101 protein-coding genes, 3 tRNA genes and 1 pseudogene (1 of these 105 running past the window's edge) are annotated in these 114089 nt (G+C 69.8%); 40 read left to right on the top strand and 65 right to left on the bottom strand.

The genetic code is table 11. The annotated features are described in order from the left end of the window. Nucleotides 1-32 precede the first annotated feature (32 nt). From FLP10_RS15265 to FLP10_RS15250, 4 genes are all read right to left on the bottom strand, one after another. On the bottom strand, nucleotides 33-968 hold the full coding sequence (locus FLP10_RS15265) for a type II secretion system F family protein (RefSeq protein WP_342780546.1): 936 nt from the start codon (nucleotides 966-968) through the stop codon (nucleotides 33-35). After that, nucleotides 965-1828 carry a type II secretion system F family protein gene (locus FLP10_RS15260; protein ID WP_149161646.1) on the bottom strand — a complete coding sequence of 288 codons (864 nt, stop codon included), beginning with the start codon at nucleotides 1826-1828 and terminating at the stop codon, nucleotides 965-967. Before FLP10_RS15260 ends, FLP10_RS15265 begins: the two co-directional genes overlap by 4 nt. Then, nucleotides 1825-3054 (bottom strand): TadA family conjugal transfer-associated ATPase, encoded by a 1230-nt coding sequence (locus FLP10_RS15255; RefSeq protein ID WP_210418420.1) that lies wholly within the window; start codon nucleotides 3052-3054, stop codon nucleotides 1825-1827. Before FLP10_RS15255 ends, FLP10_RS15260 begins: the two co-directional genes overlap by 4 nt. 99 nt (nucleotides 3055-3153) lie before the next feature. After that, entirely contained in the window at nucleotides 3154-3735 is a 582-nt protein-coding gene (locus FLP10_RS15250; protein ID WP_210418419.1) for a hypothetical protein, read from the bottom strand. Between the two features lie 142 nt (nucleotides 3736-3877). Here FLP10_RS15250 and FLP10_RS15245 point away from each other — a divergent pair. Continuing rightward, nucleotides 3878-3959, top strand: a tRNA-Leu gene (locus FLP10_RS15245). A gap of 3 nt (nucleotides 3960-3962) precedes the next feature. Here FLP10_RS15245 and FLP10_RS15240 read toward each other — a convergent pair. Continuing rightward, nucleotides 3963-4829, bottom strand: coding sequence for an LLM class flavin-dependent oxidoreductase (locus FLP10_RS15240; protein ID WP_149161644.1), 867 nt, complete (start codon nucleotides 4827-4829; stop codon nucleotides 3963-3965). A 94-nt stretch (nucleotides 4830-4923) separates the two neighbouring features. On the opposite strand from FLP10_RS15240, the gene FLP10_RS15235 reads away from it, so the two are divergent. Continuing rightward, nucleotides 4924-5580 (top strand): biliverdin-producing heme oxygenase, encoded by a 657-nt coding sequence (locus FLP10_RS15235; RefSeq protein WP_149161643.1) that lies wholly within the window; start codon nucleotides 4924-4926, stop codon nucleotides 5578-5580. 140 nt (nucleotides 5581-5720) lie between these two features. Further along, a complete protein-coding gene (locus FLP10_RS15230) occupies nucleotides 5721-6503 on the top strand; it encodes a DedA family protein (protein WP_168209212.1) in 783 nt (260 codons plus the stop codon). A gap of 30 nt (nucleotides 6504-6533) precedes the next feature. Here the strand turns inward: FLP10_RS15230 and FLP10_RS15225 are convergent, their stop codons facing one another. The 4 genes from FLP10_RS15225 to murI form a co-directional block, all read right to left on the bottom strand. Beyond that, nucleotides 6534-7463, bottom strand: a complete 930-nt coding sequence (locus tag FLP10_RS15225) for a cation diffusion facilitator family transporter (protein WP_149161642.1) — start codon at nucleotides 7461-7463, stop codon at nucleotides 6534-6536. 90 nt (nucleotides 7464-7553) lie between these two features. After that, nucleotides 7554-8174, bottom strand: a complete 621-nt coding sequence (gene rdgB / locus FLP10_RS15220) for an RdgB/HAM1 family non-canonical purine NTP pyrophosphatase (RefSeq protein ID WP_149161641.1) — start codon at nucleotides 8172-8174, stop codon at nucleotides 7554-7556. 5 nt (nucleotides 8175-8179) lie between these two features. Continuing rightward, complete coding sequence (gene rph, locus FLP10_RS15215) at nucleotides 8180-8917, bottom strand: ribonuclease PH (protein WP_149162291.1); 738 nt, start codon at nucleotides 8915-8917, stop codon at nucleotides 8180-8182. A 74-nt stretch (nucleotides 8918-8991) separates the two neighbouring features. Then, on the bottom strand, nucleotides 8992-9846 hold the full coding sequence (gene murI / locus FLP10_RS15210; RefSeq protein WP_149162290.1) for a glutamate racemase: 855 nt from the start codon (nucleotides 9844-9846) through the stop codon (nucleotides 8992-8994). A 91-nt stretch (nucleotides 9847-9937) separates the two neighbouring features. Between murI and FLP10_RS15205 the strand changes: the two genes are divergently transcribed. The 4 genes from FLP10_RS15205 to FLP10_RS15190 all read left to right on the top strand — a co-directional run bounded on the left by FLP10_RS15205 (nucleotide 9938) and on the right by FLP10_RS15190 (nucleotide 12975). Then, nucleotides 9938-11257 (top strand): nicotinate phosphoribosyltransferase, encoded by a 1320-nt coding sequence (locus tag FLP10_RS15205; protein ID WP_149161640.1) that lies wholly within the window; start codon nucleotides 9938-9940, stop codon nucleotides 11255-11257. Between the two features lie 16 nt (nucleotides 11258-11273). After that, the gene (locus FLP10_RS15200) at nucleotides 11274-12227 is read left to right on the top strand and encodes an AraC family transcriptional regulator (protein WP_149161639.1); all 954 of its coding nucleotides are present in this window, start codon (nucleotides 11274-11276) and stop codon (nucleotides 12225-12227) included. Nucleotides 12228-12278: 51 nt separating this feature from the next. Beyond that, complete coding sequence (locus FLP10_RS15195) at nucleotides 12279-12677, top strand: DUF1761 domain-containing protein (RefSeq protein ID WP_149161638.1); 399 nt, start codon at nucleotides 12279-12281, stop codon at nucleotides 12675-12677. A 67-nt stretch (nucleotides 12678-12744) separates the two neighbouring features. Then, complete coding sequence (locus FLP10_RS15190; protein ID WP_149161637.1) at nucleotides 12745-12975, top strand: hypothetical protein; 231 nt, start codon at nucleotides 12745-12747, stop codon at nucleotides 12973-12975. An 8-nt stretch (nucleotides 12976-12983) separates the two neighbouring features. Here FLP10_RS15190 and FLP10_RS15185 read toward each other — a convergent pair whose 3' ends face one another. The 15 genes from FLP10_RS15185 to FLP10_RS15115 all read right to left on the bottom strand — a co-directional run bounded on the left by FLP10_RS15185 (nucleotide 12984) and on the right by FLP10_RS15115 (nucleotide 24511). Next, the gene (locus FLP10_RS15185; protein WP_149161636.1) at nucleotides 12984-13274 is read right to left on the bottom strand and encodes a DUF3039 domain-containing protein; all 291 of its coding nucleotides are present in this window, start codon (nucleotides 13272-13274) and stop codon (nucleotides 12984-12986) included. 17 nt (nucleotides 13275-13291) lie between these two features. Next, the gene (locus tag FLP10_RS15180; protein ID WP_149161635.1) at nucleotides 13292-14866 is read right to left on the bottom strand and encodes a hypothetical protein; all 1575 of its coding nucleotides are present in this window, start codon (nucleotides 14864-14866) and stop codon (nucleotides 13292-13294) included. Nucleotides 14867-14981: 115 nt separating this feature from the next. Continuing rightward, the gene (locus FLP10_RS15175; protein ID WP_149161634.1) at nucleotides 14982-16244 is read right to left on the bottom strand and encodes a DUF6575 domain-containing protein; all 1263 of its coding nucleotides are present in this window, start codon (nucleotides 16242-16244) and stop codon (nucleotides 14982-14984) included. Further along, nucleotides 16241-16663, bottom strand: a complete 423-nt coding sequence (locus tag FLP10_RS15170) for a hypothetical protein (RefSeq protein WP_149161633.1) — start codon at nucleotides 16661-16663, stop codon at nucleotides 16241-16243. Before FLP10_RS15170 ends, FLP10_RS15175 begins: the two co-directional genes overlap by 4 nt. 29 nt (nucleotides 16664-16692) lie before the next feature. Further along, nucleotides 16693-17901 carry a tyrosine-type recombinase/integrase gene (locus FLP10_RS15165; protein WP_149161632.1) on the bottom strand — a complete coding sequence of 403 codons (1209 nt, stop codon included), beginning with the start codon at nucleotides 17899-17901 and terminating at the stop codon, nucleotides 16693-16695. Beyond that, on the bottom strand, nucleotides 17901-18149 hold the full coding sequence (locus tag FLP10_RS15160) for a hypothetical protein (protein WP_149161631.1): 249 nt from the start codon (nucleotides 18147-18149) through the stop codon (nucleotides 17901-17903). Before FLP10_RS15160 ends, FLP10_RS15165 begins: the two co-directional genes overlap by 1 nt. A 148-nt stretch (nucleotides 18150-18297) precedes the next feature. Further along, nucleotides 18298-18942, bottom strand: a complete 645-nt coding sequence (locus FLP10_RS15155) for a recombinase family protein (RefSeq protein ID WP_149161630.1) — start codon at nucleotides 18940-18942, stop codon at nucleotides 18298-18300. Continuing rightward, nucleotides 18942-19256 carry a hypothetical protein gene (locus FLP10_RS15150; protein WP_149161629.1) on the bottom strand — a complete coding sequence of 105 codons (315 nt, stop codon included), beginning with the start codon at nucleotides 19254-19256 and terminating at the stop codon, nucleotides 18942-18944. The genes FLP10_RS15155 and FLP10_RS15150 overlap by 1 nt, the downstream gene beginning before the upstream one ends. A gap of 196 nt (nucleotides 19257-19452) precedes the next feature. Next, the gene (locus FLP10_RS15145; protein ID WP_281286473.1) at nucleotides 19453-20028 is read right to left on the bottom strand and encodes an HGGxSTG domain-containing protein; all 576 of its coding nucleotides are present in this window, start codon (nucleotides 20026-20028) and stop codon (nucleotides 19453-19455) included. 307 nt (nucleotides 20029-20335) lie between these two features. Further along, on the bottom strand, nucleotides 20336-22276 hold the full coding sequence (locus FLP10_RS15140; RefSeq protein ID WP_168209211.1) for an AAA family ATPase: 1941 nt from the start codon (nucleotides 22274-22276) through the stop codon (nucleotides 20336-20338). A 215-nt stretch (nucleotides 22277-22491) separates the two neighbouring features. Further along, nucleotides 22492-22704 (bottom strand): helix-turn-helix domain-containing protein, encoded by a 213-nt coding sequence (locus tag FLP10_RS15135; protein WP_149161626.1) that lies wholly within the window; start codon nucleotides 22702-22704, stop codon nucleotides 22492-22494. Nucleotides 22705-23002: 298 nt separating this feature from the next. Next, nucleotides 23003-23470 (bottom strand): hypothetical protein, encoded by a 468-nt coding sequence (locus FLP10_RS15130; RefSeq protein WP_149161625.1) that lies wholly within the window; start codon nucleotides 23468-23470, stop codon nucleotides 23003-23005. A 53-nt stretch (nucleotides 23471-23523) separates the two neighbouring features. Further along, the gene (locus FLP10_RS15125; RefSeq protein ID WP_149161624.1) at nucleotides 23524-23985 is read right to left on the bottom strand and encodes a hypothetical protein; all 462 of its coding nucleotides are present in this window, start codon (nucleotides 23983-23985) and stop codon (nucleotides 23524-23526) included. Between the two features lie 12 nt (nucleotides 23986-23997). Beyond that, nucleotides 23998-24228: a hypothetical protein gene (locus FLP10_RS15120; RefSeq protein ID WP_149161623.1), complete on the bottom strand. Its 231-nt coding sequence runs from the start codon at nucleotides 24226-24228 to the stop codon at nucleotides 23998-24000. Between the two features lie 58 nt (nucleotides 24229-24286). Then, a complete protein-coding gene (locus tag FLP10_RS15115; protein WP_149161622.1) occupies nucleotides 24287-24511 on the bottom strand; it encodes a ribbon-helix-helix domain-containing protein in 225 nt (74 codons plus the stop codon). 131 nt (nucleotides 24512-24642) lie between these two features. On the opposite strand from FLP10_RS15115, the gene FLP10_RS15110 reads away from it, so the two are divergent. After that, on the top strand, nucleotides 24643-24822 hold the full coding sequence (locus tag FLP10_RS15110; protein WP_149161621.1) for a hypothetical protein: 180 nt from the start codon (nucleotides 24643-24645) through the stop codon (nucleotides 24820-24822). A 77-nt stretch (nucleotides 24823-24899) separates the two neighbouring features. On the opposite strand, the gene FLP10_RS15105 is transcribed toward FLP10_RS15110, so the two are convergent. Beyond that, nucleotides 24900-25520 carry a uracil-DNA glycosylase gene (locus FLP10_RS15105; protein WP_246150046.1) on the bottom strand — a complete coding sequence of 207 codons (621 nt, stop codon included), beginning with the start codon at nucleotides 25518-25520 and terminating at the stop codon, nucleotides 24900-24902. Between the two features lie 58 nt (nucleotides 25521-25578). On the opposite strand from FLP10_RS15105, the gene FLP10_RS15100 reads away from it, so the two are divergent. Then, the gene (locus FLP10_RS15100) at nucleotides 25579-25800 is read left to right on the top strand and encodes a helix-turn-helix domain-containing protein (RefSeq protein WP_149161620.1); all 222 of its coding nucleotides are present in this window, start codon (nucleotides 25579-25581) and stop codon (nucleotides 25798-25800) included. A gap of 201 nt (nucleotides 25801-26001) precedes the next feature. Here the strand turns inward: FLP10_RS15100 and FLP10_RS15095 are convergent, their stop codons facing one another. After that, on the bottom strand, nucleotides 26002-27165 hold the full coding sequence (locus tag FLP10_RS15095; RefSeq protein ID WP_246150045.1) for an ABC transporter ATP-binding protein: 1164 nt from the start codon (nucleotides 27163-27165) through the stop codon (nucleotides 26002-26004). On the opposite strand from FLP10_RS15095, the gene FLP10_RS15090 reads away from it, so the two are divergent. Together FLP10_RS15090 and FLP10_RS15085 are read left to right on the top strand one after the other, a co-directional pair. After that, nucleotides 27140-27601, top strand: a complete 462-nt coding sequence (locus tag FLP10_RS15090) for a hypothetical protein (protein ID WP_149161619.1) — start codon at nucleotides 27140-27142, stop codon at nucleotides 27599-27601. The two genes, FLP10_RS15095 and FLP10_RS15090, sit on opposite strands and share 26 nt — an antisense overlap. 247 nt (nucleotides 27602-27848) lie before the next feature. Continuing rightward, a complete protein-coding gene (locus FLP10_RS15085; protein ID WP_149161618.1) occupies nucleotides 27849-28541 on the top strand; it encodes a phosphocholine cytidylyltransferase family protein in 693 nt (230 codons plus the stop codon). Nucleotides 28542-28635: 94 nt separating this feature from the next. Here the strand turns inward: FLP10_RS15085 and FLP10_RS15080 are convergent, their stop codons facing one another. Continuing rightward, entirely contained in the window at nucleotides 28636-29199 is a 564-nt protein-coding gene (locus tag FLP10_RS15080; RefSeq protein ID WP_168209210.1) for an ECF transporter S component, read from the bottom strand. Between the two features lie 31 nt (nucleotides 29200-29230). Between FLP10_RS15080 and FLP10_RS15075 the strand changes: the two genes are divergently transcribed. The 3 genes from FLP10_RS15075 to FLP10_RS15065 all read left to right on the top strand — a co-directional run bounded on the left by FLP10_RS15075 (nucleotide 29231) and on the right by FLP10_RS15065 (nucleotide 32020). Next, on the top strand, nucleotides 29231-30037 hold the full coding sequence (locus FLP10_RS15075; RefSeq protein WP_149161616.1) for an ABC transporter permease: 807 nt from the start codon (nucleotides 29231-29233) through the stop codon (nucleotides 30035-30037). After that, nucleotides 30037-30813: an ABC transporter ATP-binding protein gene (locus FLP10_RS15070; protein ID WP_149161615.1), complete on the top strand. Its 777-nt coding sequence runs from the start codon at nucleotides 30037-30039 to the stop codon at nucleotides 30811-30813. The genes FLP10_RS15075 and FLP10_RS15070 overlap by 1 nt, the downstream gene beginning before the upstream one ends. A 124-nt stretch (nucleotides 30814-30937) precedes the next feature. Further along, complete coding sequence (locus tag FLP10_RS15065; RefSeq protein ID WP_149161614.1) at nucleotides 30938-32020, top strand: hypothetical protein; 1083 nt, start codon at nucleotides 30938-30940, stop codon at nucleotides 32018-32020. A 21-nt stretch (nucleotides 32021-32041) separates the two neighbouring features. Here FLP10_RS15065 and FLP10_RS15060 read toward each other — a convergent pair whose 3' ends face one another. Continuing rightward, the gene (locus FLP10_RS15060) at nucleotides 32042-32470 is read right to left on the bottom strand and encodes an HNH endonuclease signature motif containing protein (protein ID WP_246150043.1); all 429 of its coding nucleotides are present in this window, start codon (nucleotides 32468-32470) and stop codon (nucleotides 32042-32044) included. Between the two features lie 229 nt (nucleotides 32471-32699). Between FLP10_RS15060 and FLP10_RS15055 the strand changes: the two genes are divergently transcribed. Then, the gene (locus FLP10_RS15055) at nucleotides 32700-33008 is read left to right on the top strand and encodes a hypothetical protein (protein WP_149161612.1); all 309 of its coding nucleotides are present in this window, start codon (nucleotides 32700-32702) and stop codon (nucleotides 33006-33008) included. A 9-nt stretch (nucleotides 33009-33017) separates the two neighbouring features. On the opposite strand, the gene FLP10_RS15050 is transcribed toward FLP10_RS15055, so the two are convergent. Continuing rightward, complete coding sequence (locus FLP10_RS15050) at nucleotides 33018-33329, bottom strand: helix-turn-helix domain-containing protein (protein WP_149161611.1); 312 nt, start codon at nucleotides 33327-33329, stop codon at nucleotides 33018-33020. Between the two features lie 122 nt (nucleotides 33330-33451). Here FLP10_RS15050 and FLP10_RS15045 point away from each other — a divergent pair, with 122 nt between their 5' ends. The 3 genes from FLP10_RS15045 to FLP10_RS15035 are packed head-to-tail and all read left to right on the top strand — an operon-like array spanning nucleotide 33452 to nucleotide 39614. After that, complete coding sequence (locus FLP10_RS15045; RefSeq protein ID WP_210418418.1) at nucleotides 33452-36619, top strand: BPTD_3080 family restriction endonuclease; 3168 nt, start codon at nucleotides 33452-33454, stop codon at nucleotides 36617-36619. 2 nt (nucleotides 36620-36621) lie between these two features. Continuing rightward, nucleotides 36622-39342: a site-specific DNA-methyltransferase gene (locus FLP10_RS15040; RefSeq protein WP_149161610.1), complete on the top strand. Its 2721-nt coding sequence runs from the start codon at nucleotides 36622-36624 to the stop codon at nucleotides 39340-39342. Between the two features lie 2 nt (nucleotides 39343-39344). After that, nucleotides 39345-39614 carry a winged helix-turn-helix domain-containing protein gene (locus tag FLP10_RS15035; RefSeq protein WP_149161609.1) on the top strand — a complete coding sequence of 90 codons (270 nt, stop codon included), beginning with the start codon at nucleotides 39345-39347 and terminating at the stop codon, nucleotides 39612-39614. Nucleotides 39615-39829: 215 nt separating this feature from the next. Here FLP10_RS15035 and FLP10_RS15030 read toward each other — a convergent pair whose 3' ends face one another. Both FLP10_RS15030 and FLP10_RS15025 read right to left on the bottom strand, forming a co-directional pair. Next, a complete protein-coding gene (locus tag FLP10_RS15030; protein WP_246150042.1) occupies nucleotides 39830-40198 on the bottom strand; it encodes a type II toxin-antitoxin system PemK/MazF family toxin in 369 nt (122 codons plus the stop codon). Then, complete coding sequence (locus FLP10_RS15025; protein WP_149161608.1) at nucleotides 40195-40419, bottom strand: antitoxin; 225 nt, start codon at nucleotides 40417-40419, stop codon at nucleotides 40195-40197. Before FLP10_RS15025 ends, FLP10_RS15030 begins: the two co-directional genes overlap by 4 nt. A gap of 61 nt (nucleotides 40420-40480) precedes the next feature. Here FLP10_RS15025 and FLP10_RS15020 point away from each other — a divergent pair, with 61 nt between their 5' ends. After that, the gene (locus tag FLP10_RS15020) at nucleotides 40481-41287 is read left to right on the top strand and encodes a hypothetical protein (protein ID WP_149161607.1); all 807 of its coding nucleotides are present in this window, start codon (nucleotides 40481-40483) and stop codon (nucleotides 41285-41287) included. Between the two features lie 18 nt (nucleotides 41288-41305). Here the strand turns inward: FLP10_RS15020 and FLP10_RS15015 are convergent, their stop codons facing one another. The 5 genes from FLP10_RS15015 to FLP10_RS14995 all read right to left on the bottom strand — a co-directional run bounded on the left by FLP10_RS15015 (nucleotide 41306) and on the right by FLP10_RS14995 (nucleotide 47426). Next, nucleotides 41306-42643: a CDP-glycerol glycerophosphotransferase family protein gene (locus FLP10_RS15015; RefSeq protein ID WP_149161606.1), complete on the bottom strand. Its 1338-nt coding sequence runs from the start codon at nucleotides 42641-42643 to the stop codon at nucleotides 41306-41308. A gap of 93 nt (nucleotides 42644-42736) precedes the next feature. Then, nucleotides 42737-43582 (bottom strand): glycosyltransferase family 2 protein, encoded by an 846-nt coding sequence (locus FLP10_RS15010; protein WP_149162285.1) that lies wholly within the window; start codon nucleotides 43580-43582, stop codon nucleotides 42737-42739. A gap of 58 nt (nucleotides 43583-43640) precedes the next feature. Further along, entirely contained in the window at nucleotides 43641-44453 is an 813-nt protein-coding gene (locus FLP10_RS15005; protein WP_149161605.1) for a CDP-alcohol phosphatidyltransferase family protein, read from the bottom strand. 2 nt (nucleotides 44454-44455) lie between these two features. After that, nucleotides 44456-45511, bottom strand: a complete 1056-nt coding sequence (locus FLP10_RS15000; protein ID WP_246150041.1) for a glycosyltransferase family 2 protein — start codon at nucleotides 45509-45511, stop codon at nucleotides 44456-44458. A 166-nt stretch (nucleotides 45512-45677) separates the two neighbouring features. Further along, a complete protein-coding gene (locus FLP10_RS14995) occupies nucleotides 45678-47426 on the bottom strand; it encodes a S1C family serine protease (protein WP_149161604.1) in 1749 nt (582 codons plus the stop codon). 146 nt (nucleotides 47427-47572) lie between these two features. On the opposite strand from FLP10_RS14995, the gene FLP10_RS14990 reads away from it, so the two are divergent. Further along, nucleotides 47573-48799 carry an aminotransferase class I/II-fold pyridoxal phosphate-dependent enzyme gene (locus FLP10_RS14990; protein ID WP_149161603.1) on the top strand — a complete coding sequence of 409 codons (1227 nt, stop codon included), beginning with the start codon at nucleotides 47573-47575 and terminating at the stop codon, nucleotides 48797-48799. Between the two features lie 24 nt (nucleotides 48800-48823). Here the strand turns inward: FLP10_RS14990 and FLP10_RS14985 are convergent, their stop codons facing one another. Both FLP10_RS14985 and FLP10_RS14980 read right to left on the bottom strand, forming a co-directional pair. Then, nucleotides 48824-49369, bottom strand: a complete 546-nt coding sequence (locus FLP10_RS14985) for a hypothetical protein (protein ID WP_149161602.1) — start codon at nucleotides 49367-49369, stop codon at nucleotides 48824-48826. A 93-nt stretch (nucleotides 49370-49462) separates the two neighbouring features. Further along, entirely contained in the window at nucleotides 49463-50293 is an 831-nt protein-coding gene (locus FLP10_RS14980) for a carbon-nitrogen hydrolase family protein (protein WP_149161601.1), read from the bottom strand. Nucleotides 50294-50379: 86 nt separating this feature from the next. Here FLP10_RS14980 and FLP10_RS14975 point away from each other — a divergent pair, with 86 nt between their 5' ends. The 4 genes from FLP10_RS14975 to FLP10_RS14960 all read left to right on the top strand — a co-directional run bounded on the left by FLP10_RS14975 (nucleotide 50380) and on the right by FLP10_RS14960 (nucleotide 54350). Then, a complete protein-coding gene (locus FLP10_RS14975) occupies nucleotides 50380-50688 on the top strand; it encodes a monooxygenase (RefSeq protein ID WP_149161600.1) in 309 nt (102 codons plus the stop codon). Nucleotides 50689-50749: 61 nt separating this feature from the next. Next, nucleotides 50750-51484 carry an alpha/beta fold hydrolase gene (locus FLP10_RS14970; protein ID WP_149161599.1) on the top strand — a complete coding sequence of 245 codons (735 nt, stop codon included), beginning with the start codon at nucleotides 50750-50752 and terminating at the stop codon, nucleotides 51482-51484. Nucleotides 51485-51563: 79 nt separating this feature from the next. Then, on the top strand, nucleotides 51564-53822 hold the full coding sequence (gene helR / locus FLP10_RS14965) for an RNA polymerase recycling motor ATPase HelR (protein ID WP_149161598.1): 2259 nt from the start codon (nucleotides 51564-51566) through the stop codon (nucleotides 53820-53822). Between the two features lie 180 nt (nucleotides 53823-54002). Further along, nucleotides 54003-54350 (top strand): cupin domain-containing protein, encoded by a 348-nt coding sequence (locus FLP10_RS14960; RefSeq protein WP_149161597.1) that lies wholly within the window; start codon nucleotides 54003-54005, stop codon nucleotides 54348-54350. Nucleotides 54351-54368: 18 nt separating this feature from the next. Here the strand turns inward: FLP10_RS14960 and FLP10_RS14955 are convergent, their stop codons facing one another. Further along, nucleotides 54369-55169: an SDR family NAD(P)-dependent oxidoreductase gene (locus FLP10_RS14955; RefSeq protein ID WP_149161596.1), complete on the bottom strand. Its 801-nt coding sequence runs from the start codon at nucleotides 55167-55169 to the stop codon at nucleotides 54369-54371. Nucleotides 55170-55523: 354 nt separating this feature from the next. Between FLP10_RS14955 and FLP10_RS14950 the strand changes: the two genes are divergently transcribed. Further along, the gene (locus FLP10_RS14950; RefSeq protein WP_246150413.1) at nucleotides 55524-60038 is read left to right on the top strand and encodes a glycosyl hydrolase family 95 catalytic domain-containing protein; all 4515 of its coding nucleotides are present in this window, start codon (nucleotides 55524-55526) and stop codon (nucleotides 60036-60038) included. Nucleotides 60039-60240: 202 nt separating this feature from the next. Here FLP10_RS14950 and FLP10_RS14945 read toward each other — a convergent pair. From FLP10_RS14945 to FLP10_RS14900, 10 genes are all read right to left on the bottom strand, one after another. Beyond that, a tRNA-Met gene (locus FLP10_RS14945) sits at nucleotides 60241-60314 on the bottom strand. A 212-nt stretch (nucleotides 60315-60526) separates the two neighbouring features. Next, nucleotides 60527-61669: a Gfo/Idh/MocA family protein gene (locus FLP10_RS14940; protein WP_149161594.1), complete on the bottom strand. Its 1143-nt coding sequence runs from the start codon at nucleotides 61667-61669 to the stop codon at nucleotides 60527-60529. Continuing rightward, nucleotides 61666-64242 carry a glycoside hydrolase family 38 N-terminal domain-containing protein gene (locus FLP10_RS14935; RefSeq protein ID WP_149161593.1) on the bottom strand — a complete coding sequence of 859 codons (2577 nt, stop codon included), beginning with the start codon at nucleotides 64240-64242 and terminating at the stop codon, nucleotides 61666-61668. Before FLP10_RS14935 ends, FLP10_RS14940 begins: the two co-directional genes overlap by 4 nt. Next, a complete protein-coding gene (gene rbsD / locus FLP10_RS14930; protein WP_149161592.1) occupies nucleotides 64191-64595 on the bottom strand; it encodes a D-ribose pyranase in 405 nt (134 codons plus the stop codon). The genes FLP10_RS14935 and rbsD overlap by 52 nt, the downstream gene beginning before the upstream one ends. Then, entirely contained in the window at nucleotides 64592-65569 is a 978-nt protein-coding gene (locus FLP10_RS14925; RefSeq protein WP_168209209.1) for a ribokinase, read from the bottom strand. Before FLP10_RS14925 ends, rbsD begins: the two co-directional genes overlap by 4 nt. Before the next feature lie 38 nt (nucleotides 65570-65607). Beyond that, nucleotides 65608-66444 carry a carbohydrate ABC transporter permease gene (locus FLP10_RS14920; RefSeq protein ID WP_210418417.1) on the bottom strand — a complete coding sequence of 279 codons (837 nt, stop codon included), beginning with the start codon at nucleotides 66442-66444 and terminating at the stop codon, nucleotides 65608-65610. Between the two features lies 1 nt (nucleotide 66445). Next, complete coding sequence (locus tag FLP10_RS14915; protein WP_149161590.1) at nucleotides 66446-67318, bottom strand: carbohydrate ABC transporter permease; 873 nt, start codon at nucleotides 67316-67318, stop codon at nucleotides 66446-66448. 87 nt (nucleotides 67319-67405) lie between these two features. Further along, entirely contained in the window at nucleotides 67406-68638 is a 1233-nt protein-coding gene (locus FLP10_RS14910) for an ABC transporter substrate-binding protein (RefSeq protein ID WP_149161589.1), read from the bottom strand. Nucleotides 68639-71374: 2736 nt separating this feature from the next. Next, nucleotides 71375-72424, bottom strand: a complete 1050-nt coding sequence (locus FLP10_RS14905; RefSeq protein WP_149161588.1) for a glycoside hydrolase family 172 protein — start codon at nucleotides 72422-72424, stop codon at nucleotides 71375-71377. Beyond that, complete coding sequence (locus FLP10_RS14900) at nucleotides 72418-74109, bottom strand: glycoside hydrolase family 13 protein (protein WP_210418416.1); 1692 nt, start codon at nucleotides 74107-74109, stop codon at nucleotides 72418-72420. Before FLP10_RS14900 ends, FLP10_RS14905 begins: the two co-directional genes overlap by 7 nt. 243 nt (nucleotides 74110-74352) lie before the next feature. On the opposite strand from FLP10_RS14900, the gene FLP10_RS14895 reads away from it, so the two are divergent. Continuing rightward, nucleotides 74353-75360 carry a LacI family DNA-binding transcriptional regulator gene (locus FLP10_RS14895; RefSeq protein WP_149161587.1) on the top strand — a complete coding sequence of 336 codons (1008 nt, stop codon included), beginning with the start codon at nucleotides 74353-74355 and terminating at the stop codon, nucleotides 75358-75360. A 397-nt stretch (nucleotides 75361-75757) separates the two neighbouring features. Here FLP10_RS14895 and FLP10_RS14890 read toward each other — a convergent pair. Beyond that, a tRNA-Met gene (locus tag FLP10_RS14890) sits at nucleotides 75758-75834 on the bottom strand. Between the two features lie 300 nt (nucleotides 75835-76134). On the opposite strand from FLP10_RS14890, the gene FLP10_RS14885 reads away from it, so the two are divergent. Further along, nucleotides 76135-77841 (top strand): glycosyl hydrolase family 18 protein, encoded by a 1707-nt coding sequence (locus tag FLP10_RS14885; protein WP_149161586.1) that lies wholly within the window; start codon nucleotides 76135-76137, stop codon nucleotides 77839-77841. Nucleotides 77842-77901: 60 nt separating this feature from the next. On the opposite strand, the gene FLP10_RS14880 is transcribed toward FLP10_RS14885, so the two are convergent. The 3 genes from FLP10_RS14880 to FLP10_RS14870 form a co-directional block, all read right to left on the bottom strand. Beyond that, nucleotides 77902-78765: a class I SAM-dependent methyltransferase gene (locus tag FLP10_RS14880; RefSeq protein ID WP_149161585.1), complete on the bottom strand. Its 864-nt coding sequence runs from the start codon at nucleotides 78763-78765 to the stop codon at nucleotides 77902-77904. Next, the gene (locus tag FLP10_RS14875; protein WP_210418415.1) at nucleotides 78762-81746 is read right to left on the bottom strand and encodes a UPF0182 family membrane protein; all 2985 of its coding nucleotides are present in this window, start codon (nucleotides 81744-81746) and stop codon (nucleotides 78762-78764) included. The genes FLP10_RS14880 and FLP10_RS14875 overlap by 4 nt, the downstream gene beginning before the upstream one ends. Before the next feature lie 68 nt (nucleotides 81747-81814). Beyond that, the gene (locus FLP10_RS14870) at nucleotides 81815-82945 is read right to left on the bottom strand and encodes a YlbL family protein (RefSeq protein ID WP_246150039.1); all 1131 of its coding nucleotides are present in this window, start codon (nucleotides 82943-82945) and stop codon (nucleotides 81815-81817) included. Between the two features lie 140 nt (nucleotides 82946-83085). On the opposite strand from FLP10_RS14870, the gene FLP10_RS14865 reads away from it, so the two are divergent. After that, nucleotides 83086-84462 (top strand): zinc-dependent metalloprotease, encoded by a 1377-nt coding sequence (locus tag FLP10_RS14865; RefSeq protein WP_149161584.1) that lies wholly within the window; start codon nucleotides 83086-83088, stop codon nucleotides 84460-84462. Nucleotides 84463-85332: 870 nt separating this feature from the next. On the opposite strand, the gene FLP10_RS14860 is transcribed toward FLP10_RS14865, so the two are convergent. Both FLP10_RS14860 and nudC read right to left on the bottom strand, forming a co-directional pair. Next, on the bottom strand, nucleotides 85333-87231 hold the full coding sequence (locus FLP10_RS14860) for an ATP-dependent helicase (RefSeq protein WP_149161583.1): 1899 nt from the start codon (nucleotides 87229-87231) through the stop codon (nucleotides 85333-85335). Next, the gene (gene nudC, locus FLP10_RS14855; RefSeq protein ID WP_149161582.1) at nucleotides 87228-88211 is read right to left on the bottom strand and encodes an NAD(+) diphosphatase; all 984 of its coding nucleotides are present in this window, start codon (nucleotides 88209-88211) and stop codon (nucleotides 87228-87230) included. Before nudC ends, FLP10_RS14860 begins: the two co-directional genes overlap by 4 nt. Here nudC and FLP10_RS17900 point away from each other — a divergent pair. Next, a pseudogene (locus tag FLP10_RS17900) lies at nucleotides 88210-89049 on the top strand (phosphotransferase); the annotation flags it as partial. The gene nudC and the pseudogene FLP10_RS17900 overlap by 2 nt on opposite strands. A gap of 410 nt (nucleotides 89050-89459) precedes the next feature. Here the strand turns inward: FLP10_RS17900 and FLP10_RS14850 are convergent. Together FLP10_RS14850 and FLP10_RS14845 are read right to left on the bottom strand one after the other, a co-directional pair. After that, nucleotides 89460-92867, bottom strand: coding sequence for an ATP-dependent helicase (locus FLP10_RS14850; RefSeq protein WP_149161581.1), 3408 nt, complete (start codon nucleotides 92865-92867; stop codon nucleotides 89460-89462). After that, complete coding sequence (locus FLP10_RS14845; RefSeq protein ID WP_168209208.1) at nucleotides 92864-96025, bottom strand: UrvD/REP family ATP-dependent DNA helicase; 3162 nt, start codon at nucleotides 96023-96025, stop codon at nucleotides 92864-92866. The genes FLP10_RS14850 and FLP10_RS14845 overlap by 4 nt, the downstream gene beginning before the upstream one ends. Before the next feature lie 103 nt (nucleotides 96026-96128). On the opposite strand from FLP10_RS14845, the gene FLP10_RS14840 reads away from it, so the two are divergent. Continuing rightward, the gene (locus tag FLP10_RS14840) at nucleotides 96129-96353 is read left to right on the top strand and encodes a DUF3107 domain-containing protein (RefSeq protein WP_149161579.1); all 225 of its coding nucleotides are present in this window, start codon (nucleotides 96129-96131) and stop codon (nucleotides 96351-96353) included. Then, nucleotides 96353-96664, top strand: coding sequence for a hypothetical protein (locus tag FLP10_RS14835; protein ID WP_149161578.1), 312 nt, complete (start codon nucleotides 96353-96355; stop codon nucleotides 96662-96664). Before FLP10_RS14840 ends, FLP10_RS14835 begins: the two co-directional genes overlap by 1 nt. Nucleotides 96665-96780: 116 nt before the next feature. On the opposite strand, the gene FLP10_RS14830 is transcribed toward FLP10_RS14835, so the two are convergent. After that, complete coding sequence (locus FLP10_RS14830) at nucleotides 96781-97482, bottom strand: ferritin-like fold-containing protein (RefSeq protein ID WP_246150038.1); 702 nt, start codon at nucleotides 97480-97482, stop codon at nucleotides 96781-96783. 131 nt (nucleotides 97483-97613) lie between these two features. Here FLP10_RS14830 and FLP10_RS14825 point away from each other — a divergent pair, with 131 nt between their 5' ends. Next, nucleotides 97614-99134 carry a DEAD/DEAH box helicase gene (locus FLP10_RS14825; protein WP_149161577.1) on the top strand — a complete coding sequence of 507 codons (1521 nt, stop codon included), beginning with the start codon at nucleotides 97614-97616 and terminating at the stop codon, nucleotides 99132-99134. Between the two features lie 223 nt (nucleotides 99135-99357). On the opposite strand, the gene FLP10_RS14820 is transcribed toward FLP10_RS14825, so the two are convergent. Next, complete coding sequence (locus FLP10_RS14820; protein WP_149161576.1) at nucleotides 99358-100236, bottom strand: PHP domain-containing protein; 879 nt, start codon at nucleotides 100234-100236, stop codon at nucleotides 99358-99360. Nucleotides 100237-100336: 100 nt separating this feature from the next. Here FLP10_RS14820 and FLP10_RS14815 point away from each other — a divergent pair, with 100 nt between their 5' ends. Together FLP10_RS14815 and FLP10_RS14810 are read left to right on the top strand one after the other, a co-directional pair. Beyond that, nucleotides 100337-101476: an endonuclease/exonuclease/phosphatase family protein gene (locus FLP10_RS14815; RefSeq protein WP_149161575.1), complete on the top strand. Its 1140-nt coding sequence runs from the start codon at nucleotides 100337-100339 to the stop codon at nucleotides 101474-101476. A gap of 42 nt (nucleotides 101477-101518) precedes the next feature. Then, a complete protein-coding gene (locus FLP10_RS14810; RefSeq protein WP_149161574.1) occupies nucleotides 101519-103093 on the top strand; it encodes an aminopeptidase P family protein in 1575 nt (524 codons plus the stop codon). A 21-nt stretch (nucleotides 103094-103114) separates the two neighbouring features. On the opposite strand, the gene FLP10_RS14805 is transcribed toward FLP10_RS14810, so the two are convergent. Together FLP10_RS14805 and FLP10_RS17870 are read right to left on the bottom strand one after the other, a co-directional pair. After that, the gene (locus tag FLP10_RS14805) at nucleotides 103115-103621 is read right to left on the bottom strand and encodes a hypothetical protein (protein WP_149161573.1); all 507 of its coding nucleotides are present in this window, start codon (nucleotides 103619-103621) and stop codon (nucleotides 103115-103117) included. 224 nt (nucleotides 103622-103845) lie between these two features. Further along, entirely contained in the window at nucleotides 103846-103977 is a 132-nt protein-coding gene (locus FLP10_RS17870; protein WP_281286433.1) for a hypothetical protein, read from the bottom strand. Between the two features lie 22 nt (nucleotides 103978-103999). On the opposite strand from FLP10_RS17870, the gene FLP10_RS17895 reads away from it, so the two are divergent. Then, nucleotides 104000-104467 (top strand): SbtR family transcriptional regulator, encoded by a 468-nt coding sequence (locus tag FLP10_RS17895; RefSeq protein ID WP_342780545.1) that lies wholly within the window; start codon nucleotides 104000-104002, stop codon nucleotides 104465-104467. A 132-nt stretch (nucleotides 104468-104599) separates the two neighbouring features. Here FLP10_RS17895 and FLP10_RS14795 read toward each other — a convergent pair whose 3' ends face one another. Beyond that, nucleotides 104600-105124 (bottom strand): GNAT family N-acetyltransferase, encoded by a 525-nt coding sequence (locus tag FLP10_RS14795; RefSeq protein WP_246150037.1) that lies wholly within the window; start codon nucleotides 105122-105124, stop codon nucleotides 104600-104602. Between the two features lie 21 nt (nucleotides 105125-105145). Continuing rightward, complete coding sequence (locus FLP10_RS17630; RefSeq protein WP_210418414.1) at nucleotides 105146-105952, bottom strand: YflT domain-containing protein; 807 nt, start codon at nucleotides 105950-105952, stop codon at nucleotides 105146-105148. 40 nt (nucleotides 105953-105992) lie between these two features. Here FLP10_RS17630 and FLP10_RS14785 point away from each other — a divergent pair, with 40 nt between their 5' ends. From FLP10_RS14785 to FLP10_RS14770, 4 genes are read left to right on the top strand one after another with little or no spacing between them, the layout of a single operon-like run. Further along, nucleotides 105993-107324 carry a magnesium transporter MgtE N-terminal domain-containing protein gene (locus FLP10_RS14785; protein ID WP_149161572.1) on the top strand — a complete coding sequence of 444 codons (1332 nt, stop codon included), beginning with the start codon at nucleotides 105993-105995 and terminating at the stop codon, nucleotides 107322-107324. Next, nucleotides 107311-107838: a DUF1003 domain-containing protein gene (locus FLP10_RS14780; protein ID WP_149161571.1), complete on the top strand. Its 528-nt coding sequence runs from the start codon at nucleotides 107311-107313 to the stop codon at nucleotides 107836-107838. Before FLP10_RS14785 ends, FLP10_RS14780 begins: the two co-directional genes overlap by 14 nt. Next, nucleotides 107828-109030, top strand: coding sequence for an Mrp/NBP35 family ATP-binding protein (locus FLP10_RS14775; RefSeq protein ID WP_149161570.1), 1203 nt, complete (start codon nucleotides 107828-107830; stop codon nucleotides 109028-109030). Before FLP10_RS14780 ends, FLP10_RS14775 begins: the two co-directional genes overlap by 11 nt. Nucleotides 109031-109034: 4 nt before the next feature. Further along, complete coding sequence (locus FLP10_RS14770; protein WP_149161569.1) at nucleotides 109035-109922, top strand: hypothetical protein; 888 nt, start codon at nucleotides 109035-109037, stop codon at nucleotides 109920-109922. Nucleotides 109923-110121: 199 nt separating this feature from the next. On the opposite strand, the gene FLP10_RS14765 is transcribed toward FLP10_RS14770, so the two are convergent. Both FLP10_RS14765 and FLP10_RS14760 read right to left on the bottom strand, forming a co-directional pair. Continuing rightward, on the bottom strand, nucleotides 110122-111609 hold the full coding sequence (locus tag FLP10_RS14765) for a pyridoxal phosphate-dependent decarboxylase family protein (RefSeq protein WP_149161568.1): 1488 nt from the start codon (nucleotides 111607-111609) through the stop codon (nucleotides 110122-110124). Beyond that, nucleotides 111606-113054: an MFS transporter gene (locus FLP10_RS14760; RefSeq protein ID WP_149161567.1), complete on the bottom strand. Its 1449-nt coding sequence runs from the start codon at nucleotides 113052-113054 to the stop codon at nucleotides 111606-111608. The genes FLP10_RS14765 and FLP10_RS14760 overlap by 4 nt, the downstream gene beginning before the upstream one ends. A 71-nt stretch (nucleotides 113055-113125) precedes the next feature. On the opposite strand from FLP10_RS14760, the gene FLP10_RS14755 reads away from it, so the two are divergent. Next, nucleotides 113126-114089: the 5' portion of a succinic semialdehyde dehydrogenase gene (locus FLP10_RS14755; RefSeq protein ID WP_149161566.1), read on the top strand. The gene runs 587 nt beyond the window's last position; 964 of the gene's 1551 nt are visible here — the first part of the coding sequence; it begins with the start codon at nucleotides 113126-113128; its stop codon lies off the right edge, out of view.

Genomic DNA, 114089 nt, shown 5'->3' with positions numbered 1-114089 from the left:
GAAGTCATGGAAGGGAAGGCCGCGATCGTGCATCAGAACCCGGTCTGGAGCACGACGTACCCCGGGAAGAGCGCGAAGGCGACGGTGATCGGCAGGATGAGGAAGATCAGGGGCACGAGCATTGCGATCTCTTTGCGGCCAGCGAGTTCGATGATCTGCCGCTTCGCCTCGTCGCGGGCATCGCCGGCCTGGGCGGTGAGCACCGCGGCGAGCGGCGCGCCGCGGTCGAGCGCGCCGAGGATCTGATCGAGCGCACGCGTGAGTGCGGCGTGGTCGAGCCCGTCGCGCAGTTCGGCGAGCGCGTCGGCGAGCGGAACGCCGGTGCCGACCGCGGCCACGACCCCCGCGAACTCGCGGGACAGTTCGCCGGAACCGGTGCGGGCCACCCGACGCAGCGCGTCGAGCATGCCCTCGCCGGCGGTGAGGCTGAGGGCGAGGAACTCGAGCACCGTCGGCAGCTCGGCCGAGACCCGCGCGAGACGCCGGGTGGCAGTGTGCTGCAGCAGCCAGTCGCGCCCGATCGCGGCGATGGCCGCGACGAGGAACGGCACGACGATGCGCCCGATCGTCGGCATGACCGCGAACCCGGGGCTGACCAGCACGAGCAACCCGGCGACGACGAACCCGATCACGGCAGTCGCGAGCTGCTGCCCGCGGAACGCCGCGACGGTCGTGCTCGAGCCGGCTTGACGCAGCCGCTTCGCGACGACCTCGTCGCCGCCGCCGACCGCAGTGACCGCCGAACGCAGTGCGTCGACCACGGGCACCGCGACGAGCCCGAGCACTGGCGAGGGATCGGCGGGCCGGCGATCGAGCAGGTCTCGGGCACCGCTCGACAGGTCGGCGACGTACGGGGCGACCCGTTCCATCAGCCGAGGTCGGCCGAGCCGCGGCACCGCCGAGAGCATGAGCCACAGGCCCACGCCGAGCGCGGCGCCGAGCGCGAGCGCGACGGCGGCGGTCGTCACCGGAACCACCTGCGTTCTTCAGGCAGTCGGCCGAGCGCGATCATCGCGCGATACGCGACGATGCTCACGGCGACGCCCACGAGCAGCAGGACGCTGCCGGCAGCGCTGTCGTATGCGGCGATGGTCTCGGGCTTGGTCGCGAGCACGACGAGGAGCACCCACGGCGCGGCCACGCCGAGCCGCGCCGCGTTGCGGATCCACGACTGTCGGGCGCGCAGTTCGCCACGCAGTGCCGCGTCTTCGCGCAGGTACCGGGCGAGGTTGCGCAGCACCGACGTGAGCTCGCCACCCCCGACCTCGCGGGCCATGCGCAGGGTCTCGACGAGGCGGTCGGCCACGGGGTCGGCGAGGGCGTCCTTCAGTCGATCGAGCGCGACCGAGAAGCTGCCGGTGCGGGCGTAGTCGGCTGCGAACGCCTGGAAGTCGGCGCGTGTGGCCGAAGGGCCGAGATCTGCGAGCGCGGCGACGCTGTCGGGCAACGACACTCCGGCTCGCACGGAGGCGACGAGGTGGTCGACGACCTCGGGCCAGACCGCCCGGTTCGCCGCGCGCCGACGGCTCGCCCGTCGGTGCACGAGCAACGGAACGAGCAGCAGTCCGAGCGCCCCGGCGACCGCCGTCAGCATCGGCAGCGAGAACACGGCCTGCGCGATCGCAGCCGACGCCACGGCGATCAGCAGCAGCATCGTCACGACCACGGCGAAGGGCACGCCGCCGAGGCCTGCGAGTCGGAGCTCGTCGCGGATGCGCCCGCCCGCGGTCACGCGTGATGGCGTCGTGGCACCGCGTGCCGGCCAGAGCAGGGGCGACACCATGAGCAGCAGCCCCAGCCCGAGCGAAGCGCCGAGCACGATGCTCATGCGGCCTCCCCCAGCACGACGTCGGGGTCGAGCCCGGCGCGCTCGTACTTCGTGAGCCGTGCGGGCCGCGCCCCGGTCGCGACGAGCCGCCCGTCGTGCATCGCGAACACGGGCACCGCCTCGACGAGACCGTCGACGACGCGGCCGGTCGGCGCGGAGATCTGCTCGACGCCTCGTCGCCCGTAGCGGTCGATCGTGAGATGCACGACCAGGTCGATCGCCCCGGCGACGGTGGGCAGCACGAACGCGCTGTCGATGTTGCGGCCGGCCAGCAGCGGCAGGGTGCAGAGCTTGGTGAGCGCGTCGACGGCCGAGTTCGCGTGGATGGTGCACATGCCCGGAATGCCCGAGTTCAGTGCGATGAGCAGGTCGAGGCTCTCGGCTTCGCGCACCTCGCCGACGACGAGTCGGTCGGGGCGCATGCGCAGCGCCTCTTTCACGAGCCGCCGCAGCGTGATCTCGCCCGTGCCCTCGAGGCTCGGCTGACGGCACTGCATGGCGACGACGTCGCGCACGTCGAGGTCGAGCTCGAAGGTCTCCTCGACGGTGACGACGCGTTCGCCCGCCCGGATCGACGCGAGCATCGCGTTCAGCATCGTGGTCTTGCCGGTGTGGGTCGCGCCCGACACCAGCACGTTGGCACCGGCGAGCACGCTCATGCGCAGGAACTCCGCGGCCTGCCGCGTGAGGGCGTCGAGTTCGACGAGTTGACCGAGTGATCGCAACGACCGATGGAACTTGCGGATGTTCACCGCGAGGTGCGCCCTCGTGACATCGGGAATGACCACGTGCAAGCGCGACCCGTCGGGCAGCGACGCGTCGACGAACGGCGAGCTCAGGTCGACGCGGCGGCCCGAGTGCTGCAGCATGCGCTCGACGAGTTCGCGCACCTCGCGGTCGCCGAGCACGACGGTGGTGAGCTCGGCCACCCCGTTGCGGGCGACGAAGACCCGGGCCGGCCCGTTGATCCAGATCTCCTCGACGCTCGGGTCGTCGAAGAACGGCTGGAGCGGGCCGTACCCGGTCAGCGCCGCCATGACCTCTCGCTCGGCATCCGCCTCGTCGCCGAGTTCGCGATGCGTTCCGGCGAGCGACTTCTCGTGGTATCGGCGCACCTCTTCGCGCGTGTACCGCGCGGCGAGCCGATCATCGACCGTGAGATCGATGCCCTCGCGGAGCACCCGACTGCGCACCCGATCGGCAATGGTGCGCACGGGGTCGGTCATGCGTTCCATCATGCGGCGGAGCGTCCGGGGCGCCCCGGAGTTATCCACACGGGTGAGGGTTCACCGAGGATCAGCGGCCGACGACACCCGTGCCGAGGCTCAGCGGCCGGGGCCGGCGACGTCCTCCCGATCGCCGACCTGCCCGCCATCGCCGACCTGCACCAGATCAGCGACCTGGATCAGTTCGGCGCTCCTGATCGCGTGTAGGCCTCCATGACCGCGGTCGGCCAGGTCGGGACGGGCGTCGAACGTCACCGAACCTGCGAGAGCGGCGACGGCGGTCGAACGGACGTGCTCGTGCTCCGAGGCATCCTTGAACCGCGCATCGGCGACCTCACGGCGCGCCCGCACATCGACGCTGATGTCGGAGAGGCGCCGCGCGATCGTCGCGGCGAGGCCGTCGCGGAGCTCTTCGAGGTTGGTGTTCGCGATCGCCAGACGACGATCGGAGACCGTCACCTCGACGGTCGGGTAGCCCGCCTGGCTGAGCACGGAGCGCGTTCCGGCGCCGGCGATCTGCTCGACCTCCTCGCGCTCGGGGCGACGGGTGAACACGGCCTCGACCGTGTACCGGTCGGGCGCCTCGTCGGTGAGGAGCGTGGTGGGCAGGGATCCGAGGAACACCGATCCCAGCCCGAGCGAGCCGTTGCCCGCGGCGGTCGTCTTCGTCTGTGTCGTCATGACTGGACGGTACGCCTCGCAGATGTACGCCTCACAGGTTCGGAACCCGGTGTTCGGCACACGGTCGAGCCATCGACCGGACCGCGCGAGCGCGTGACGACGGGCCGACCCGCCCGCACCCACCTAGACTGATCGGGCACTCGCGGGAGTGGTGAAACCGGTAGACACGCAGGATTTAGGTTCCTGTGCCTTCGGGCGTGAGGGTTCGAGTCCCTCCTTCCGCACGGTCACACCTCGATTCGCGGCGGCCCCGCAGCGATACGGGCTCGCGCGTGCGCCTCGACACGCTCGGGGGGCACCGACCAGTCGGCTTCGAGCCACCAGGTGACGCCGGCGTCGGCCCAGGGGCGCACGACCCCGGCGTCGGCCGCCGCATCGGTTCCGGTCGTCGTGCCCTCGTGGGTGACGTCGAAGGGTCGGTCGGCCAGACCCAGTCGCTCGCGTTCGGCGCGGATCCAGGCGATCGCCTCGGCGGCGACCGCGGGGGTGTAGCCGGATGCCTCGGGCGCGACGTCGGCGCCGGGCGGTGCGTAGTTCGGGATCCAGCCGTCGAACCGCGCCACCCGCCGCATCGACTGCGGGCGCGGCCAGACGCCGACCACCCAGGTCGTGATGCGCGGCTGCTGCACCGCCGCGGGCGGCAGCAGCTGCTCGGCGGCCCGCGCCCGGTAGTGCCGGCCGTCGAAGGCGAACGACTCACTGCGCCACATGCGCTCGAGCAGCTCGAGCGACTCGTCGAGCTGCTCGGCCCGCGTGCGCCGCCCGGGGTCGTCGTCGTACAGCCAGAACCGCGGCTCGACCTGCTGCGGAACCCCGAGCCCGGCCGAGAGGATGACCCGCCCGCCGCTCAACCGGTCGACCGTCATGGTCTGGCCTGCGAGCTCCCACGGGCGTCGACGGGGCACCGGGGTGAGCATGGTGCCGAGCCGGATGGTATGCGTGCGCACCGCTGCTGCGGCGAGCACCGACCACGGATCGGTCGCCCACACCCCCTCCCACACGAAGAACGCGTCCCACCCGCTCGCCTCGGCGAGTTCGGCGAGTTCGACGGCCAGCTCGGGATCATCGCCCGTGAAGATGCATCCATACCGCATAGCTCGACGGTAGGCACACCGTCCGACATCCCGTACGATGTGAATCACCCGATGTGAGGTAAGCCTTACCAAACCCGAGTCGAGAGGGCCCTCGATGACGATCGCACCACCCACGCCGTACGCGGACTCCGCCACCGAACCCCTCGATGTCGCCGCCCTGGTGCGCGCCGCCTCCGCCGACGACCACCGAGCCGCCGAGACGCGCGGTTTCGTCACCGCCCTCATGGGCGGCGAGCTCTCGCTCGCCGACTACACCCGGTACCTCGCCCAGTTCGCCTGGGTCTACGAGGCCCTCGAGTCGCGCGGCGCCCGCGACGGCGACCCGGCGGTCTTCGATCCCGCGCTCGCGCGCATGGCGGCGATCGAGTCCGACCTGGCGGCGCTCGGGGCATCCGATTGGCGCGCGAGCCACCCGCCGCTTCCCGCGACCGCCGAGTACGCCGCGCACCTGCGCGCGATCGCCGACGACGACGTGCGCTACCTCGCGCACCACTACACGCGGTACCTCGGCGACCTGTCGGGCGGTCAGGCGATCGCCGCGCTCGTCGGGCGCCACTACGACGCGACTCCCGAGCAGCTCTCGTTCTACCGTTTCGACCTCGGCGACGAGGGCCCGGTGCGCTACAAGCGCCGCTATCGCGAGGCGATGAACGCGCTCGCGCTCGACCCCGAGCAGGTCGACCGGCTCGTCGACGAGGTGCGTGCATCGTTCCGCTTCAACAGCGCGATCTTCGAGGCGCTCGCGGCCTGATCCTCGCCGATTCCGACGTCATACGTTCGGCTGATTCTCAGTGCTCGCACCCAGGCGAGCACCCGTCGTCTCGGTAGACTGCTCGCACACCGCCGCCCGTGACCCGGCGTCCGCCGCGTCCGACGACGACAGGAGCCTCCGTGATCCACACCGCCCTCATTCCGTGGCTCGACCCCGAGACGATCATCGGTGCGGCGGGGCCGTGGGCGCTGCTCGTCGTGTGCTTCATCGTGTTCGCCGAGACGGGGCTGCTCGTCGGCTTCCTGCTGCCCGGCGACACGCTGCTGGTCATCTCGGGCCTGCTCTCGCACCCGATCCCGGGCTCCGAGCACGGCGTGTTCGGCATCTCGGTGTGGTGGGTCGCGCTGCTCATCGGCTTGGCGGCGTTCCTCGGCGGTGAAGCCGGGTACTACATCGGCCACAAGGGGGGCCCGGCGATCTTCGAGCGCAAGGAATCGGGCCTGTTCAGCGTGAAGAACGTCGAACGCACCAACGCGTTCTTCGAACGCTTCGGCGGGCTGACGATCATCCTCGCCCGGTTCGTGCCCATCGTGCGCACATTCGCCCCGGTCGCGGCCGGCGTCGGCCATATGCACAAGGGCAAATACACGATCTACAACCTGATCGGTGCGGTGCTGTGGGGCTTCGGGCTCACGATGTTCGGCTATCTGATCGGCTTCATTCCGCCGATCGCGTGGTTCGTCGAGGAGTACATCGACCTCATCCTGCTGGCCGCGGTCGGCGGCACCGCGATCGTCACGCTCTGGCACTACTTCCGCGAGCGGTCGAAGGCCAAGAAGGCGGCGGCGGCCGGCGAAGACGTGGTCACCGACGCCGACGAGGCGAAAGAGTTGGTGCTCGACCCCGACGTCTTCGACCGCGGGCCGCAGCCCGACGACCACCAGCACGACGACCAGCGGTAGCCGCCGCCTCCACCCGACCCCGACGCGCTGCTACGCGTGCGACGGATGCTCGTGCGCCGCGTGCTCGGCCGACTCGAGCTGGAACGTCGAGTGCGCGACATCGAAGTGGCCGGCGAGGCAGTCGCCGAGGTCGTCGAGCAGGCACTGCTGTCGTTCGCCGGCAAGCGCCTCGGGTTCGGCGACGACATGGGCGCTGAACACGTGGGCGCCCGTCGTGATGGCCCAGACGTGCACGTCGTGCACATCGAGCACCCCGGGCGTGCGCAGCAGGTGCTCGCGGATGTCGGCGACGCGCACGTCGGCCGGCGCCGCCTGGCTCAGCACCCGCAGCACGTCGCGCAGCAGCAGCACCGCGCGCGGCAGAATGAGCGCGGCGATCGCGAGCGACGCGATCGGGTCGGCCGCGTGCCACCCGGTCAGCAGGATGACTCCGGCCGCCGCGATGACGAGGATCGAGCCGATCGTGTCGCCGAGTACCTCGAGGTAGGCGCCGCGCACGTTGATCGAGTCCTTCGCGCCCGAGCGCAGCACGAGCATCGCGGCGATGTTCGCGGCGAGGCCTGCAACGGCCACGACGAGCATGGGCACGCCCTGCACCTCGTGCGCGTCGCCGGTCGCGCCCGTCACCAGCCGGTCGATGGCACCGATCGTGACGGCGACGGCCACCACTACGAGGACGACCCCGTTCACGAGCGCGCCGAACACCTCGAACCGCTGGAATCCGTAGGTCTGCCGGTCGTTCGCGGGGCGCGCAGCGATGATCGCCGCGCCGAGCGCGACGAGGAGCCCGACGAGGTCGCCCGCCATGTGGCCCGCGTCGGCGAGCAGGGCCAGCGACCCGCTGATCAGCGAACCGACGACCTGCACCACGAGAAACGCGCCGATGATCGCGATGGCGACCACGATGCGGGCGCGGTTGCCGCCGGCGACGTCGTGGGAGTGCGAATGCGAGTGACTCATGGCCACTCCAGCCTAGGTCGGAAATCCCCGGTCAGGCCCAGATGGAAGTGGGAATGAGTAGCGTTCTCAGCCGCGCAGCCGGCGTCTCGCTCAGCCGCGTTGCGCGGCCAGCTCGGCCAGGTTCGGCAGCAGCTCGCCGAATGCCCTGGCACGGTGGCTCTCGGCGTTCTTCACGGCCGGAGGCAGTTCGGCCGCCGTGATCTCACGCCCGTCGGGCTCGAAGATCGGATCGTAGCCGTGCCCGTACGATCCGCGCGGCTCGTAGGCGATCTGGCCGGGCCATTCGCCATGGGCGAGCACCTCGCGGGGCTCGACGGTCGGTTCGCCCGCCGGCACGACCAGCGCGAGCGTGCAGTGGAAGTGCGCGTCGCGATGCGGCCGTCGCACGTCGGAGAGCTGCTCGAGCAGCAGCCGGATGTTCGAGTCGGAATCGGCGCGGTGCCCCGACCAGCGCGCCGAGAAGATGCCGGGGGCGCCGTTCATGATGTCGACGCAGAGGCCCGAGTCATCCGCCAGTGCGATGCGGCCGGTGTGCGCGGCCGCGGCGCGCGCCTTCAGCAGGGCGTTCTCGTCGAAGGTCGTGCCGTCCTCGACGGGCTCGGGCCCGTGGTACGCCAGCACGGTGACGTCGGGCAGGTGCTCGGCGACCATCTTCTGGAACTCGGCCACCTTGCCGGGATTGTGCGTGGCGAGCACGATCTCGAGGGGCATCCGGCTCACTCCCCCTGCGCCGCGGCGAGCGCGGCGGTCTGGATGCGCGCGAGATCGGCGGTGCCGCCGAGCGCGAGGTCGAGCAGCGCGTCGAGCTCGCGGCGGTCGAACGGCGCGCCCTCGGCGGTGCCCTGCACCTCGACGAAGAGGCCGCGGCCGGTCGCGACGACGTTCATGTCGGTCTCGGCGCGCACGTCTTCGACATACGCGAGGTCGAGCATGGGCGTGCCGTCGATGATGCCGACCGACACCGCCGACACCGTGTCGATGAGCGGCGTCGCGCGCTGCCCGATGAACTTCTTGCCGCGGGCCCACTCGATCGCGTCGGCGAGCGCCACGTAGGCGCCCGTGATCGCGGCGGTGCGGGTGCCGCCATCGGCCTGCAGCACGTCGCAGTCGATCTGGATGGTGTTCTCGCCGAGCGCCTTGGTGTCGACGACGGCGCGCAGCGATCGGCCGATGAGCCGGCTGATCTCGTGCGTGCGCCCGCCGACGCGGCCCTTCACGCTCTCGCGATCGTTGCGGGTGTTGGTCGAGCGCGGCAGCATCGCGTACTCGGCGGTGACCCACCCCTTGCCCGAGCCGTTCATCCAGCGCGGCACGCCGTTCGTGAAGCTCGCGGTGCAGAGCACCTTGGTGCGCCCGAACGAGATGAGCGCGCTGCCTTCGGCGTGCGCGCTCCAGCCGCGTTCGATGGTCACGTCGCGCAGGTGGTCGGGCGCGCGCCCGTCGGCGCGCACCACGGCGGGGGCGGATGCCTCGGGCTGCACGGATGCTTCGGGCTGCACGGATGCTTCGGGCTGCACGGATGCGTCGGTCACGAATGCGGTCCTCTCGAATGAGTGCTCTGCGGGGTTCTGGGCAGGGTGATGGCGCCGGTCTGGACGAGCTCGACGCTCGGGATCTCGGGGGCGATGAGCCGGTGGGCGAGGTCGAGGAACGCACTCGTCGAGCCGCCTGTGGCCTCGTAGCGGTACTCGGGCGGGGCGGGCGCGCGACGTTCGAGGCCGGTCGACACCAGCACGCGGTACACGTCGTTCGCGGTCTCGACATCGCTCGACACCAGCGCGACCTCTTCGCCCATGACGTACGAGATCGCGCCCTTCAGGAACGGGTAATGGGTGCAGCCGAGCACGAGCGTGTCGATGTCGGCGCGCTTCAGCGGCGCCAGGTACTCCTCGGCGACGCTCAGCAGTTCGTCGCCGGTCGTCACGCCGGCCTCGACGAACTCGACGAACCGGGGGCACGCCTGCGAGAACAGCTCGAGGTGGGGCGCCGCCGCGAACGCGTCGTCATAGGCCCGCGACTGCACCGTGCCGGCGGTGCCGATGACGCCGACGCGACCGTTGCGTGTCGTGGCGACCGCGCGTCGCACCGCGGGCTGGATCACCTCGACCACCGGCACGTCGTAGCGCTCGCGCGCGTCGCGGAGCATCGCCGCCGACGCGGTGTTGCACGCGATCACGACCATCTTCACGCCCTGGGCGACCAGATCGTCGATCACGGCGAGCGCGTAGCGCCGGACATCCGCGATCTTCTTGGGGCCATAGGGCGAATGCGCGAGGTCGCCGACGTAGAGGATCGACTCGTTGGGCAGTTGGTCTTTCACGGCTCGGGCCACCGTGAGACCGCCGACTCCTGAGTCGAAGATCCCGATCGGCTGGTCCGTCACGGTCTCCAAGCCTAGATGCTCCGGCTCGACGGCGAGATCGGATGCTCCGCCACGGCGCCGTGCGCGGCATCCGATCGCTAGGCTCGTCTGCGTGACCGGCTCAGCTGCCCTCTTCACCGACCGCTACGAGCTCACGATGGTGGACGCCGCCCTGCTCGACGGCACCGCCCACCGCGAGAGCCTGTTCGAGGGCTTCGCCCGTTCGCTGCCGGGCGGGCGCCGCTACGGCGTCGTCGCGGGCACCGGTCGGCTGCTCGAGCTGATCGAGCGGTTCCGGTTCGACGACGCCGAACTCGAGTGGCTGCGCGCGAACGAGGTCGTGCGCCCCGCGACGCTCGACTGGCTCGCCGACTACCGGTTCCACGGCGACGTGTGGGGGTACCGCGAGGGCGAGGCGTACTTCCCGGGGTCGCCGCTCATCACGGTGCAGGCCACGTTCGCCGAGGCCGTCATGCTCGAGACGCTGGTGCTCTCGACCCTCAACTTCGACTCGTCGGTGGCGAGTGCGGCGGCGCGCATGGTGTCGGTCGCGCTCGGCCGGCCGATCGCCGAGATGGGCTCGCGCCGCACGAACGAGCGGTCGGCGGTCGCCGCGGCGCGGGCCGCGTACATCGCAGGATTCGACGCCACCTCGAACCTCGAGGCGGGGCGCACCTGGGGCATCCCCACGATGGGCACCGCGGCACACGCCTTCACGCTGCTGCACGACAGTGAAGAGGCGGCGTTCCGCGCGCAGGTCGCCGCGTTCGGCCCGAAGACGACGCTGCTCGTCGACACCTACGACATCGAGCGCGGCGTCGAGACCGCCGTGCGGGTCGCGGGGCCCGAACTCGGCGCCGTGCGCATCGACTCGGGCGACCTGCCCACCGTCGTGGTCGCGGTGCGCGAGCAGCTCGACGCGCTCGGCGCGGTGAACACGAAGATCACGGTCACCAGCGACCTCGACGAGTACACCATCGCCGCGATGTCGGGCTCGCCCGTCGACTCGTACGGCGTGGGCACCTCGGTCGTGACCGGGTCGGGGCATCCTGCCGCGGGGATGGTCTACAAGCTGGTCGCGCGCCGCGACGACGCCGGTGAGTGGGTGTCGGTGGCCAAGGCGTCGGCCTCGAAGGTGTCGGTCGGCGGGCGCAAGAACGCGGCTCGCCGGCTCGATTCGACACGCACCGCGCGCGAGGAGCTCGTGTTCGTCGGCGACGGCCCCGAGGGCGAACCCGAGTTCGAGTCGGGCGATCGGTTGCGCCCGCTGATGGTGCAGCTGATGGTCGACGGCGAACCGGATGCCTCGTACACGGGCGTCGCCGGAACGCAGGCCGCGCGGGCGCACCGCGCCGAGGTGATGCAGGAACTGCCGATCGAGGCGTTCCGCCTCGCTCGCGGCGAACCGGCGATTCCGACGACGTACCGGTGACCTCGTCGCCACGACGATGACCTTCCAGTCGCGCGAGGCTCCGCCCGAGTGGCAGGAGTTCGTGACGCGGCTCTGGTACCAGGAGGTGCCGCGCCCGCGGCCGTACGAGAAGATCCTGCCGCTGCCGTACGTGCACGCGATCGTGAACCTGTCGGCGCCGTACCGGCTGTTCGATCGCCAGGGTGAGGCGGTGCGCGTCGACGACGCGTTCGTCTCGGGCATCCAGTCGGAGTATCTCGTCATCGAGAGCCCGCCCGTCATCCGGCACGTCGGCGTCGAGTTCACCCCCCAGGGGTTGCGCGCGTTCACCAGCGTCCCTCCGTCGGAGGTCACCGGCCGGGTGCTCGCCGCCGAAGCGGTGCTGCCCGGCGCTGCCGAACTCGCGGCCGAGTTGCGCGATCGCGCCGCACTGGAGCCCGCCGAGGCGCTCGACGCGCTCGAATCCTTCCTGCGCTCGCGGCGGCGCGCCGGTATCGAGGCCGACCCGATCGCCACCGCCCTGCTCGCGGCGCTCGCGGCCGACCCGCAGCGGCGGATCGGCGAGCTCGCGGTGCAGGCGGGCGTTTCGCACCGCACGCTGCTCGCCCACGTGCGCGCCGCATGCGGCATGCTGCCGAAGCGGTACGCCGAACTGCTGCGGTTCCACCGGTTCGTCTCGGCACTGCCCATCGGCGAGACGATGCCGACCTGGGCGGATGCGGCTGCGGCATCCGGCTACTACGACCAGCCCCACGTGATCCGCGCGTTCCGCCGCTTCAGCGGCCTCGCACCGGGCGAGTACCTCGCGCTCGTGCGCGAGTTCGGGCCCGATGCGGCGAGCTTCGTGCCGCTCGACGAGGTGCCGATTGCGGCCCGATCCTCGCGGTCGGAGTCGCGGTCGGAGTCGGAGTCGAAGTCGGAGTCGAAGTCGAAGTCGAAGCCGAGTTCGGGGTCAACTTCGTACAAGCCCCCGGCCGCTGCGCGTCGATAGCCTCCTGCCGCGGGGCATCCGATCTCCCCGCTCGAAGCGGAGGAGCCGCGCATGTCGATCGACATCAACTGGTGGGGCGTCGCGCTCGCCGCAGTGTCGGCGTTCGCCGTAGGCGGGCTCTGGTACTCGGTGCTGCTCGCCAGGCCGTGGCAGCGCGCCGCCGGGGTCTCGGATGAGGCACTGCGCGGCGGCGTGGTGCGCGCGTTCGTCGGCACGTTCGTCCTCTCGCTCGTGACGGCGGTGACGCTGGCGGCGTTCATCGGCTCGAACGGCGTCGCGTTCGGTGCGCTGGCGGGTGCTGCCGCCGGTGTCGCCTGGGTGGCTGCGGCATTCGGCGTGAACGCGCTGTTCGAACGCCGGTCGCTCACGTGGTTTCTCATCAACGGCGGCTACAACGCGATCGTGTTCACCGCGATGGGCGCGATCGTCGGTGCGTTCCAGGCCGCGTGAGCGCGCCGCCGTGCGCCGGGCCCTGGTTGCTGTGAGCGCGTACATGCGACGGGGCTAGCCTGCGCTCATGGGCAGACATGACCAGGGCGACGGGGCCGAGCGGGGCGAGGCCGAGCGCGACGCCGAGCCCGGAAACGCCCAGCCCGAGAACGCAGCCGCCGAGCGGGCTCACCGTACCGACCGGTGGACGCAGGCGCGCGGCGGCCACTGGCACGGTGCGAATCCGTCGACCGAGACCTCGGACCGGGAGACGGCGAACCACACCGACGGCGAGACGCCCCTGGCCGAGAACGACTGACCGCCTCGCTACTGGCGCTTCATCCGCTCGTAGATCTCTTTGCAGGTCGGGCAGACGGGGAACTTCTCGGGGTCGCGCCCGGGCGTCCACTTCTTGCCGCAGAGTGCCTTGACGGGCTTGCCGGTGAGCGCCGACTCGAGGATCTTCTCCTTCTTCACGTAGTGGGAGAAGCGCTCGTGGTCGCCGGGCTCGATGTGCTGCTCTTCTTCGAGGAGCTTCTCGAGTTCGCGATCGAGCACGCTCGTGCCGCCGCCGGGCTGATCGGGGTCGGCGATGCTCGCGCGCGGGGTCTGGACCATCCCCCGATTCTACGCGGCTACGCGCGAACGGCGGCAGCGAGGATCTCGGGTCCGCGGCGCTGGAACACGAATCCGCCGAGCAGGATGCCGCCGATCAGCACCAGCAGCCCGAGACCGGTGCCGGAGACCAGCGACACGACGTGCCAGGACGGGTCGACGAACAGCCCGAGGTATCCGAACCACAGTGCCGGCACCGCGAACAGGCCGGCGCCGATCATGGTGATCGACTGCACGAGCGCGGTGATCGCGCCCGTCGACTGCGGCTGCTGGAACGGGCTGTCGCCCGGCTTGACCGCCGGGTAGGGGAACTGCGCGGAGCTGAACGCCCCGACACCGAGCCCAGACAGCAGCAGCGCCGAGCTCACGCCGATGACGCTCGGCAGCACGCGCCAATCGTCGAGCACGAACGCCGTGACGGCGCTGCCCAGGCCGATGACGACGATGCCGCCGATCAGCACGGGCACGATGCGACCGAGCCGGTCGGATGCCCCGCGAACCCCCGATGCGACGTGCAGCCAGACCGCCGTCGAGTCGTATGCGGTGTCGTTGTGCAGTGTCCAACCGAGGAACAGGCAGATGAGCGGAACCGGGATGAGCGGCAGGTACTCGCCGGGCACCCCGGCGATCGCGAGCGGCACGATGACGAACACCGGCACGAGCGGCACCATGATGAGCGACACCCAGTACCTCGCGTCGCGGAACCAATAGGTGAGGCTGCGCGCCATGATCGCCCCCCACGCCGTGCCGGGCGTGCGGTCGAACCATCCGAGCCCGCGATACGCCCGGCTCGTCGCCTCGCGACCGGGCGTCACGAGCATGAGGGCGACGAGGCGCGCCCATGCGAGCCAGATGAGCCAGAGCGTCGCGGCGGCGATCAGCAGCTTGACGAGGGCGGGCAGCCATGCACCCGATGCGGCGTCGCCGGGCACCGCGAACGCCGCGCCGAGCGGGGTCCACGACAGCACTCCCGCGATCTGCTCGAGCACCCGCACTCCCTGGCGGGCCCAGTCGATCGACGCGAGCACAACGATCACCGGCGAGAGCATGACGATGAGCACCAGGCCGACGACGCCCGAGATCTCGCGGGCACGTCGGGTCGCGAGCAGCAGCGACGCGAGCGAGGTCGACACCCGGGCCAGCATCAGGCAGGTGCCGAACGCGAGCACCGCCGAGAGGATCGCGAGGATCGTCTCGCCGAAGCCGCGACTCCAGGTCGCGACGGTGCCGACCAGCACGATCGCCAGCACCAGCGCGGGGATGCCGACGACGGCCGTCACCGCGAGAGCGAACGCGAGCGGCCGATCGCCGATGCCGAACAGCGCGAAGCGGCGTGGGTCGAGGGTGTCGTCGACGCCGAACACGAGCGGAACGAGGGCGAATCCGACGACGGTGACGGCCCCGGCCACGACGATGCCGTCGCGGATGAGCTGCACGTCGTCGGCGAACCGCAGCCCGACGAGCGTGCCGAACAGCAGCACCGCGAGCCCGAGACCGTATACCAGCCCCAGCACGATGCCCACGACCTGCCACGGGCTCCGCCGGAAGATGTTCGCGAGCAGCTGCAGCTTCAGTCGGAGAAACTGTGCCGTCATCCCCCGACTCCCCAGTGATTTACTGGGCAGTTCGGTCACTGTCGCTTGCGTCATCCCCGCGTTTACCCCGCGTCCCCTCGTTGCCGTGAATCGAGCCTACCGGGATAGCACGGCGTCAACCGATATCTGGAAGGCTAGTCCCAGCGCTATCGATGACCTCGACGGTCGCTTGGAGCGGCACCTCAGATTCGCTCTCCACAAGCTGCTCCAGTACGTACCGAGGTTTGCGGTCACCGACGGCTTGATCGAATTGCACTGTGGCCGTGATCACGACGTCATAGACAGCGTTGGATGTCGCGTGATCCATCTGAGGCAGCGCTCTGCTCGCGATCGCGCCCTCGTAGTCTGCGCCGTCGAAGAGATCCTTGAGGCCGAATAGCTTTCGTGCCATGTCAAAGCGGTAGAGGCGCATACGTCCGCGGATCTCGAGCGCGTCGTCCGGCAGGATTTGATTCAACAGTGCACGCAGGTTGTCAACCTGTTCAGCGGAGAGGTCTGCGGCTCGATACCCATCGGCCACACCTGCGACAGCCACGGTCACGTCGGCGCCCGTAGCAGCAAGTTCATTCACAAAGTTGCGGAAGCTCTTGGCTCCTCGTGGACGTAGGTCCGCAAGCATGCTGATCAGTTCTTCACCTGGCAGATCGACCGCAAGGAGGTCGACAAGAGTGCTGGCCGCGCGGGTGAAGGGCGAATCGCCGAAGAGGTCGACGCCATCGGCCGAACCAAGCTCAACCACGAAGCTCGCAGCCGAGACTCCCACCAGGTCGGTCGCCATGAGACCAACGATTTCCTTCGGGATCCGACCAGACTGAGAGGGCGCGGCCTGAATCTGCGAGTACCCAATGTTGTCGAAGACATTCTGAGCAGCGACTAGCAACTCGCCGATTCGACGAGTTGGAGCTTCGCTCCTGAGCTTGTCGGCCATATGCACTCGCAGTCGGAAGCGAGCCCGTCCCTCCTGACGCGCGAGGCGCTCAATCTCTGGCCCGTCGGCGGCAGGCGGCAGCGTCGGAGTGGGAAGGTCTAGACGATAGTCCTTGTCTGGAAGCCATTCCTCCGGTAGGTGGGTGCCGTTCGCAATCTCGAAGGCAATGGGCTCAACTTCATCCAAAGGGATGTGCAGGATGTAGACGACGCCTTCTGGATGAGTGAATGCCGACCGCAGGTCCACGCCACCTGAACGGACCATAGGGATTCGTGCGCGTGAGATAGGAACGAACAACCATGTGTCCGCGTCCGATGCCTCTTTGGCCCAACCTGCAAGGTAATACTGATCCGTGGTCGACTGCGCGATGACGACCCGAGGTCCGTCGTACTCAACGAGGACTTCGATTACATCGACTTCGCCCATCGGCGTGCCACTTATCCAGCTCATGGGGTCACCGAAAAGCTTTCCCACGCATGGTCACCGGTGGGCCTCCACCAGCTGTGATGCGACTGAGCGCGGCTGCTTGGTGTGTGTTGCATCTGCCCCGAGCCGGAGATGCTTCCCCGAGCCACTCTCTTATCCCGAAGCGAACCGATCGCCCGACGCGTTTCGTCGGCATCGACCCGATCCTGGAAGAGGCTGCACGACGATGCCTGTACGTCATCCTTCCAGAAGCGGCGACCTCCCGAGAGAGACCGCTCGTAGTGGGAAATGAAGTCCTCCTCCACGACATCGTCACCTTCGACGAGTCTGAAGAACTCTCCTACGGCAGGGACCGCAGCAGGGGGCGGGCAGCCGGGCGGGAACCAATCGGGCCATTCATCATCCGGCTGGTTGCCGAGCCCGATCGGGTCGGATTCAGTCATCCGCGCCAGCGTAACGGTCCACACAGCAGCTAATCCATCCCGTTCATTCCGATCTCCCCCGATCTGGGGCCAACGCTATTGTCAACGTCCGACACGAACGCCTCGAACCTCTCTACCTCGACGGCGTAGTCGCTCGGGTACAGGTGTGCGTAGACGGCGTCGGTCGTAGAGACGTTGGCGTGGCCGAGCCAGCGGGCCACCTGCCACGGCTGGAACCCTGCGGCGAGCATCAGGCTCGCGTACGTGTGGCGCAGGTCGTGCAGCCGCATGTGATCTGCGATCCCGAGGCGCTTGGCTGCGGGGACAAGGTAGCCCATCCGCACGGCCGCCGTCGAGACGGGTCGGGAGTAGTCCAGCGGGCTGACGCCTGCAGGGTGCCGTCCGAAGCGGAGCCCCGCCCACAACAGTGCATCCGGGTCGCCGCTCCGTGGGTGCTGCAAGAGATAGAGCTTCAGGTCGGCGATGAGCCCGCGGTCGAGCAACGGGACGTCGCGGGTGGAACGGCGCGACTTGGGCGTGAGCACCGTCCACTCCCCCGCAATCTTCTTCAGGGTCTGGCGGACCTCGACATGGCCGGCGGTTAAGTTGACGTCCCGCACACGCAACCCTGCAATCTCGGCTGCGCGAAGGCCGGTGCTCGCGGCGAACTGGATCAACAGCCCGTAGCTGGACCCCGGCGCGTGGCGATCGACCTCGGCAGCGACGGCCCCGACCTCTGCGATCGTCAGGAAGACGGGCGCGAAGTCGTCCTTGTGCACCATCCGCGGCAGCGTGACCGCGGGGCATGGGTTGTGGGTGATGAGCCGGTGCTTCACGGCGTACACGAACACCTTGTTCAGGGCAATGTAGTGGTTCCGGACGGTGTTCGGTGCAAGACCTGCGGCCGTGAGCGCCGTGATCCAGTCCTGAATCCTGGCCGAGTCGATCCGAGCGATCCGCTGTCCGCCGAACTCGTGGAAGATGCGTCCCTCGTAGAGCGCCTTGTACTGCAACAGCGTGCCCCGCTTCAGCCGCGACTCCTGCGCGGCGAGCATCGCTTCTGCAACCTCCCGATACGTCTTGCCTCGCGTCAGTGGTTCAGTGGTCGTCGCGCTCGCCAGCGCCGTCTCGACATTGTGAGCATGTCGCACGGCGTCGCGCTTCACCGAGAACGTGCGCTGGCGCTCCTTTCCGCCCTCTCTCCACCTGACCTCGTAGGCGACGCCGTTCTTCCGCTCGACCGCCCTCACGTGGGCCATCAGTACTCGCCCTTCTTTGCGACTTCGAGTCGGGCGTCGGGTCGGTACTGGCCGAGCTTCCAGTCGGGTTCGCGGGTGGCTTGCCAGATGTACCGGCAGTACACGTGGACGCGGCTGCTGGTGTAGGTCAGGCGGACAATGCGCGCTGGGTGGGCGCTGCTCTCCAGTACGACGTCTCCGACTTTGAGGTCGGCGGCGCGCTTGCCTGCGGTGCGCGGGGTCAGGTTGAGTTCGCCGGGGCTGGTCATCGTGGAGCCCGGTAGCCGAGGGAGACGAGCAGCTTCGCGGTGTCGAGAGCGGAGAACCCGACGAAGCGGCAGATGTCGATGATCTGTTCGGCGGTCATGGGAATCTCCGGGGCGACGGGTCCAGGGATGTCGCGGTGTCGGCGGCGGCTCATGCTGCGGTCTCCTTGCTCTTGGCGCTGCCGTAGGCGCGGCGCACGGTGGACTCGTGCCAGTCGGGCAGCCCGGTCGGCGAGAGGATGCCCTCGGTGGTCAGTTCGCGGGCGATGCGGCCGAAGCTGGCGCCTGCGTCGCGGGAGAGCACGATCCGCCGCAGCACCCCGGATGGGATGGCGGTCTTCCGCCCGTTGTCGAGGCCGCGAGCCTTCCGCGCGGCGAGGGCTTCCTTGGTGCGGGAGGAGATGAGGTCGCGCTCCAACTCGGCGAACGTGGCGAGCATGTTCGCCATCGCCCGGCCTCCCGGCGTGGTCAGATCGAGCGCGTTGTCGAGGACGATGAGGGACCATCCGCTGTGGATCGCGTCATCGATGATCGCGGACGCGTGCCGGACGGAGCGAGCGAGCCGGTCGAGCTTGGCGACAATCAGCCCGTCCGCCTGCCCCGACGCGAGCAGGTCCAGCGCTCGGCGAAGCTGCGGGTTGACGTGCTTCCCCGACGCGCCCAGGTCGGCCATCATCTCCACATCCCACCCGCGCCGCTCGCACTCGGTGAGGATCGCGTCGGTCTGCGCTTCGACACCGAGCCCGGAGCGCTCCTGCTCCTCGGTCGAGACGCGGACATAGCCGAGAATGTGCATCACGCACCCGCCTTCGGGGTGGCGGGCTTGCGGGAGCGCACGGCCTTGGGCGCGGGCTTCTCGGACATCGGCTCGGCAGCCTTGGCCGCGCGTGCGCTCCTGCGTGCGGCGGCTCGCTCGGCCGCGTCCGCGATGCGATTCTGGTTGCCCGGGGACTTCTGGAACGCGGGGCGGAGCATCGAGGACAGCTGCACCGAGACCGGATCGACCTTGTAGCCGGTCTCCTTCTCCAGCCACGCGATGTAGTCGCGCATGACCGGCGTGATCGCCTTCTCGGCGTAGGCCGCGAGCTCGGGCTTCTTGGTGTTCGACACGGGGTCTCCTTGGGTTCGGTTCTGAGGCGGAAGGCGGGGATGTCCGTTTCCGCCTGAGACGAACCCTCGCTCGGCACTCAGGGTTTTCACTACTCGCTCCCAGAAATCCGAGCCTGCGTGGTTAGAAATCGCCGCCTCAGCCCAGTGCCTGTTCTCGGCCCGTTCTCTTGGCATTTGGGCGTGTAGCGCCGCTCCGTCACGGTTTCGGCCCTCGGCGGGTCCGGCTCGCGAGCGGGGACGGGTCGTAGAAGTCCGGCTCAGCGTCGGCCTCGGGCTGCTTCGGTGCGCGTCGGGGCTTGAGCGGCCTCACAGCCGATCGCGGCCCGGTCTCGGCTGCGTAGGCCGAGGCCTTCAGTTGCGCCGTGTGCTCCTCGGGACTCTCGACAACCTCGGCATCGATGACTTCCTCGCCGACGTCATCCCAGTCAATCTCGACACGTCGCACCACGCCCGCCTCAAGCAAGCGCTGCTCCCAGTCGGGCTTGACGCCGAGCTCGATCGCGACCTGCTGCGTCCCGACGATGTTCGCCCGGTCCAGCCCATCCCGGATCGCGGCGAGTCGAACCTGCACCGGGATGGACTCGTCGTCAGCGATCTTCAGCAGCGACGCCATCAGGTTGTCGCTCGCCATCAACAGCCGGATCTGTGCCGCCGCACGCACCTGTGGAGCCGATCCACCATGAAGCCGACACACGTTGGCACCCTTGATCGCGTAGTTCATGCAAGGCTCACCGTTCCGCCGCCTCGCAGTGCATACGGTCCCAGTCTTCATACGGTCCAGGCCCTTCTTCGTCATCTCACTTCTCCACTTCTCGTTCTTCGTTTCTGGATGATGAACCCAGCCGAGCAACGCGACGCCGACGGCTCGCACCAAGGGTGTTGCCCGGCTGGGGGTCTGGTACCGAGGCGGCTCGCCTCGTTGAAGTTGTCTCTCTGTTCTGGGACAAACCGCCCGACCGGAACCGAGGCGGGCTTTAAGCCCCGCCGCCTCGGTCTCCCGTCGTCGTCGGCTAGCGAGGCGCGCCTCGGTCTGGCCTCGGTCCGCCTCGCTCGCCTCGCTCGTGTGCATTTCACCGGCGCTACTCATCACTCGGCCCCTCGACGGTGACCCGAAGCTTCGGACGGGGATCCGTCTCGATGTAGTGCCGGTGCGCTTGCCCGTCCTGTTCCATCCGGACGAACCCGCGACGGATGGCGAGCTTGACGGCGGCAGCGATGTTCTTGTCGGCCCCTTCGATGTCCTTCTTGAGCTCGCGGAGCGAGACACCGGGGTTGTGCTCGATGTGGTTGAGCACCAGCCCTACGAACCGCTCTCCGGCAGACTCCGCGCGGGAGAGGTCGCCGGTCCAGAGCTGCGAGGTCGAGGGATCGAACTCAAGCGAGACCTCGTCCAGCCCGACACCGTTTCGACCCTCGGCGCGGAAGAAGCGCCGACCGGTCGTGTCCTTGGTGAGGATCCAGCGGGCGTCTGCATCGTCGTCGACGACCGTCGCACCGCGCCCGTGCTCGGCACCGATTTCGTGCTGTGCGCGACCGGTGTGCACGGGCATGAGGACTCCGAGAAGGCTTGCCTCGGTCACGATTCGGTCGAGGGTGTCGAGGAAGACGCGCACGTCATCGTTGTCGTTCTCGGAACCGAACCCGCGCAGCGCTCGTCCGAACGGATCAACCACCCAGTACTGCACGTCGTGCTCGATGAGCCAATTCACGGCGAGGTCGCGATGATGCTCGTTCGCCAGGGTGAAGCCTGTTCCACGCAGCGACTGCATGAACACTCGCTCCGCTCTACGCAGGCCGAGACTGCCGTACAGGTCGAGCGCGTCATCCTCGGTCAGTTCGTAGTCGAAGACGCCGACGTTGCCCCGCAGGTCGAACACCTCGAAGCGGTTGAGGAACGGTTCACCGTCGGCCATGCTCCGCACGACGTTGCCCGCGAGAGTCGTCTTTCCAGCCTTGAACTGCGCCGTGAGGAAGGCCTTGTGACCCTGCATCTGCAAGCTCTCGATCAGGGCGGGCTTTACTTCGCGCGGTCGCTCCAGCGCTTCGCGCAGCGAGACCTTCACGAACTCCGAGAACGACCCTGCGGCCGTCTTCGCGGCCAGCCGCCGCTCGGCCTCGCGGTTGATCTCCTTGCGACGGACGACCTCTTCGACATCGGCCTCGAACTCGGCCACGGCGTCGTACGCCTCTTCGGACCGCAGCCGCTCCATTTCCTTGAGGAGCACATCGGCGGTGCCGCCGAGTTTCATCACCCAGTCGGTGAAGTCCTTCTTGGTCTTGTCGCCCGCGAGAAGGCCGAGGCGCAGCCAGTCGATCGTGTAGACCTGTGCCCCGAGCTTCCGCAGCTTCTCGGCGATGCGATGCCCGCCCTTCTCGCCGGCATCGTCGTTGTCGTAGCCGATGAAGACCTCGCGACCCGCGAGAGACGACAGGTCTGCAGGGTCGACGCCCGCACCACCTGTCCCGCTCACAGCAACGAACCGACCTGCGCCGATCTGGTTTGCGAGGATCGCATCGAGTTCGCTCTCGGTCAGGAGCACCGGGAGCGTATTGCCGACGAGTTCTGCCGTGGGATACAGAACGGCGGGCGATCCGTGCCCATCCGCGCTCCAATAGCGTTTCGGATTCCGCGGGTTCGGGCGCATCGCGCGATAGCGGATATTTCGCACCGTCTGGACATGGCGAATCGGAATCGTGAGATTGCCCGCTCCATCCATGCCGAGGGATCGGTCTGCGATGGTCTGCGGGTCGAGGCCGCGAGCCTCGGTGAGGAAGCGCCACACTTCGCCTTCTCGATCCGCAGCGAGCATGGCCGGCCAATCCACCATTACTTTCTCGAGGAGTTCCTCGCCGAGCTTCGGCGGAACCTTCGGCCGCGCACCGCTCGGCTTCGACTTCCCCTCCCTTCTCGCTTGCGCATCGACCTGCAATCCAAGTTCGCGAACAAGGTCGTAGATGGAACCGCCGTGGTCACCTCCCCCAGAACTGAGGCAGTTCCACTCGCCCTTCTCGGCGTTCATTGACGCTGATGGGCTGGTGCTGGTCGCCGGGTCTTCACACAGCGGGCAGAACATCCGCTGCTCGCCGTCGGACGTCTCCGCGCCGACGGCCCACCGCCCGAACGCAGCACGAACCGCGTCAGGTGGATACTTCCGTTGGGTCTTGGGGCGCGCGCGAGGTTTCAGTCTCGTCCTCGACACGGGCTGCCCGTTGACGGTCGTAGGCACGGGTAGCCCTATCGAACGGCGTTGATGGTGGAACGCTCAACGAGTTCGCGCAGGTGCGCCTCGCTGAAGAGCACGCGGTTGCCCGGCTTGATGTGAGAGAGCTTGCCTTGCTCTACCCATCGCCTGAGCTGCCGAGATGTGATGCCCATTCCCTGCAGGACGGGGGAATCGGGCGCAGTGTCGTATGTCCAGTACTTCTCGGTGTTCTGCTTGTTGTCCATCGGTCGGACCCCTTCTCTTCGGCGGTTCAAGGCCGAGAGGTGGTTGATCCGGGGAAACAAAAAGACCCTCGAAGTCGTCCAACCTCTCGGTTGGTGTCGAATTCGAAGGCCTTCCCTCGTGACAAGGCTGACGGGCCTTGCCATTCTGTTTTCAGTTGTGCAGCCGGATCCTTTCCGGACTTACGCTTCGTGCTGGAGAGTGAAGTTACACACCACACTCGCCCGTGTCAACCGGGCAAACCGGTCGGCGCTGGGTTGAGAAGAACCCTACCCGGTTCACAATGAGGCCCGCTGGGAGTCACCGCGGAGCACCAAGTTCGTCGCATCTTGCACTGAGACGGACACGCGTCCACGGGCCGAATGGGTCGTCGGGCTCGCGGCTGAGCCAGACCTCCACCCCGAGGTCTGCGCGGTCAAGCGCGGCGAGGATCGCCCACCCTTGCCAAGCGTTCCGCAGGGCAACGGGATGTGCATTGCCGAGAACGCTCTGGAGGGTGCGGGCAACCCAGCTCGCGCTCGCGTGTTCAAGGATGTGGCGGCTCTCGAATACGGCCAATCTCAGTGCCGCCTCATGGAGCAGGCTATACCCCTGCGGGCAATCCAGCACGGATCGCGCGCTGACGCGAGCGGTCGCGCGCTCCAGCATCGAGAGCCGACGCACCGGTGAACCGTGCGAATAATCGAGCTGCACTTCCTCCATTTTGCGCACGTCTGCTCGGGCGAAGTACGCGGGGATCGTTCCAGGCACGTTAAGGTAATCGTTCATAGGACTGGCATCCTTCCTCTCGGGCGGGTCGTGGAGTAGCGACCCGCCCACTCTTATTTCGCGACGAGAACGATCGACGGCCGGATCCTCGGCCACTTGGTCATCAGGTCAGAGAACGCGGCATACGGATCTTTCGCTCGCTCCAGATGCCATTCCGCCTCGCTCGCAGCGCGTTCGAGTTCCGAGATCGCGACCTCGGCTGACCGGCGCAGCTCGTCGTACCGGGCCGCGAGCTGAGGGGTCGGTCGGTGCCTGTCGAGCAAGGGGTACTCGATTTCCTCTCGGATGGCCTGCCGGAGCTCGGTCGCGGCAACCACGTCGGTCTCCTTCTGCGCGACGAACTCGTCCACGGCAGCAGCGATGCTCTCCTCGTAGGTCCGGACGCGTGAGAATACGGCTTCGTCGATGGCACGAGTGATTTCTCGCTCCGTTGCCGCGTTGGGGTGGGTCTGCGTGCGCGCTTCGAGACGCAGTTGGTGGGGGTGCGGATTGGGGTGCGGGTTGGATACGGACATTTGCTGTTCTCCTTAGCGGCGGGTTGCGGTTCGAGCGAGCTGCGAAATGCGGTCGCGCGTGGACTGCTGTCGATCGAGGCTCGCGAGCGCGATCGCGAACTGTTCGTCAGCGTCGCTCAGAGCGTCCCGAAGCTCCTCGGCGCGCTCGCGGTACTTGGCTCGCTGCTTCTCGAGACGCTTCGCGGCTGCGGGGCCGAGGTTCGCGGGGTACTTCGGCAGATCGATGTTGATGGACATGGTCATTTCGATTCCTTCCGATCAGTGGCGATCAGTGGCGCCGATCAGTGGCGATCAGTGGCGATCAGTGGCGGTCGGCGGCGAGGATTCCGCGCGCGAGGCTGGGCGGGATTGGCGGGGTCGAGTCGGGCAGCACGCCGTGCGCGACCAGGTGCGCGCGGAGTGCTTCAGCCACGATCGAGCGCTTCGAGAAGCCGGAGGCCTTCACGAGCGCATTGAGCGCCCGGTCGAGGTCGGCAGGGATCGGCTGGTCGAGTCGGGTAGTGCCGGCTAGAGAGTTAGTTGACATAGGTCAACTTTACCGGGGCAAGCGTTTCGCCCGCTGGACTCGACCCCGCTACAAATCCGCATTGGGAATGCACACACTCTCGACACCGACAAGCCGTCGCCGAGACGACCAGTCGAGGGACCCTTGAAGGCATGAACGAGACGAATGTGCCCCAGGAATCCGAGTACGCCTCAGGCGGCTTCGGCCGCACCCCGGACGGCAAGTCCCGCCCGCTCAGCCCGAAGGAACGTGCACAAGCCGAACGATCGGCGGCGATCCGCGGGGAGACGGTCAGCACAGCCACCAACCGTCTCCGCGGCACCGGTCGCTAGCCGCTACACGCCCATCTGCGTGGTCGGAGGCCCGCTCTCAGCCCCGCCTACCGACCCGCACCCGTTCGCCACGCATTTCAGGCATACCGCGCCGCGCGCGACAGTGCCTTGGTGAAGTCGTCGCGATGCCCCGGCTGGTTGAACGAAAGGGGCGATGGATGCCACGTCTCGATGACGGCCAGATCGTTGCCGATGAACGGGGCGACGTGCTTGGTCCATCCGGTCTGCGCAAGACGGCCCGCGAGCACGACCGCTGCGAGATTCGACAGGAGCGGCAATAGTCGGCGAAGCTCCATTCCACCTTGCCCAAGTTCGACGGCGTTCGGCTTCTTCGACGCAGGGCCGAGATACCACGGCACGATGTTCCACGCGAGGACGCCGTCGTGCAGGCCGACTGCGTCACGAGCGCGCCACACGTTCTCGGCGCTTTGATCGTCGTTGTCGACGGAGATGAAACCGGATCCGGGTCGCTTGTTGTCCGCGTTGGTCATCGGCCCTGGAGCTTCGAACAGCATCAGCACACGGGCCTCAACACCAGCCTCTGCCGGGTCGAACAATGGCACGACCGCGTTCCGTCGAGACGCCAGCGCGTTAGCCCACTCTCGAAGCGGTGCGACACGGGGTGCAGTCTCAAGCATCGCGACGCGCTCGTCGATTCGTGCAGGGTCACGAAAGCCACGCGGCGCGTCGAGGAACACAGCTAGATGTTACTCATAGTCCGTGGACTCATAGTCCACACGCGCCGACCGTGGAGACATGGGTTCGGCGGCTCCGCAACGCGATCATCGCATCGCACTCGGCGACCGCGTCCGCGAACTTCGTCTCTCCCGAGGCATTTCGCAGGAACAACTTGCACATCTCGCAGGCCTCGACCGCACTTACGTCAGCGGCGTTGAACGCGGCCACCGCAACATCGGCATAGACAACGTCTACAAGCTCGCAGACGCCCTCGGCGTCCCAGTCAGCGATCTGTTCTGAACGCCGATTAGCTGGCTAATCCGGGCCAAGAATAGCTGGCTAATCCCCGTGGAAAACCCCGCGACCGCGCTCCGCTGCGGGGTTCCGACATGCCCCAGCGTGCCCCGACACGGCCTATCCAAAGTGCCGAACTTCGCCGGATTTCCGGGCGAGAACGGGGCACGTCGGTGCGATTCGGGCTAGATCAGAAGAGGGCTGCGCTCAGTCGGAGAAACTGTGCAACCATTCCATCCCCTCGGCTGCCTTGCGCCCGCCCGCGAGCTCGACGAACCGTTCTTCGAGGCTTTCGCCGCCTCGCACCTCGTCGAGTGTGCCCGAGGCGAGGATGCGACCCGACACCACGACCGCGACCGAGTCGCACACACGCTCGATGAGGTCCATGCTGTGGCTCGACAGCAGCACGGTGCCGCCGCCGGCGACGTACCGCTCGAGGATCTCGGTGAGGTTCGCGGCCGACACCGGGTCGACCGATTCGAACGGCTCGTCGAGCACGAGCAGGCGCGGCGAGTGGATCATCGCGCACGCGAGGGCGATCTTCTTCGTCATGCCGGCGGAGTAGTCGGCGACGAGGCGGTCGATGGCGTCGTCGAGCGCGAACGCGGCGACCAGGTCGGCGCTGCGCTCCTTGACGGTGCGGGGATCGAGGCCGCGCAGGATGCCCGAGTAGTAGAGCAGCTGGGCGCCGGTGAGCCGGTCGAACAGGCGGAGCCGGTCGGGCAGCACCCCCGTGTTGCGCTTGGCGTGCTTGGGGTCGGCCCAGGCGTCGATACCGTGGATGCGCACCGAGCCCGAGTCGGGCCGCAGCAGGCCGGTGACCATCGACAGCGTCGTGGTCTTGCCGGCGCCGTTCGGGCCGACGATGCCGAAGAACGAGCCGACTCGCACGTCGAGCGACACCCGATCGACCGCGGTGTTCGCTCCGAAGCGCTTCTGGAGGTCGGTGATCTCGAGCACGGTGGGCGCATCGGCGGGCGGCGCCACCCGAGCGGGTCGCAGGACGCGGACCTCGCCTGGCTTCGGCCGCACCGGCAGCGGCACGACCTCGGTCACGCGCGGCGCGACGGATGCCTCGGGCAGCACCTCTTCGGCGGGAGCTTCCTCGGCGGGAGCTTCCTCGACCGGCGCCTCAGCTTCTTCGACCGGCGCCGCAGCTTCTTCGACCGGCGCCTCTTGGACGGGCACCTGCTCGACTGGCGCCTCCGCCTCCTCGACGGACGCTTCCGCCTCCTCGACGGGCGCCTCCGCCTTCTCGGCCGGCTTCTCGGCCGGCGCGTCCACCTTCTCGTCCGGTTTCTCGGCCGGCGCGTCCTCGACCAACGTCTCGGCGAGCGCCGCGGTCGTGATCGCCGCGGCTTCGTCGATCACCGCTTCAGCCTCGGTGCGGCGGGGCGGTTCGAGCTCGGTCGTCTCGGTGGTGATCGATGCGGCGACCCGCTCACGCTGCTTCGCGGCGGTCGCGGTGCTGCGGGTACGGCTACCGGCCGTGGTCGCCGACCCGGCGGCCTTCTTCCCGGCGGCCGTGCGGGTGCTGCTGCGAGCCGCAGCGCTTCTCGCCGCGGTCGACTTCGCCGAGGCCGCCTTCGACGCGCTCGTGCGCTTGGAGGACGCGGTCGGCGTGGCCGACGAGGCATCCGTCTCGGTCTTCGGCCGACGCGGACGCGGCGTGCGCGTCGCCCCCGAAGCCGGGCGCGAGGAACGCACCGACGAAGCCCCCGGATCGGCCGTCTCCCCCGAGCCGGTGGCTTCTGGCTCGTCCTTGGGTGAGCGCGAATCTGAAGTCACCCGCCCAACGTACCAATGAGTCCGCTTCGAGTGCGTGTTTCGACGACATCCTCAGCCTTCAGGACGACGCAACCTGAACACCCACTGGACGTCACATCACGATCCGAGTACGAGCGTCCACCCTTGCATGCGCCCGTCAGGGGCGAGCCGGTAGGCTGTGGGTCGGCATAACGGTGTGTCCGAACGTGTACTTCCGGGTGAACCGACGGCGAACGTCCTGTGAATGAGGGCGAGGGTCGCAACATCCGAACGACCAAGGAGATGCAGTGACCACCCAGATCGTGATTCTCGCAGCCGGCATGGGGAGCCGGCTCGGGCGATCCCTCCCCAAACCCCTCACCGAGCTCAGCGACGGCCGCACCATCATGGGCCAGCAGTTCGACAACATCCGTCACGCGTTCGGCGACGCCGCCGACGTGACGATCGTCGTCGGCTACAAGCTCGAGCACATCATGGAGGCGTTCCCTCAGGCCTCGTTCGTCTACAACGAAGAGTACGACCAGACGAACACGTCGAAGTCGCTGCTCCGCGCGCTGAAGGCCTCGCAGCCCGGCGGGGTGCTGTGGATGAACGGCGACGTCGTGTTCGACCCGCGCATCCTCGAGCGGGCGCTGCCCCTCATCGCGCGCGACCAGTCGTTCGTCACGGTGAACCACGCCAAGGTCTCCGACGAAGAGGTGAAGTACACCATCGGCGCCGAGGGCTATGTGAAGGAGCTGTCGAAGACCGTCAAGGGCGGCCTCGGCGAAGCCGTCGGCATCAACTACATCTCGAGCCGTGACAAGGCGACGTTCCTCGCCTACCTGCAGCGGGTCGGCGACCAGGATTACTTCGAGCGCGGCCTCGAGCTGGCCATCGAGAAGAACGGCATCCTCGTGGAGCCGATGGACATCTCCGATCTGTACGCGGTCGAGATCGACTTCGCCGAAGACCTGGAGCGCGCAAACCACTTCGTGTGATCGCACAGCACCACAGCAGAAGAGCGGATGCTCCCCGACGGGGCATCCGCTCTTCACCTTTCCCCGTCGCTCGCGTCGGTCGTTGCTCGCGCTCCTACTCGCGCGAGGCGACCACCCTGGCCGATCTCGCGACCCCGGCGCGTTCGAGGGCGCGCGCGATCACCCGGCCGATCCAGATGAACAGCACGGGGCTGAGCACCCACGCCGCAAGCGCGATCACCCACGCCCACCAGGCGTAGTGCTCGGCGCCGAGTGCGAAGAAGACGCCGATCGCGAGCACCAGACCGGCGAACGCACCCGACACGTAGAACAGCCAGGGGTCCCAGCGGCGGTAGCGAGCGATGAGAAACGGGATCTCGAGCAGCGCGCCCACGAGCAGGCCCGTGCCGACGTAGCGCCAGAACCACCATGGCGCGAACGCCGCACCGACGAGGCCGGCGATGAGCCCGGTGAGCAGGCCGGTGCCCGGGCGGCGCAGCAGCGCGAGGGCGACGACGCTCGGCAGGAAGTGCGTGCCGGCGGTGAGTCCGTAGAGCATGGGGCCGAAGGCAGCGAACGCGGCGGCCAGGTAGCCGGATGCTCCGGCCACGAGTCCGCCGCCGACGCCGATCGCCGCGCAGCTCAGGAGGATGCTGGTACTGGTTCGTCGCGCGGGCACCCTGCAAATCTACCGCCGCGCGCCATCTACGATGAGTGTCGTGACGAGCTATGCCGAGACGCATCCGCTGCAGCGGACGCGATGGGGGCGATACCGGCACGCGCTCTGGCTGCTCACCACACGCGACCTGAAGGTGCGGTACTCGACGTCGGCGCTCGGGTACGTGTGGTCGATCCTCGATCCGCTCGTGATGGCGGGCATCTACTGGTTCGTGTTCACGCAGGTGTTCCAGCGGCCGGGGCAACCGCCGTACATCGTGTTCCTGCTGTCGGCGCTGCTGCCGTGGATGTGGTTCAACGGGTCGGTGGCAGACTCGACCCGGGCGTTCCTCAAGGACGCGAAGCTCGTGCGGTCGACCAGGATCCCCCGCACGATCTGGGTGAACCGCATCGTGCTGTCGAAGGGCATCGAGTTCCTCCTTTCGATACCGGTGCTCGCGCTGTTCGCGATCGTGTTCGGCGCATCGGTGTCGTGGCAGCTCGTGTTCTTCCCGCTCGCGATCGTGCTGCAGGCGGTGCTGACCGCGGGCGTCTGCCTCATCGTCGCGCCGCTCGTGGTGTTCTTCCGCGATCTCGAGCGGGCCGTCAAGCTCGTGCTGCGGTTCCTCTTCTATGCGTCGCCGATCATCTACGGCACCACCGACCTGCCGGGCGGGCTCGGGTTCTGGGCGGCGTTCAACCCGCTGAGCGGGGTGTTCTCGCTGTACCGCGCCGGGTTCTTCCCGATGGAGCTCAACTGGTTCGACGTCGGCGTCTCTGCGCTGATGTCGGTGCTCATCCTCGCGATCGGGCTGTGGGTCTTCCGTTCGTCCGAGCGACAGGTGCTGAAGGAGATCTGATGACCGAGGCATCCGTCGCGCCCGTGACGGGCGAGACCGAGGCGGCGATCCGCATCGACGGGCTCGGCATCCGCTTCCGGCGCAACCGGCGCGGGCGCCGGTCGTTCAAGGACCTGCTCGCCGGTCGCCAGCGACGTACCCGGCCGGGCGAGTTCTGGGCGCTGCGCGGAGTGAGCGCCGTCGTGCGACCCGGCGAGGCGATCGGTGTCGTCGGGCGCAACGGGCAGGGCAAGTCGACGCTGCTGAAGCTCGTCGCCGGCGTCATGATCCCCGACGAGGGCGGCGTCGAGATCTCAGGCGGCGTGGCTCCGCTCATCGAGATCACCGGCGGGTTCGTCGACGACCTGAGCGTGCGCGACAACGTCTACCTCACCGCCGGCCTGCACGGGATGTCGCGGGCGCAGATCGACGCGAAGTTCGACGAGATCATCGGGTTCGCCGAGATCGCCGACTTCGTCGACACCCCGTACAAGCACCTGTCGAGTGGAATGAAGGTGCGCATCGCGTTCGCCGTGATCTCGCAGCTCGAGGAGCCGGTGATGCTCGTCGACGAGGTGCTCGCGGTCGGCGACAAGGCGTTCCGCGAGAAGTGCTACGGGCGCATCGAGGAGATGCTCGCCGGTGGGCGCACGCTGTTCTTCGTGTCGCACAACGAGCGCGACCTGCGGCGGTTCTGCACACGCGGGCTCTATCTCGACGGCGGGCGGCTCGTGCTCGACGGGCCGATCGACGACGTGCTCGATCGGTACAACGCGGAGCATGGCACGCTGAAGTAAGCCGCGCCGCGGCAGTTGCAGTGCGCCGAGGTCGGGTGCGCTCGTGTCGCGGGTGCGCGGCACGCCGACGCCGTCGGCGGCAACCCCCAGCTTCCGTGCGGCGAGGCCGCCTAGGATCGTGCGCATGGTCGAGCGGGTGCACCGGATCACGTCGATGGGGGCGGAAGCCCCGCGCGAGGTGCCCGACGATGCCGAGGGCGCGCGCGTCGACGAGGGTCGCGCGCATGGCGTCGAGCGGACCATCGATCGGGTGCTCGCGATCCAGCGGCCCGTCGTCGTGCTGCACCTGCGAGGCATCCGTCGGCGATTCCCGAATGCGACCCCCGACCAGCTCGTGCGCATCCTCGAGAAGCGCTACCTCGCGGCCGTGACGACCGGGGGTGCGGCCGTCGGTGCGACCGCCGTGATCCCCGGGATCTCGACGGGCATCACCCTCGCGCTGTCGGGCGTCGAGACCGCGGGGTTCCTCGAGGCGACCGCGCTGTTCGCGCAGTCGGTCGCCGAGGTGCACGGCATTCCGATCGAGAACCCCGACCGTGCACGCGCGCTCGTCATGACGCTCATGCTCGGACGCGAGGGCAGCGACCTCGTGCGCCAGTTCGCGGCCCAGGCCACCGGAACCGGCATCGCCCGCAACGCGTACTGGGGCGAGCTGATCACGAACACGCTGCCGAAAGCCGTGATGGGCACCGTCGTCGACCGGCTGCGCACGGTATTCGTCAAGCAGTTCGCGGTGCGCGGCGGGGCGGGATTCCTCGGCAAGGCGCTGCCGTTCGGCGTCGGCGCAGCCGTCGGCGGCATCGGCAACAACGTGCTCGGGCGTCGGGTGCTCGCGCAGTCGCGGCTCGCGTTCGGGCAGGCGCCGGTAGCGCTGCCGGCCGAGCTCGAGCCGGGTGAGAGCGACGGGATGCTCCAGACCGCCGGAGGCCGTATCGCCAGTGCCGGGTCGGCCCTCGGGGGTGCGGTCGCGAGCGTCGCGGTCGCATCGGCACGAGGCATCCGTCGCGCGGGCGCGGCGACCGGAGCCGCGACGGCCCGCGGTGCAAAGGCCACCGGGGCGGCGACCGCTCGGGGTGCGAAAGCGATCACGCGGCGGCACGGTGCCGCGGACGCACCGGCCGAGACGGATGGACCAGAGGCGGAAAGCACAGCCGAATCAGACGACCGGGTTGACCCCACCGACTCGACCGAGCCGCCCGCCGCGTAGAGCCCGCCGGCTCTCGGATGCTCACGGCCCCTGGGCACCGCCGACGCCCTGCATGAACGCGTACTCGGGTTCGGTCACCTGCACACGACCGGTCGGACTCGTCCATTCGAGGCGCCCGCGCCCGAGCTGGCGCACCCGCCAGCCGCCGTGATGCTTCATCCTGTGGTGTGCTCGGCACAGGCACGCCAGGTTCGCTGCATCGGTTCGGCCGCCGTCGGCCCAGCCTTCGGTGTGGTCGAAGTCGGTGCGGGTCGCCGGCCGACTGCAGTGCGGGAACCGGCACTGATCTTCGGTCGTGAGGCCCGCGAGCACCGCGTCGTCGAGGTGGAACGCCTCGGATGCCTCGGCGATGAGCTCGAACTGTCGCGCCTGCGCCGCGCGGATCGTCGCCTCGAGCTCGGCGACCTCGGCCAGCGCAGCCTCGACCCGGACGGCGGCAGCACGAGGCATCCCGAGCTCTGCCCTCGGAATCGCTTCAGCCGTGATCTGCATGACCTGATCGAATCACCACCCACCGACATTTGATTCGGTATCTGATCAGGTGATTGACGCGACTACTCCTCCACAGGACGCCTCGTGGTCGCCTCTTTCCACAGGGCCTGTTCCACCGACACCCGCGCTGTCGGAGGGCCTCCGTAGCGTGCCGCCACGACCGATCCCGCGACCCGAGAGGACCGCCGTGTCGAAACCCGACCCCGCCATCGCACCCAGCCACGACCCCGCGCTCGCGTATCGCGTGCCCTGGCGGGTCGATCGCAGTCACGACCCGTGGTTCTCGCTCGTCAACGAGAGCGACGAGCCGCTGAACGGCGTGCACCTCACCCTGAGCGGCGACGGGCGGCTGATGTGGCGACCGTTGCTCAGCGTGCCGCCGGGTGAATCGGTCTCGTTCGTGGTGCACGCCGACGACCCGGCCCGCAACACGATCGCGTGCGTGCGGTGGTTTCGTCCTGACGGCGGCGAGTACCTGTGGCGGGTGAGCTTCTGAGGAAGCCCCTCAACGCCTGCCGGCACCCTTCTTCGTGCGCTCGCGAATGAACTCGGCCACGGTCAGGTCGTGCTCGACATGCGGAAGGTGCGCGGGCTTCAGACCCGTGACGAGGTCTCCGGGGTCGATGTCGAGCACGCCCGCGATACGCACGATCGTCGTGAGACTCGGATTCGCCTGGCCGCGCTCGATCTTGCCGTAGTTCGTCACGTGGATGTGCGCGAGGTCGGCAACATGCTCCTGGCTCGACCCCGTCGCCTGCCGAGCTGAACGCAGCCGCTCGCCGAAGATGCGGGCTGCGTCGGACTGGGCTTCAGGCACCCGTCTTGTGTATCGACCCCCCGAATTGGTTACCAGAGTGCTCGGCACTCCCGCGTTTATGCCTCTAGTGTTTAACGCGCTTGGCCCGGATCCGGGTCGGAACGACCCGGACGGAGGCGGCAATGTCGGACGCAGTGGCGGAGGCACTCGCAAACCCGATCGTCAACTCCCCGTACGAGGAACCGCAGCAGCACTTCGTGATCGGCCCGAACGGCCCGACCGGTGAGCTCGCAGCCGGGCGCCGACCGAGCGAGTTCTTCATTCCGGTGCCGAAACCGAAGAAGGGGCGCGGCAAAGCGGCAGTCGATGCAACCCAGCTCGCGTTCGACCTGAACGTCACAGACGAGAAGATCGAGCGCAATGACGCGATCGACCAACTCCGTGACGAGGTGCGTACATGGAGGCTTCGCGGGTACGAACGTGTATCACCGATCTCGAAGAAGCTCCTTCGCTATTGGGCCGACCCCGCACGCGAGAACCGAATCCTCTTCGCCCAGCGCGAGGCGGCCGAGACGGCGATCTTCCTTGCCGAGGTCGTGAGCCGGCGTGGATACACGCCGAGTCGGGTCGGCGGAGTCGACTGGCGCGAGCTGCTAGGTGAGGCGAACGCGGCGCACAACGCCGGCCTCCCCCGCGTCGCTCTGAAGATGGCGACGGGGTCGGGCAAGACGGTTGTAATGGCGATGCTCATCGCGTGGCAGACGCTGAACAAGATCGCCAACCCGAACGATGCGCGCTTTGCGAAGCGCTTCCTGATTGTGACGCCCGGCATAACGATCCGCGACCGACTGCAGGTTCTCCAGCCGGATCATGCCGAGAACTACTACGACCAGCGGGGTATCGTGCCGCCCGACCTGCGCCAACAGCTCGGTCAAGCACAGATCGCGATTGTCAATTACCACCAGTTCCTGAAGCGGCAGTCGAGAGAAATCAAGGGCGTCAATGCGAACACCCGAAAGATGCTGCTAGGCGGACGGGCGGTGAACAATGACCCGTTCGAGGAGACTCCACAAGCGGTGGTCTCCCGCATCCTGCGCGACCTAGGCCGAGGCAAGGGGGAGATCGTCGTGCTCAACGACGAGGCACATCATTGCTACCAACAGAACACGACGCTGCGCGATGACGCCGATCTGAGCAAGCCCGACGCCGAGGCGAAGGCCGAGAACGAAGACGCAACCGTCTGGTTCCGCGGGCTGCAGTGGTTGAAGCGCTACGCAGGCGTGAAGACGATCTACGACCTCTCCGCGACACCCTTCTACCTCAAGGGATCGGGATGGAGCGAGGGGCTTATCTTCCCGTGGACGGTCAGCGATTTCTCGCTCATGGACGCGATCGAGTCGGGCATCGTGAAGGTACCGCGCCTGCCGGTCGATGACGACTTCGATGGCAAGCTGGTCAGCTACCTTCAGATCTACGATCAGGTGAAGGATGACTCGAACTGGCCACGAACCGCAAAGTCGGTGCCACCCGACCCGGGTTCGTGGAACATGCCAGCTGCGCTCGAGGGCGCACTTCGCAGCCTCTACCGCAGCTATGAAAAATCCTTCGCCGACTGGCAGGAGCAGTATCGTGATCGCGGCGAACCGCCGCCCGTCATGATCGTGGTGTCACCGAACACATTCGTCTCGAAGCTCATCTACGACTGGATCGCCGGATACGAGAAGCCGGTTGGTGATGCGACCGTGGACGTGGCGGGCGAGCTGGCACTGTTCAGCAACGTGGTCGACGACGAGCCGCTTGCTCGTCCGCGCACCATCATCGTCGACTCGAAGCAACTCGAGTCGGGCGAAGCACTGAAAGGCGATTTCAAGAGCGCAGCATCCGAAGAGATCGAAGCGTTCAAGCGCAGCTACCGCGAGCAGAATCCCGGCGCCGATGTCGATACGATCACCGACGCGGATCTGCTGCGCGAAGTGATGAACACCGTCGGCAAGAAGGGCAAGCTCGGGGAGCAAGTGCGGTGTGTAGTAAGCGTGGCGATGCTCACCGAGGGCTGGGATGCGAACACGGTGACCCACATCCTCGGTGTGCGCGCGTTCAGGTCTCAGCTGCTGTGCGAGCAGGTGGTCGGCCGTGGGCTGCGACGGCGCTCGTACGAGGTGGATCCTGAGACCGGGCGCTTCGGCGCCGAGTATTCGAACGTGTATGGGATTCCGTTCGCGTTCATCCCGTCGGACAAGCCGATCGCTCCAGGCAAGCCGGCTGATCCCCCGACGCACGTGCGGGCGCTGTCCGACCGAGAGCATCTGCGTATCGACTTCCCGGTGCTGAGCGGGTACCGAGTGGAACTGCCGGACGAGAAGCTGCAACTGAACCTCGACGAATCTCACACACTGACGATCGGTGGTGCGACGGTGCCGAGTTGGGTTCAGACGGAGGGCATCGTCGGCGAGGGCGAGCGCATCGAGGGCATCGCGCAGACCAGAGAGCAGGAGATCGCGTTCAAGATCGCCGGTCGTGTGCTCAAGACCTTCTTCGACACGCAGGGCGACGCACGGCCGTGGCTGTTCCCGCAGCTCGTCGACCTCAGCCAGCAGTGGATCCGTGCCTGCGTACACGTCGATCCCGGCTACGAGATCGGGTACCTGTCGATGGAAGTGCCCCAGCAAGAAGCGGCCGAAGCGGTCTACCACGCGATCACGCGGCTTGAGTCCGAAGATGCGCGACGGCCGCGCCTTCGACCCATCCTGCGCGCGTTCGGCTCCACCGGCACGACTGCCGCGGTCGACTTCCAGACCCGGAAGAAGAACGTGGAGACGACGTGGTCGCACGTAAGCCACGTCACGCTCGACGGCAAGGAAGGCAACGAGTGGGAGAAGAAGGTGGCGAAAGTCTGCGAGGGCCTCGCTGCTGATGGCCTGATCACGAGCTATGTGAAGAACGACCAACTCGGCTTCGCCATCCCATATGTCCACAAGGGGCGTGCCCACGAGTACTGGCCCGACTTCATTCTGAAGATCGATCCGAATGCGACTGTCGAGGCGATTGATCCCGACGTTCCTCGCTACCTGATTGTCGAGGTGTCGGGCACCCAGAAGAGCCATGGGCCAACACAGGAGAAGGCGCGTACCGCCCGCGACTCGTGGTGCGTCGCCGTGAACAACCACGGCGGCTTCGGGCGGTGGGGGTACATCGAGCTCGGTAAACCCGAAGTGGACGACGCACATCACGTCCTGCGACAGGCAATTCGCCGACACGTCCGAGACGAGTCGATCATCGGCGATCACTCGCTGCTCAACACAGGAATCTTCGCCGGCAACGACCGGCAGTCCTCGACGATGGAAGGGTAGACATGGCGCGCACTCCGAAGGGGCCGATCCCGGTCGACTCGATCCGGCATACCGACACCCGCCCGAACATCCCGACGGCCGACGGCGCGCCGCACTTCTACGACGAGGAATCCGATTCGCGCGAACCGCTCGAGTACGTGCGCTACGCCGGCCTCGCGGCTGAGCGGGCCGCACGCGACGAGACTCTCGACCCGCAACTCGTCTGGCGCGGCAAGGACGAACAGGACGATGAGAATCTCCTCGTCGACGCCCCGCCGATCTATATCCAGGAGAAGATCGATCCGCGGGTGCTGATCGAGAATCTCCGAAAGACTGCTGCGGCGGGCGAGCCTGAGCCGGAGTTCACGCTATTCGACACGTTCGACGGGCTCGACGAGCTCTCGGCCGTCGAGTACTACCAGCACGAGGCGAAGTGGGCGAACCGCATGATCCTCGGCGACTCGCTGCAGGTCATGGGTTCGCTTGCCGAGCGGGAGCAGCTGCGCGGCAAAGTGCAGATGATCTACATCGACCCACCCTACGGCATCAAGTTCGGCTCCAACTGGCAGGTGTCGGCGCGCACGCGCGACGTGAAGGACGGCAATCTCGCGGATGCCGCACGCGAAGCCGAGCAGATCAAGGCGTTCCGTGACACGTGGGAGGCGGGGATCCACTCATATCTGTCGTATCTGCGAGATCGACTCGTTGTGGCACGTGAGCTGCTCACAGAGAGCGGCAGCGTGTTCGTGCAGATCGGCGACGAGAACGTGCATCTTGTGCGGAGTTTGCTCGATGAAGTGTTCGGTTCCGTCAATTGGATTACCTCAATCGCTGTCACCAAGACAAGCTCTGCGACGGGCGATTTCCTCGGCGGGACGACCGATTACGTTCATTGGTTCGCCAAGAATCGCGACCGGGTGAAGTACCGCAATCTGCTCAGAGTGAAGTCCGCCGGAGGTGACGGCGCGGACATGTACACGCGACTGCAGCTCTCCGACGGCAGCTCGCGCACGGCCACTGCTGAGGAACGGGCGGGCATTTCGAAGCCTCCGGGTGGCGCACGATTTTTCCGGCATGACAACCTTACGAGCCAGAGTATGGGCCGAGAGAAGGGTGAAGGAGCCGCCTCCTGGTTTCCAATCCAGCTCGACGGCAGGGAATACCGCCCCAGTATGCAAGCGCGATGGAAGACGAACGAGACCGGAATGCGGCGTCTCCTACTTGCTGGGCGTGTCGCACCGGGCCGTAGCATGCCAGCGTACGTTCGGTTCCTCGACGACTTCCCCGCTTTTCCCTATACGGAGATTTGGAGCGATGTCGGGGGCGCCCGCGACAAGAGTTATGTCGTTGAGACCGCTCCAACAATCATTCAACGATGCATGCTGATGTGCACGGACCCCGGCGATCTCGTTCTCGACCCCACCTGCGGCTCCGGCACGACCGCCTACGTCGCCGAGCAGTGGGGGCGCCGGTGGATCACAATCGACACCTCGCGCGTCGCGCTCGCTCTCGCGCGTCAGCGCATCATGGGGGCGAAGTACCCCTTCTACCTGCTTACAGACTCCCCTGAAGGCCGCACGAAGGAGCAGGAACTCGCAGGCAAACTGCTTCCTCCGGCCGACACGAATAGTGACATCCGTCATGGTTTCGTCTACGAACGAGTGCAGCACGTCACCCTGAAGTCGATCGCGAACAACCCTGATATTCGTGAGGGTATGACACGCGACGAGATCGACAAGGCGATCAAGCGCTACGCCGACTTCGAACTGCTCTACGACAAGCCCTACGAGGACAAGAGCAAGGTGCGCGTATCCGGCCCGTTCACCGTCGAGAGCCTTTCACCCCACCGGTCGCTGAGCTTTGACGACTCCGATGCATTCCGTGAGCAGCCGACCGAAACCGACGACCGGAGCTTCGAGCAGTCGGTGCTCGACAACCTGCTGAAGGCGGGCATCCAGAACGGCCGACGTGCCGAGCGACTGCAGTTCGCATCGATCGAGGCGTACCCCGGTCAGTACATCCAGGCCATCGGCGAGAGCACCGACAATCACAGCGACGACGAGACGTTGCGCGTCGCGATCTCGCTCGGCCCGCAGTACGGCACAGTGAGCCCTGGGTACATCAAGCGAGCCGCGAAGGAGGCAATCGATGCCGGTATCGGGCTCGTCGCGGTGCTCGGCTTCGCGTTCGACCCGCAGGCGACCGGCGTCACCGAAGCAGACGGCATCACGGTCGTCGACGACGATGGGTTCGCGACCGTCGAAAGGGAGCGGAAGCTCGGGCGCACGCAGGTGCTACTCGTTCGCATGAACTCCGACCTCCTCATGGGCGAAGAGCTGAAGAAGACAGGGGCAGGCAACCTCTTCACCGTGTTCGGCGAACCCGACATCGCGCTCGACGAGACCGACGAGGGTCGACTGCAGGTGACACTCCGCGGTGTCGATGTCTACGATCCGACACTGCAGAAGACCCGCAGTGCCGGGGTCGACCGCATCGCGCTCTGGATGATCGACACCGACTACAACGAAGAGTCATTCTTCGTCCGTCAGTGCTACTTCACCGGCGGCAACGACCCATACAAGCGACTGAGAACTGCTTTGAAGGCAGAGATCGACGCGGACGCGTGGGCATCGCTCTACCGCGACGTCTCGATCCCGTTCGACAAACCATCGACCGGCAAGATCGCCGTCAAGGTCATCAACGACTACGGAGACGAAGTGATGAAGGTCATCGAGGTCGGCTGATCATGCTTACTTCGCAGACCACGCTTCGGGAATGGATCATCGCCGTGCTCTCGGAGATGCCCGACGGTGCGGCGCGTCGTCGGGAGGTCCTCGCCGCCATCCACATCAGGTACGGCCACAACCTCACAGCTGACGATCTGGTTTCGCCCCAAACACGGCCGCACGAACCCAACTGGGCGAACCGAGCAAGCTTCGAACGCGCGACCATGGTGCGGGAAGGACTTCTTTCGCCACGATCGGATGGCGTCTGGCAACTCGCCCGTCAAGGCTGAGCATGGTCGCCTACTCGACCGCGTGCGGCGCAGAATCGAGGAAGTGGCTGGACATTCGTGCCAACCGGTTCCTCTGCACACACGATCCCACTGGCGACCGCGCGCACGATGACCTCGCCTGGCTCTGCGCGCCAGTCGAACGCTGACTGCCGGGCGTCACCGGACTCGGCCGGGTAACACGCCCTGCCTGACCGTAGCCGACCCCACAACACCGCTCACAACGGAAGATGCACCTGCAAAGCTTCGTCGAGCGCCGCGCTCAGCTCAGCGTCGAGCCAACCCAGGCCGCGCACGACACGAGCGACAGAGATGCTCCGCACCTGTTCGGCCTGCGCCTTCGAATCGCGGCCGCGACCGCTACGCTCCGCAGGCACGCACACCTGGTACGGGCGCACCTGCCGCACATTTCCGGTCAGCGGCACCACGGTGATGACGCCATAGGCCGAGCACTCGGCGGCGGCGTTCGCCCCGTGGTTGCTGACGACGACAGCTGGTCGGGTCGTGCGCTGCTCGGCGCCTCGCGCCGGATCGAACTCGACGAGCACGATGCGGCCCCGGTGAATCTGCGGGCGATCGCCGGTCACGCGTCGGCCAATCCGTCGCCGCTCGCGCACTCCCAGTCGTCGGCGCCATCGCTTCGACCCCACAGCTCGAACTCGTCGAGATAGCTCTGCATGAATTCGCGCTCGCGCAGGAGACGAATGAATGCTGCGACCGCGGCCGACCGCGACTCGCACACGCCCCGCGCGACGTCGGCGGCGAGGAACGCCGCGTCGGCTTCGTCGAGACTGTTGCTGACCTTCATACCGATTGACCCCGGTAGGAACCCTTCGAACCCGCCCCCCCCATCTGCCAGTCTTGATTCCATGAGCGAACCCGACACCGGAGCCGACGCCGACATCCCCGTGCCGACGACGCGTTCCGTGTGGGACTACGTGAAGCCCACCGCCGCGCCCACGGTGAGCACACCGATCCAACCCGCCCAACCGACTCCCGGCCTCGACCTCGGCGCCCGCGCACTCCTGCCCGAGACGCAGTCGACGACCGATGTGCTCGCCGCCGCGCACGCCGGCGAGGCGCAGCAGGTGATCGACTCCGCATCGGCAGCAGCTCAAGACCTCGTCGCCGCTGATCCGGGGGACATCGTCGAGGATGTCACGGCGATCGCCGCGGCATCCGTGCCCTCGAACGTGCAGCAGGCCGTCTCGACCGCATTCGATGCGCTGCCCGCCGACCTGCAGGATCGCGCCGCCGCAGCAGCGACGCGTGCCGCCACCTCGGCGAGCGCGTACGCCGAGCAGGCGGTCGCGAACGCACAGCGCGCGGCCGCAGCCGTGCCGGTACCGACCGCGCCGGCCGTCCCCGAGATTCCCCGATACGGCGAGTACCTGCCGCAGGCTGCCGGGAACGGCAACCTCAAGCCGAACACCACCGCCGGCACCGGCGCCGCGATCGCCTCCATCGTCCTCGCGATCCTCGGCGGCATATTCGCACTGATCCCGGTGCTCAGCTATTTCGCCGTCGCGGGCGCCATCTTCGGTATCGTCCTCGGCAATCGCGCGAAGCGCGCGGGCGCCGCGGCGGGCACGGCCGGAGTGGCCCTGTCGGTGCTGACGCTCATCCTCAGCGTCGTCACGTCGATCGCCTACACTGCCGTCTTCGCCTCGATGTAGGCAGGCAGCACCAGCCGCCTACCCCGCCAGATCCTCTTCCGACTCCCCCGCCTCTTCGGCCGCCTCGGCCTCGGCGTCGTGATCGTCGACATCGGGGTCGTCGGCGTGCAGCGCGGCGAAGCGCTCCCACTCGGCCATCAGGTGGTCGACGGCGGCGTGGAACCGCGCGGTCGTCACGCCCGGCGTCGTGTCGCCGAAGTACCGGGTCACCCAGTACTTCAGCCGAGACAGCGCCTCGGCATCGTGGGCGACCTCGTCGACCCGGGCGAGCATGGCCGCGCCGCGATCGGCGGCGGGCGAGGCATCCGACCCGGCCTCGAGCCACTCGCAGGCCTGCAGGTATCCGCCGGTGTCGATCTGCGCGGCCGGATTCACCGGCTTCGTGATGAGCAACGGCTTGCCCGCGGCGAGCCGGTCGTAGACCATCGCCGAGATGTCCACGATCGCCACGTCTGCGGCGGCGAGCTGCCAACCCAGGTCGGGTCCGTCGTCGAAGATGTGGTGCGCCGACGGATCAGCTGCGTTGGCTGCCTCGAGGGCCGAGATGATCGCCCGGTTGGCCGCAGCGTACGCCTCGTCCACGACACCCGATCGTGGATGCGGCCGGTAGATCACCCGGTGCCGACCACTTGCGAGCAGCGCCCGCACCAGGTCGACGCCGTGCGACGCGATCGATCCGTACGCGGCTCCCCCGCGATCGCCCTCCCAGGTGGGCGCGTACAGCACGACCTCGCGGCCGTCGGCCGGGTACGGCAGGTCGCGGCCGTCGAGATAGTGGTCGGCCTGCGGCCGCCCGATCGGGATGGCGCGCTTGTCGAAGTCGTAGTCCCAGAGCACCTTGTCGAGGCGGGCCCGCGCGGCATCGCCCGCGATGAACGCGTAGTCGTACGCCTTGAACTGGTTCGTGGTCATGTACATCTTGTCGGACTCGCCGTGGTTGATGAACACGTGCCAGCGACGCCCGTACCGCATCATCTGGAAGTTCTTCGCGTTCTGGTTGACGTAGAACACGATGTGCAGGTCCTGTTCGTGGATGACCCGCTCGAGGTCGGCCACGCGACGCACGTACGCGACGGGCAGCGGCGACTCGTCGAGCAGCGCGAGCGCGGCGCCCGACGCACGGCTCAGGATCACCACGGGATAGGTCTCGGCGAGCTTTGCGAGCGGCTTGTACCACTGCCGCAATTGATACAGGTTCACCTTGCCGTCGGCGAAGTACACGCCGATCTTGAAGCGGTGCGGCTCGAGCGGCGCCTGCGTCGCCAGCCGGGTCTGCAGGTCGCGCTGCGCACGGCGGTTGCGCAGGATGTTCCGCGCGAGCTTGACCGCGCGTCGCGCGTCCTTTCGGAGTCCCATTCGTTCAAGGGTAGCGATGCGTCATGATCGGATGCTTCGAGCGCGCGCGTGCGGTCGCGACCGAGAGCCGATCGTTACGGGAAGACGGGACGCTCAGATCACCGGGGGGCGACCGGCACGAGTCATCCGCCACACCGTGCTCCAGCGCATCCGGCGCCGACCGCCCGGATCCTCGCGCCAGCCGGCCACCCACCCGCCGAACCAGGGGCGCAGCGCCGCGGGGCGCCGCGCCCATCGCAGCACCTGGATCGCCGTCCACGAACCGACGTAGAACGGCGCGAGCACGGCCGGCAGGTTGCGCTTGGCGAGCCACACCCGGTTGCGGGCATTGAGTCGGTAGTACTCGGCGTGGCGGGCGGGGTCGATGACCGGATGCCCCGCCTCGAGGTCACCCGCGTACCAGGCGATGCGTCCGGCGTCCCAGACCCGCCAGGCCAGCTCGATGCCCTCGTGCGCATAGAAGTAGGGGTCGCCCCACCCGCCGACGCGATCGAACACGTCGCGCGGCATGAGCACCGCGCCCTCCCAGCACGAGAACACGGGCGAGGATGTCGCGGGGTCGCCCTTGCGGATCCGCGGGATCCACCGGCGCGGGGAGACGAGCCCCGTGGGATCGACCACCCGCGGCTGGATGAGCCCCAGCTCGGGTCGCGCCGCGAGCATCGCGCACCCGCGCGCGAGGAAGTCGTCGGCCGGCAGGAACGCATCGTCGTCGAGGAAGAACACGTACTCCCCCGACACCGCGGGCACGCCCCGGTTGCGACCGGCCGGGATGCCGAGGTTCTCGGGCAGGTGCACGGTCTTCACGCCGTCGGGCAGTGCGGGCGACGCGGTCGCAGGGTCCCACCCGTTGCCGACGACGGCCACGTCGACCTCGACGTCGCGCTGGGCGAGCACGCTTCGGATGCCTCGGGCGAGGTCGTCGGGGCGTCGGCCCATCGTGAGCACGACCACCCCGACGCGCGGGGCGGCGTCGGATGCGGCGTCGGAGCCGGTGTCAGGACCGGACACGACGGGAGGCGAGGATCGCGACGAAGTGCCCGACCAGCGCGAGGATCGCGAGCGGCACCAACGCCACGACGACCACGCGGTCGACGAGCGGCTGCCCGGCGAACAGGCCGATCACCGCGGCGGCGAACGCGATGAGCGTCAGCTCGACCGAGTGATAGAGACGGTGGAACGGCACGAACCGCGCCGCCCTGCGCAGCTTCGCGACGACCCCACCGCGCGGAGCCGTCTCACCATGGGTGTCGGCGAGTTTCGCGAGCCCCGCGTTCGCCCGGGCGACATGCACCATGTCGTTGAGGGCCTTGTTCAGCACGATGACGAGCGCGAGCAGCGTGCCGAGCATCGTCCAGAGGAAGTCCTCGGGGAACTCGAGCGGGTACGCGGCGGCACGGATGCCGAGTGCGATCGGGATGAGCGCCTCGGTCGTGTAATGCCCGACCTTGTCGAGGAACACCCCGGCGGGCGACGACGTCCGACGCCAGCGCGCGACCTCGCCGTCGCAGCAGTCGACGAGCATCTGCAGCTGCCCGAGCACGACGGCCAGCAGCGCGCCCCAGATGCCGGGGATGAGCAGCGCGGCCGCGGTCGACCAGCCGACCAGGATCATCAGCCCCGTGACGCCGTTCGCCGAGATGCGCGTCTTCAGCAGCATCCACGTGAGGTACGGCGAGAGGTTGCGCAGGTAGAGCGACGCCGTCCAGTGCTCGGCGTTGCGTCGGCCGCGCACCTCGGGCGGCTGCGCCACGGCCCTGAGCTCGGCGATGCTCGACGGACGACGGGTGACCGGATCGGTCTCGGACATCGTCACCTTCCCGTGTGCCTGGCGATGTTGCTCGTCAGTGCGAGGAAGCCGAGCACGAAGCCGACCCCCCAACTGACGTGGATGCAGGGCAAGACTACGAGAAACCAGCCCGCGGTGCCCGCGCCGCGACCGCGCGCGTACACGAGCGTCGATGCGGCCACGAACAGCAGATACACGGCCGGCACCGCGAAGCCCACCAGCAGCCAGGGTGCGACGCCCATCGTGAGCTGCACGAGCCCGCCGATACCGACGAGGAGCCCGAGCGTCACGCCGAGCACCATGGCGGGCGGGATGAAGTATCGGATGCCGTTGGACGCGGGGAACCGGCGAGCCAGTTCGCCACGCCACATGCCCGTCGAGAACATCTGCCGCGCGAGCCGATCGAGACTCGACCGCGGGCGATAGGTGACCGCGAGCTCGGGCGTGAACCACACCGTGCCGCCGGTCTCGCGCAGACGCCGGTTGAGCTCCCAGTCCTGTCCGCGCTTGATGCCCTCGTCGAACAGCCCGACCCGTTCGAGCGCCTCGCGGCGGAACACCCCGAGGTAGACCGTGTCGGCCGGGCCTTCGTGGCCCCCGACGTGGAAGGACCCGCCGCCGAGCCCGACCTTCGTCGTATACGCGAGAGCCACCGCCCGCTCGAAGGCCGTCTCGCCGTGCGCGTCCATGATGCCGCCGACGTTGTCGGCGCCGGTGCGCTCGAGCGTGGCGACCGCGATGCGCGTGTAGTCGGGTCGCAGCATCGAGTGCGAGTCGACCCGCACCACGACGGGGTACCTCGCGGCGCGGATGCCGATGTTGAGCCCGGCCGGCGTCGAGCCCACCTCGTTGTCGAGCACGCGGACGCGGCCGTCGCGGGCAGCGAGATCGGCGACGAGCTCGGCCGTGCCGTCGATCGACGGACCGAGGGCGATGAGCACCTCGACAGGGCCGTCGTAGTGCTGCGTGAGGATCGAATCGACCGCGGCACGCACGTGGGTCACGTCGTTCAGCACCGGCATCACATAGGAGACGCCCTCAGTCGGCGACGGGGTCGCCTCGGGGGTCGCGTCGGGCATGTTCCTCACTCGGGCTCGGTCGATCGAGCCTACCAGTGGGCAGATCGCGGCCTCGATCGGATGCCCCGAGCACGGCGCTGCTCTGACACCTCGCCCGAGCATCTCGCCCGGCCACGGCGAAGCGGGCGGCACCACGTGGGTGCCGCCCGCTTCGTGGGTTGCAGGATCAGCCCTGGAAGGTGCCGAGCGTGACGTCGACCGTGCTGCTCTTGCCGTTGCGCGTGAACGTGACGGTCGCGTCCGACCCGCCGGCCTGGGCGCGCACCTGCGCCGTGAGGTCGGTCTGATCCGAGATCGGCACCCCGTTGAACGAGGTGACGACGTCGCCCTCGCGCAGGCCGGCAGCCTCCGCCGCGCCGCCGGAGCTCAGCTCGGTGATCAGCGCTCCGACCTCGGTCGCGTCATCCGCCGTCTGAGCCGAGGTGACGGTCGCACCCAGCAGGCCGTGCGTGGCCTCGCCGTTCTCGATGATCTCGCTCGAGACCCGCTTGGCGAGGTTCGCGGGCACCGCGAAGCCGACGCCGATGTTGCCGGCCTCGCCCGACGAGCCGCCGGCCGAGAGGATCGCGACGTTGATGCCGATCAGCTTGCCGCTCGCGTCGAGCAGCGCGCCGCCCGAGTTGCCGGGGTTGATGGCCGCGTCGGTCTGCACGACGGGAATCGAGATGGTGCCCCTCGCCTGGCTCTGCTGCTGGCCCTCTTGACCCGGGACGTCGAAGTTCCAGAAGTCGAACGGGCTCTCCTGCTGCGGCTGCTGCTGCTCGTCGCTGTCGTCGGGCGTGGTCGGAGCCGCCGACGAGGCGACGTCGATGCTGCGGTTGAGCGCACTGACGATGCCGTTCGTGACCGTGCCCGACAGGCCCAGCGGCGCACCGATCGCGATGGCCGAGTCGCCCACGTTGAGCTTGTCGGAGTCGGCGAACTCGAGCGCCTTCAGGCCCGAGGCATCCGCCAGCTTGATGACCGCGAGGTCGCTGAGCGGGTCGGTGCCGATGAGTTCGGCGCTCCACAGCCGACCGTCGCTCGTCTTCACCTGGATGCTCGGGCTGGCCGTCGCACCGTCGAGGGTCACGACGTGCGTGTTCGTGAGCACGTAGCCGTCCTCCGAGAGGATGACGCCCGAGCCGGTGCCCGCACCCTGCTGGCTCGACACCGAGATGGTGACGACGCTGGGGCTGGCGGCCGCGGCGACCGCGGTGATCTGGTTCACCGAGTCGGGGTCGTTCACGACGATGTTCTGCGGGGTTCCGGCGCTCGTCGAGATCGCGGGCTGGTTCTCGTTGATGATGAGCGCGGTGAGGCCTGCCCCGCCCGCACCGGCGACCAGTGCGGTCGCGACGATGGCCGCGGCGACGCCGAACCCGACGCGGCGACGTTCGGGCTTCGGCTCGGCGGGCTGCACCGGGCCGCCGAAGGCGGGGGGAACCGAACCGACGAGCGGCTCGGTCGGCTGGGTTCGACCCGGGGCCGGCGCGGTCGCACCGGCGTACGCGTAGTGCGGCAGCGGTGCCGTCGGCTGGGTCTGATACGCCGGCTGGTGCGAGTACTGGGGCGCATGGTACGGCTGCGGGGCCTGGCCCGGGGTGTAGACGGTGCCGGTCGGCGCGGCGGGGGCGGGCGCAGGCGCCGCGGGTGCGGCAGGTGCCGCGGGTGCGGTAGGTGCCGCGGGCGCTGCAACCGGAGCAGCCGGCGCGGATGCCTCGGGCTCGACGCCTGCGGCGGGTGCCGCCGGGGCGGGCGCGGGCGCTGCAGTCTCGGGCGCCGCGATCTCGGGCGCCGCGATCTCGGGCGCCGCGGTCTCGGCGGGCTCGGCCTGCACCGCGGGCTCGGCCTGCGCCGCGCTGGGCTGTGCCTCGGTGGTGTGGGGCTCGGGAGCGGTCGGCTCCGGGGCCGCGCCGTTCTGGTTGTCGGTCATCGGTGCTCCTTCCAAGCGATCCCAAGTCTCCGCATGGTTGCTGTGGAGCGGATCGGCGAAGTCTATGCGCCCGCTATGGCTTCACCCCGAGTCATCCGGACGCCCTGGCCAGCGTACCGAGCCCCGCGTGAGCGTACGGTGTGAGAATGACCGGCTCGACCCCCCTCCTCCCGTGGCAGCGCACCGCCGCCGGTGCCGGCCTGCTCGCGTCCGACGGCGCCGTGCGGCCGACCATCTTCGCCGAGATGAGCGCACTTGCCGCCAGCACCGGTGCGATCAACCTCGGGCAGGGTTTCCCCGACGAAGACGGACCGGCCGAGGTGCTCGAAGCCGCGCGGCGCGCGATCGCCGAGGGCGTCAACCAGTACCCGCCGGGCATCGGCATGGTGGTGCTGCGCGAGGCGATCTCGCGTCACCAGCGGCGCTGGTACGGCATCGAACCGGATGCCGCGACCGAGGTGCTCGCAACCGCCGGCGCGACCGAGGCGCTCGCGGCCACCCTGCTCGCCTACGTCGACGCGGGCGACGAGGTCGTCGCATTCGAGCCGACGTACGACGCGTACGGCGCGCTCGTCGCGCGAGCCGGCGGCGTGCTGCGCACCGTGCCGCTGCATTGGTCGGCTGAAGGCGCCGGGCACGCCTGGCGCCCCGACCCCGACGAGCTGCGGCGCGCGGTCACCGATCGCACCCGGGTGATCCTCGTGAATACCCCGCACAATCCGACCGGCGCGGTGCTCGACCGCGACGTCCTCGACCTGATCGTCGAGCTCGCGACCCGCCACGACGCGCTCATCGTCACCGACGAGGTGTACGAGCACCTCGTGTTCGACGGCGCGCACGTGCCGATCGCGACCCTGCCCGGCGCCTGGGAGCGCACGATCTCGATCTCGTCGGGTGGCAAGACCTTCTCGACGACCGGCTGGAAGATCGGCTGGGCGACCGGGCCCGCCGCGCTCATCACGGGCGTGCTCGCGGTCAAGCAGTACCTCACGTTCGTGAACGGCGCGCCGTTCCAGCCGGCCATCGCGGCGGGCCTCGACCTGCCCGACGCCTACTTCGCGCAGGCGGCCGCGACGCTCGCGGCCAAGCGCGACCTGCTCGCCGACGGGTTGCGATCGGCCGGCTTCGAGGTGTCGCCGCCGCAGGCGGGCTACTTCGTGATCGCGGATGCCTCGCCGCTCGGGTTCTCCGATGCCGACGAGTTCTGCCGCCGACTGCCCGACCTCGCCGGGGTCGTCGGCGTGCCCGTCTTGGCGCTGGTGCACCCCGAGCGTCGGGCCGAGTACCGCAGTCTCGTGCGGTTCGCGTTCTGCAAGCGCCACGACGTGCTGGCCGAGGCATCCGGTCGTCTGTCGCGACTGAGCGACGCCTGAGTCGCGCTGAGCTCGGAGTCGCGCCTACAGCGTGTCCCAGCCGAAGATCACCGAGAGCAGCCACAGCACCGGCAGCACGGCGACCGCCAGGGCGCCGCCGAAGATCGCCATGCCGCGCGCGAATCTCGTCACCGCACCCCGACGGCGCCGATAGCCCGCACCGTCGCACGCCTGCGTGATGAGCTCCATCAGGTCGCGACTGTCGAAGGTGTAGGTGCGTACGAGCCGACCGTCGTCGTGCAGGCCGACCTGCGCCGTCTTCGTGATGACGATCGCCTCGCCGACGAATGCTCTGAGACCGAGGCTCGCCTTGGGCGACCCGTTCGGCCCGGCACCGGCCTGCCAGCGGACCTCGCGGATGTGCTGCGTCGGCGCCCACGTGCGCTTCACGTCGTCGATCACCACGCTGATCTTGTACTGCGTGCGCAACCCGTTGCCGTAGAGGAACGTCGCCCACTTCCAGTCGGCCACGTCGTATTGCATCGTGAACCCGCGGGCGGTGGGTTCGAGCAGGAACGGGGTGCCTTCCACGTCGCGGCGCAACTGGGCGACGATGTCCTGGGAGGTCATGCGGGTCCTCGGGTTCGGGTCGGTGTGCCGGGTAGGGGCCGCGTCGAGGGTATCGCGCCGCTCAGCGCTGCACGATGTCGGCGCGGCACGACGTCAGCGCGGAACGACGTCGAAACGGCGCAGCGCGAGCGCGGGGTTGAGGCGGCGGGTCGCCTCGACGCGGTCGCGCGAGATCCAAGCCACCGCGACATCCGTCTGCTCGCCGATCGTGGCGATCTCGACGCCCATCGGATCGACCACCATGCTGTTGCCGGCACTGAACGGCGCGGGGTGATCGGCCGCCGCGACGTACACCGTGTTCTCGATCGCCCGCGCCGTCGTGAGGGTGCGCCAGTGCGCCTCCTTCAGCGGGCCCCGCACCCACTCGGCGGGCATGCAGATCACGTCGGCGCCCGCATCGACGATGCGACGCGACACCTCGGGGAACCGGGTGTCGTAACACGTCTGCAGGCCGAACCGCAGGCCCTCGACCTCGAAGAGTTCGGGCGCGGCGATCTCGCCCGGCTCGACCCACTCACTCTCGCGCTCGCCGAACGCGTCGTACAGGTGCAGCTTGCGGTAGGTCGCGACGAGCTCGCCGTTCGGCGCGAGCGTCACGACCGTGTTGCGGAACCGGTCGGCGTCGGTCGCCCGCTCGAGCACCCCGACGACGAGGTGCACGCCGAGCCGCGCGGCCAGCTCGCCCAACGTGCGCACGAACGGGCCGTCCAGCGGCTCGGCCGCCGCCGCCATCTCGCGGCCCGGTTGGGGCGTGAAGCACATCGCGTACTCGGGGAACACCACGACGCGCGCGCCGCGTTGGACGGCGAGCGTCGCGAGGCGCGCGATTTCGGTCAGGTTCGCCGTGGTGTCCGTGGTCGGCGCGAACTGGGCGATGGCGATCGCGAGGGCGGCGGGGGTGTCGGCGGCGGGCGCGTGGCTCATGCCCTCACCCTACGGACTGCGGCGGCGGATGGCGCCGCGTGACGGTGCCGGATGCGAATGCTCGCGGCCGGAAGTACCGTGCCGGCATGGCTGTGATCGCGTACTTCGAATTCCCGCTCGCCGACGGCCCTTGGGGTGGCGACGCCGTCGGCGCGTTCGCCGACCTCGCCGCCGAGATCTCGGTCGAGCCCGGCTTCCGCTGGAAGGTGTGGACCGAAGACCCCCAACGCGGTGTGGCCGGCGGCGTCTACCTGTTCGCCGACCGCGCGAGCGCCGACGCCTACGTGCAGAAGCACACCGGCCGGCTCGCCGGCTTCGGCATCACCGACATCGATGCGCGCATCATCGGCGTCAACGACGGCCTGTCGGCGTTGACGAACGCGGCCGTGGCATAGCGGCGCAGGCCGTCAGGGCATAGGGTTCCCCCGACAATCGAACACAATCTTGGGGGATGCGATGAGCGATGCGACGACGCCGACGATCGTATTGGTCCACGGGGCGTGGGCCGACGCTTCGAGTTGGAACGCGGTGACGAGGGCGCTGCAGGCGCAGGGGTACCCGGTGCTCGCGCCGCCGAACCTGTTGCGCGGCCTCAGTGACGACGCCGCATACATCGCGTCGTTCCTCGCGCAGCGTACGAGCGGCCCGGTGGTGCTCGTCGGCCACTCGTACGGCGGCGCGGTCATCACGAACGCGGCCACTTCGGCCCAGAACGTCCGAGCCCTCGTCTACGTCAACGCGTTCATCCCCGACGAGGGCGAGACGGTCGTGCAGATCCTCGACGGCTCGGGTTCGGCGCTCGCGGTGGCCGACCCGACGACGGTGTTCGACATCGCCGGATACCCGGGCGCTCCCGAGGGTGCCGCCGAGGTGTTCCTCAAGCCCGAGGTCGTGCACGAGTCGTTCGCGCCCGACCTCGACGAAGCCACCCGCTCGACCATCGCCGCCGGTCAACGCCCCGCGTCGCTCGTGGCGAACGTGACGCCGTCTGGCCCGCCCGCGTGGCGGTCGCTGCCGAGCTGGGCCGTCATCGGCGTGGATGACCGCGTGATCCCGGTGGCAGTGCTGCGCCGCCTGGCCGAACGAGCCGGGTCCACGGTGACCGAGCTGCCCGGGTCGCACGTGTCGATGGTGTCGCACCCCGAAGCCACGATCGACGCGATCCTGGCGGCCGCCGCCGCCACGAGCTGAGCCGGCCGAGCGCACGACGTGGCAGGTACGGCGAGGGCTGACGCGGGCTGACGCCCCGACACGACGAAGGCGGGCATTCATGCCCGCCACCTTCAGGATACCGCGGCAGGGGGGTCTTGCGGCAAGGCCCCCCGCGTGGCGCATACTGGTCGGCCGACCGATTCCCGCGCTGGAGCATGCCCTGATCACCACCCCTTTCGCCCTGCCCGACCGACTCGCCGCCAAGGCCGACCCGGCCCTCATCGCCGACGATGAACGACACTTCGGCGCCATCGCGGATCGCCTCGAACGGGCGATCTTCGAGGCATCCGACCGTCTGGCGACGCTGCGCCGCCGCCCCGCCGGGCCGGGCCAGCAGGCCGTCGAGCGCGACCTCGAGATCCACCGGCTGAGCGGGCGCATCCGCACCCTGGGCCGCTTCGGGCTCGACCTCTGCCTCGGGCGCATCGTGCCCGCCGACGGCGGCGCGCCCGTGTACATCGGCCGGCTCGGTCTCGCCGATGACGCGGGCGGGCAACTGCTCGTCGACTGGCGCTCCCCCGCGGCCGAGCCGTTCTTCGCCGCAACCCACGCCTCGCCGATGGGGCTCGCGAGTCGCCGGCGCTACCGGTGGACGAGGGGTCGCATCAGCGACTACTGGGACGAGGTGTTCACCGCCGACGGGCTCGCGGATGCCGCGGAGCGCGCCGCGCTCGACGACCAGTCGGCCTTCATCGCGAGCCTCGCTGCGGCCCGTTCGTCGCGCATGCGCGACGTGCTCGGCACCATCCAGGCCGACCAGGACGCGATCATCCGCGCGGGCTCGCACGGCACGCTCGTCGTCGACGGCGGACCGGGCACGGGCAAGACCGTCGTGGCGCTGCACCGCGCCGCGTACCTGCTGTACGCGGATCCGCGACTGTCGGGGCACCGCGGCGGCGTGCTCGTGGTGGGCCCCCATCAGCCCTACCTCGACTACGTCGGCGACGTGCTCCCCGGCCTCGGCGAAGAGGGCGTCGCGACCTGCACGCTGCGCGACCTCGTGCCCGAGGGCACCACGGCCGACCTCGCCGTCGAGCCCGACTTCGAGGCCGCCCGGCTGAAGTCGTCGGCGCGCCTCGTGTCCGCGGTCGAGGCCGCGGTGCGTCACTACGAGCGCCCGCCGACGCGGGGTATGGATGTCACGACCTCGCTGACCGACGTCTGGGTCGATCCCGCCGACTGGGCCGACGCGTTCGCCGCGCCCGAGCCCGGCACGCCCCACAACCTCGCCCGCGACGAGGCCTGGGAGGAGCTGCTCGCGATCCTCGTCGACCGCAACGACGGCGAGGTGCCGGCGCACCTGCTGCACCGAGCCCTGGCCCAGAACCCCGACCTGCGCACCGCGTTCAACCGGGCCTGGCCGGTGCTCGACCCGGCCGGCGTCGTCGCCGATCTCTGGAGCGTGCCGGCGTACCTGCGCGCGTGCGCACCGTGGCTCGAGGCATCCGAGCTCGACGCCCTGCAGCGCGACGAACCGCGCGCCTGGACCGTCAGCGACCTGCCATTCCTCGATGCGGCGCGGCTGCGCATCGGCGATCCCGACGCCGCCCGACTCGCGCGGCGGCGCGAAGCGGCCGAGGCGTCCGAGCGCCAGCAACGCGAATACGTGATGGACGATCTCATCGCCGCCGACGACTCCGAGATGCGGGTCATGTCGATGCTGCGCGGGCAGGATGCGAAGAACTCGCTCGCCGACGACGCGGGGCTTCCGAGCGCCGACCCCGGCGCCCTCGCCGGCCCGTTCGCGCACGTCATCGTCGACGAGGCGCAGGAGCTCACGGATGCCGAGTGGCAGATGCTGCTCGCCCGCAACCCGTCGCGCAGCTTCACCGTCGTCGGCGACCGTGCCCAGGCGCGGCACGGCTTCACCGAGCCATGGGCCGAGCGCCTCGAGCGGGCGGGTCTCGACCGCGTCGAGATCGCCTCGCTCACCGTGAACTACCGCACGCCTGCCGAGGTCATGGCCGAGGCGGCGCCGGTCATCCGCGCCGCGATCCCCGACGCGAACGTGCCGACCTCGATCCGCGAGAGCGGGCGGCCCGTCGTGCACAGCTCGGTCGCCTCGCTGGAGCAGGTCATCGGCGGATGGCTCGCCGCCCACGCCGAGGGCGAGGGCATCGCGTGCGTCATCGGCGACCCGACCTTCGCGCCGCGGCCGAGAGTACGGTCGCTCACGCCCGCGCTCGCGAAGGGGCTGGAGTTCGACCTCGTCGTGCTCGTCGAGCCCGAGCGATTCGGGGACGGCATCGAGGGCGCCGTCGACCGGTACGTCGCGATGACCCGGGCGACCGGCCAGCTCGTCGTGCTGGCGGGGTGAGCGCGCGACCTGCGCCTGACGTCCCATGGATCACCCGGGCGACGCGCCGGCTTGCCATACTGGTGCGCATCGGCCCTGTACTCAACGGCCTGTACTCAACGGCCCTGTGCTCAACGGCCCTGTGCTCAACGGCCCTGTGCTCAACGGCCCTGTGACCGGCGGCTCCAACGGAGGACCCTCATGGCAGACCTGACTGATCTCGTCCAGACCCACCTGGCGGCGGCGCTCGCCGACGAGCGCGGTCGCAGCGCCGAGGTGATCGTGCACGACGGGCCGCTGCGCCAGGCGCTCATCGCCCTGAAGTCGGGAGTCGAGCTGTCGGAGCACAACTCCCCCGCCGCGGCGAGCCTGCAGGTGCTGACCGGGCGCGTGCGCGTGACCGGCCAGGAGGTCACCGAGATCACCGAGGGCCGGGTCGACGCGTTGACGCACCACCGCCACTCGGTGCTCGCGCTCGAGGACTCGGTGCTGCTGCGCACCACCGTCACGGGCGTCGACCAGGTCGACGGACCCGAGCGGGCGCGCTGACGCGGGCGCGACGCGGACTCAGCCCAGCAGGTCGCCCATCTGCTTCGCGATGAGTTCGGTGGCCCGCTTCGGGCTGAACCGTGAGAGCTTGTCGAGCCCCGAGGCATCCGACCCGATGGTGGCGCGGAAGCGGCCCTTCCGAATCGCGTCGATGATGACGCGACCCGCGTCGGGCGCGCTCGTCATCTTGCGCGTGGTGGACTCGGCCGAGGTGTCGCCGCCGAGCGCGACCCCCGAGTTCGAGGCGATGTCGGTCGCGATCGCGCCCGGGAAGATGACCGACACCTGCACCTTCGAGCCGAGCAGTTCGGCGTAGAGCGCTTCGGTCAAGAGCATCACGGCGGCCTTGGATGCTCCGTACACGGCCTGGCCGGGCACCGGCGCGAGCGCGCCCATGCTCGACACGTTGACGATCGCGGCCTCGGGCCGTGCGACGAGCGCCGGCAGGAACGCCTTGCAGACGTGCACGACGCCCCAGAAGTTGACGTTCATGACCTTCTCGATCTCTTCGTAGGGCAGATCGATCACCTTGACGAACTTCTGGATCACGCCCGCGACGTTCACGATGCCGTCGACCGCGCCGTGCGCCGCCTCGACCGCGGCGGGCAGCGCTTCGACGGCGGCGCGGTCGGTGATGTTCACGGCGTGCGAGGTGAACTTCGAGCCTGCCCCGGCGCGGGCGGCCGTCTCGGTCAGGCCCGCTTCGCTCAGGTCGACGCCCGCGACCGAGGCGCCGGCGGCGAGCAGTTGCAGTGCGACCTCGCGCCCGATGCCGTTGCCGGCGCCCGTGACCACGAAGACCTTGCCGTTGATGTCCATCGAGAGACCCCTTTGTCGGATGTCGCGGATCATCGCGTGCGGAACGCGATCGCCGGCGGGCCGGCACGGGCTCACGGTATCAGGCGCGCCAAGTGAGCATAAAGATCCGATCTCTCGCGGGTAGAACCGGCGAAAACGACCAGATTATGAGAATCTCTTCCGCGAACATCCGATGACTGCTACGCTCACGCACGTCGCTCTCAATGATGAGGGCACCAGCGTGCGAGGCAGCGGCCCGGATGCTCCGCTGTCGTGCTGCACCGAACCCATTCCGCGCTTCCGCGGCGCATCCAGTCGGCAAGGCCATTCAGCGCGCCCTCGGCGCGCCCGTTCGAAGGAGACAGGACCGTGCCCATGCCCATCTCTCGGCACCAGACGGACGATCCGGCACCCCCCGTCGCGCGGAGTCGCGCCAGGCGGTGGACCGCCGCGGCGGTCGCCCTCGCGCTCGGCACGGGCGGATTCGTCGCCGTGAGCACGCCCGCGACCGCGGCGGAGCCCTCGCCCTTCGGCGAGCAGCCGGCGCTGAAGGCGTGGTACTCCGCGCCGGCCGGCCCGGCGAACGACAAGGCCGCGGCATGGGAGAAGGAGAGCATCCCGCTCGGCAACGGCTTCCTCGGCGCGAGCATCCTCGGGGGCGTCGACAGCGACGAGATCATCATCAACGACCACACCTACTGGACGGGCGGCCCCGGGCAGAACCCCGCCTACGACGGCGGATTCAGCTCCAAGACCTCGGAGGAGAACGCCGCCATCGTCGCGAAGGCGCAGGAGCTGCTGCAGGCGGCGTGGGATGGCACGTCGCCGGCGACCGTTGACGCGAACGGCAACATCACGCCGGCCACGACACCGAGCTCGGCGAAGATGAACGAGATCACGAGCACCGTGAACCAGCTCATCGGCAGCAAGCAGAACTTCGGCAGCTATCGGCAGCTCAGCTCGATCCTCATGAGCGCCGATCCGATCGTCGCGCTCACCGGGTTCTCAGCCAACTACACGAACCCCAACAACCCGAACGAGGGCACCGCGGCCCTGTTCGACGGCGCCACGAACACCAAGATGTTCGCCGACAAGTTCGGGCGGCCGACGGCCGAACGGCCGTACGAGGTGCAGTGGTCGTACTCGAGCGCATTCGCGGCCTCCGGGTACCGGCTCGCGACCGGCAACGACAGCCCCCCGCGCGACTTCCTGAGCTGGGACCTGTACGCACGAGCCGACGGCGGCGACTGGGTGCTCGTCGACACGGTCGCGAACGCGGCGTTCGGGGCGGCTCGGCAGACGTACAAGTCGTTCGACCTCGACGTTCCCGGCTCGTACGACGAGTACCGGATGGACGTGACCGCGACCGTGGGCGGGGCCGATCCGCAGATGTCCGAGATCGAGGTGACGGCCGCTGCGTCCGGCGCGCCCGAGTTCATCGGCTCGACGGCCAGCCGCGAGCACCCCAACAACGCACAGGAGCGCTCACCGGCCCTGTTCGACGGCGACACCGGCACGAAGATGTACGCCGACGGAGCCGGGCAGATCACCGAGGCCAACCCGTACACGGTCGAGTGGTCGTACTCGAAGCCGTTCGACGTGGCGACCTATCGCCTCGCCACCGGCAACGACGTGCCTGGCCGCGACTTCAGGGCCTGGAAGCTGTACGCGAAGTCGGGCGCCGGCGAGTGGACGCTCATCGACACCGTGGCGGATGCCGCGTTCGGCGACGCCCGCAAGGCGTACCAGCAGTTCGAGGCCGACGTGCCCGGTTCGTACGACGCATTCAGGATGACCGTCACCGCCCTGAAGCAGCTCAGCCAGCAGCCGCAGATGTCGGAGATCGACATGGGCGTCCCCTCGTCGGGCGAGGAGGAGGAGCCCGTCACCGACTACCGTCGGGAGCTCGACCTCGACGGCAGCAAGGCCTCGGTGTCGTACACGCGCGACGGCGTCGGCTTCCAGCGCGAGTACTTCGTGTCGAACCCCGACGACGTCATGGCGATCCGTCTCAGCGCGTCCGAGCCCGGGAGGATCACCCAGTCGTTCTCGCTCAAGCCGATCGATCCGAGGTCGATCGTCGTCCAGGGCGACACGATCACCGCAACCGGGTGGGTCGCCGGGCACAACCAGGGCGGAGATGACGTCAACGCCTTCAACGACGCCCTGCACTACGCCCAGCAGCTGAAGGTCATTCCCGTGGGCGAGGGCGCCGAGCTCATCGCGAACGACACCGCGATCACGGTCATGAACGCCGACTCGGTCGTGCTCCTCACCACGTCGAACACGAACTACCAGGAGGACATCACCGCCGACGAGCCCTACCCGGGCGAGAACCCGCTCAACAACTACTTCGACGGGCAGGATCCCCTCCCCGAGGTCGAGGAGCGGATCGCCGCGGCATCCACGCAGAGCTTCGACGAGCTGTACGCGACCCACCTGGCCGACTACCGCGCGCTCTACGACCGCGTGAAGCTGAACCTCGGCAACGTGGCAGCCGTCACTGCCAAGACGACGCCGCAGCTGCTGGCCGGCTACCGCGACGGCACGAACTCCGCCGACGAGAACCGGTACCTCGAGACGCTGTACTACCAGTTCGGTCGGTACCTGCTCATCTCGTCGTCGCGCGAGGGGGCGCTGCCGGCGAACCTCCAGGGCATCTGGGCCTACGGCACCAACCCGCCATGGGCCGCCGACTACCACGCGAACATCAACCTGCAGATGAACTACTGGCTCGCGGAGCAGACGAACCTCTCCGAGCTGACCGAGCCGCTGATCAGCTACATCGACGCACTCGTGCCCCGCGGCGCGCAGGGTGCCGAGCGGGTGTTCGGCGCGGGCACCCGCGGGTGGACGACGTGGCACGAGAACAACATCTGGGGCAATACCGCACCGGCCGTCTCGGGCGCGTTCTACAGCCCCGAGGACGGCGCCTGGCTCGCCCAGCACGTGTGGGAGCACTACCTCTACACGCAGGACGTCGACTTCCTCGCCCAGCACTACGACCTGCTCCGCGACGCGGCGCTGTTCTGGGTCGACACCCTCGTGCTCGACACGACGAGCAACAAGCTCGTCGTGAGCCCCTCGTACTCGCCCGAGCACGGCCCCTACTCACTGGGCGCGACCGAGCCGCAGTCGGTCGTCAGCGGTCTCTTCGAAGACGTGATCGAGGCGCACGACGTGCTCGGCGACCGCCTCGACTCGGTCGACTCGACGAACGGCCTCGAGGGCCGGGCGGCAGAGGACGCCTACCTCAACGAGATCGCGACGGCGAAGGCCGGCATGCTCGGGCTGCAGATCGCACCGAAGGGCACCTACACGCAGGGCGGGCGCACCTACCAGGGCGGGCAGTTGCAGGAGTGGCAGCACCCGATCGCGATCGACTTCACCGGCGACGGCAGTCACCGTCACACGAACCACCTCTACGCCCTGCACCCGGGCGACCAGGTGGTGGCGGGTCGCAGCGCCGAGGAGGACGCCCTCGTGGACGCGATGAAGGTGACGCTCAACACCCGCGGCGACTCCTCGACCGGCTGGTCGATGGCCTGGAAGCTGAACTTCTGGGCCCGGGTCCGCGACGGCGACCGCGCGCACGTCCTCTACGGCAACCTGCTGAAGCAGGGCACCTACGACAATCTGTGGGATGCGCACCCGCCCTTCCAGATCGACGGCAACTTCGGCGGCACGGCCGGCGCGACCGAGATGCTGCTGCAGTCGCAGGGCGACGCGATCGAGCTGCTGCCGGCGACGCCCGAGATCTGGGGCACCGGCTCGGTCACCGGGCTGCGGGCGCGTGGGAACGTGGGCGTCGACATCGCGTGGACGGGCGGCGTCGTCTCGGAGGCCGTGCTCACCCCGGCGGTCTCGCAGACCCTGACCGTCAAGGCGGCCGACCTCGCCGGCAAGGTCGTCACCGATTCGAACGGCCGACGAGTGCGGTTCGAGTCGGTCGCGAACTACGAGGGCGAGCAGGATAGCACCACGATCCGCTTCGACGGCACGGCCGGTGAGACGTATCGCATCGCGGTGCTGGACGACTCGACCCCGCCCACGGTGACGGTGAAGCCCGAGTCGAAGGGCAAGGACGGCGTCTACCGCGAGGCATCCTTCAAGCTCTTCGACGAGGGCTGGATCGACCGGCTGACGCTGAACGGCGTCGAGAAGGACCTGACCGACAACACCTGGTCGGACCTCAACGGCGTCAAGCCCGGCGCGTTCGGCGGCAAGGCCGGCAGCAACAAGCTGCAGGTGTTCGACACCGCCGGGAACGTCACGACCGTGACCTTCGTGCTGGATGTCACGGGCCCGACGGTGACCGTCAAAGACGACGCCGGGTCGACGACCGGTTCGGCCGCCGACGGCTACGAGCGCGTGTCGTTCAAGCTGTTCGACGCGTACCAGGTCGACCGGCTCACCCTGAACGGGGTCGAGAAGGACCTGACCGACAACACCTGGTCGGACCTCAACGGCGTCAAGCCCGGGGCCTTCGGGGCGAAGCTCGGCGCCAACGAGCTGCAGGTCTTCGACGTGGCGGGCAATGCCACGACGGTCGCCTTCACACTCGTGGCTCCCGCGCCGCCGGTGCCCGCGTGGGACTCGGGCACCGTCTACCTCCTCGGCGATGAGGTGTCGTACGGCGGCGCGGTCTACCTCGCGCAGTGGTGGACGCGCAACGAACGGCCGGGCAGCAGCGCGACCGGTTCCTGGATGGAACGGGGCGCCCCGGTCGCGGCCGCCGGGGTCGGGGTGCTCAGCTGGACGCCGTCGTGGGTGTACACCGGCGGCGAGCGGGTCGCGCATGGCGGGCACGTCTGGAAAGCCAAGTGGTGGACCCGCAACCAGGCACCGGGCGATCCGAACGGTCCGTGGCTCGACCTCGGCGCCTACTGACGAGCGATGACGCGCGCGGGGGCCGGTCTCGGATGGGATCGGCCCCCGTTGCGAACCTGCGATCCGTGGCCGTGCGCCTGGTGGCGCAGCGGCGATGCCCTAGAGGGGCCCGGAGAAGGGGTTTGTCGCCAGTTTGCGGCGTCGGGTTCAAGTCGTAAACCCTGTCAGGCTCGGAGATCTGCGATCTCCGAGCCTGATTTCGTTGCGGGGGCAGGATTTGAACCTACGACCTCTGGGTTATGAGCCCAGCGAGCTACCGAACTGCTCCACCCCGCGACGCTGACGGCCCTTCGGTCGTCATCCTTCGCAAAATCCCTCGTCAGATCGGGTTTTCTCGATCCGGCTTGTGTGCGATGGTACAGCCAGTCTACTCGACAGTTGGATGCGGTTCGACCGGCGTCGAGGCGTCTCGGGACCGCATTGCGCCGAGGTTCCGCCGAGTGATCACATCACTGCGCGAGATCCGTCATGCCCCTGATCGCCCGGGATCACCCGATGCCCAGCGCCGCCACGATGGGGGCGATCTCCACCGGTGCTCCACCGGCTTGAGCGGATCGTCGCACGCCTTCCATGAGTGCGAAGGTCTCGAGGCCCTCTTCCAACCCTGGTGAGTACGCGTCGCCCCTGACGATCGCCTCGGCGAAGTACTGCAGGTAGTTCGCGAACTCGCCGTAATGCATGCCGTGCACCTCGTTGTTGAAGTGGAAGTGACGGTACTCGTAGAGCAGGTCCTCGAGCACCTCGACCCCGTCCGCGCCCGTGTGCAGGTAGTGCATGTCGTGGTACTTCGCGAGCGACGTGCCCTCCGAGCCGTACAGCATGCACTCGATGGAGTTCCGTGCGCGCGGCAGTTCATGCATGCCGTAGTGGCCGAACGCGCGACCGATCCGACCGTCGGCCGTGGTCGCGTTCACCGAGTACACGTCGAACGACGTCGTGCCCGCGCTGCGCGCGAGCGACGACCTCGAGCCGACCGCCGACACCCGGTCGATCGGTCCGAGGTACCAGCGCAGCAGGTCGAGCGGATGGCTCATGCCCAAGTAGACCCAGTCGGACTTCTCCGCGATCCAGGGGCGGCCGTCGTAGTACCAGTCCATTCGGTGCGTGTAGTGCGTCTCGACGACCTCGAGCTCGCCGACCTCGCCGCGCTCGAACGCGGCACGCTGACGGCGCATCGACTCGAAGAAGCGGATGCTCTGGCCGACCAGGAGCTTGCGGCCCGTCCGCCGGGATGCCTCGAGCACGGCCTTCGCATGGTCGACCGAGTTGACGACCGGCTTCGTGCAGACCACGTCCTTGCCGGCTTCGAACGCCTCCACGATCTGCGGGCCATGCAGCTGGTCGGGCGTGTAGATGCCGACGATGTCCACGGCCGGGTCCGCCAGCAGTTCGGCGTAGGCGGTCGTGTAGTGGATGCCCGGCAGGTCGCGCTCGACCGCGCGAAGCGCGTCTTCACTGACGTCGCAGCCGGCGACCGGCCGCACACGGGAGGTGCGGAGGGCTGCGAGCAGGGCGGTGCGGCCTTCGTTCAGGCCGACGACCCCGAGCCCGAGCCGGTCGGATTCGGGCACCGACTCGTCGAGCGGGTACGAGTGCGCTCCACGAGCGACGCGGGGGTAGTAGCCGGTCATGCGTTGTTCTCCTCATCTGCGGTTCGGTGGACCGTCGCCCAGGTGCCACGGTGATCGTCGAGCGTTTCCGCGTCCTCGGCGCGCGGCGCGAACTCCACCGCGACGGTCGTGATCTCGCGGGGCCGCAGGTCTACGGCGACGCGGTCGTCATCCAGGTCGAGCTCCTCAACGATCTCGCCGAGCGTGGTGGTGCGCCAGGCGCGCACGGGTCGTTCGGCGAAGACGATGTCGGCCGTTCCGCCGTCACCGGCGAACTCGACGACGCGAATGAGCACCGGCTCCGCGGCGACCGAGTTCACGTGGGCTTCGAAACCGGTCGCGTGGTAGTCGCTGTCACGGTAGACGGCCGTGATGGACGCGCCAGCGGCCGACCCCTCGAGTCGTGCGAACGCGGCGGAATCGGCGGTGCCGTCGTGAGCCCCCTGCAGAGACCGCACGGGCGTGGTGAACTCCTGCGCCCGGCGCCATCGCCAGCCGTGCTCGACGGCGCCGTGCGGAACGGCGCGCACGCGCGCGTCGAGCGCGGACGTGTAGTACTCCTCGTCCCACGGATCGCGCATCGAGAGCACGTTCCAGAATCCGATCTCGGCCCGATGGAATCCTTGGCTGCCGTCGTGGAGCCAGAGCAGCCCCGTCCCCGAGGCATCCACTTGGTCGGCGAACTGCAGGCCGGTGAACGGGTGCACGACCGTCTCGAACTCCTGCGGCGAGGTCATCCAGTCGCCGGTGGGGTACTTGCGGTGGAACGTGCCTCGACCCTCGACGGCCGACACCGCGTACGGGGTGTCGTGGAACACCGTCGCGACATCGAGAGCCGGTTCGACGAGTGTCATGAGCGCGGCGTGAGCACGGCCGTCCGGCCCATCGCCGAGATCGCCGGAGAACCAGAGGTCGAGCGCATCGATCTCCTCGGCGAGCCGGAACGAGACCTCCACACGGGCCTCGCCGGCCTCGCGCGCGACGGTCACGACGCCATCGGCGCTCACCGACGAGGATGCCACGGAGAACTCGCGCTCCTGCCCGTCGCGCACCCACCTCAACCCGCCGAGCCCCACGGGGCCGGTCCCGAGCTCGCCGACCCGCGTCGCGACACCGCGTCGGAGATCGATCTCTGCGGAGAAGCCACCGCGGGCCAGTCGCACCACGTCGCCGTCGCGGATGACCGCCACCGCCGGATCGGTCTCACCTGCGGGAACGACCGTCGCGGCGAGCGCGGGCAGCATCACCCGGCGCCCGGCGACGAACGCCTCGCGATCCCAACCGAGCGTGTTGACCACCGCCTCGGCGCCGTCCGGCACGTGAAGCGAAGCCGCCAGCCGCCGGAGTTGGCGCTCGAGCACGCCCTCGGCGATCGCGAGCCCGCGTTCCGCGCCGAGGTAGCCGATGTGGCCGCACAGGCCCTCGCACTCGTCGTTGTCGTGGTGCTGGAAGGCGAGCAGTTCGCGCCACGCTTCCTCGAGCTCCCAGAATGAGTACTTGGCCCACTGCGCGTAGGGCTTGCCGAGCGACCCCACGAGCACCGAGGCCGTCTCGGCCGCAAGCAGGGTCTGCTCCAACCGACGCGAGAGCCGGTGCAGGCGGTTGCCGTTCTTGCCCAGGCTCATGCCGTGGAAGACGTCGTCCATGCCGTACTCACGTGGGTCGGCGTCCGCTTCGAGCGCGTCGAGCACCGTCGACAGGGTGCCGGTCCGGAAGTCGACTCCACTCCCGTTGAACAGGCGTTCGACGCCGGGCGCCACGAGCTCGCTTCGGCACATCCAGTCGGGCGCCGGCAAGAGCTCGAGCCACTGCTGCACGACCGGCATCTTCGGTCGCGCGATCTCGCCGCTCGCGATCAGTGCCTCGATGTCCTCGGGCCACTGGTGCAGGTTGAGTTCGCTCCTCGGGAGGGCGAGCACTTCGGAGCCGTCGATGCCGCGCCAGCGGATGGCAGCGGCATCGTGCTCCTTCGGAATCTCCGGTGTGTGCCAGGTCCACTGGAAGAAGAGCGACGCGTACCGGTAGCCGGCATCTCGGAGCAGCTGTGGGAGCTGAGGGAAGAAGCAGAACTCCTCCTCCCAGAACGATCGAGGACGCGATTCGAGCAGGCGCAGCGAGGCGCGCACGCCGTACGCGAGCTGGCGGACGGCCGACTCGCCGTGGTGGAACAGCCCGTACGGCTGACCGTAGGTCGCCCCGACCACTTCGACGCGCCCGTCGGCGATCGCGTCCTTGAGCCGAGCGAGGGCCTTCGGCTCCTCGCTCGCGAGCTTCTCGTAGCCGACACCGTCGAAGTTGATGTTGCCTGGCGCGCCCGTGCGCCCGATGAACGTGAGCATGTCGTCGATCGAACGGCCCAGCACGCCGTTGCCCCAGAGCCACTCCATGTCGACCCAGTGGAAGTGATTGCCGAAGGTGTACCAGCCCAGCTTCGCCGGGACGTCGTGGTCGCCGTCGGACTGTCGCGCGGCGTTCCGGAAGTCATCGATGTCGGTCATGCGTCGTCCTGTGTGAGTTTGCGAGCGACTTCGCTCGGTGCGGATCAGGAGAAAGTTGTGCCCGCGATCAGCGCGATGTTCGCGTATGGCGTGCACTCGCCGGTGCGGATGACGATGTGGGCGCTGGGCAGGCGCGCCGTGAACTCCTCGTGGCTCACCCAGGTCACCGGCATGTGCGCGAGGAGTGCATCGAGGCCGTGCCAGTCGTCGAAGGAACCGTCGGTGGCGGATTCCGCGGCGACGACATACGACTCGATCGGCGTACTCTCGAGAACGGCCCGGACGACGACGGCGAAGGACGGCGTGCCAGGCGTGAGCGAGAGATCGATCACCGGCACCCCCGCGGGCAGCGGCAGCCCCGCGTCGGCCACCACGATGCCGTGGCCGTGGCCTGCGCCGGCTAAGGCGGCAAGCAGCGCTGGGTTCAGGATGGGCGAGTTCGTGATCACGGGATGCTCCGAACGACTCGGGCAACAGCAGCGCTGTCGAGCCCCGGATGCCGGGCCCCGCGGACCGTCGCGGTGAGGCCGCCGGCTGCATTGGCCACCGCCACGGCCTCGAAGAGGTCGGCACCATCGGCGAGCTGACCGGCGAGTGCGCCGACGAAGGCGTCGCCCGCACCGACCGTGTCGATCGCCACTACGGGGTGCGCTGGTACACGCACCGGCGCAGCCGCGCGCGGCCGGACCAGGGCGCCTGCGGCGCCGATGGTTACGACCACATCACCGTCGTAGTCGAGCGCGGCCAGCATGGACTCGACCGGCTGGGTCTGCGAACGCGCCGTCGCCGTTCCGGCGTCGACGAGCGCTGCGAGCTCGAGTGCATTCACGACGAGCACGTCGACATCGGCGAGGAGGTCTCGAGCGCTCTCGCGTGCAGGTGCCGCGTTCAGTACCGTGCGAGCGCCGACCCGGCGGGCGACGGACAGTGCTTCGGCGACGACCGCGGCGGGGATCTCCTGTTGGACGACGAGAACATCGCCCTTGCGAATCGGAGTTGCCCCAGCATGCCCGTCGGGCCACGCCTCGTTCGCGCCTGCGAACACCGCTACCGTGTTCTCGCCGTCGGCCTGTACGGCGATACTCGCGTGGCCTGTCGACGCAGGGACCCGCGCGAGGTGGGCGATGTCCACGCCGACGTGCTCGAGCTCCGAGGCCAGGCGCGCGCCCGCATCATCGTCGCCGATGCATCCGACCATCGAGACCCGGCCGGGCTCGCCGGTCAAGCGTGCCGCCGCATAGGCCTGATTCGCGCCCTTGCCGCCGCCGGCGGTGAGGAGGCGGTCAGCGGCGACGGTCTCGCCTGGTCGGGGCAGCACGCGCACGCCGAGGACGATGTCGAGGTTGAGACTGCCGACGACCACGATGCGGTTCATTCGACCCTCCGTCGAGTGGCCGACCTCGCCCTGGAAGGAAGGAGTCACGCTTGGTGCTCCACAGAATTCGGATGCATCGAGTGCCGTCATCCCTTGAGGCCGGAGCCCGCTTCATTGCCGAGGATCTGGCGTTGGCCAAGGAAGAACGCGATCAGCGGGGGCACCACCATCACCATCGAGATGCACAGCATCGAGGTGGTGTCGATGAGCTGCGAGGACTTGAAGAACGAAAGACCGATCGGCAGCGTGAAGAGGTCCGTGTCATTCAGGAACACGAGCGGACCGAGGAAGTCGTTCCAGACCACGATCGTATGCAGGATCGCGGTCAGCACGAGTTGCGGTCGCATCAGCGGCAGGAAGATCGAGGTGAAGGTGCGGAAGTGGCCGGCACCGTCGAGCATGGCCGCTTCCTCGAGGTCACGCGGGATCGTCCGCAGGAACTGTGTCAGCAGGAAGATGTAGAAGGGTGCCCCGAAGTACGACGGCACGATCAGCGGCAGGTAGGTGTTGATCCAGCCGAGGAACGAGTACTGCATGTAGAGGGGCACGACGAGCACGTCCCACGGGATGATCATCGTGGCGAGTAGCAGCGTGAACAGTGCCTTCTTGCCTCGGAACTCGAACCTCGCGAAGCCGTACGCGACGACCGCCGACGAGAAGGTGACGCCGAGGACCGAGAGCGTCGTCACGAGGACCGAGTTGAGGAAGAACCGGGTGAACGGCTGCGAGTTCCAGGCGTCCGCGTAGTTCGACCACTCGAAACTGCTCGGCCAGAAGCTCGGCGGGTACGCGGCCTGCTCGGATGCGGGCTTCACCGAGGAGATGAACGCCCAGTAGAACGGGAAGATCAGGACGACCGCGACGGCGACCAGCACGACGTAGCGGCTGACCTGACGCGTGCTGCGTTGGATTGTCCGGCTCACATCACACCTCGTAGTAGGACCAGCGCCGCGATAGGCGCAGGAAGACCAGGGTCAGGACGAGGACGGCGATGAGCATGATCCACGCGTTGGATGCGGCATACCCGAGGTCGCCCCGGCGGAACGCGTTCTCGTAGACGAACAGGGAGTAGAAGTACGTGGCCTTGTCCGGCCCGCCACCGGTGAGGTTGAGCACCACCGTGATCTGCTGGAAGGCCGCAATGATCGAGATGATCGTGTTGAACACGATCGCGGGGCCGATCATCGGCAGAGTGATCCGACCGAACTTGCGGAACGGCCCGGCGCCGTCGATCGTCGCTGCCTCGTACAGTTCGGCGGGGACGTTCTTGAGTGCCGACAGGAAGATGAGCATCTGTGCTCCCTGCCCGAAGCAGGTCGTGAGGACCATCGCCCACATCGCGGAGCCCGGGTCGGTGAGCCAGCGCACCGGTTCACCACCGAGCGACGCGATGAAGAAGTTGAGTACGCCGCGATCGGCCAGGATCCAGCCCCAGACGATTGCAAGAGCAACGCCCGTCAGCAGAGTCGGCAGGTAGAACGCGGTCTTGAACAGTCCGACGCCGCGCACGTCGCGCGAGAGGAGGACGGCGAGGCCGAGCGAAAGACCGACCGACAGCGGGACGAGGATCAGTGCGTATCGAACGGTGTTCGACATTGCAAGGTAGAACGTGTCATCGCCGAACATGCGAATGTAGTTGTCGAAGCCGATGAACGTGCGGTCACCCACGATGCCCCAGTCGAACATCGACATCCAGAGTGAGAACGTGGCCGGGAACAGCGTGAAGGCGAGGAAGCCGACGATCCACGGGGCGATGAACAGGTACGGCACGATGCGATGCCGTCCGGAGAGGCGCATTGGGGCTCCTGAGCTCGGGCGAGGTGGGCGGAATGTGGTGGGGTGAGGGGTGAGGCCCGGCCGGTCGACCGGCCGGGCCTCATTGGCTCACAGCGATTCGATCGTGGCCTGAAGTTTGTGCAGCTGCTCGGCGACGTCGACCGTCTCGTTCGAGAAGATCTTCTCGAGCGTCGCGCCGATCTCGGCCGAGATGTCGGGCCACTCCTCGTTCTTGAGCATGGACGACTGCGTGCCCTCCGAAGAGACGAGCATGTCGAAGAACGGCTTGTTGATCGGGTCCGTCGTGAGACCCAGCTCGTCGGCGATCGAGATGCGGATCGGCATGTCGTAGGCTGCCGCGTCTCGCACATTGTCGGGGCTGGACATCCAGGTGATGAAGTCCTCAGCTTCCTTCTGGTGCTCCGTGTCCTTCGAGATCGATACGAAGCCGGCGTGGACGACGGACTTCGGGGCGTTGTCGCCGAAGGAGAACATCGGGAGGATGCCGTACGGCGTCTTGTTCTCGGTGAACGTCTGAGTGAACCACTTGCCGAACTCGAACGTGCCGAGGTCGCCTGCCATGAACACCTTCGAGGTGTCCTCCGAGGCCGGGTGCTTGCGGATCGCCGAGGCGGTCTCGTCGCCGTAGGCGAGATCGTGCAGGAACTCGACCACCTCGATGTTCTGCTTCGAGTCGACGACCGGCTTCCCGTCGTCATCGAGCCATTCGCCGCCGTTCGACAGCAGGAAGGACTCGAACGAGTAGGCGTCGGGGTTGGTCAGCTGGTCGCCGCCGAACACGCCGTCACCGGTCGCTGCGATGGCCTTCACCCAGTCGACGTAGTCGTCGGAGGTCCACGACTCGGGCGGGGTGAGATGGGCTTCCGCCGCCAGGTCGGAGTTGTAGTAGATCGCGCGGGTGGAGAACCCGGTGGGGAACCCGTAGACGTTGCCGTGCATCTCGGCGTAGCTGAACAGGGTCGGGTAGAAGTCGTCCTTGTCGGGCATCGCGTCGATGAAGTCGTTCAGCGGCTCGAGGATTGAGGAGTACGCCGGAAAGTTCCACATCTTCATGATGTCGGGGGCATTGCCGGCGCCGATCTGCGAGGTCAGCTTCTGATCGAACGCATCCCCGTAGGCCTCGAGCTTGATCTCGACGTCGTCCTGCGAGTCGTTGTACGCGTCGACGACGGACTGCAGGTGCTCGGCACCGGGGCCGGAGTCGGGTGTGGCAAAGCGCAGTGTGACCCGACCGTCGTCGGCGCCGGAACTGGCGCAGCCGGTGAGGCCGAGTGCCAGCACCGCAGCGGCGGCGGTGGCGATGCGGATGCTCTTGTGCATGGTGGTGCTCCTTCGGGGTTGAGACGCGTCACTGCGTCGGTTCGGTGGAACGGGGAGTGGAGTCGATGAACGCCCGCAGGATGCGGCGTCCGAGAGGGTTGTCGGCGATCGAGCGCGGCTGGGTGCCGTTGCCTTCGCCGTGGTTCAGAGTCGAGAACACAGTGCGCCCGCGGCCCTCGTCCCACTCGAAGAGGTACTCGCCGACGGTGTAGGTCCGGGCGTCGTACCGGCTGATGAGCGGCCGGAAGCCGGGCAGCCGGTCTCGAAGCTCGCGTCGGGAAATGAACCGGTCGCTGGCGATCGCCATGGTGGGCTCCCCAAGGTGCTCGTCGGGTAGCGCCGAGTCGAGCCATCCACCGCGGTGCGCTCGCTTGACGTTCTCGCGCCAGAAGGGCCCTCGTACGCCGGTGAAGTAGGCTCCGTCGTCGATCGCGAACGTGCGCAGGCCGATCTCGGCCGTCGCCCGGCGGATCGCCTCGTCGTAGCGCGTTGTCACGAGGGTGGATGCCTCCGCCGCGACGTCCAGGTCGGCCGTCGATGCAAGTCGTATCGCGCCCGCCGGCTGCCATCCGTCCAGCACCCCCGTCGGATCGTGCAGCAGGAACGGCGTCACCCCCGGGCCCTCGGCGGGATGCAGATCGATCGACCAACGGTTCGACGCGAGCACCCGACCCTCGAGTTCCACCCGCGCGGTGAGCGTGGCCGCCATGGTGCGGTCGAGCCCGGGATCCGGCACCGCGAAGCGCAGCGAAGTGGCTTCGCGCGAAGTCCACGCGGCCACGTCGAAGTGAGTCCGCTCCGCGACGAGCAGTCGACCGACCGCCTCAAGCTCGACGATCAATTCGCCGTCGCCGCGTCCGTTCGTGGCGTTCGCGATCACAATCGCGGCGTCGTAGGGCTTACCCGCGACCGCGTTGAACGGATCGGACACTTGGAGCCGATCTCCGCCGTGGACCCATCGTCGCCCGGCCGGCGTGGCCAGCGCCAGCGTCGCGGCCGCGTTCACCTCGGCGAACAGGTCGGGGTCGAACTTCACGCGGCCCAGGTCGTCGATGAGGCCCGCGGTGGTGATCGGCACATCGCGGAGCGTGGTGACCACGTACCCGCTCACCGAGCCGAACCGGCGAGTGAGTTCGAACACGAGCTTGCGGGTCGCCCAAGCCTGGGCGTGGCTCAGTTCGCGCAGGCCCTCGACCTCATCGACGTAGCCTTCCTCGGCGATGATCTCCTTCTGTCGGTAGATCGGCTGGTCGGAGGCGAACCCTGCGTGCACGCTGCGAAGCGGATTCACAGCGAGATCGGTCGACAGCCAGTCGGGGCCGTCCGCGGGGTCGACGATATCGGCCGCGGTGCGCCACGTGTCGGCGTCGTTGTACTCGCCGAACAGCCAGGGCCGCACCTCGCGGCGGGTCGCGGTGAAACGCTCGATCAGCGGCTCGAGCCGATGCACGTCACCGTAGAAGTGGTAGTCGTCGATGTCACTCGTCGCATCCTCGCCACCGCCGAAGCACTCCCCTGATCCCGAGTTCGCGCACACGATCGCGTCGGGGAGCCGGTCGCGGACGAGTTCGTACGCGCGATCGAGCAGGGTGGTGGGAACGGTGCCGTCGAGTTCGCAGCCGAGCGACACGAGCACCACCGAAGGATGACGGACGATCTGCTCGATGAGCCGCGGATATTGCGCGAGCACGCGCTTGGGGAGTTCACCGGCGTCCTTCGGAAGCCAGAGTGGGAGTTCCTGCCAAACGAGGATGCCGAGTTCGTCGCAGAGGTCGTAGTAGAAGTCGGGCGCCATGAACAGGCAGAACTTCACCGCGTTGAAGCCGAGAGCGCGGATCTGCTCGAGTTCCCGCCGTGCCTCCTCACGGGTGGGCGAGGGTGCGCCGAATTCGGGATAGTGCCCCCAATGCAGCACGGCTCGAAGGTGGACGCGCTCCGAACCGAGGCGAATCCAGTGTCCATCCGCGGCGAGCTCGCGGAAACCGGTACGTCGCTCGATGCGCGTTTCGAGCATGGCAGAGGTCGCATGCGTGGCGACGACCGTCACCAGAGCAGGCTTCCCAGGCGACCACATCGGGGCGTCCGGGCACGGCACGTCGAGGACGCCGATCGTGCCATCCGTTTCCGCTGTACCGATGACGTCGCCGTCGGTGCCGAAGACCTCTACTCGCACCCGACCCTCGACCGGCGCCCAGTCGACGACGAGCGCACGTTCCGCGGTGGCGATGCGGAGCGACTCCTCGGCGAACCCCGGACGCCGAGTGAGCACCACCTCGCGCCAGAGCCCTGCGAAGGGTCCCATCGTGTCGGGAACGAAGCCGAGCAGGAGGGTGCGGAAGTGCAGCGGGCTCTCGGGGTCGTAGTCGGGGAGGTCGACCTCGACCCGGAGCTCGTTGGCACCGGGGCGGAGCACGGAGCCGATGAGCACTTCGAACGCATCCCAGGCGCCCTCATGCGCTCCGCACTCGATACCGTTCACGACGACGTGACAGGCATATGACACCGCGCCGAAGCGGAGGACCTCATCGCCGTGGACGGCGTCGACGTCGACCGCGGTGCGGTAGGCGACCCGCCCGCCGGCGCGGACATCGCCGACCGCCGAGAGTGCCTCGTGCGGCACGGTGACGGGAGTCCATTCGCCGAACTCGGCGCCGCGCGGCGCATGCGCGAACTCCCACTCGCTGAGGGGCAGCGGCCGGTCGACGTTGACGTGGGTGGTGGGCATCGGGGGTCCTTCTAGTGCGCCTCGAGGCGCGCGACATCGAGTTCGGGTCGGTCCGCAGCGGTGCGGTCCAGGTAGAAGAGAGCGGTGGAGGCGAGGTCGTCCCGCAACGGCAGGTAGCGTTCGCCGCTCTGCCAGCCCAGGGCCTGGACCGTCGATCTGAGGCGCTTCTCGAAGCAGATGGGGTCGGGGAGGTGCCAACGATACATTCCGAACCTCTGCTGACTCTGGTAGAGCCCGTCCGGTCGGATGATCTGCGGAAGTCCGAGGTAGGCCGTGGTGTAGGCGGTGTACCCACTCCCTGGAACGTCGAAGTTCCACGCACCGCCGAAGTAGTCCTCGGTGCCGGTTCCGCAGATGCTCGGGTACTCAGCGTCGTCGTCGAGGAAGAACTTGACCTCGCCCTCTCCCCACCAGCCGTTCGAGTTCGACCCCCACGCGAGGTAGGTGCCGGCGTAGTGGCCCGCGCCCGTCACATCGACGAGCACGTGATCCACCAGTTCATCGACTGGGTTCGACCGCCGCCACTGCGCGTGCAGGTAGAGGTCCTCGCCGCGTTCACCGCCCTCTTCGACATCGACCTGGTAGAAGACGCGGGCTGTCGCCGCACCGACGTTCTCCAATGTGAGTCGCGCGGAACGACGGAAGGGCATCGGCCAGTAGGACGTGAAGCCGCCGTAGGGCGCAGCCACGATCATCTCGGAAGCGACCGGTGCATAGACTCCCCAGCCATTGCAGAAGAAGTCGCCATACGGCACTTCCACGGCTGGCTCGGCGTCACCGTCCCAGTACGCACGAAGTACGAGGCTCCGCCAGTTCTCACGTGCCGTTGTGGCCCAGAGGTGCGTGACTGCCCCCGGCCCGTCGAGTTCCGCGAGGGTGAGGGTCTCCCCCGCCGGCAGGTCGACACACGGCGAGATCTTCCATCCTGCCCCGAGTTCGCGGGCATTCCACGCCCCCGGGCCCTCCAGCGCTCTGCCACCTTGCGAAGCTGCACCGGTCGGATTCTCGGGTGAGAAGGAACGGGTGCGAGCCTGGCGCCGGCGCGCGATGTCGATCACCATTCCCCCGCCCGGCTGAGATACACCGCCGTGTCTGGCGGAATCACGTCCTGCACCGGTCCGGATGCGAGCAGCACGACGCTGCCACGAGGAAGCGGCACGGCCAACCGGCCGAGATTCACCCGACATTCCGTACCGCCGCGCTCGAACGCGAGGACATCGGCGCCTGCCTCGATCCAGTGCAGTGGTGCGTCGCCGAACAGATCGCGCCGCGACCGAATCACGCTCCGGTAGAGCTCGAGCGTGGAGTCGGGATCGCCCGCCTGCGCATCGACGCTGAGCGTGCCCCATTCGGCCGGCTGCGGTAGCCACGGGTCCCGGCCGCCTTCGGGTCCGAATCCGAGGGATGCCCCGGCCCGCGCCCACGGCAGCGGCACACGACATCCGTCCCGGCCGGGCTCCGTGTAACCCGATTGCCACCAAGTCGGATCTTGCCGCCGCTCGTGCGGAAGGTCCTCGTATTCAGGTAGCCCGAGTTCCTCGCCTTGGTAGACATAGAGCGACCCGGGCAAGGCCCCGACCAGCATCGCAGCGGCGCGAGCCCGTCGCATGCCGAGCGAGAGGTCGGCCGGCTCATGGGCCCATCGTCGGCGATCCCAGTCCGGCAGGATCTGGTGATCGGGCTGCGTCCGCGCATACCGGGTGACGTTGCGCGGCACATCATGGTTTGAAAGGACCCAGGTGCTGGGTGCGCCGACTTCTCGTGCCGCGGCGAGCGACCCAGCGATGGTCTCCCGAAGGACGGCTGCCGACCATGGTGCGAAGAGCAGGTCGATCTGGAACGCGGTGTGCAGCTCGTCAGGGCGCAGGTATCGGGCGAGCGATTCGTTGTCGGGAACCCATGCCTCGGCCACGAAGATGCGATCGGGCTCATAACCGTCGGCGATGCGTCGCCAGGCTCGGTAGATCTCGTGGACTCCGGGCTGGTCCCACGCGGGATGAGGCCTCACGTACTGACGGGCTGGGTCGACGGGTCCGCCGTCGGGGAGTCCGTCAGCCTTGACGAGACCGTGAGCGACATCGATACGGACGCCGTCGACCCCCCGGTCGAACCAGAACCGCAGAACGTCCTCGAACTCCTCGCGAACCTCACGATTGCTCCAGTCGAGGTCGGGCTGCTCCACCGCGTAGAGGTGAAGGTACCAATCGCCGGGGGTTCCGTCGGCCTTGGTTTCGCGGGCCCATGCCGACCCGCCGAACGCGGACACCCAGTCATTCGGGGGGAGCTCGCCGTCCACCCCCCGGCCGGGCCGGAAGAGGTACCGGGCACGCGCGGCCGGATCCCCCGCGAGGGCGTCACGGAACCAGCGATGCTGATCCGACGTGTGGTTGGGAACGATATCGATGATCACGCGAAGTCCACGTCCGTGGGCGACGTCGATGAGTCGCTCGGCATCCGCGAGTGTGCCGAACCGCGGGTCGATGTCACGGTAGTCAGCGACGTCGTAGCCTCCGTCGGCCATCGGCGACCGATACCAGGGGTTCAACCAGATCGCATCCACGCCGAGGTCCGCGAGGTAGTCGATGCGCTCGATCAGACCGGCGAGGTCGCCCTCCCCGTCACCGTCTCCATCAGCGAAGGAGCGGATGTAGACCTGATAGACGACGGCGTCCTGCCACCACCTCACCTCTGATTGCGCGACGCGCGCGACGACCGCGGGCGTGTCGAGCGTGGATTCGTGGGTCACCTTCGTCCCTGTCTTGTCGGCTTGGCTTCTCAAGCGTTTGAGTGACGCTCATACGCAGGTTTCCAATCGTCTCGGGGGGAACCCCTCGAACCCTGGCGTGACCTACGCAAGCGCTTGAGTTGGAACTGTAGGCAGTTGTCTGCGTCACGTCAAGTCCGGCGCGTTCAGCCAAGGAATTGCGCGCAAACGTTTGCGTAATCCGGCTACACTGCACACGTGACCGACTCCGCTCGCCCAGCCAACATGTCCGACGTCGCCAGGATCGCCGGCGTCTCGGTGTCGACCGTTTCGCGCGCCCTGTCGGGAGCTTCCGGGGTGTCCGCCGCCACCCGCGCCGAGATCAAGCGCATCGCCGGCGAACTCGTGTACACGATCTCGCCAGACGCTTCACGCCTCGCGACCGGTCAGACTCGGCGCGTTGCCGTGGTGGTCCGTGACACCGAGACCTGGTTCTACTACGCGATCCTCGGCGCGATCGAGCCGGTGCTCCGTTCGGCCGGTTACGACGTGCTCTTCTACCGAGTCTCGTCGGAAGCCGAACGCGACGCGTTCTTCGACGAACTACCTGCACGCCGAAACGTCGACGCGGTGATTCTCGTCGCCGTGCCGTTGTCGAACGAACAAGTCGAGCGGCTTGGCGACATGGCTGTACCGATCGTGATCGCCGGGTCATGGATCGACCACTACACGTCGATCCACATCGACGAGACACGGGCCGCGCGGCAAGCAATGAATCATCTGATCCAGCTCGGTCACCGCCGGATCGCACGCATCGGAATCACCGATCCCGAGGGTGACCCTTGGCAACCGGACGCGGGGCGCGACGCCGGATATCGCGCCGCGCTCGAGGCAAGCGGGATCGACTTCGACCCACAGCTCAACGTACGGATGGAATTCTCACTCGACGGGGGCGCGCGAGCCATGGACCAGCTGTTGAGTCTCGATGAGCCGCCGACCGCGGTGTTCGCGTTCTCCGACGAGGTCGCGATCGGCGCAATGCGTTCGCTGCGCCGAGTGGGGCTCCACGTGCCGGGAGACGTTTCGATCGTCGGCGTCGACGACCACCCGATGGCGGAGCTGTCCGACTTGACGACCGTGCGTCAGCCAGTGCGCGAAATGGGCACGCATGCCGCGCGACTCGTCATCGACACGCTCGGCGGCAACACGGTCGAGGGCAACGTCGAGCTGTCGACCCAACTCGTGGTGCGTGGCTCCACGGCGAGCCCGAGAGGCCTTCAGTGGAGGTCGTAGCACCTTCGACGTGCCGCGAATGCTCTGAGGCAGGGTCACGGGCGCCCTCAATCGGTGGACCGACGGAGTCAGGTTCAAGCCGGTCGCTGTAGCGCAACCGAGCCTCGGCGCGCACCACGGGGGCACGCTCCGGCCCACACGGAAGGGTCGCGGCCCGCGGTGTGCGTGACGCAGGTCGTGGGCTACACCGGTTCGAGGCCCGGGAACGGGTGGCGATTTCTCACTCATACGAGACAGGTGCACGAGCCGTGCCGCGCGATCACGAGTGCCCCCGAGGCGCACCTGGTGCGGAGAAAGCAAAATCCGGCACAGCATCGCGCTGCGCCGGATTCTCGCCGAGTCGGTCAGTCTTCATTCCCTTGATAGGGATCGAAAACCACGTCTGACCGGGACTACTTGGTTGCGGGGGCAGGATTTGAACCTACGACCTCTGGGTTATGAGCCCAGCGAGCTACCGAACTGCTCCACCCCGCGGCACAAGAGATGACTCTAGCACGGGATCGGGGCGCCCTCAAATCGGCGCGAACGCGCGCCACCGACGGCGCGCGACCGTTGGCGACACCCGACAACGGGTCACGGGTTTCGTCGCGACATCCGCAATGTTTGTAAAGAGTCCTTCCATACTTGGGCTGCCCTTCGATAGCGTCTCGCCCAACCCGGGACGAGGTCTGCGGCAGGTGTGTGGGTGGTGCCGACCGGGTTCCGGCGACGACGACGGAACGAACGGAAACGACACGGATGACACGTACGACACGTACGACACGGAAGGACCCCATGACCCGCACACCTGTGCTCAGACGCACCGCACTCGCGCTGGCCGCGACGGCAGCGCTCGCCCTCGGCGCGGCGGTCGCGCCGGCGGCCGCAGCCCCCGCAAGCCCGGCGACCCCAGGCAAGGCGGCCGGCAACGCGACCGGCACCGACGGCACCGAAGCCCTCAACGGCTACCGCTCGGTCGGCTACATCATGGCCGACGCACCGGTCACCCGCGACGTGAACGTCGTCGACCTCGTCACGACGGGCGCGATCGACGACCTCACGCACCTGAACTACGCGTTCGGCAACGTCACGAGCGACCTGGTCTGCGACATCCTCGACGAACCCGGCGAGGGCGACGCGCAGAACGACTTCGTGCGCGCGGTACCGGCGGCCGACTCGGTCGACGGCGTCGCGGATGCCCCGGGCCAGGCGCTGGCGGGCAACTTCAACCAGCTGCGCAAGCTGAAGGCGGCGCATCCCGACATCGAGGTGCTCGTCTCGCTCGGCGGCTGGACCTGGAGCGACCACTTCTCCGAGGCCGCCTCGACGGCCGAGGGGCGCACGCGACTCGTCGAGAGCTGCATCGACCTGTACCTCAGGGGCGACCTGCCCGAGATCGCCGGCAAGGGCGGCGCGGGCGTCGCAGCCGGCATCTTCGACGGCATCGACATCGATTGGGAGTGGCCCGTCACCGGCGGCGAGACCGCGAACGCACGCCCCGAAGACAAGGAGAACTTCCTGCTGCTGATGGAGGAGTTCCGCACGGAGCTCGACGCGCTCGGCGCCGAGACCGGCGAGCAGTACCTGCTCACCGCGTTCGCTCCGGCGGGCGGCTGGAACGCCGGGCAGGGCGGATGGCTCGACCCGCGACTGTTCGCGACGGTCGACTTCCTGAACGTGCAGGGCTACGACTTCCACGGAGGCTGGGTGCCGACCACCACGGGCCACCAGGGCAACCTGCACCCCGACGGCGACCAGAACTGGGGCCTCGGGCTCGACGGCGCGATGGGCATGTACGTCGCGGCCGGCGCACGGCCCGACCAGCTGAACGCAGGCCTCGCGGCCTACGGGCACGGATGGTTCGGGGTCGCCGACGGCTCGGCCGGGTGGAAGCCCGCCGCCGGGTACATCGGCACGAAGACCTACGCCGAGCTGCGCACGGTCGGCACGGCCTTCTTCGACCCGGCGATCGGCGCCTCGTGGCGGTACGACGGCGACCAGTGGTGGAGCTACGACGACCCGACCTCGGTGACCGCCAAGGCCGAATGGCTCGCCGCCCAGGGCTACGGCGGCGCAATGTGGTGGGACCTCTCGGGCGACTTCCGCAACGAACTCGGCTCGGCGCTCGGCGACACCCTGCGCGCCGCGACCCCCGGCCCCGGCATCGATGCGTCCTGCGCCGCACCCTGGTACGCGTCGAGCGTCTACACCGCGGGTGACGTCGTCTCGTACGGCGGCATCGAGTACCGCGCCAAGTGGTGGACCCGCAACCAGACCCCCGGCGACCAGTGGGGTCCGTGGCAGGCGATCGGCGGCTGCGGCACCGCACCGACGCCCGCGCCCGTCGCCTGCGCGCCGGCGTGGGACGCGTCGACCGTCTATCTCGCCGGCGACCGCGTGAGCCGCGCCGGCGTCACCTACGTCGCCCAGTGGTGGACCAAGGGCGAACTGCCCGGCTCCACCACGTGGGGCGCGTGGGACGTGGTCGGTCCCTGCGACTGACCGGACGAACACCCGAACGACGATGGCCGGCCCGCGCGAGCGGGCCGGCCATCGGCAGTCCTATGAACCCGGATGCCTCGCCACGAGTTCGACCGCGAGCGGAATCCACTTCGTGTCGGGCCATCCGTACATGCCCTCGCCGACCGGCACGACCGCCGGGAAGACGCGCCACGGTAACCGGAAGTGCTCCTCGAACTCCTCGATCACGAGCCCGGCGTCGCGAATCGCACGCATCGTCTCGGAAAGCGGATGCGTCCACTCCCACGTGCGGGCGTGCTCGATCACGGCCTCGGTGTCGGCGTAGTCGCTCGGGTCCTCGAGCACGTCGGGCTTGGACGAGTCGTACGGAAACCGCACCTTCGGAAGCGCGCCCTCGTCGGGTTCGCCGTCGTAGTCGAAGATCCACGCCGTCGGATGCCCGTCGGCGAAGTACAGGTGCCCGCCCGGCTTCAGGAACCACGCGACGATACGAGCCCACTCGGCGACGTCGGGCAACCAGCCGATCGTGCCCCAGGTCGTGAACACGAGGTCGAACGACTCGGGCTCGGGCAGCATGTGTCGCGCGTCGTACACGTTCGCCTGGATGAACCGGGCGCGGTCGGAGACGCCGAGCTCGGCGGCGGCGCGCCGTGCCTCGTCGATCGCGGGCTCCGAGAAATCGATGCCGACGACCGTCGCGCCGAGGTTGACGAGCGACAGCGAGTCGCTGCCGAAGTGGCACTGCAGGTGCAGCACCCGCTTGCCCTCGAGCCCCTCGGGGAACAGCCGCTCGATGCCCTCGCGCGCGATCGGGTCGAGCTGGCTGCCGCCCGACATCAACGCGCTGCGATCGTACATCTCGCTGCCGAGGTGCACGGGCACCCGGTCATCCCAGTTGGCGCGATTGTCGTCGAGCCAGTCACCCGAGCGCAGGTCGACGCTCACCCGTTCGAGCCGCCGTTCGTGCCGCCGGTCGAACCATCCGAACCGCCGGTCGAGGAGCCCTCATCGCCAGCGAGCACGACGAGCTCGGAGATGATCTCGGCCAGCTCGGCGTCGGCCTCGCCGTACGCCGTCCAGTCGCCATCGGCGAGCGCCTGCTGCTTGTCGGCGAGCGCCTGCTTCGCACGGTTGAGCAGCTGCTGCAGCTCGGTGCTCTGCGAGGGTTCGGTCGGCTCGGTTCCGGGGTCGGTCGGCTCGGCGCCGGGGTCGGTCGGCTCGGTCGGGCTCTCGCCGGGATCGACCGTGTTGTCGCCCGCCGCGGCACCCGAGTCGCCGCCGAACAGCACGTTCAGCGCCTGGTCGAGGGTGTCCTGGAAGGCGATCTGGTCGCCGAACGCGACGAGCACCTTCTGCAGCAGCGGGTAGCTCGTGTTGCCCGTCGACTGCACGTAGACCGGCTGCACGTAGAGCAGGCCGCCGCCGACCGGCAGGGTCAGCAGGTTGCCGTTGATGACGTCGGACTGGCCCTGCTTCAGGATGTTCAACTCGCGACCCACGGTCGGATCGGAGTTGAACGTGTTCTGCACCTGACCCGGGCCGGGCACGTTGTCGTCTTCGGGCAGCGAGAGCAGTCGCAGCTTGCCGTAGCCCTCGGCCTTCACGCCCGCCTCGGTTCCGGCGTCGGAGTCGACCGCGAGGTACCCGCGCAGCACGTTGCGGCTCTGGTCGCCGCGCGCCTCGGGGATGAACGTCGAGTACAGGGAGTAGCTCGGGGCATCCTGACCGGGCATCTGCATCGTCAGGTAGTACGGCGGCTGCAACAGCGTGCTCGCCTGCGGCTGGGTCGGATCCTTCGGCGTGGTCCAGGCGTCCTCGCGGGAGTAGAAGGCCCCCGCCTGGTCGACGTGGTACCGGCCGAGCACGGCGCGCTGCACCTTGAAGAGGTCTTCGGGGTAGCGCACGTGGCTCATGAGCTCGCCCGACATCTCGCTCATCGGCGACAGCGTCGACGGGAAGATCTTCTGCCAGGTCTGCAGGATCGGGTCTTCGGCATCCCACGCGTAGAGCTTCACCGTGCCGTCGTACGCGTCGACGGTGGCCTTCACCGAGTTGCGGATGTAGTTGATCTCGTCGAACGCGAGCGCCGGGGCGACGCCCTCGCTGTCGGCGATCGCCTCGCTCATGCTCACCTTGTTCGAGTACGGGAACTGGTCGGTGAGGGTGTAGCCGTCGACGATCCACACGATGCGACCGTCGACGACCGACGGATAGGTGTCGCTGTCGAGCGTGAGGTACGGCGCGACCTTCGAGACGCGCTCGATCGGGTCGCGGTCGTAGAGGATCTGCGACTCGTCGTTCACTGCGTCGGAGAGGAAGATCTGCTCGGACTGGAACTTCAGCGCGTAGACCAGCTTGGTGAAGGCGTTGTCGAGCTTCGGCCCGCCGTCGCCGTCGAAGGTGGTCTGCGTCTGCTCGGTCGAGTTGCTGCCGGCCGGGTAGTCGAGCTCGACCGGCTTCGACCCCTCGGGCCCGCCGACGATCGAGTACGCGGGCGAGTTCTCGCCGAAGTACACGCGCGGCTGGAAGTCGCCGAGCGCACCCGTCGACGGGATGCCCGACTGGAGGAACACCGGCTGCCCGTCGGCCGAACGCTGGTTGCCCGCCGCGGCCACGAGACCGTAGCCGTGGGTGTAGACGATGTGCGAGTTGTACCAGGTGCTGGCGTCGCCGAGACCTTCGAGGTCGACATCGCGGATCGCGACGATCGTGTCCTGCGTGCCGCCGTCGAGCTGGTAGCGGTCGACGTCGAGGTCGTTCGGGAACTGGTAGTACTGCCGGTACTGCTCGAGCTGGCGGAACGACCGGGCGATGACGGCAGGGTCCATGAGTCGGATCGAGGCGGTGGTCTCGGCGTCGGCGCGGAGCGCGCCCGGCTCGGTGTCGGTCTTCGCCTCGTAGTCGATCTCTTCGATGTCGTCGACGTCGTACGCCTGACGTGTGAGGTCGACGTTGCGCTGGATGTACTCGGACTCGAGCTGCAACTGGCTCGGCACCACCTGGAACCGCTGCACCACCCACGGGTACAGCGAGCCGATCAGCAACGCGGCCACGACGAGCAGCGCGGTGCCGACGAGGGGCAGGCGCCAGCGGCCGATCACGGCCGTGATGAGGAACAGGATGGCCACGCCCACCGCGATGGCGGCGAGGATCTGCCGGCCCGGGATCGTCGCGTGCACCTCGGTGTATGCCGCACCGGTGATGAGTCCGCCGCTCTCGGTGACGGTCGCATACTGGTCGAGCCAGATGCTGACACCCTGCAGCAGCAGGTAGAGGCCGGCGGTCAGCGCGATCTGGATGCGCGCGGCCTTGGCGATCACGATCTCGCGGCCCGAGATGCGGATGGCGCCGTAGAGGTAGTTCGTGGCGATCACGAGCAGCGCCGACAGCAGCACCGCCGCCGACGCGAACCCGACCACCGAACGATAGAAGGGCAGCTCGAACACGAAGAACCCGACGTCGAGGCCGAACTGCGGGTCGACCTCGCCGAACGGGGTGCGGTTCAGCCAGGTGAGTGCGACGTCCCAGCGGGCGGCTGTCGACACGCCGGCGAAGATGCCGAGTACGGCGGGGATGCCGTACATCGCGAGCCTGCGCAGCGGCTCGAACACCTCTTGGTACCGGTCGAGCTGGCTGTTCAGCTTCGCGTACACCGGTCGGGTGCGATACGCGATCATGATCGACGCCCAGACGGGAAGCGCCATCGCGACGAAGCCGATCAGGAACAGCACGATGCGCGCGATCCACTCGGTCGTCAGCACGTTCAGGAACCCGAGCTGGTCGAACCACATGATGTCGGCGTAGATGCCGGCGAACACGAAGAACGCGATGACGAGCAGCAACACCACCCCGATCGTGATGACGATGGGCGCGCGGCGCCGCGATGCCCTGGGTTGCTGCGTCTCAGTTGACACTCTCGGCCTCATGTTCGGTCGGGACGGGATCGGAGAACCATCCTAGGCGCGCCAGCCTTGGAATCGGCTGGCCGTCGGGTTCACTCGGTGGTGCAGGTGGCGAATTCGCTCGTGTCGTCGCCATCGGCGACCGCCTCGACCACCTCACGAGCCTGGTCGAGCGTCTCGACGGCGAACACGCGCATGCCGTCGGGGACATGCCCTTCGACCTCGCCGCAGTTCGCCTTCGGCGCGAGGAACCAGTCGGCGCCGACGCCGTCGGCCCCCCACAGCTTCTGTCGGATGCCGCCGATCGCGCCGACCGTTCCGGCCGCGTCGATCGTGCCGGTGCCGGCGATGATCTCGCCGCCGGTCATCGCGCCGGGCGTGAGCTTGTCGACGATGCCGAGCGCGAACATCATGCCGGCGCTCGGGCCGCCGACGTCGTCGAGCCGGATCTCGACGTCGATCGGGAACTCGTACCGCATGCGCACCCCGACGCCCAGGATCGCCTGGCCCGAGCGCTCGACCGGCACGACCTCGACGTCGAGGCTCTCGCCGCCGCGCACGATCGACAGCGTCGCCGGGGCATCCGTGCCGTTGTCGGCCACCGCGCCGCGCAGCTCGTCGATCGCATGCACCTCGGTGCCGTTCACGGCGGCGATCACGTCGCCGTCCTCGAGCACGCCGTCGGCGGGCGAGTCGTCGAACACCGAGGCCACCGTGACCTCGCGCGGGAAGTCGTACCCGAGTTCAACGAGCGCCGCGGCGATCGCGTCCTGCTGCGAGTCGACCATGGCGGCCTGGTTCTCGGCGTCGCGATCTTCCTGGGTGATCCCTGGCGGGAAGATCGCCTCGGTGGGCACGGCCGATGCGCTGCGGTCGAACCACGCGCCGAGCACTTCGAACCAGTTCGGCGTGGCACCGGGCCGACCCACGACCGACACCGTGAGCAGGTTGAGCTGGCCCTCGGTCGGGAAGGTCTCTTCGTCGGGGATCTCGATGAGCGGCACCTGCTCGTCGCCGTGCTCGGCGGTGCCGAGGGTGTCGAAGACGGGCCCGGGTCGCTCGATGACGTAGGGCGACGGCAGCAGGGCGAACACGAGGGCGATCACGATCGCGATCGCGAGGCTCCACCGCCCGATGGTCTCGCGTCGCGGCCGCTTGGCAACGGCGTCGGAGCGGTGGCGCGGTTCCTCTGGCAGCCCGGGCTCATCGTCGAAGATGCTCAACCCTGTCCTCCCGGAGATGCCCGTGCGTGCCGGAGCTGTTCGCGACAGGCGGACACCCGGAAGGTCAGCCTAGGCCATTTCCCAGCACCGGGCCCGGGTCGCGGCGTTAGCGTGGGAGGACACGACAGGAGGTGCCCGCTGTGGCCGAGGACGACGACGCGCGAGAGCAGAACCCCGAGGACGAGTTCCGCGACCTGCTGCGCAACCTGCTGTCGGGCAGCGGCGGCATCGATCCGTCGCAGCTCGCGGGCGCCGCGGGGCTCCCCAGCGACCCGGCCAGCCTCGCCGCGCTGTTCGGCCAGCTGCAGCAGGCGATGAACAGCCAGGGCGACGGCATCGACTGGTCGATCGCACTGCGCCAGGGCGAGCAGCGCGCTTCGGCCGGCCAGACCCAGCTCGGCGACGCGGAACGGGCGCGACTCGACCAGGCCTTCCAGGTCGCCTCGCTCTGGCTCGATGAGGCGGTGGATGTCGCGTCGCTCCCCTCGGGCCCCGAACTGCTGACCCGCCGCGCCTGGGTCGCCGCGACGATGCCCGTGTGGACCCAGCTCGCCGAGCCGGTCGCCACGAGCATCGCCGATTCGCTCGTGCGCATCATGGAGGAGCAGGCGCCCGAAGAGATGCGGCAGATGATCCTCGGCACGAGCCGCATCATCCGCGGCGTCGGCGGCGCGCTCTTCGCGATGCAGCTCGGCCAGGTCGTCGGCGAGCTCGCGACCGAGGTGGTCTCGGGCGGCGACATCGGCATCCCGCTGATGGACGACGGGCGCGCGTCGATCCTGCCCCAGAACGTGGCCGAGTTCGGCACCGACCTCGAGATCCCCGTCGACCAGGTCGAGCTGTACCTCGCGGTGCGCGAGCTCGCGCACGCCCGGCTGTTCCGCCAGGCGCGCTGGCTGCGCCTGCACCTCATCACGGCGATCACCACGTTCGCACGCGGCATCGACATCGACACCGAACGGCTCGAAGAGCTGGCTGCCGACTTCGATCCCTCCGACACCGATCGCCTGCGCGACGCGGTGACGAGCGGCGCGCTCATCAAACCGCGCAGCGAGTCGCAGCAGGCCGCGCTCGACCGGCTCGAGACGATGCTCGCCCTCGTCGAGGGCTGGGTCGACGTCGTCACCGCCGACGCCACCTCGCGCCTGCCGAAGGCCGACCTGGTCGCCGAGACGATCCGCCGCCGGCGTGCCTCGGGCGGCCCGGCCGAATCGGCGCTCGCCACCCTGGTCGGGCTCGAGCTGCGACCCCGGCGCCTTCGCGAGGCAGCGGCCCTGTGGCGGCGCATCGGCGACGAGCTCGGCATCGGCGGGCGCGACGCACTGTGGGGTCACCCCGACCTGCTGCCGTCGGCCGCCGACCTCGACGACCCCGACACGCTGATCGCCCGCCTCACCGGGCACGACGCCCAGGGCGCCGTGGCCGACGAGGAGTTCGATCAGGCGCTCGAGCAGCTGCTGCGCGGCGAGACGCCCGCCGCCCCCGGCGACGACGGCGAGGAGCCGCGGGGCGAGTAGGCCCGGTCGGGTGCGCCGCCGGTCGGCGTGCGCCCGGTGGCGTGATCGCGTGGCAGCCGCCGCCTGTGGATGACCCGGCCGCTCGTCGCGCCGATTCGGGCAGGCTCGGGCGCATGACGCCGCGACTCGACCCCGATCTGCCGATGGTCTGGCGCTCGTCGAGCGAACTGCAGCTCGGCGCGCCGACCCCCGCCGCGCTCGTGCGCTGCGACCACGACGCCATTCCGCAGCTCGTGGCGTTGCTCGAGCACGGTGCGTCCGTGACGACGCTGCACACCGTCGGCGCTGGGCTCGGGGTGCCGCCGGAACGCATCGTCGAGCTGCTCGTCGAACTCGAACCGGCGTTCCTGCCGCCTGAGGGCGAGGCCACGCCCGGTGCCGAAGCCGATCGCCGCGACGGTTCGGGCACGAGCTCGCCGCGCACAGCGCTCATCGCGGTCGATGGAGCGGGCGCCGTCGTGACGTCGGTCGCCGACGCGCTGCGATCGTTCCGCCATCGTGTCGAGCCCGTCGATCGGGTCGATCCCGACGAGGTCGACCTCGCGATCCTCTTCGGCGGGTGGGGCATCCGCCCGCAGGCCCACCTGCCGTGGCTGCGGCGAGACATCCCCCACCTGTCGGTCGTGCGCGAGCACGACGGCGTCACCGTCGGGCCTCTGGTCGAACCCGGCGACGGGCCGTGCCTGCGCTGCCTCGATCTCGCCCGGCGCGATGCCGACTCCGCGTGGCCGCTCGTCGTCGCCCAGCTCGCCGATCAGCCCGCGCCGCCGCTCGACGCGCGCATCGCGCACGACGTGTCCGCCGCGGTGACGGCCGCCGTCGACGATCGGCTGCGCCGGGGCGCCACGGCACTCGCCGCGGCATCCGTCGTCATCGGAGGCGTCGCCCCACGACACCGCCGGCACGAACCCCATCCCGAGTGCGGATGCCGAGCTCCTCGAGGAACCGCGACGGCTCCCGCTCACCCCGCTGGCCGCCGAGTCGTGCCGCCCACGTCAGGTCGAGTCGTCGCCGTGCCCGCGTGATGCCGACGTACAGCAGACGCCGCTCCTCGTCGATCGCGGCGAGCCCCTTCGCGTAGGCGATCGGCAGCAAGCCCTCGGTGAGCCCGACCAGGTGCACCTCATCCCATTCGAGGCCCTTCGCCGAGTGCAGTGTCGCGATCGTGACCGCCTCGAGCGCCGGCTCGTGGTGGGTCTCGGCGCGGGTGCGCAGCTCGTCGGCGAAGACCCGCAGCGTGGTGCCGCGCGGCTGATCGTCGACGAGGCGCGCCAGCGCGTTCAGCGACTCCCACCGGTCGCGCACCGCGCCAGGCCCGTCGGGCGGTTGCACCGACCAGCCGACTCCGCGCAGCACGTCGCTCACCGCCTTGAACAACGGCTCGTCGGTCGGCACGAGCGCCTGCGCGCGCAGGGCGTGCACGGCCTCGCGCACCTCGGGGCGGTCGAAGAAGCGCTGCGCTCCGCGCACGCGCACGGGTACGGATGCCTCGGCGAGCGCCTGCTCGTACAGGCCCGACTGCGAGTTCACGCGGATGAGCACGGCGATCTCGGCGGCCGGCACCCCGGCGTCGATGCGGGCGCGGACGCGCGAGGCGACCGCGCGGGCCTCGGCGAGATCGTCGGCGAAGCCGGTGAACGTGGGCGCCGGGGCCGAGATCTGCGCGGCACGAGACGAGGGTTTCGCGCGTGCGGCGGGCGCCGCGGCATCCGCGGCATCCGCGGGCGAAGCCTGCAGCCGCAGCGCCCCCGGCCGACCCCGCATCAACTGATTCGCCAGCTCGACGACGGGCGCCGCCGAACGGTAGTTGCGCTCGAGCCGCACGACCGTCGCGCCCGGGTACGCCCTGCCGAAGTCGAGCAGGAAATCGGCGCTGGCGCCGGCGAACGAGTAGATCGTCTGGCTCGCGTCGCCGACCACGCACAGGTCGCGCCGGTCGCCGAGCCAGAGCTGGAGCAGCCGATGCTGCGCGGGCGAGACATCCTGATACTCATCGACGAGGAAGTGCCGGTACTGCTCGCGCACCTGCAGCGCGACCGCCGGCTCGGTCTCGATCATGCCCGCCGTCACGAGCAGCACGTCCTCGAAGTCGAACATGCGGCGCTCGTCCTTCAGGGTCTCGTACCCGTTCATGAGCGCGAGGTGCTGGTCGATCGAGAGTTCGCCCGGGGTGCCGCGCGAGGGCAGCCGCGCCTCGTACTCGGTCATGCCGAGCCCCGTCACCTTGCGCCACTCGATCTCGGCGGCCACGTCGCGCAGCGTCGGCGTGTCGACTTTCAGCCGCAGACGTTGGGCGGTCTCGCCGAGCAGCCGGCCCTTGAAGTCGAGCACGCGCGGCGCACTGCCGCCCGCGACGATCGGCCAGAAGTGGTTGAGCTGGGCGAGCGCCGCCGCGTGGAACGTTCTGGCCGGCACCCGGCCGGCGCCGAGCGCGTGCAGCCTCGTGCGCAGTTCGGCGGCCGCGCGTGCGGTGAACGTGATCGCCATCACCCGCGCCGGGTCGTACGCCCCCGACGCGACGCCGTACGCGATGCGGTGCGTGATCGCCCGGGTCTTGCCGGTTCCGGCGCCCGCCAGCACGCACACCGGCCCGCCGATCGACTCGGCGACCACCGCCTGCTCGGCGTCGAGCCCCGAGAGCACCGCACGGATCGGGTCGGCGGCGGTCGCGACGGGGTCGTCGGCCGGGTCGGCGATCGCGGCAGAGTCAGTGACCGCGGCGGAGTCTGTGATCGCACCGGGCGCGGCAGCGGGTTCGCGTTCGTTCATCGCGTCGTCCACGGAGCATTCGAATCGATCGGCCCGCCGTACCAGCGCTCGATCAGCCAGCGCGCGATCGACGCACCGCCCGGCAGCACCACCTCGGGCAGCGCACGGTCGAGGTCGTCGCGCGAGAACCAGCGCAGCTCGAGGATCTCGTCGCCGTCGGGCCGCGCCGTCGCAGGCTTCGTGCCCGATGCGACCCGTGCCGTGAACCCCAGCATCAGGCTCGCCGGGAACGGCCATGGCTGCGACGCGACGTATTCGACCCGGTCGACCGCGATCGACGCCTCCTCGCCGATCTCGCGCACCACGGCCTGCTCGAGCGACTCCCCCGGCTCGACGAATCCCGCGAGCAGCGAGAAGCGGCGCTGCTCCCACATCGCGTTCGAGCCCAGCAGCACCCGATCGTCGTCGTCGGTGACGAGCACGATCACCGCCGGGTCGGTGCGCGGGAAGTGCATGCTGTCGTCGGCGACGCACCGGCGCGCCCACCCCGACTGTTCGACGCGCGTCTCGGCTCCGCACAACGGGCAGCGCGGGTGGCGTTCATGCCAGTTTGCGAGCGCGACCGCCGTGGTCGCCAGCGCCGCGTCGCGATCGTCGAGCAGCGGCACGGCGCGACGCAGGTCGAGCCAGCGAGCCGCCTCGGGTTCGATCAGCGCGGCGGATGCCTCGTCGAAGACCCGCGCCTCGAATTGCAGCGCGGCCGTGGTTGCGGGCACGGCGTGCTCCGTGGCATCCGATTCGCTCTCGCGCCCGAGCCGCACGCGCAACACCCCGGCGGGCAGGCCGGCCGGCGCCCGCAGGTCGAGCGCGGGCGCCGACCCGTCGACCCGCTCGGCGAGCAGCACCGCCCCTGCCCGCACGATCACGACCCGCGACGCATCATCGGCGTCGAATCGGGCGTCGCCGTCGGGCGCGCCGCGCGCGGCCCCGTCGCGGTCGAACGCACCGCGGCCGAGCGGCGGGACGGAGGTTGCGGCCATGACCACCTTTCGATGCTCCCCGGTCGGACTCGGCGGGAACGCGTGGCGGTCGCCGCCGCGACGCCACTGTCTGCTTAAGCTGTGCGCCATGGCCAGACCAGCTCTCACTCTAGCCGCGTTGGCCACCGCGGCGGTTCCCGGGCTGGAGGTCCGTGCCGCCGGGGTGCACACTCGGCGAAGCCATGGCGGTTACGATGCGGTGCGCTTGCGCGCCGTCGACGGTCGCGACCTGCTGATCCGCGCGCCGCGCTCGCAGGCGGCCGAGACCGAGCAGTCCGCCGACCTCGTCGCGTTGCGCGCGCTGACCGGCGGCATCCGCGCACGCCTGCCGTTCGCGGTGCCCGAGGTGCTGGGGCAGGCGCCTCTCGATGGCACGCGTGCGATCGTCACCGCGTTCCTGCCCGGCGCGGCCGCGACCGCCGACGAGCTCACCGCGCACGACCGGCTCGCCGAATCGGTGGGGCTCGCGATCGCGGCGATCCACCAGCTGCCCAGCACGTTCATCGGCGAAGCCGGCCTGCCGCGGCGCACGTCGGGCGCGTGCCGCGAGGGCGTGGTCGAGGTCATCGGCCGCGCCGCCGACACCGGGCACCTGCCGGCCGCGATTCTGCGCCGATGGGAGGAGGCGGTCGACGACGACGCGCTGTGGCGGTTCCAGCCCACGGTCGTCAACGGCGGGCTCAGCTCGGACTCGCTGCTCGTCGACGGCGACCGGGTCGCAGGCGTCGTCGGCTGGGCCGGGCTCTCGATCGGCGACCCGGCCGTCGACCTGAACTGGCTGCTCACGGCGCGCGGCGCGAGCGCCGAACGCGCACTCGAGGCGTATCTCGTCGCCCGCGAGGGCGGCGCCGACACGCACCTCGCGCAGCGTGCGCTGCTGCACGGCGAGCTCGAGCTCGCGCGCTGGCTGCTGCACGGCGTCGACGAACGCGACGACGCGATCATCGCCGACGCGGTCGGGCTGCTCGACGGCCTCGTCGCCAGCGTGCACGACCGCTCGAGCGAGTCGCTGTCGCCCGACACCGGCCCGATCCTCACCGTCGACGACGTCGAGCAGCTGCTCGACCGCACCCCGCGCGAGCACCTGCCGCGCGACGCGGGAACCATGCTCACCGACAGCTACGACTTCTCGGACCTCGAGCGCGAGGCGGCGGGCGAGGCGGGCACCGGTTCGGATGCCGCGGCCGACGCCACGGCGCCCATTCCGCTCGACCTCAGCGACTGGGGCGACGCGGTTCCGGCCGGCGATCACCCGTCGGATGCGGCGAACCCGGCCGCCCGTGGAGCCGGCGGCGCGGCCGTCCGCGCTGACGTCGGCGATCCGGCTGAGGCCGCAGACCCGGCCGTCGCGCCGACCGCCGACGACCAGGCGCGCCGCAACTCAGCCTCGTCGTAGACCCGCTCGGGTCGGATCACCCGGTCGTCCTCGACGAAGTAGAACACCGCGTCGATCTGCTCGGCCGAAACACCGGCCCAGCTCGCGTACGCGAGGCGGTAGAGCGCGAGCTGGGTCTGCTTGAGCTCGAGGTCGCGGGCGTCGCGCGGGGCGCGGCCCGTCTTCCAATCGACGACTTGGTAGCGGATGCCTCGCGCAGCCTCTGCCGACCCCGGCTCGACCTCGTAGACGGCGTCGATCTTGCAGATGAACACGTGCGCGTCGATCGGCAGGTGCAGTTCGAGCTCGACGGCGACGGGCCGTCGCCCGCCCCACTCGGACCGCTCGAACGTCGCCTGCAACTCGCGCATGCGGGCAGTGTCGAGTTCGCCGTGCGAACCCGCGACCGCCGACTCGTCGGCACTCGCCACCGCATCGGCTAGGTCGAACGCGTCGATCGCCGCTGCCTCGCCCGCACCGGTCGAACGGTGCTCGACCCAGCGATGGAACAGCGTGCCCAATCGGGTCGCGCGGTAGGGTCGCTGCGGCATCGGCCGGGCGAGTTCGGCGGTGACCGCACCCGGGTCGTCGACCCAGTCCTTGAAGCGCGACGCCGACACGCGGGTCGGCATCGGCGCGGCCTCGGGGCCCGCCAAGCGGCGGCGGCGCTCTTCGAGCAGCGCGTCGAGCTCGGCGCGCAGCCGCGGGCCGATGCGGGCGCCACTCGGCCCCTCGGCCGCTGATCGCACCGCGGCGGCCGCCGCCTCGACGGCCGCGCGTCTCGGCCCGAGCGGATCGAGCGGCCAGCGCACGACCGAGGCGTCGGCCGTGCGCGGGTTCTCGTCGTCGACGGGGCGCACGGGCAGCGCGTCGCCCGCGGTGATGCCGAGCGCGACGACCTCGCGCAGGTAGCGGCTCGGCTCGCGGGGCGCCTTCTGCGTCGACCACCACGAACCGCTGAGCAGCAGGTCGGAGCGGGTTCGCGTGAGCGCGACGTAGGCGAGCCGACGTTCTTCCTCTTCGTACCGCTCGCGGTTCTCGGCCTGGTAGGCCGTGAACGCCTCGTCGAACTCGTGCTGGCTCTGCACGCCCTGCCACGCGAGGTCGGGCAGCTCGGCGGCATCGCCCTTGAACGCGTTCGGCAGTTCGCCGAAGGCGAGCCATCCCCTCGTCGACCGCGGCGCGGCCGGAAGCTCGTCTTCGACCAGCCGGGGCACGGCGACGACATCCCACTCGAGGCCCTTCGCCCCGTGGATCGTGAGCACCTGCACCGCCCCGGGCTCGGGATCGTCTTGCCGGGGCGCGAGCCGATCGCGTTGCTCGGCCTCGTGCAGCCAACCGAGGAACGCGCCGAGGGTCGGATGCTCGGCGACGTCGACGAAGCTCGCCAGCAGGTCGTCGAACGCCTCGAGGCTCGGTGCGCCGAGCGGCCGGTCGCTGTTGGCGGCCACCTCGATGTCGAGCAGCAGCTCGTGCTGCACCAGCCCCACCAGGTCGACAAGGCCGACGCCGGCGCGGCGGCGCAACGCCTGCAGCTGGGCGCCCGCGCGACGCATCCGCGCGAGCCCCTCGGCGCTGAACGCAGCGAGTGCGCGGTGTTCGTCGGGCGACGAGAGGAGGAAGTCGAGCGCGTCGACGATCGACGGCGACTCCTCGGCGGCGAGCGAGCCGCGGAGCCCGTCGCGCACGTCGTCGTCGAGCCGCCGACTCGCGGTGTCGCGCTCGGCGAGCCAGCGCGCGAGGCCGCGCAGCGCGGCGAGGTCGGCAGCACCGATGCGCCACCGCGCGCCGGCCAGCAACCGCACGAGCTCGGCGCCGGCCGTCGGATCGTGCAGCACCCGCAGCGCGCAGACCAGGTCGGCGATCACCGGCTGGTCGAGCAGCCCCGCGATGCCGAGCACGTGCACCGGGATGCCGCGCGCGGTCAGCGCCGAGGTGAAGACGCCGGCGTTCTTCAGCGTGCGACACAGCAGCGCGCCGCTGCGCAGGCCGCCGGCGCCGCTGCCCGTCGCGCCATCACCAGCCGCGCGCCGATCACCGGCACCGCCGCGGCCGAGCCGGGCGGCGAACCAGTCGGCAACTCGCTCGGCCTCGGCCTCGATGGTCTCGGCCCAGGCCACCTCGAGTCGTCCGGGCACGGCGAACGGCGACGGGCTGAGCGGTGCCTTCGGCACCCCGCCGCCGAGGGGCGCGATGATCGCGTTCGCCGCGTCGAGCACCACGCGCGGGTTGCGCCAGCTCGTCGACAGGTCGAAGGTCGCGGCATCCGCCTCGGGCGCGAAATCGCGACCGAACCGCGCGAGGTTCGCCGCGCTCGCCCCCCGCCACCCGTAGATCGACTGATCGGGGTCGCCCACCGCCATCACCGGGGTGCCGCCGAACAGGGTCGCGAGCAGGCGCGTCTGCACCACGCTCGTGTCTTGATACTCGTCGAGCAGCACCGAGCGGTACCGGTCGCGGTATTCGGCGACCACGTCGGGGTGGCGCGTGCAGATCTGCAGCGCCAGGGCCACCTGGTCGGCGAACTCGACGTAGCCGCGCTGCTGCTTCGCCGCGGCGTACGCGTCGGCGAGGTCGAGCAGCGGCGGCAGCGCATCGACCACGCCGAGCGCCGCCGTGAAGGTGTCGAACGGGGTGCGCTTGCGGGGTCGGCCGATCGGCAGATCGTGCATGGCGAGGAACCGCGCCGCCATCGCGCGCACGTCGCGGCTGTCGGCGACGTGCTCGGCGAGCGCGCGACTGAGCGCGAGCACCGCCTCGGTCACCCGATCGAGCGACACGTCGAGCTCGACCAGGCGCGGGTCGGCCGATTCGGCCGCCACGCGCCTCGCGAGCTGCCAGGCGGATGCCTCGCCGAGCACCGCGGCGTCGGGCTCGCGCCCGATCAGCAGGGCGTGCTCGCGGTAGATCGCACTCGCGAAGGAGTGGTAGGTGCCCACGGCCGCCGCCTCGAGCGGATCGAGCTCGATCGCGGCGATCCCCGCCGCGACGAGCTGCCCAACGCGCTCGCGCACCCGATCGGCGAGCTCGCCCGCCGCCTTGCGGGTGAACGTCAGCCCGAGCACCTGCGGCACCTCGACGAAGCCGTTCGCGAGCAGCCACACGACCCGGTTCGCCATCGTCTCGGTCTTGCCGCTGCCGGCGCCTGCGACCACGAGCGCGCGCCCGCGCGGGTCTGCCTCGATCACCGCCCGCTGCTCGGGCGTCGGCTCGTGCAACCCGAGTCGAGTCGCGATCTCGGAGGCACCGATGCGCACGCTCGGCAGCGTCGTCCCGCTCATGCCGACACCGCCGGAACGAGCTGCACCCGATAGATCCAGTCGCCGAAGCGCGACCGGAACCCGACCTCGCCGGGCGCCTCGAACTCGGCCGCCGCCATCACGTGCGCGAGCTGCTCGAGCCGCTCGACGAACGCCTGCTCGGCCTCATCGTCGAACGGCTGCTGGGCGAGCTCGGTGAACGCCCGCCCGCGGGTGGGCCGGCCGACGTAGACGAGTTTCGCACCGCCGTGACGGCCGCCGTTCGGCGCGGCACCGCGCCGCGCCGCGAGCTGGTAGGCGGCGAGCTGGGGATGCACAGCGGTCTCGGCTGCGGTCGGGGTGCGACGCCCGGTCTTCAGGTCGACGATGACGGTGGTGCCGTCGGGCGACACCTCGATGCGGTCGATGGTGCCCGACAGCTTCACCCGGCCCACCTCGAGCGAGAACCGCCCCTCGGCGCCGAGCAGCACCTTGCCCTCGTCGGCGAACGACTGCAGGTACTCGGCGGCGCCCTCGGCCATGCGGCGGGCACCGCGCAACTCGCGCTCGGCGACCCACCCGGCTTCGAATCGCAGCTGCCGCCAGCGCTCTTCGACAGCGGCCCAGATACCGTCGATCGTGACTTCCTCATCGGGGCGCGCCCCGGCCTCTTCGACGACGGCGTGCACGAGGGTGCCGATCGACGCCGCCACACCCGACGGCGGTGATGCGACGTGGTCGACGAACCAGCCGAGTGCAGACTCTTCTGCTCGGTCGATCTGCGACGGCGAGACCGGCACCCGGGCTTCGGGGTCGCCCTCGAGATCGATCACGGGCGCGGTCGTCGAGGGCTCGCGCAACCCGTACCACTCGTCGGGGTGGGCGCCGGGCACCCCCTCCTCGGCCAACCGAGCGAGGGCGGCCGCCGCCTCGGTCGACACCCCCGAGCCGATCGCAGCCGACTCGACCGCCTCGCGCCGCAGGGCGCCGACCAGACCGCGCAGGTGCAGCGGTCGACGCCGAGCCGCCCGTACGCGGGTCTCGGCGAAGCCCATGAGCGACGACGGCTGCTCGTCGTCGTTGGCCGTGCAGGCGAGCACGAGCTGCCGGCGGGCCCGCGAGGCGGCGAGTGCGAACAGTCGCAGCTCGTCGGCCTGCACCGCCCGCCGTGCATCCTGCGCCGACTCGGCCGTCGGCAGCGGCGCACCCGAGCGCACGGCGGCGACGACCGCGGGCAGGCGGCCGGCGTGCAGGAGGGTGCCGCGCGGCCGCAGGTTGGGCCATACGCCGTCTTGCAGGCCGGCGATGACCACGACGTCGAACTCGCGCCCGACCAGCGCAGCCGGCGTACCGACGAACACCGCGTCGGACGACCGGCGCGGCGCGAGGGTGTCTTCGGGCAGTTCGCTCGCGAGCTGCTCGTCGACGAACCGCACCGCCGCCGCGTCGGGCTCGCGCTCGACGAAGCGCTCGGCCGCCGAGAACAGCGCGACGACTGCGTCGAGCGAGCGGTTCGCCTCGGTCGCGATGACGCCGGTGCCGGATGCCTGGGAACCCCACTCGGCGGCGAGCCCGCTGCCGTCCCACAGGCTCCACAGCACCTCTTCGATCGTGCCGCCCGACGCCGCCGTCGTGCGCGCTGCGGCGAGCAGCTTCGCCAGCCGTGCCGCGCGTCGCGCCGGCGCCGCGTCGATCGTCTCGAATCCGCCGGGCGCCCCGAGCGCGTCGACGAGGAGCTCGTCGCCGGTGCGCTGACCGCCTGCCGCGAGCTCGTCGTGTCGCAGCGCGAGCCGAAGCCGGCGCAGGCCCACTCCGTCGAGCCGGCCGATCGGCCCGGTCAGCAGCGCCACGGCGTGCTCGGCGGTGAGCTGATCGCGGCCGAGCACGACGGCGGCGGCCATCAGCAGGGCGGCCGCCGCCGGTGCGTCGCGCAGCGCCTGCCGCGTCTGCGAGTCGCCGGTCGGCACGTCGGCCAGCGCGAGGCCCCGCACGAACGCGGGCACGTCGCCGCCCGAACGCAGCACGACGGCCATGCGCGACCACGGGACATCGTCGATCAGGTGCCGCTCGCGCAGCACCGCCGCGGTCGACTGGCACTCGGCCGCGTGCGACGGCGCCTCGATGCCGAGCACCGCCGCGAGCGGGTCGCCATCGGGGTCGGCGGCCTCACGCTCGAACCGGTGCCCGCCGCCGAGCGCAGCCCCCACGTGCTCGACCGTGCGGGCGACGAGCGTGCGGGTGGCCGCACGCCCCCGGTGCCGACCGGTCAGGACGAGTCGCACGGCCTCGCCGCCGACCAGGCTCGGCAGCGCGCCGAGGAGTTCGGGCCGACCGCCGCGGAACCCGTTGCCCGCGACATCGGGGTCGCCGAACGCGACGACCGCCGCACCCCGGGCCGCGAACGCGGCCAGCAGCGATGCCGTCGCCTCGGTCGCCTCCTGCGCATCGTCGACGACGATCAGCCGCAGCCGGGCGAGCGCGCCGAGCGCAGCCTCGGCGTCGGCATCGCGACGGGCGGCACCCACGATCGCCGCCGCGAACGCGCCGAGCTCGGCGGAGTCGAACGACGTCGGCCGCAGCGCGTCCTTCACCTCGGCGTACTCGGCGAGGAACCGGCCCGCCGCCACCCACTCGGGCCGGTCGGCACGTCGGCCGAGCTCGGCGAGGCCTCCGCCGTCGAGCCCGTGCTCGGCCGCCCGCATGAGCAGGTCGCGCAGCTCGGCCCGGAACCCGCGCAGCCGCCGCACGTCGGGGCCGAACGGCTCGGGCCACTGCGGACCCCCGCCGTCGCGGATGCCGCCCTCGAGCAGCTCGGCGATGAGCTGGTCGTGCTCGGCGCCCGTGAGCAGCGACACTCCGCGGCCCGTGTACGCGCGCACGAGCTGGAACGCGATCGAGTTCGCGGTGCGCGCGAGCGGCCCCCTCGTGGTGACCTCGAGCCGCACGGCGAGCGCATCGCGCAGCGCGGTCGCGGTGCCGCGGCTCGGCGCGATCACGAGCACCTCGTCGGTCGAGTAGCCGAGCCGGGCGACCCGGTCGGCGACGAGCTCGATCGCGAGGGTCGTCTTGCCCGAGCCCGGCGCGCCGAACACCGCGGCCGAAGCGCCGTCGGGCAGGCCGAGGACGCGATCGCGGTCGACGTCGCCGGCGCGCGACGCGATGACGGTGCGGTGGGTTCCGCGGTCGGGTTCGGGGAGCATGGCGTCACCGTACCGGGTTCCGCCGACAGTGAACGCGACCGGGCGTCGGCGCGGTCTGCCATAGTGTTGGCACCAGCGTTGACAGCACGAGGAAAGGCGCACCGTGGACGTTCGTATCGGCATCCAGGACTCCCCCCGCGAACTGGGATTCGAGACCTCCCAGTCCGCTGCGGAGGTCGAGCAGGCGGTCGCGGCCGCGCTCGGCGGGCAGGCCCCGCTCCTGCGACTCGAGGACGTCAAGGGCAGCGTCTACCTGGTACCCGCGGCGGCGCTCGCGTACGTCGAGATCGGCTCCGAGGAGTCGCGTCGGGTCGGGTTCGTGGCCTGATGGAGCTGCTGTTCGTCACCCTCGGCGGTGCGATCCTCGGGCTCGCCGCGCGTTATGCGCTCCCCCGTCGGCAGACCTACGGCACCGTGCTCGTGCCCGCCGTCGGCGCGGGCGTCGCGGCGGCGGTGTGGGTGGTGCTGACCTGGTTCGGCTGGCCGTGGGACGGCGGCTGGATCTGGGTCGTCTCGCTCGTCGCCGCCGGCGCGATCTCGGCGCTCACGGCGCTGCTCATCGGCCCGCGCCGCGAGCAGTCCGACGCCGAGCTCTTCGAGCGCCTCTCGCGGCCGGGCACGGCGGCGCGGCGCGCCTAGCGCGCCCGGGCGAGCCCGGCGCACGGCGTTCGCGCGGTTTCGGCGCGCGCGTCGCCTCGACATGGCGATGCCGGATGTCGCGCAGCGCGACATCCGCCTCGTTCTGCCTGCGCAGCTCAGGCCGTGAGGCCGAGCGCGTCCATGCGGCGCGTGTGCTCGGCGATGAGCTCGGTGAAGACCGGCTCGACCGCCTGATCGTCGCCGCCCGTGCGCAGGGCCGACTTGGCCACGAGCAGCGTGTCGCCGACGAGGCTGCGGCCCCAGAGGGCGAGCCGATCGGCCAGGCCCGGCACGTCGGCGATCGCCGACGAGAGCTCGCGCACGAGCACTCCGCCCGCACCGGCCTCGTCGAGCACCTTGCGCACGCGGGAACCGAGGTCGCTCGGCAGCCCCTCGGCGAGCCGGGCGAAGAAGTCGTCGAGGATTCCGCTCGTGACGTGGATGCCGAGCAGCAGCTCGTACCAGTCGTCGCCGCTCGTGATCTCGCGGAACCGATCGGTCGCCGCGGCGAACGGCTGCATCATCGTGACCGGTTCGACGCCCTCGCGACGCAACTCGGCGATGAGCGCGTGATGCTTGCGCAGGGCGACGCCGGCCGCGGCCGACAGGCCCTCCTTCGCGCCGAGGTCGGGTGCGGTCGTGACCGCGCGCGAGAGCCCCTCGAAGAACTCGAGCTGGATCGCCGCGGCTTGCCCGAGGAACGCGATCGGCTCGGGTGCGAGGTCGGTGAAGTCGACCCGCACCAGCTCGGTCGGCACGACCGAGGGCCGCAGGCCGGGCTCGGGTCGCGCCCTGCGCCTGTTGGACCACCACACCACCCCGCCAGCATACCCGGGGCGTTATCAGGGGTCTCAGCTAGGCTGGTGCCGTGCGCGGACGACGGATCCGCCACCGTGCGCCTGGACGAGACAGGGCGCACCTCCCCTTCATCGACAGGCAGAACACGGATTTGAGCACTTTCGCAGACCTCGGCATCGCGTCCGACATCGTCGACGCCCTCGCCGGCAAGGGCATCACCGAGCCCTTCCCCATCCAAGAGCAGACCATTCCGCTCGCCCTCTCGGGGCAAGACATCATCGGCCAGGCCAAGACCGGCACCGGCAAGACCTTCGGCTTCGGCCTGCCGCTCATCCAGCGGCTGGGCGACGCACCCGAGCCCGGCGTCAAAGCGCTCATCGTCGTGCCGACCCGCGAGCTCTGCGTGCAGGTGACCGAAGACCTCGAGCTCGCTGCATCGAACCGCCCGACCGGCATCGTGTCGATCTACGGCGGCAAGGCGTACGAGGGTCAGATCGAGCAGATCAAGGCCGGCGCCCAGATCGTCGTCGGCACCCCGGGTCGCCTGCTCGACCTCGCCGGCCAGCGCCTGCTGTCGCTGAAGGACGTGCACGAGATGGTGCTCGACGAGGCCGACAAGATGCTCGACCTCGGCTTCCTCTCCGACATCGAGAAGCTGTTCGCGCAGACGCCGGCGAACCGCCACACCATGCTGTTCTCGGCCACCATGCCCGGCCCGATCGTCGCGCTCGCGCGCCGCTTCATGTCGAAGCCGATCCACATCCGCGCGAACGACCCCGACGAGGGGCTGACGCAGGCGAACATCAAGCATCTCGTCTACCGCGCGCACTCGCTCGACAAAGACGAGGTGATCGCCCGCATCCTCCAGGCCGAGGGCCGCGGCAAGACCGTCATCTTCACACGCACCAAGCGCGCGGCGGCGAAGCTCGTCGAAGAACTCAACGACCGCGGCTTCAACGCGGCGGCCGTGCACGGCGACCTCAACCAAGACCAGCGCGAGCGCGCCATGGCGGCCTTCAAGGCCGGCAAGAAGGACGTGCTGATCGCCACGGATGTCGCGGCTCGCGGCATCGACGTCGACGACGTGACCCACGTCATCAACCACACCATCCCCGACGACGACAAGACGTACCTGCACCGCGCGGGCCGCACCGGCCGTGCCGGCAAGACCGGCATCGCGGTGACGTTCGTCGACTGGGACGACTTGCACAAGTGGGCGCTCATCAACCGCGCCCTCGAGTTCGGGCAGCCCGAGCCGACCGAGACCTATTCGTCGAGCCCGCACCTGTTCACCGACCTCGACATCCCCGAGGGCACGAAGGGCCGGCTGAAGCCCGCGGCATCCGCACCCGCGACCCGCTCGGCGACCGCCGGGCGCAGCGAGTCCGCCGGTCGCACCCAGTCGCCCGCGCGCGGCGAGGCAGGCGACCGCGCACCGCGCACGCGCCGCCGCACGCGCGCCGGTCAGGCGTCCAACCCGACGGATGCCTCGTCGGCGACGTCGCCCGCCGCGGGCACCGCGCCCGACGCACCGCGCGACCCGGGTTCGGGCACGCACGACGGCAAGGGCCACGAGCACCACGACGGCAACGCGGCACCCCGTCGTCGCCGTCGCCGCCGCGGCGGTTCGCGTACGGGCGGCGGCCAGGCCCCGGCCGCGCCGCAGGCCTGACCCGCACCACGATGACCGGATGCCCCGGAGGAGCCCCGCTCCTCCGGGGCATCCGTCGTCTCACCGTGAGGCAGGCTCGCGCGACTGAGTCAGGTTCGCGGGACCGAACCGGACTCGCGCCACCGAGGCAGATTTGCGGGACTGAACGCGATTCACGTCGCGCTCAGTCCCGCAAATCTGCCTCGGTGCAGTGCCTGCTGCTGCGCAGAGGGGCGGACGCAGGTCAGGGCAGGACCGGCTGCGACCCCGTCGCCTCGGCGACGATGCGCGCGACGATCTCGGGCGGCGTGCGGTGCTCGCCGAGCCGGTTCTGCTTGCCCGCGCCGTGGTAGTCGCTCGACCCCGTGACGACGAGCCCGAACCGGTCGGCGAGCTGGCGCAGCCGGGGCTTCGCCGCGGCCCGGTTCTCGGGGTGATCGACTTCGAGGCCGAAGAGTCCGGCGTCGACGAGTCGTGCGAGTCGCTCCTCGGGCAGCAGCCGCTCGACGCCGCGGGTGCCCGGGTGCGCGAGCACGGGCACGCCGCCCGCGGCGCGCACGAGCCGCACCGCGGTCAGCGGATCGGGCGCGTAGTGCGGCTGCGCGTACACCGAGCTGTGGTGCAGGATGCCCGCGAAGGCCGCCGACCGGTCGGCCACGTGCCCGCGCGCGACGAGCGCGTCGGCGATGTGCGGGCGCCCGATCGTCGCTCCCTCAGCGGCCTGTGCGAGCACGTCGTCCCACGTGAGGTCGTAGTCGGTCGAGATGCGCCGCACGATCTCCTCGGCGCGGGTCAGCCGTGACTCGCGGATGCGCGCCGTCTCGGCCAGCAGCGCCTCGTTGAGCGGATCGATCAGATAGGCGAGCAGGTGCACGCTCGTGAAGCCCTCGCGGGTCGACAGCTCCATGCCGGGAATCAGCGCGACCCCGGTGCCCGGCACAGCGGCGGATGCCTCGGCCCAGCCCGCGGTCGAGTCGTGGTCGGTGAGCGCGATCGCGGGAATCCCGGCCTCGGCGGCCTCGGCCAGCAGGTCGGCGGGGGCGACCGTGCCGTCGGACACGGTCGAGTGCACGTGCAGGTCGGCCTCGCCGATCGGCGGGACGGGCGAGGTGCCGGGGGCCATGCGCCCATGCTAGGCCAGCGGCGAGATGCACGGCCGACTCCCAGCCGATGGTCGGCGGGCCTGCGGCCGGCGCAGCGCCCGCGTGGCCTAGGTTGGAGGAATGCTCTCGCGCGTCGTCGGCCTGGTCGTCGTCGCGCTCGCCGCCCTCGCGGCCGCGATCCTCGTGTGGCCGCAGGCGGTCGGGTTGAACGACCAGTGGGTCGCCGCGCACATCGTCGCCCTGCGCGGCTCGGCAGCCGCCGTCGCGGTGGTCGGCGCCGTGGTGCTCGCGCTCGTCGCGCTCATCCGCCCGCTGCGTCGAGTGGCGGTCGCGCTCACGGTCGTCGCGGCCCTGTTCGCGGTCGCGAACGTCGGGATCCTCGCGGTGCGCGGCTTCGGCTCCGGCGGAACGACGACGGATGCCTCGCAGCCGGCGTCGGGCGAGGCATCCGACCCCGAGGCATCCGACCCCGAGGCATCCGACCCCGAAGCATCCGACCCCGAAGCATCCGACGAGGCATCCGACGAGGCATCCGGCCCGATCGATCACGTGACCGTGCTCGCCTGGAACACCCTCGGCGAGGTGCCCGAGGCATCCACCATCGCCGAGCTCGCGCTGCGCGAGGAGGCCGACGTGATCGTCCTGCCCGAGACCACCGACCCGCTGGGCGAGGAGATCGCGGTCGCGATGCGCGACGGCGGCCGGCCCATGTGGGTGCACACCTCGGCCTACAGCGAGGAGCTGAAGGCGCAGTCGACGACCCTGCTGATCAGCCCCGAGCTCGGCGGGTACGAGGTGACGACGCCCGACTGGCCGGGGCCGCCCGACAACACGAACACGGTTCCCACCGTCGTCGCCGAACCGGTCGACGGCCAGGGGCCCCGTATCGTCGCCGCGCACGCGGTCGCGCCGATCCGCTGGGAGCTGCGCAACTGGCGCAGCGACCTCGACTGGCTCGCCGAGCAGTGCGCGGGCGACGACGTGATCATGGCGGGCGACTTCAACGCGACGCTCGACCACTTCGCCGGTCGCGGCGTCGACGGCGGCGACCTCGGACGCTGCCACGACGCGGCGCTGCAGGCCGGCGCCGCCGGGCTCGGCACGTGGCCGACCAACCTGCCCCAGGTGCTCGGCAGCCCCATCGACCACGTGCTGGCGACGCCCACGTGGCGCACCGTGCGGTTCGAGGTGCTGGGCGAGTTCGACGACTCGGGCAGCGATCACCGACCCGTGGTCGCCGAGCTCGTGCGCGCGCACTGATCGGGCGTCGCGCACCCAGCCGCCGGTGCGAGAATGGACGCCATGTCCGAGACCACCGACACCACCACCGTGCCCGCCGAGCCGACCGGCATCGAGTCGACCGAGGAGTCGGGCCGCAACGCGAACCGGTCGACGACGCCGACGAGCGAGGGCTTCAAGCAGTACATCGGCAGCGGCTGGGCCGAGCGCGACGAGGCGCTCCCCGCCGCCCGCGAGGCGGCAGCGTACGCCGCGCGTCGACGCGCCGCCGTGTCGGCCGCCTTCCCGGGTCAGCGTCTGATCATTCCCGCGGGCGACCTGAAGCAGCGTGCGAACGACACCGAGTATCCGTTCCGGGCGCACTCCGCCTTCGCGCACCTCACCGGCTGGGGTTCCGACTCCGAGCCGGGTGCCGTGCTCGTGCTCGAGCCCGAGGGCGGCGAGGGGCACGTGGCGACCGTCTACTTCCGCGAGCGCGCCGGCCGCGACACCGAGGAGTTCTACGCGAACCCCGCGATCGGCGAGTTCTGGATCGGCCCCCGCCCGTCGCTCGCGCACGTCGCGGCCGACCTGGGGGTGGCCACGCGCGATCTGAGCGAGTTCGGCACCATCGTCGACCGCGTCGACACGTCGACCCTCGTGGTGCGCGAGGCCGACGCCGAGCTCACCGAGCGCATCGACCACGCCCGCATCCGCTACGCCGCAGAGCAGGCGCTGTCGACGAACGCCCAGGACGCCCCGTTCTCGATCGAGATCGGCGACGACCACGCACCCGACGGCGAGCTGCTGCGGGTGCTGAGCGAGCTGCGCCTCGTCAAGGACGACTACGAGATCGGCCAGATGCGTGCCGCGATCGACGCGACCGCGCGCGGCTTCGGCGAGGTGCTGCAGGAGCTGCCGCGCATCACGAGCGAGGTGCGCGGCGAACGCGTCATCGAGGGCGTCTTCGCGACCCGGGCCCGCCTCGACGGCAACGACGTCGGCTACGGCTCGATCGCCGCGGCCGGCCCGCACGCGACGATCCTGCACTGGACCCGCAACGACGGGCCCGTGGTGCCCGGAGACCTGGTGCTGCTCGACGCGGGCGTCGAGATGGACAGCCTCTACACGGCCGACATCACCCGCACCTTCCCGGTGAACGGCACGTTCTCCGACGTGCAGCGGCTGGTCTACGAGGCGGTGCGCGAGGCGGCCGATGCGGCGTTCGCGATCGTGCGCCCGGGCATCGTGTTCCGCGAGGTGCACGCCACGGCGATGCAGGTCATCGCGCGCAAGACCGCCGAGTGGAGGTTCCTGCCGGTGTCTGCCGAGGTCTCGCTCGAACCCGAGAACCAGTTCCACCGCCGCTACATGGTGCACGGCACGAGCCACCACCTCGGCCTCGACGTGCACGACTGCGCGCAGGCCCGCCGCGAGCTCTACATGGACGGCGTCATCGAGGCCGGCATGGTGTTCACGATCGAGCCGGGCCTGTACTTCCAGCCTGACGACCTGACCGTGCCCGAGGAGTTCCGCGGCATCGGCGTGCGCATCGAGGACGACATCCTCGTCACCGCCGACGGCGCCGAGAACCTCTCGGCCGGCATCCCGCGCACGGCCGACGAGGTCGAGGCCTGGGTGCGCGGCGCGCAGGGCTGAACCCGCTTCGGCTGGGACGGGTCATTCGACCGAGAGCCGTTCGATCCCGTCCCAGTCGGTGAAGCTCAGCTCGAGCTCGAGCCGTTCGCCGCGCACCGCATCGGGCACGGCGAACTCGTGGGTATGCGATGCGAGATCGGCCGTGCAGACCGCTCCCCCGGTCGTTCCGAAGCGGATCGCCGCGCTCGCACCCTGCCACTCGATCGACTCGGCGACGGCGTGACAGCTGGAGCTGCCGATGGTGACGACGGCCAGCACGCGACCGTCGTCGAGCAGCAGGGCGCGCGGACCATCCAGCAACGGGTCGTCGAGCACGAGGTCGTCACCGGGCGCCGGGTCGCCGGGGGATCGCGATTCGATCGGATCGGTCGGGAAGGGAGCGTCGGTCGGCAATCCCCGGTGCTCGCGCAGGACGTCGGGTTCGCCGCGATAGTCGTGGTCGGCGACATTCGGCGTGCAGGCGGTGAGGGCGGCGAGTGCGGCGATCAGCGCGGGGATCGCGAGCAGCATCGGCGCGGGTCGGGCCATGCCTCCAGCGTCGCGCCACGGCGCACGCGGCGCAATCCAACGTTTCGGGGCATCCGTTCGTCAGGGATGCCACTCAACGAGTCGCTCCTCGGCGACGTCGCAGGGCGGGCCTTCGGCCGCCACCATGGTCGCGCGTGAGCCGCGCGCTCGCTTCGGCTGAGACGGATGCCCCGGGCCTCGCGTATGGCGAGAGCCCGGGGCATCCGTGGTGCCGAGCGCCCTGATCAGGCGCGGATCGGCTCGTCGGCGCGAGCCGCGTCGTCGACGCCCCGCGGGCCCGTGGCGTCGGGGCGATCGCCGAAGACCGCGAGCAGCACGAACCAGACGATGATGAGCAGCGACGCCGGGTAGAGCACCTGCTCGGGTGCCCAGTTCGCGATGAACGAGAATGCGCCGAGCCAGATGCCGCTTTGTCTGCGACCACCGGTCCCGATGCGCGCCCGCTGCGCGCCGACGCGCGCCGCAACCGCGACCGCCTGCTCGAGGCCGCCACCGCGGCCCTCTCCGATCGCGACCGCACTTTCTCGCTCGAGGGCGTCGCGCCTGGGTGCTGCGCTACGCCGAGTTCGCGACCATGAAGCGCGGCATCATCGACATGCTGCGCGACGACGCCGGGGCGACGGGTTCCCGAACTCGGGCACGCGCGAGCGCATCAGCTCGGCGATCGGGCCGATTCTGCTGGCCGGTGCCGATTCGGGTGCCTTCCGCGCCGGGGTCGACCCCGACGACGTGACCGCGCTGCTGCTCGGCGTGTTCCTCTCGACCGGGTTGGATCCGTCGTCCACCCGCACCGAACGCGTGCTCGACCTGGTGCTCGACGCACTGCGCGCACCCGGTCGCGCGTAGCGCCCGCGGCTCCCGACCGGCTCCATCGGGTGGGCAACGAACGCCCCACCCACGCCGTTCACGCGCGTTCTCTGCCCACTCGATTCCGAGACATTCGGATGCTCGCCGCATCCGGCGGGCGACGAACACGACTCAAGCGCCGATAGTGAGCCGCGGGTCGCGCGTCATGCAGATCACGCGCACGCCGTCGTCGACCTTCGGGTCGCCCGTTCGCCGGAAGCCGTGCCGGCGATAGAACGCCTGCGCCCGAGGGTTCGCCTCGGCGACCCAGAGACCGACCACGTCGTCGGGATCGATGACCGAGTCGAGCAGCGCCGGGCCGGCACCCGATCCGTGGTGCGCGGCGAGCATGTAGATCAGGAACAGCTGCCGCGACCACGGCGACTCGGGCTCGAGCGGCGGCCCCGACATCGCGACGCCGATGATCTCGCCATCGCGAACTGCCACGAGTGCGCGGTTGTCCGAGTACCGCGGATCGGTGAGCGCCGCCGCCCAGAACCGCTCGCGGCGCTCGAGCAGGTCGGGTGCGTCGAGCACCTCGTCGCGCATGAGCCCGCGATACGTCTCGCGCCACGACTGCACGATCACGGCGGCCATCGCCATGGCATCGTCGGGGTGGGCTTGGCGCACGGTCACCGACGTCGCGCGGTCAGCCACGACATCACCGACTCGACGGGCTCACCGGGCGGTGTCGCCGTCGGAGGCGCCGCCGGGCTCGGACGGCGCGGTCGCATCCCCGGACTCGGCGGCAGCGTCGGCCGGGTCGGGCGCGTACTCGCCGTACTGCGGCCTCGCGGGCCGGGATGCCGCGGCGTCGGCCTCGGCCTTCGCGCGCTTCGCGGCATCCGTCGCCTCACCGTACGTGCGGGGCGCCGGCGAGGCATCCGACCCGGTCTGACCCGCCGTCTGCCCGGCCGAACCGGCCGAACCGGCCGACCCGGCGGCCGACCCGCCCGGCGCACCCGGCGCTGCCGAAACCGCAGGCCCGGCGATCGGCGCGTCCACCCCGAGCACGGTGCGCGCCCGCTCGACGTGCGCGGGCTCGGCGATGATCGCGTAGCGCGTCGCGATGACCTGCATGGTCGACGTGAAGTCGCGGCGGCGGCGGTTGATCGAGTACGAGACGAGCCCGAAGATCATGCCGAACCCTGCGCCGATGAGGATCGCCGACCCGAGAATGCCGAGCCCCGCGCCCGTCGGAGAGAAGATGAAGAACAGCAGCCCGAGGAACGTGCCGAACCACGCGCCCGACAGCGCACCGCCGCCGGCGACCCGCCCCCACGTGAGCTTGCCCGTGATGCGCTCGACGCTCGTGAGGTCGGTGCCGACGATCGAGAGCTCGGAGACCGGGAACTCGGCCTTGGCGAGCCGGTCGACCGCGGCCTGCGCTTCGGGGTACGTCTCGTAGCTCGCGACCGTCTCACCCTTCGGCAGGGAGGGGAACTGCTGCGCCGCACGGGCGCGGAACGGCGACGGGCTGCTCATCGGCTCATTGTCGCATGCCCGCCCGCACTAGAGTCGGTATGTGAGCGCCACGAGAGTCTTCGTCGCCCGACTCGCCGGGTGCGCCGTCTTCGACCCCGCCGGCGATCGCGTCGGGCGGGTTCGCGACGTGCTCGTCGTGTACCGCAAGAACAACCCGCCCAGGGTCGTCGGCCTCATCGTCGAGATCCCGGGCAAACGCCGCGTGTTCCTCTCGATCGGGCGAGTGACCTCGATCGGCGGCGGCCAGATCATCACGACCGGGCTCATCAACCTGCGCCGCTTCGAACAGCGCGGCGGTGAGGTGCGCGTGATCGCCGAGATGCTCGGCCGCAAGGTCGCGTTCAACGACGGCTCGGGCGAGGCGACCATCGAAGACGTCGCCATCGGCGAGCAGGAACAGGGCGAGTGGGAGGTCGAGCAGCTCTTCGTGCGCCGCCCCAAGGGCGCCTCGCCGTTCTCGAAGGGGCAGTCGGCGTACGTGACGTGGCGCGAGGTGCGCGAGCTGAACGCGCCCGGTGAGGCGCAGTCGGCCGAGCACCTCATCGCGACCTACTCCGAGCTGAAGCCCGCCGACCTGGCGAACACGCTGCTCGACCTGCCGCCGCAGCGGCGGCACGAGGTGGCTGAAGAGCTGCCCGACGACCGGCTCGCCGACGTGCTCGAAGAGATGCCCGAGTCCGACCAGGTCGACATCATCGCCCAGCTCGACGACGACCGGGTCGCCGACGTGCTCGATCAGATGCAGCCCGACGACGCGGCCGACCTCATCGCCCAGCTTCCCGACGACCGTCAAGAGCACCTGCTCGAGCTCATGGAGCCCGAAGAGGCCGAAGACGTGCGCATGCTGCTGAGCTACGCGCCCGAATCGGCCGGCGGGCTCATGACGACTGAGCCGATCATCCTCTCGGCCGACGCGACCGTGGCCGAGGGGCTCGCGATGATCCGCCGGCACGACTTGCCGCCAGCGCTGGGCGCGGCGGTGTGCGTCACGCTGCCTCCGTACGAGCCGCCGACCGGGCGGTTCCTCGGCATGGTGCACTTCCAGCGGATGCTCCGCTATCCGCCGCACGAGCGGCTCGGGTCGCTCATCGACCAGGGGCTCGAACCCGTGCGAGCCGACACGTCGGCGGCCGAGGTGAGCCGCATCCTGGCCAGCTACGACCTGGTCTCGGTGCCGGTCGTCGACGAGAAGCATCGACTCGTCGGGGTGGTGACCATCGACGACGTGCTCGACTACCTGCTTCCCGAAGACTGGCGAAGTCATCCCGACGACCAGGAGAATCTGGCGCGCCGCGCCACCGCGCGGGCGCAGCTGACCACGGGGAGCATCCCCATCCCAGGCGGAAGGAGGGCAGGAGATGGCACGCGCTGACGTCGAAGACCGCCGGTTCGAGACCCCGAAGGGCACGCGTCGATCCGTGCCCTTCCGCGGGAGCAGCGACAGCGACCGGTTCGGCCGGGCCACCGAGGTGATCGCCCGCGGCATGGGCACGCCGTGGTTCCTGCTCGGGCTCACCCTGTTCGTCGCCCTGTGGATGCTGTGGAACACCATCGCGCCCGCCGATTGGCAGTTCGACCGCGCCGACTACGGGTTCATCGCGCTGACGCTCGTGCTCTCGCTGCAGGCGTCGTACGCGGCGCCGCTCATCCTGCTGGCGCAGAACCGCCAAGACGACCGCGACCGCGTGCAGATCGAACAGGACCGCCAGCGCGCCGAGCGCAACCTCGCCGACACCGAGTATCTCGCCCGCGAGGTGGTCGCCCTGCGCCTCGCCGTGAAAGAGCTCGCGTCGAAGGACTTCATCCGGCAAGAGCTGCGGCAGGTGCTCGACGAGCTCGACCGCCGCGACGACGAGCAGCAGGAGGCCGCCGAGCATGCCCGCTGAGGGCGGGGACACGACGGGCGCCTCCGCGACCGGCACCGACCTCGAGCGCGGCGTCCTCGCCGCGCTCGCCTCGGTGATCGACCCCGAGATCCGCAAGCCGATCACCGAACTCGACATGGTCGCGGGCGTCGAGGCCGGTGCAGACGGGCGGGTGCGCGTCGACGTGCGGTTGACGATCGTCGGATGCCCCGCCAGCGACCGCATCGAACGCGATGTGCGGGCGGCCGCCGAGCAGGTCGCAGGGCCGGGCAACGCCGACGTCGTGCTGTCCGTCATGACACCCGCGCAGCGGCAGGCGCTGACCGAGAGGCTGCGCGGCGGTCGGGCGGCTCGCACCAATCCGTTCGGCCCGGGCACCCTCACCCGCGTGATCGCGGTGACGAGCGGCAAGGGCGGGGTCGGCAAGTCGACGATCACAGCGAATCTCGCGGTCGCGCTCGCGGCGCGCGGGCTCGCGGTCGGGGTCGTCGACGCCGACGTGCACGGGTACTCGATTCCCGGCCTGCTCGGGCTGGTCGACGATCGCGGCGACGCGGTGAAGCCCACCCGGGTCGATGACATGATCCTGCCGCCGGTCGCGCACGGAGTGAAGGTCATCTCGATCGGCATGTTCGTCGAGGCGCCCGAGGGCGGCCGCGCGTCATCCGTCGCCGTCGCCTGGCGCGGCCCCATGCTGCACCGCACGTTGTCGCAGTTCCTCACCGACGTGTACTTCGGCGACCTCGACGTGCTGCTCGTCGACCTGCCGCCGGGCACGGGCGACATCGCGATCTCGCTCGGTCAGCTGCTGCCGAACGCCGAGGTGGTGGTCGTGACGACGCCGCAGCCAGCCGCCGCCGACGTGGCCGAGCGGTCGGGCGTCGTCGCCCGCCAGACCGGCCAGCAGGTCGTCGGCGTGGTCGAGAACATGGCCGGGCTTCCCGCCCCCGACGGCAGCGTGCTCGAGCTCTTCGGCGCCGGCGGCGGCGCCGAGGTGGCACGCCGGCTCTCGGAGGGGCAGGACGAGCCCGTGCCGCTGCTGGCGAGCGTGCCGCTCAGCGTCGCACTGCGTCGCGGCGGCGACGACGGCCTGCCGGTCGTCGCGGCCGAGCCCGACGATCCGGCGGCGCGGGCGATCGAGCAGGTCGCGGCCGCGCTCGCGGCACGGCCGCGCTCGCTGCAGGGGCGCCGGCTCGACGTGTCGGTGCGGTGAGCGAATGCCCCGGGGTCGCATCGCGCTCGGGGCCTCGGTCGCGCTGGTCGCGATGGCGTGCGCGCTCGTCGGATGCTCGGGCGGCGGCGATCCCGGTGGCGATCCCGGCGGATCGGGTGATCCCGCGGCGCTCGACGGCATCACGGCTTCGGTCGGGCAGGGCCGAGTGGATATCTCGGGCGGCCGCATCTTCGTGCTCGTCGAGAACGGCCGCGACGACGAGGTGACGGTGCGCTCGGTCGAGGTGCGCTCCCCCGGGTTCGAGCCGGGCATGGCGAAATCGACGCCGACCGGGTTCGCGCCGGGGCGGGCGATCGCGATCCGGCTGATGCCGACCGACGCGGTGTGCACCGAGCCGGTCGCACCGGTCACGGTCGTGCTCGATGTCGAGACGGCCGCGGGCGCGGGTCGCGGTGAGCTTCCCGCCGAGGATGCGTTCGGGGCGCTGCAGCGGGTGCAGGATCAGGCGTGTCTCGCCGAGTCGGTCGATTCGGTCGCGGTGATCACGCTGCCCGAGCACCTGCGCACGAGCGGGTCGGGAGCCGGTACGCGAGCGGTGATCGACGTCACCGTCGTGCCGGCGGGCGGCGGCGGGTCGGTGCACGTGACGGGCGTGAGCGGCACGACCCTGCTGAACGCCGAGGACACCCCCGACTGGACGCTCGACGTCGAGATCGCCGGTTCCGACCCGCCGTCGATGATCGAGCTGCCGGTGAGGCCGAATCGCTGCGACGCGCACGCCGTCGCCGAGGACAAGGTGGGCACGATCCTGCCGTTCGAGGTGACGACGAGCGATGGACGCTCGGGCCAGCTCGGCATCAAGGCCGGCGACACCCTGCGCGCCGACCTCTACGCCTACTACGCCGAGCGCTGCGGGCTGCCGGCGGGCTAGCGCTCATCCGTCGCGCCGATCACGCCCGCCGTTTGGACACGATTCGGCGGCACCTCTGGATTCGACCCGCCGAAACGCGTCCAAACGGCGTGCGTGGGGTGGGGGTGGGCGCGCGGGACGGGGTGGGGCGTGGGACGGGGTGGCGCGCGGGACGGGGTGGGGGCGGGCGCGCGGGACGGGGTGGGGCGGGAGCGGGGCACTATGCCGCCGGCTCCACGACGCGCGCCAGCAGCTCGACGAGCAGCCGCTCGGTGACCGGCGCGGGCAGGGCCTCGACGAGCGCGAGCACGGGTGCCATGCGCTCGGGCAGCGCGCCGGCGCCTCCGAGCAGCCCGAACGACGCCAGCAGTCGCTCCGCCCCGGCCGAGTCGAGCGCACGGGGCAGCTCGCCCAGCCCTGCCAGCACGTCGCGCCCGTCGACGGGCGCGACCCCGCGCACCGCATCTGCGGCGGCGACGAGCGCCGGCACGAGCTCGCCGAGCACCCCCTCGGTCACCGGCGTCACGGTGAGGTGCGTCGTGCGCGGCAGCGCACTCCCGTCGGCCTGTACGAGCGCCGGCTGCAACTGCAGGTGCCAGCCCGCCGCACGCGCCGCATCGGCCCAGTGGTGCGGGTCGACCCGGCGGTCAGCGGGCACCGAGGCATCCGCTCGCACCGCCATCAGCGGGCCGACCGGGTCGCCGACCACCTGCAGCCCCTCGATGCCGTCGACCGCGGCCCGCAGCGCGGCCGTTGCGCGCAGCGCGCGGGCCGTGAGGTCGGCGAACCCCTCGCGCCCGAGCGCCTCGATGATCGCCCACGCGGCGGCGAGCGGCCCGGCGGGCTTCGAACCGGTGAGCGTCGGGTTCACGACCGGATACCCCGGCCACTCGGTCGTCGCGAAGTATTGGAACCGCTGCCGGTCGTGCCCGCGCGTGAGCAGCACCGATACCCCCTTCGGGGCGTAGCCGTACTTGTGCAGGTCGGCCGACAGGCTGGTCACGCCCGGCACCGCGAAGTCCCACGCGGGCAGGTCTGGCACGGAGGCATCGGGCATGGATGCTTCGGCGAACCCCAGCGCGAACCCTCCGATGCACGCGTCCACGTGCACGGGCACGCCGCGCGCGGCGGCGAGGGCGGCGACCTCGGCGATCGGGTCGAGCGTGGCGAACGGGTACGACGGTGCGCTGACGACGACGAGCGCGACATCCGGGCCGAGCCGACCGCCGATCGCCTCTGCCGAGGGCCGCCCGGTCGCCGGGTCGATCGGCACGGTGTCGTACGCGACATCCAGCAGGTGGCACGCCTTGCGGAACGCGGCGTGCGCGGTGACGGGCGCGACGAGGCGCGCCTGCCCCTGCCCGCCCGCCGCCCGCCACGCGTCGCGTGCGGTCTTCACCGCGAGCACGCAGCTCTCGGTGCCGCCCGACGTCACCGATCCGACCACCTCGTCGTCGCCGTGGAACACCTCGCGCGCGAACCCGACGACCCCGCGCTCCATCGCGGCGACCGACGTGAACGTGGTCGGGTCGAGCCCGTTGACCGGCTGCACGAGCCGTGCGGCGTCGGCGGCGAGCGCGTCGAGTACGGCGAGCCCCGAGTCGTACACGTACGACAGCACCCGCCCGCCGTGGGTGGGCGCGTCATGCGCGCGCAGGTCGGCGAGTTCGGCCAGGATCTCGGATGCCTCGCGGCGGAACCCGGTCATCGCACCGCTCCTTCCACCGCGGACACCGGTTCGATGTCGGCTCGTCTCAGCGGATACCGACGGATGCCGACGAGGCTCGCCGCGACGAGCGCCGCCGGGATGACGCTGAACGCGAGCACGATGCCGAGCACGGCGGCCGGGCCCTGCTCGACCGCCTGACCGGCGACCGATTCGACGTACCCCGTGAGCGCCAGCACGATCGACAGCACCGTCGCGCCGAGCGCCATGCCGGCGGTCTCGCCCGCCGTCCACACCCCGCTGAAGCTGCCGGCGCGCTCGTCGCCGTGCACGCGCGCGTCGTGCGAGATGACGTCGGGCAGCATCGCCATCGGCAGTGACTGCATGCCCGCGTAGGCGGCGCCGGCGAGCGCGACGGGCGCGTACACCCACGGCCCCGGCGCGAACGCGAGGCCCACGAGCGCGAGTGCGGCGACTGCGAAGATCGCGCTCGCCCACCCGAACCCGCGTTCCTTGCCGATGTGCCGTGCGATGACGCCCCAGATCGGCGCGCAGAGCACTGCCGGGGCGATGAGCGCCACGAAGAGGTACGTCACCGCGCCCCGGTCGTGCAGCACCCAGGTCGCGACGAACTGGGCTCCGGCGAGCATGAGACCCGTCGCGAGGCCCTGCAGCACGAACACGCTCAGCAGCACGCGGAACGCGCGGCTGCGTCGCAGTACCGCGATACCGTCGCGGTACGCGCCGCGGATGCCTCCTCCCGGGTCGGCCGCGACCTCGGGTGCCGGCGTCGCCGGCGAGGCATCCGGGGCCGGCGGGGCATCCAAGACATCCGAGACATCCGCTTCCTGTTTCGCCGCCGCCCGGCGCGGCGCGACCGTCGTGGCGACCAGCATGCCCAGCCCGATCGCGACGCCGGCGACGATGGCCATGACCAGGTACCCGACGTGCTCGTCATCGAACGCCTCACGCACCTCGGGGCCGCCCGCGCCGAACAGCAGGATGGCGATGGTGAGCACCACGACCCGCCAGGTGAGCAGCCGGGTGCGCGCGTCGTAGCCCGGCGTGAGCTCGGCAGGCAGCCCGATATACGGCACCTGGAACAGGCTGAACGACGTCGCGGTCGCGAGGAACGCGAGCGCGACCCAGACCCCGGATGCCACAGGCCCGATGCCCGGCGGCACCGCGAAGGTGAGCGCGAAGAAGACCGGCAGGGTCACCGCGCCGACGACCATCCGAGTGCGCCTCGTGCCGTGCCGGGCCAGCGCGCGGTCGCTGCGGTCGCCGATCCACGGATCGATCACGACGTCCCACACCTTCGCCGCGGTGACGACGGCGCCGGCCGCGAGCGCGGCCACGCCGAGTGTGTCCGTGAGGTAGTACACGAGGACGAGTCCGGGCAGCGTCGCGAACCCGCCGGTGCCGATCGATCCGATCGCGTAGCGGGCGACGACGCCGCGCGGCAGGGGACGCTGCGCTGCGGTCATGGGCGGCAAGTGTAGCCGCCTGTCGGCCGATCTCGGGCGACGAAGTGGGACACCTGACCTAGACTGTGCGAATGCGTGCCACGACGGCCTCCCCCGCCCTGTTCGCGAGCCTCGCCGACGACGTCGTCGCCTCGGGCTCCGAGACCATCGCCGTGTCGGTTCCGGCCACCGGCGAACCCCACCACGACCTGCCGCGCTCGAGCGCCGACGATGTTCGCGACGCGGTGTCGCGCGCCCGCCTCGCGCAGCTGGCGTGGGCCAGGGCGGGGTTCGCGCACCGCCGCCGCGTGCTGCTGCGCGCCCACGACCTCATCCTCGAGCGCGGCGACCTGCTGCTCGACCTCGCCCAGATCGAGAGCGGTAAGACGCGCGGCCAGGCGCTCGAAGAGCTCTACCAGGCTGCGTCGGTCACGCGGTTCAATGCGCTCGAGGCACCGCGGGTACTGAAGGGTCGCCACGTGCGCGCTGGTGTGCCGGTCGCCACGGCCACGCGCGTGCGGTACCGGCCGAAGGGCGTCGCCGGCGTGATCACCCCGTGGAACTACGCCCTGAGCCTCGCCGCGATGGACGTCGTGCCCGCCCTCGCCGCCGGTTGCGGCGTCGTGCAGAAGGCCGACGACCACGGCGCGGTGACAATCCTCGCGCTGCGTCGCGCATTCATCGAAGCGGGCGTGCCCGAGGCGCTGTGGGCGGTCGTGACCGGCTCACCCGACGAGGTCGGCGAGGCGCTTACCGACGAGGTCGACTACATCTGCTTCACCGGCTCGACCGCGACCGGGCGCAAGATCGCCGAGAAGGCCGGCCGCCGACTCGTCGGCTGCTCGCTCGAGCTGGGCGGCAAGAACGCGATGCTCGTGCTCGACGACGTCGACCCCGAGCAGGCGGCCGCGGATGCGGCGTACGCGTGCTTCTCGGCGATGGGCCAGCTGTGCGTGTCGATCGAGCGCATCTACGTCGACCGCCGCGTCGCCGAGCCGTTCACCCGCGCACTCGTCGAGCGGCTCTCGTCGGCGAAGATCGGCACCGGGCTCGAGT

It is taken from the genome of Agromyces intestinalis (assembly GCF_008365295.1).
Classification (GTDB): domain Bacteria; phylum Actinomycetota; class Actinomycetes; order Actinomycetales; family Microbacteriaceae; genus Agromyces; species Agromyces intestinalis.
This window is presented reverse-complemented; position numbering and strand designations above follow the sequence as displayed.

Excerpts from the sequence above, each read along its gene's own strand:
- FLP10_RS14895 (WP_149161587.1), top strand. The coding sequence starts at position 74,353 with ATGTCCGACGTCGCCAGGATCGCCGGCGTCTCGGTGTCGACCGTTTCG.
- FLP10_RS15005 (WP_149161605.1), bottom strand. The coding sequence starts at position 44,453 with ATGTCCGAGACCGATCCGGTCACCCGTCGTCCGTCGAGCATCGCCGAG.
- FLP10_RS15125 (WP_149161624.1), bottom strand. The coding sequence starts at position 23,985 with ATGTCCGTATCCAACCCGCACCCCAATCCGCACCCCCACCAACTGCGT.
- FLP10_RS14975 (WP_149161600.1), top strand. The coding sequence starts at position 50,380 with ATGGCTGTGATCGCGTACTTCGAATTCCCGCTCGCCGACGGCCCTTGG.
- FLP10_RS14760 (WP_149161567.1), bottom strand. The coding sequence starts at position 113,054 with ATGACCGCAGCGCAGCGTCCCCTGCCGCGCGGCGTCGTCGCCCGCTAC.
- FLP10_RS14960 (WP_149161597.1), top strand. The coding sequence starts at position 54,003 with ATGGCAGACCTGACTGATCTCGTCCAGACCCACCTGGCGGCGGCGCTC.
- FLP10_RS14810 (WP_149161574.1), top strand. The coding sequence starts at position 101,519 with ATGTCCGAGACCACCGACACCACCACCGTGCCCGCCGAGCCGACCGGC.
- FLP10_RS14915 (WP_149161590.1), bottom strand. The coding sequence starts at position 67,318 with ATGCGCCTCTCCGGACGGCATCGCATCGTGCCGTACCTGTTCATCGCC.
- FLP10_RS14805 (WP_149161573.1), bottom strand. The coding sequence starts at position 103,621 with ATGGCCCGACCCGCGCCGATGCTGCTCGCGATCCCCGCGCTGATCGCC.
- FLP10_RS15255 (WP_210418420.1), bottom strand. The coding sequence starts at position 3,054 with ATGACCGACCCCGTGCGCACCATTGCCGATCGGGTGCGCAGTCGGGTG.
- FLP10_RS15100 (WP_149161620.1), top strand. The coding sequence starts at position 25,579 with ATGGGTTCGGCGGCTCCGCAACGCGATCATCGCATCGCACTCGGCGAC.
- FLP10_RS14995 (WP_149161604.1), bottom strand. The coding sequence starts at position 47,426 with ATGACCGACAACCAGAACGGCGCGGCCCCGGAGCCGACCGCTCCCGAG.
- FLP10_RS15115 (WP_149161622.1), bottom strand. The coding sequence starts at position 24,511 with ATGTCAACTAACTCTCTAGCCGGCACTACCCGACTCGACCAGCCGATC.
- helR (WP_149161598.1), top strand. The coding sequence starts at position 51,564 with ATGCCCGCCACCTTCAGGATACCGCGGCAGGGGGGTCTTGCGGCAAGG.
- FLP10_RS15075 (WP_149161616.1), top strand. The coding sequence starts at position 29,231 with ATGAGTGTCGTGACGAGCTATGCCGAGACGCATCCGCTGCAGCGGACG.
- FLP10_RS14940 (WP_149161594.1), bottom strand. The coding sequence starts at position 61,669 with ATGACCGGCTACTACCCCCGCGTCGCTCGTGGAGCGCACTCGTACCCG.
- rdgB (WP_149161641.1), bottom strand. The coding sequence starts at position 8,174 with ATGCCCCTCGAGATCGTGCTCGCCACGCACAATCCCGGCAAGGTGGCC.
- FLP10_RS17895 (WP_342780545.1), top strand. The coding sequence starts at position 104,000 with ATGAACGAGAATGCGCCGAGCCAGATGCCGCTTTGTCTGCGACCACCG.
- FLP10_RS15060 (WP_246150043.1), bottom strand. The coding sequence starts at position 32,470 with ATGCCTCGTGCTGCCGCCGTCCGGGTCGAGGCTGCGCTGGCCGAGGTC.
- FLP10_RS14835 (WP_149161578.1), top strand. The coding sequence starts at position 96,353 with ATGGAGCTGCTGTTCGTCACCCTCGGCGGTGCGATCCTCGGGCTCGCC.
- FLP10_RS15145 (WP_281286473.1), bottom strand. The coding sequence starts at position 20,028 with ATGAAGACTGGGACCGTATGCACTGCGAGGCGGCGGAACGGTGAGCCT.
- FLP10_RS14820 (WP_149161576.1), bottom strand. The coding sequence starts at position 100,236 with ATGGCCCCCGGCACCTCGCCCGTCCCGCCGATCGGCGAGGCCGACCTG.
- FLP10_RS15260 (WP_149161646.1), bottom strand. The coding sequence starts at position 1,828 with ATGAGCATCGTGCTCGGCGCTTCGCTCGGGCTGGGGCTGCTGCTCATG.
- FLP10_RS14850 (WP_149161581.1), bottom strand. The coding sequence starts at position 92,867 with ATGAGCGGGACGACGCTGCCGAGCGTGCGCATCGGTGCCTCCGAGATC.
- FLP10_RS15200 (WP_149161639.1), top strand. The coding sequence starts at position 11,274 with ATGACCTTCCAGTCGCGCGAGGCTCCGCCCGAGTGGCAGGAGTTCGTG.
- FLP10_RS15010 (WP_149162285.1), bottom strand. The coding sequence starts at position 43,582 with ATGGGCCGACGCCCCGACGACCTCGCCCGAGGCATCCGAAGCGTGCTC.
- FLP10_RS15135 (WP_149161626.1), bottom strand. The coding sequence starts at position 22,704 with ATGGACAACAAGCAGAACACCGAGAAGTACTGGACATACGACACTGCG.
- FLP10_RS14990 (WP_149161603.1), top strand. The coding sequence starts at position 47,573 with ATGACCGGCTCGACCCCCCTCCTCCCGTGGCAGCGCACCGCCGCCGGT.
- FLP10_RS14970 (WP_149161599.1), top strand. The coding sequence starts at position 50,750 with ATGAGCGATGCGACGACGCCGACGATCGTATTGGTCCACGGGGCGTGG.
- FLP10_RS14815 (WP_149161575.1), top strand. The coding sequence starts at position 100,337 with ATGCTCTCGCGCGTCGTCGGCCTGGTCGTCGTCGCGCTCGCCGCCCTC.
- FLP10_RS15040 (WP_149161610.1), top strand. The coding sequence starts at position 36,622 with ATGGCGCGCACTCCGAAGGGGCCGATCCCGGTCGACTCGATCCGGCAT.
- FLP10_RS14780 (WP_149161571.1), top strand. The coding sequence starts at position 107,311 with ATGGCACGCGCTGACGTCGAAGACCGCCGGTTCGAGACCCCGAAGGGC.
- FLP10_RS14885 (WP_149161586.1), top strand. The coding sequence starts at position 76,135 with ATGACCCGCACACCTGTGCTCAGACGCACCGCACTCGCGCTGGCCGCG.
- FLP10_RS15165 (WP_149161632.1), bottom strand. The coding sequence starts at position 17,901 with ATGGCCCACGTGAGGGCGGTCGAGCGGAAGAACGGCGTCGCCTACGAG.
- FLP10_RS15185 (WP_149161636.1), bottom strand. The coding sequence starts at position 13,274 with ATGGTCCAGACCCCGCGCGCGAGCATCGCCGACCCCGATCAGCCCGGC.
- FLP10_RS14765 (WP_149161568.1), bottom strand. The coding sequence starts at position 111,609 with ATGACCGGGTTCCGCCGCGAGGCATCCGAGATCCTGGCCGAACTCGCC.
- FLP10_RS14770 (WP_149161569.1), top strand. The coding sequence starts at position 109,035 with ATGCCCCGGGGTCGCATCGCGCTCGGGGCCTCGGTCGCGCTGGTCGCG.
- FLP10_RS14985 (WP_149161602.1), bottom strand. The coding sequence starts at position 49,369 with ATGACCTCCCAGGACATCGTCGCCCAGTTGCGCCGCGACGTGGAAGGC.
- FLP10_RS15240 (WP_149161644.1), bottom strand. The coding sequence starts at position 4,829 with ATGCGGTATGGATGCATCTTCACGGGCGATGATCCCGAGCTGGCCGTC.
- FLP10_RS15035 (WP_149161609.1), top strand. The coding sequence starts at position 39,345 with ATGCTTACTTCGCAGACCACGCTTCGGGAATGGATCATCGCCGTGCTC.
- FLP10_RS17630 (WP_210418414.1), bottom strand. The coding sequence starts at position 105,952 with ATGAGCAGCCCGTCGCCGTTCCGCGCCCGTGCGGCGCAGCAGTTCCCC.
- FLP10_RS15025 (WP_149161608.1), bottom strand. The coding sequence starts at position 40,419 with ATGAAGGTCAGCAACAGTCTCGACGAAGCCGACGCGGCGTTCCTCGCC.
- FLP10_RS15155 (WP_149161630.1), bottom strand. The coding sequence starts at position 18,942 with ATGCACATTCTCGGCTATGTCCGCGTCTCGACCGAGGAGCAGGAGCGC.
- FLP10_RS15110 (WP_149161621.1), top strand. The coding sequence starts at position 24,643 with ATGAACGAGACGAATGTGCCCCAGGAATCCGAGTACGCCTCAGGCGGC.
- nudC (WP_149161582.1), bottom strand. The coding sequence starts at position 88,211 with ATGGCCGCAACCTCCGTCCCGCCGCTCGGCCGCGGTGCGTTCGACCGC.
- FLP10_RS15250 (WP_210418419.1), bottom strand. The coding sequence starts at position 3,735 with ATGACGACACAGACGAAGACGACCGCCGCGGGCAACGGCTCGCTCGGG.
- FLP10_RS15070 (WP_149161615.1), top strand. The coding sequence starts at position 30,037 with ATGACCGAGGCATCCGTCGCGCCCGTGACGGGCGAGACCGAGGCGGCG.
- FLP10_RS14905 (WP_149161588.1), bottom strand. The coding sequence starts at position 72,424 with ATGGTGATCGACATCGCGCGCCGGCGCCAGGCTCGCACCCGTTCCTTC.
- FLP10_RS14845 (WP_168209208.1), bottom strand. The coding sequence starts at position 96,025 with ATGCTCCCCGAACCCGACCGCGGAACCCACCGCACCGTCATCGCGTCG.
- FLP10_RS15120 (WP_149161623.1), bottom strand. The coding sequence starts at position 24,228 with ATGACCATGTCCATCAACATCGATCTGCCGAAGTACCCCGCGAACCTC.
- FLP10_RS15000 (WP_246150041.1), bottom strand. The coding sequence starts at position 45,511 with ATGCCCGACGCGACCCCCGAGGCGACCCCGTCGCCGACTGAGGGCGTC.
- FLP10_RS15045 (WP_210418418.1), top strand. The coding sequence starts at position 33,452 with ATGTCGGACGCAGTGGCGGAGGCACTCGCAAACCCGATCGTCAACTCC.
- FLP10_RS14775 (WP_149161570.1), top strand. The coding sequence starts at position 107,828 with ATGCCCGCTGAGGGCGGGGACACGACGGGCGCCTCCGCGACCGGCACC.
- FLP10_RS14875 (WP_210418415.1), bottom strand. The coding sequence starts at position 81,746 with ATGAGGCCGAGAGTGTCAACTGAGACGCAGCAACCCAGGGCATCGCGG.
- FLP10_RS15190 (WP_149161637.1), top strand. The coding sequence starts at position 12,745 with ATGGGCAGACATGACCAGGGCGACGGGGCCGAGCGGGGCGAGGCCGAG.
- FLP10_RS15180 (WP_149161635.1), bottom strand. The coding sequence starts at position 14,866 with ATGACGGCACAGTTTCTCCGACTGAAGCTGCAGCTGCTCGCGAACATC.
- FLP10_RS15130 (WP_149161625.1), bottom strand. The coding sequence starts at position 23,470 with ATGAACGATTACCTTAACGTGCCTGGAACGATCCCCGCGTACTTCGCC.
- FLP10_RS15195 (WP_149161638.1), top strand. The coding sequence starts at position 12,279 with ATGTCGATCGACATCAACTGGTGGGGCGTCGCGCTCGCCGCAGTGTCG.
- FLP10_RS15175 (WP_149161634.1), bottom strand. The coding sequence starts at position 16,244 with ATGAGCTGGATAAGTGGCACGCCGATGGGCGAAGTCGATGTAATCGAA.
- FLP10_RS15020 (WP_149161607.1), top strand. The coding sequence starts at position 40,481 with ATGAGCGAACCCGACACCGGAGCCGACGCCGACATCCCCGTGCCGACG.
- FLP10_RS15225 (WP_149161642.1), bottom strand. The coding sequence starts at position 7,463 with ATGAGTCACTCGCATTCGCACTCCCACGACGTCGCCGGCGGCAACCGC.
- FLP10_RS14980 (WP_149161601.1), bottom strand. The coding sequence starts at position 50,293 with ATGAGCCACGCGCCCGCCGCCGACACCCCCGCCGCCCTCGCGATCGCC.
- FLP10_RS15140 (WP_168209211.1), bottom strand. The coding sequence starts at position 22,276 with ATGAACGCCGAGAAGGGCGAGTGGAACTGCCTCAGTTCTGGGGGAGGT.
- FLP10_RS14860 (WP_149161583.1), bottom strand. The coding sequence starts at position 87,231 with ATGAACGAACGCGAACCCGCTGCCGCGCCCGGTGCGATCACAGACTCC.
- FLP10_RS14955 (WP_149161596.1), bottom strand. The coding sequence starts at position 55,169 with ATGGACATCAACGGCAAGGTCTTCGTGGTCACGGGCGCCGGCAACGGC.
- FLP10_RS15170 (WP_149161633.1), bottom strand. The coding sequence starts at position 16,663 with ATGACTGAATCCGACCCGATCGGGCTCGGCAACCAGCCGGATGATGAA.
- FLP10_RS15160 (WP_149161631.1), bottom strand. The coding sequence starts at position 18,149 with ATGACCAGCCCCGGCGAACTCAACCTGACCCCGCGCACCGCAGGCAAG.
- FLP10_RS14910 (WP_149161589.1), bottom strand. The coding sequence starts at position 68,638 with ATGCACAAGAGCATCCGCATCGCCACCGCCGCCGCTGCGGTGCTGGCA.
- FLP10_RS15015 (WP_149161606.1), bottom strand. The coding sequence starts at position 42,643 with ATGGGACTCCGAAAGGACGCGCGACGCGCGGTCAAGCTCGCGCGGAAC.
- FLP10_RS14950 (WP_246150413.1), top strand. The coding sequence starts at position 55,524 with ATGCCCATCTCTCGGCACCAGACGGACGATCCGGCACCCCCCGTCGCG.
- FLP10_RS15235 (WP_149161643.1), top strand. The coding sequence starts at position 4,924 with ATGACGATCGCACCACCCACGCCGTACGCGGACTCCGCCACCGAACCC.
- FLP10_RS15065 (WP_149161614.1), top strand. The coding sequence starts at position 30,938 with ATGGTCGAGCGGGTGCACCGGATCACGTCGATGGGGGCGGAAGCCCCG.